The organism is Streptomyces sp. NPDC054786, from assembly GCF_053611685.1.
In genome coordinates this window covers 1-114725 of sequence record NZ_JBSHAW010000030.1, presented here as the reverse complement: position 1 = coordinate 114725, position 114725 = coordinate 1, and the positions used below count along the sequence as shown (strand labels likewise).

Annotated in this window: 96 protein-coding genes, 2 tRNA genes and 3 pseudogenes (1 of these 101 running past the window's edge); 28 read left to right on the top strand and 73 right to left on the bottom strand. The window is 71.1% G+C overall.

The window, feature by feature from the left end; translation table 11 throughout:
• Window positions 1-258, bottom strand: partial view of a hypothetical protein gene (locus ACWGI6_RS25105; RefSeq protein WP_453269589.1) — the 5' portion only. Its footprint begins 42 nt before the window's first position; only the first 258 of its 300 coding nucleotides appear in the window; its start codon is at window positions 256-258; its stop codon lies off the left edge, out of view.
• A gap of 118 nt (window positions 259-376) precedes the next feature.
• On the opposite strand from ACWGI6_RS25105, the gene ACWGI6_RS25100 reads away from it, so the two are divergent.
• The 8 genes from ACWGI6_RS25100 to ACWGI6_RS25065 all read left to right on the top strand — a co-directional run bounded on the left by ACWGI6_RS25100 (window position 377) and on the right by ACWGI6_RS25065 (window position 7082).
• Window positions 377-1210 (top strand): helix-turn-helix domain-containing protein, encoded by an 834-nt coding sequence (locus tag ACWGI6_RS25100; protein ID WP_453269588.1) that lies wholly within the window; start codon window positions 377-379, stop codon window positions 1208-1210.
• Window positions 1192-1473 carry a DUF397 domain-containing protein gene (locus tag ACWGI6_RS25095; RefSeq protein WP_453269587.1) on the top strand — a complete coding sequence of 94 codons (282 nt, stop codon included), beginning with the start codon at window positions 1192-1194 and terminating at the stop codon, window positions 1471-1473. Before ACWGI6_RS25100 ends, ACWGI6_RS25095 begins: the two co-directional genes overlap by 19 nt.
• A gap of 242 nt (window positions 1474-1715) precedes the next feature.
• Complete coding sequence (locus tag ACWGI6_RS25090; RefSeq protein WP_453269586.1) at window positions 1716-3161, top strand: ATP-binding protein; 1446 nt, start codon at window positions 1716-1718, stop codon at window positions 3159-3161.
• Entirely contained in the window at window positions 3158-3586 is a 429-nt protein-coding gene (locus ACWGI6_RS25085) for a roadblock/LC7 domain-containing protein (protein ID WP_393905522.1), read from the top strand. The genes ACWGI6_RS25090 and ACWGI6_RS25085 overlap by 4 nt, the downstream gene beginning before the upstream one ends.
• On the top strand, window positions 3583-3945 hold the full coding sequence (locus ACWGI6_RS25080) for a DUF742 domain-containing protein (RefSeq protein ID WP_453269585.1): 363 nt from the start codon (window positions 3583-3585) through the stop codon (window positions 3943-3945). The genes ACWGI6_RS25085 and ACWGI6_RS25080 overlap by 4 nt, the downstream gene beginning before the upstream one ends.
• Window positions 3946-3973: 28 nt before the next feature.
• Window positions 3974-4552, top strand: coding sequence for a GTP-binding protein (locus ACWGI6_RS25075; protein WP_453269598.1), 579 nt, complete (start codon window positions 3974-3976; stop codon window positions 4550-4552).
• Window positions 4549-5931, top strand: a complete 1383-nt coding sequence (locus ACWGI6_RS25070) for a cytochrome P450 (protein WP_453269584.1) — start codon at window positions 4549-4551, stop codon at window positions 5929-5931. Before ACWGI6_RS25075 ends, ACWGI6_RS25070 begins: the two co-directional genes overlap by 4 nt.
• The gene (locus tag ACWGI6_RS25065) at window positions 5847-7082 is read left to right on the top strand and encodes a cytochrome P450 family protein (RefSeq protein ID WP_453269583.1); all 1236 of its coding nucleotides are present in this window, start codon (window positions 5847-5849) and stop codon (window positions 7080-7082) included. The genes ACWGI6_RS25070 and ACWGI6_RS25065 overlap by 85 nt, the downstream gene beginning before the upstream one ends.
• Before the next feature lie 123 nt (window positions 7083-7205).
• On the opposite strand, the gene ACWGI6_RS25060 is transcribed toward ACWGI6_RS25065, so the two are convergent.
• The 3 genes from ACWGI6_RS25060 to leuA form a co-directional block, all read right to left on the bottom strand.
• Window positions 7206-7904 carry a TerB family tellurite resistance protein gene (locus tag ACWGI6_RS25060; protein WP_453269597.1) on the bottom strand — a complete coding sequence of 233 codons (699 nt, stop codon included), beginning with the start codon at window positions 7902-7904 and terminating at the stop codon, window positions 7206-7208.
• 319 nt (window positions 7905-8223) lie between these two features.
• A complete protein-coding gene (locus tag ACWGI6_RS25055) occupies window positions 8224-9258 on the bottom strand; it encodes an SGNH/GDSL hydrolase family protein (protein ID WP_453269582.1) in 1035 nt (344 codons plus the stop codon).
• A gap of 189 nt (window positions 9259-9447) precedes the next feature.
• Window positions 9448-11226: a 2-isopropylmalate synthase gene (gene leuA, locus ACWGI6_RS25050; RefSeq protein ID WP_453269581.1), complete on the bottom strand. Its 1779-nt coding sequence runs from the start codon at window positions 11224-11226 to the stop codon at window positions 9448-9450.
• Between the two features lie 327 nt (window positions 11227-11553).
• Here leuA and ACWGI6_RS25045 point away from each other — a divergent pair, with 327 nt between their 5' ends.
• The 4 genes from ACWGI6_RS25045 (at window position 11554) to ACWGI6_RS25030 (ending at window position 15757) form a co-directional block, all read left to right on the top strand.
• Window positions 11554-12639, top strand: a complete 1086-nt coding sequence (locus tag ACWGI6_RS25045) for a M4 family metallopeptidase (protein ID WP_453269580.1) — start codon at window positions 11554-11556, stop codon at window positions 12637-12639.
• Window positions 12640-12752: 113 nt separating this feature from the next.
• Window positions 12753-13019 (top strand): protealysin inhibitor emfourin, encoded by a 267-nt coding sequence (locus ACWGI6_RS25040; protein WP_453269579.1) that lies wholly within the window; start codon window positions 12753-12755, stop codon window positions 13017-13019.
• A gap of 117 nt (window positions 13020-13136) precedes the next feature.
• Window positions 13137-14513 (top strand): GH1 family beta-glucosidase, encoded by a 1377-nt coding sequence (locus ACWGI6_RS25035; RefSeq protein ID WP_453269578.1) that lies wholly within the window; start codon window positions 13137-13139, stop codon window positions 14511-14513.
• Window positions 14510-15757, top strand: a complete 1248-nt coding sequence (locus tag ACWGI6_RS25030; RefSeq protein WP_453269577.1) for an MFS transporter — start codon at window positions 14510-14512, stop codon at window positions 15755-15757. Before ACWGI6_RS25035 ends, ACWGI6_RS25030 begins: the two co-directional genes overlap by 4 nt.
• A 40-nt stretch (window positions 15758-15797) precedes the next feature.
• On the opposite strand, the gene era is transcribed toward ACWGI6_RS25030, so the two are convergent.
• The 3 genes from era to ACWGI6_RS25015 form a co-directional block, all read right to left on the bottom strand.
• Window positions 15798-16745: a GTPase Era gene (era, locus tag ACWGI6_RS25025; RefSeq protein ID WP_393905512.1), complete on the bottom strand. Its 948-nt coding sequence runs from the start codon at window positions 16743-16745 to the stop codon at window positions 15798-15800.
• 126 nt (window positions 16746-16871) lie between these two features.
• On the bottom strand, window positions 16872-17237 hold the full coding sequence (locus ACWGI6_RS25020; RefSeq protein WP_453269576.1) for a cytidine deaminase: 366 nt from the start codon (window positions 17235-17237) through the stop codon (window positions 16872-16874).
• A gap of 90 nt (window positions 17238-17327) precedes the next feature.
• Entirely contained in the window at window positions 17328-18254 is a 927-nt protein-coding gene (locus tag ACWGI6_RS25015; protein WP_453269575.1) for a helix-turn-helix transcriptional regulator, read from the bottom strand.
• A gap of 90 nt (window positions 18255-18344) precedes the next feature.
• Between ACWGI6_RS25015 and ACWGI6_RS25010 the strand changes: the two genes are divergently transcribed.
• Window positions 18345-19859 (top strand): MFS transporter, encoded by a 1515-nt coding sequence (locus ACWGI6_RS25010; protein ID WP_453269574.1) that lies wholly within the window; start codon window positions 18345-18347, stop codon window positions 19857-19859.
• Window positions 19860-20121: 262 nt separating this feature from the next.
• Here ACWGI6_RS25010 and ACWGI6_RS25005 read toward each other — a convergent pair whose 3' ends face one another.
• The 4 genes from ACWGI6_RS25005 to ACWGI6_RS24990 all read right to left on the bottom strand — a co-directional run bounded on the left by ACWGI6_RS25005 (window position 20122) and on the right by ACWGI6_RS24990 (window position 24369).
• Window positions 20122-21465 (bottom strand): hemolysin family protein, encoded by a 1344-nt coding sequence (locus tag ACWGI6_RS25005; protein ID WP_453269573.1) that lies wholly within the window; start codon window positions 21463-21465, stop codon window positions 20122-20124.
• Between the two features lie 11 nt (window positions 21466-21476).
• On the bottom strand, window positions 21477-21974 hold the full coding sequence (ybeY, locus tag ACWGI6_RS25000) for an rRNA maturation RNase YbeY (RefSeq protein ID WP_453269572.1): 498 nt from the start codon (window positions 21972-21974) through the stop codon (window positions 21477-21479).
• 66 nt (window positions 21975-22040) lie between these two features.
• On the bottom strand, window positions 22041-23045 hold the full coding sequence (locus ACWGI6_RS24995; protein ID WP_030984499.1) for a PhoH family protein: 1005 nt from the start codon (window positions 23043-23045) through the stop codon (window positions 22041-22043).
• Window positions 23046-23220: 175 nt separating this feature from the next.
• Window positions 23221-24369, bottom strand: coding sequence for a carbohydrate kinase family protein (locus ACWGI6_RS24990; RefSeq protein WP_393905507.1), 1149 nt, complete (start codon window positions 24367-24369; stop codon window positions 23221-23223).
• Window positions 24370-24435: 66 nt separating this feature from the next.
• On the opposite strand from ACWGI6_RS24990, the gene ACWGI6_RS24985 reads away from it, so the two are divergent.
• Window positions 24436-25776, top strand: coding sequence for a family 4 glycosyl hydrolase (locus ACWGI6_RS24985; protein WP_453269571.1), 1341 nt, complete (start codon window positions 24436-24438; stop codon window positions 25774-25776).
• Between the two features lie 213 nt (window positions 25777-25989).
• Here ACWGI6_RS24985 and ACWGI6_RS24980 read toward each other — a convergent pair whose 3' ends face one another.
• The 4 genes and pseudogenes from ACWGI6_RS24980 to ACWGI6_RS24965 form a co-directional block, all read right to left on the bottom strand.
• A complete protein-coding gene (locus ACWGI6_RS24980; protein ID WP_453269570.1) occupies window positions 25990-26619 on the bottom strand; it encodes an MBL fold metallo-hydrolase in 630 nt (209 codons plus the stop codon).
• Window positions 26619-27704, bottom strand: coding sequence for an S-(hydroxymethyl)mycothiol dehydrogenase (locus tag ACWGI6_RS24975; RefSeq protein WP_453269569.1), 1086 nt, complete (start codon window positions 27702-27704; stop codon window positions 26619-26621). Before ACWGI6_RS24975 ends, ACWGI6_RS24980 begins: the two co-directional genes overlap by 1 nt.
• A 211-nt stretch (window positions 27705-27915) precedes the next feature.
• A pseudogene (locus tag ACWGI6_RS24970) lies at window positions 27916-28059 on the bottom strand (MFS transporter); the annotation flags it as partial.
• A 159-nt stretch (window positions 28060-28218) separates the two neighbouring features.
• Window positions 28219-29526, bottom strand: coding sequence for a glucarate dehydratase family protein (locus tag ACWGI6_RS24965; protein ID WP_453269568.1), 1308 nt, complete (start codon window positions 29524-29526; stop codon window positions 28219-28221).
• Between the two features lie 207 nt (window positions 29527-29733).
• On the opposite strand from ACWGI6_RS24965, the gene ACWGI6_RS24960 reads away from it, so the two are divergent.
• Window positions 29734-30549, top strand: a complete 816-nt coding sequence (locus ACWGI6_RS24960; RefSeq protein WP_453269567.1) for an HAD family acid phosphatase — start codon at window positions 29734-29736, stop codon at window positions 30547-30549.
• A gap of 40 nt (window positions 30550-30589) precedes the next feature.
• Here the strand turns inward: ACWGI6_RS24960 and ACWGI6_RS24955 are convergent, their stop codons facing one another.
• The 6 genes from ACWGI6_RS24955 to hrcA form a co-directional block, all read right to left on the bottom strand.
• Window positions 30590-31495: a ribonuclease Z gene (locus tag ACWGI6_RS24955; protein ID WP_453269566.1), complete on the bottom strand. Its 906-nt coding sequence runs from the start codon at window positions 31493-31495 to the stop codon at window positions 30590-30592.
• 6 nt (window positions 31496-31501) lie between these two features.
• A complete protein-coding gene (locus tag ACWGI6_RS24950) occupies window positions 31502-31861 on the bottom strand; it encodes a histidine triad nucleotide-binding protein (protein ID WP_453269596.1) in 360 nt (119 codons plus the stop codon).
• A gap of 212 nt (window positions 31862-32073) precedes the next feature.
• Window positions 32074-32817 (bottom strand): 16S rRNA (uracil(1498)-N(3))-methyltransferase, encoded by a 744-nt coding sequence (locus ACWGI6_RS24945; protein ID WP_453269565.1) that lies wholly within the window; start codon window positions 32815-32817, stop codon window positions 32074-32076.
• Window positions 32814-33902: a nitronate monooxygenase gene (locus ACWGI6_RS24940; RefSeq protein WP_453269564.1), complete on the bottom strand. Its 1089-nt coding sequence runs from the start codon at window positions 33900-33902 to the stop codon at window positions 32814-32816. Before ACWGI6_RS24940 ends, ACWGI6_RS24945 begins: the two co-directional genes overlap by 4 nt.
• A gap of 97 nt (window positions 33903-33999) precedes the next feature.
• The gene (gene dnaJ, locus ACWGI6_RS24935) at window positions 34000-35136 is read right to left on the bottom strand and encodes a molecular chaperone DnaJ (protein ID WP_453269563.1); all 1137 of its coding nucleotides are present in this window, start codon (window positions 35134-35136) and stop codon (window positions 34000-34002) included.
• The gene (hrcA, locus tag ACWGI6_RS24930; protein ID WP_393905496.1) at window positions 35137-36153 is read right to left on the bottom strand and encodes a heat-inducible transcriptional repressor HrcA; all 1017 of its coding nucleotides are present in this window, start codon (window positions 36151-36153) and stop codon (window positions 35137-35139) included.
• Between the two features lie 194 nt (window positions 36154-36347).
• On the opposite strand from hrcA, the gene ACWGI6_RS24925 reads away from it, so the two are divergent.
• Together ACWGI6_RS24925 and ACWGI6_RS24920 are read left to right on the top strand one after the other, a co-directional pair.
• Window positions 36348-37082 (top strand): MBL fold metallo-hydrolase, encoded by a 735-nt coding sequence (locus ACWGI6_RS24925; RefSeq protein ID WP_453269562.1) that lies wholly within the window; start codon window positions 36348-36350, stop codon window positions 37080-37082.
• Between the two features lie 138 nt (window positions 37083-37220).
• Window positions 37221-38054 carry a DUF3097 domain-containing protein gene (locus ACWGI6_RS24920; protein ID WP_453269561.1) on the top strand — a complete coding sequence of 278 codons (834 nt, stop codon included), beginning with the start codon at window positions 37221-37223 and terminating at the stop codon, window positions 38052-38054.
• Here ACWGI6_RS24920 and ACWGI6_RS24915 read toward each other — a convergent pair.
• The 5 genes from ACWGI6_RS24915 to lepA form a co-directional block, all read right to left on the bottom strand.
• Window positions 38032-38619: a Uma2 family endonuclease gene (locus tag ACWGI6_RS24915; protein ID WP_453269560.1), complete on the bottom strand. Its 588-nt coding sequence runs from the start codon at window positions 38617-38619 to the stop codon at window positions 38032-38034. The genes ACWGI6_RS24920 and ACWGI6_RS24915 overlap by 23 nt on opposite strands.
• A 110-nt stretch (window positions 38620-38729) precedes the next feature.
• Window positions 38730-39962 (bottom strand): radical SAM family heme chaperone HemW, encoded by a 1233-nt coding sequence (gene hemW / locus ACWGI6_RS24910; protein ID WP_453269559.1) that lies wholly within the window; start codon window positions 39960-39962, stop codon window positions 38730-38732.
• Between the two features lie 53 nt (window positions 39963-40015).
• Window positions 40016-42064: a SpoIIE family protein phosphatase gene (locus ACWGI6_RS24905; RefSeq protein WP_453269558.1), complete on the bottom strand. Its 2049-nt coding sequence runs from the start codon at window positions 42062-42064 to the stop codon at window positions 40016-40018.
• A gap of 333 nt (window positions 42065-42397) precedes the next feature.
• On the bottom strand, window positions 42398-44287 hold the full coding sequence (locus ACWGI6_RS24900) for an AMP-dependent synthetase/ligase (RefSeq protein WP_453269557.1): 1890 nt from the start codon (window positions 44285-44287) through the stop codon (window positions 42398-42400).
• Between the two features lie 378 nt (window positions 44288-44665).
• Window positions 44666-46540: a translation elongation factor 4 gene (gene lepA, locus ACWGI6_RS24895; RefSeq protein ID WP_453269556.1), complete on the bottom strand. Its 1875-nt coding sequence runs from the start codon at window positions 46538-46540 to the stop codon at window positions 44666-44668.
• A 383-nt stretch (window positions 46541-46923) separates the two neighbouring features.
• Between lepA and rpsT the strand changes: the two genes are divergently transcribed.
• The gene (gene rpsT, locus ACWGI6_RS24890) at window positions 46924-47190 is read left to right on the top strand and encodes a 30S ribosomal protein S20 (RefSeq protein WP_453269555.1); all 267 of its coding nucleotides are present in this window, start codon (window positions 46924-46926) and stop codon (window positions 47188-47190) included.
• An 859-nt stretch (window positions 47191-48049) separates the two neighbouring features.
• The gene (locus tag ACWGI6_RS24885; protein WP_453269554.1) at window positions 48050-48955 is read left to right on the top strand and encodes a hypothetical protein; all 906 of its coding nucleotides are present in this window, start codon (window positions 48050-48052) and stop codon (window positions 48953-48955) included.
• Between the two features lie 337 nt (window positions 48956-49292).
• Here the strand turns inward: ACWGI6_RS24885 and holA are convergent, their stop codons facing one another.
• Window positions 49293-50276: a DNA polymerase III subunit delta gene (holA, locus tag ACWGI6_RS24880; RefSeq protein ID WP_453269553.1), complete on the bottom strand. Its 984-nt coding sequence runs from the start codon at window positions 50274-50276 to the stop codon at window positions 49293-49295.
• Between the two features lie 96 nt (window positions 50277-50372).
• Here holA and ACWGI6_RS24875 point away from each other — a divergent pair, with 96 nt between their 5' ends.
• Window positions 50373-50639, top strand: a complete 267-nt coding sequence (locus ACWGI6_RS24875) for a hypothetical protein (RefSeq protein ID WP_453269552.1) — start codon at window positions 50373-50375, stop codon at window positions 50637-50639.
• A 24-nt stretch (window positions 50640-50663) separates the two neighbouring features.
• Here ACWGI6_RS24875 and ACWGI6_RS24870 read toward each other — a convergent pair whose 3' ends face one another.
• The 11 genes and pseudogenes from ACWGI6_RS24870 to ACWGI6_RS24820 all read right to left on the bottom strand — a co-directional run bounded on the left by ACWGI6_RS24870 (window position 50664) and on the right by ACWGI6_RS24820 (window position 66329).
• Window positions 50664-51458, bottom strand: coding sequence for an arylamine N-acetyltransferase family protein (locus tag ACWGI6_RS24870; protein WP_453269551.1), 795 nt, complete (start codon window positions 51456-51458; stop codon window positions 50664-50666).
• Window positions 51458-51970 (bottom strand): RrF2 family transcriptional regulator, encoded by a 513-nt coding sequence (locus tag ACWGI6_RS24865; RefSeq protein WP_453269550.1) that lies wholly within the window; start codon window positions 51968-51970, stop codon window positions 51458-51460. Before ACWGI6_RS24865 ends, ACWGI6_RS24870 begins: the two co-directional genes overlap by 1 nt.
• Window positions 51971-52281: 311 nt before the next feature.
• Window positions 52282-53601, bottom strand: a complete 1320-nt coding sequence (locus ACWGI6_RS24860) for an MFS transporter (protein WP_453269595.1) — start codon at window positions 53599-53601, stop codon at window positions 52282-52284.
• Window positions 53598-54416, bottom strand: a complete 819-nt coding sequence (locus ACWGI6_RS24855) for a winged helix-turn-helix domain-containing protein (protein ID WP_453269594.1) — start codon at window positions 54414-54416, stop codon at window positions 53598-53600. The genes ACWGI6_RS24860 and ACWGI6_RS24855 overlap by 4 nt, the downstream gene beginning before the upstream one ends.
• A gap of 742 nt (window positions 54417-55158) precedes the next feature.
• Window positions 55159-57114 (bottom strand): annotated as a pseudogene (locus tag ACWGI6_RS24850) (ComEC/Rec2 family competence protein); the annotation flags it as partial.
• A gap of 203 nt (window positions 57115-57317) precedes the next feature.
• Entirely contained in the window at window positions 57318-58040 is a 723-nt protein-coding gene (locus ACWGI6_RS24845; protein WP_453269549.1) for a helix-hairpin-helix domain-containing protein, read from the bottom strand.
• A 526-nt stretch (window positions 58041-58566) separates the two neighbouring features.
• A complete protein-coding gene (locus tag ACWGI6_RS24840) occupies window positions 58567-59412 on the bottom strand; it encodes a DegV family protein (protein ID WP_453269548.1) in 846 nt (281 codons plus the stop codon).
• A 210-nt stretch (window positions 59413-59622) separates the two neighbouring features.
• Window positions 59623-60477, bottom strand: a complete 855-nt coding sequence (locus tag ACWGI6_RS24835; protein ID WP_453269547.1) for a hypothetical protein — start codon at window positions 60475-60477, stop codon at window positions 59623-59625.
• A 252-nt stretch (window positions 60478-60729) separates the two neighbouring features.
• The gene (locus ACWGI6_RS24830) at window positions 60730-63627 is read right to left on the bottom strand and encodes a leucine--tRNA ligase (protein WP_453269546.1); all 2898 of its coding nucleotides are present in this window, start codon (window positions 63625-63627) and stop codon (window positions 60730-60732) included.
• 313 nt (window positions 63628-63940) lie between these two features.
• Entirely contained in the window at window positions 63941-65896 is a 1956-nt protein-coding gene (locus ACWGI6_RS24825) for a S53 family peptidase (protein ID WP_453269545.1), read from the bottom strand.
• A 360-nt stretch (window positions 65897-66256) separates the two neighbouring features.
• Window positions 66257-66329 (bottom strand) — tRNA-Ala (locus tag ACWGI6_RS24820).
• 153 nt (window positions 66330-66482) lie between these two features.
• On the opposite strand from ACWGI6_RS24820, the gene ACWGI6_RS24815 reads away from it, so the two are divergent.
• Window positions 66483-67826 carry a glycosyltransferase 87 family protein gene (locus tag ACWGI6_RS24815; protein WP_453269544.1) on the top strand — a complete coding sequence of 448 codons (1344 nt, stop codon included), beginning with the start codon at window positions 66483-66485 and terminating at the stop codon, window positions 67824-67826.
• A gap of 285 nt (window positions 67827-68111) precedes the next feature.
• Here the strand turns inward: ACWGI6_RS24815 and ACWGI6_RS24810 are convergent, their stop codons facing one another.
• The 3 genes from ACWGI6_RS24810 to ACWGI6_RS24800 are packed head-to-tail and all read right to left on the bottom strand — an operon-like array spanning window position 68112 to window position 70184.
• Window positions 68112-68345 (bottom strand): hypothetical protein, encoded by a 234-nt coding sequence (locus tag ACWGI6_RS24810; protein ID WP_006605665.1) that lies wholly within the window; start codon window positions 68343-68345, stop codon window positions 68112-68114.
• Between the two features lie 3 nt (window positions 68346-68348).
• Window positions 68349-68597, bottom strand: coding sequence for a hypothetical protein (locus tag ACWGI6_RS24805; RefSeq protein ID WP_453269543.1), 249 nt, complete (start codon window positions 68595-68597; stop codon window positions 68349-68351).
• Between the two features lie 57 nt (window positions 68598-68654).
• Complete coding sequence (locus ACWGI6_RS24800; RefSeq protein WP_453269542.1) at window positions 68655-70184, bottom strand: MFS transporter; 1530 nt, start codon at window positions 70182-70184, stop codon at window positions 68655-68657.
• Window positions 70185-70295: 111 nt separating this feature from the next.
• Between ACWGI6_RS24800 and ACWGI6_RS24795 the strand changes: the two genes are divergently transcribed.
• Window positions 70296-71246, top strand: a complete 951-nt coding sequence (locus ACWGI6_RS24795; protein ID WP_453269593.1) for a helix-turn-helix transcriptional regulator — start codon at window positions 70296-70298, stop codon at window positions 71244-71246.
• Window positions 71247-71374: 128 nt separating this feature from the next.
• Here the strand turns inward: ACWGI6_RS24795 and ACWGI6_RS24790 are convergent.
• The 7 genes from ACWGI6_RS24790 to ACWGI6_RS24760 all read right to left on the bottom strand — a co-directional run bounded on the left by ACWGI6_RS24790 (window position 71375) and on the right by ACWGI6_RS24760 (window position 75868).
• Window positions 71375-71447: transfer RNA gene (locus ACWGI6_RS24790), tRNA-Ala, on the bottom strand.
• Between the two features lie 112 nt (window positions 71448-71559).
• Complete coding sequence (locus ACWGI6_RS24785) at window positions 71560-72213, bottom strand: histidine phosphatase family protein (protein ID WP_453269592.1); 654 nt, start codon at window positions 72211-72213, stop codon at window positions 71560-71562.
• A complete protein-coding gene (gene rsfS / locus ACWGI6_RS24780) occupies window positions 72210-72644 on the bottom strand; it encodes a ribosome silencing factor (RefSeq protein ID WP_393314418.1) in 435 nt (144 codons plus the stop codon). Before rsfS ends, ACWGI6_RS24785 begins: the two co-directional genes overlap by 4 nt.
• A gap of 261 nt (window positions 72645-72905) precedes the next feature.
• The gene (locus ACWGI6_RS24775) at window positions 72906-74750 is read right to left on the bottom strand and encodes a LytR C-terminal domain-containing protein (protein ID WP_453269541.1); all 1845 of its coding nucleotides are present in this window, start codon (window positions 74748-74750) and stop codon (window positions 72906-72908) included.
• Window positions 74751-74774: 24 nt separating this feature from the next.
• A complete protein-coding gene (gene nadD / locus ACWGI6_RS24770; protein WP_393909823.1) occupies window positions 74775-75386 on the bottom strand; it encodes a nicotinate-nucleotide adenylyltransferase in 612 nt (203 codons plus the stop codon).
• A gap of 52 nt (window positions 75387-75438) precedes the next feature.
• Entirely contained in the window at window positions 75439-75600 is a 162-nt protein-coding gene (locus ACWGI6_RS24765) for a hypothetical protein (RefSeq protein ID WP_453269540.1), read from the bottom strand.
• Window positions 75601-75718: 118 nt separating this feature from the next.
• A complete protein-coding gene (locus ACWGI6_RS24760) occupies window positions 75719-75868 on the bottom strand; it encodes a hypothetical protein (protein ID WP_453269539.1) in 150 nt (49 codons plus the stop codon).
• A 153-nt stretch (window positions 75869-76021) separates the two neighbouring features.
• Between ACWGI6_RS24760 and ACWGI6_RS24755 the strand changes: the two genes are divergently transcribed.
• On the top strand, window positions 76022-77128 hold the full coding sequence (locus ACWGI6_RS24755) for a M48 family metallopeptidase (protein ID WP_453269538.1): 1107 nt from the start codon (window positions 76022-76024) through the stop codon (window positions 77126-77128).
• On the opposite strand, the gene ACWGI6_RS24750 is transcribed toward ACWGI6_RS24755, so the two are convergent.
• The 5 genes from ACWGI6_RS24750 to proB all read right to left on the bottom strand — a co-directional run bounded on the left by ACWGI6_RS24750 (window position 77125) and on the right by proB (window position 82280).
• Entirely contained in the window at window positions 77125-78249 is a 1125-nt protein-coding gene (locus ACWGI6_RS24750) for an SCO2583 family membrane protein (protein WP_453269537.1), read from the bottom strand. The genes ACWGI6_RS24755 and ACWGI6_RS24750 overlap by 4 nt on opposite strands.
• A gap of 107 nt (window positions 78250-78356) precedes the next feature.
• A complete protein-coding gene (locus tag ACWGI6_RS24745) occupies window positions 78357-79019 on the bottom strand; it encodes an SCO2584 family spore wall biosynthesis protein (protein ID WP_453269536.1) in 663 nt (220 codons plus the stop codon).
• 62 nt (window positions 79020-79081) lie between these two features.
• Window positions 79082-80350, bottom strand: coding sequence for a glutamate-5-semialdehyde dehydrogenase (locus tag ACWGI6_RS24740; RefSeq protein ID WP_453269535.1), 1269 nt, complete (start codon window positions 80348-80350; stop codon window positions 79082-79084).
• Between the two features lie 72 nt (window positions 80351-80422).
• Window positions 80423-80917, bottom strand: a complete 495-nt coding sequence (locus ACWGI6_RS24735; RefSeq protein WP_453269534.1) for a hypothetical protein — start codon at window positions 80915-80917, stop codon at window positions 80423-80425.
• A gap of 238 nt (window positions 80918-81155) precedes the next feature.
• Window positions 81156-82280, bottom strand: coding sequence for a glutamate 5-kinase (gene proB / locus ACWGI6_RS24730; RefSeq protein WP_393909816.1), 1125 nt, complete (start codon window positions 82278-82280; stop codon window positions 81156-81158).
• 435 nt (window positions 82281-82715) lie between these two features.
• Between proB and ACWGI6_RS24725 the strand changes: the two genes are divergently transcribed.
• A complete protein-coding gene (locus ACWGI6_RS24725; RefSeq protein WP_453269533.1) occupies window positions 82716-84803 on the top strand; it encodes a hypothetical protein in 2088 nt (695 codons plus the stop codon).
• A 131-nt stretch (window positions 84804-84934) separates the two neighbouring features.
• Here the strand turns inward: ACWGI6_RS24725 and obgE are convergent, their stop codons facing one another.
• The 10 genes and pseudogenes from obgE to ACWGI6_RS24675 form a co-directional block, all read right to left on the bottom strand.
• Entirely contained in the window at window positions 84935-86371 is a 1437-nt protein-coding gene (gene obgE / locus ACWGI6_RS24720) for a GTPase ObgE (RefSeq protein WP_453269532.1), read from the bottom strand.
• 158 nt (window positions 86372-86529) lie between these two features.
• Entirely contained in the window at window positions 86530-86787 is a 258-nt protein-coding gene (rpmA, locus tag ACWGI6_RS24715) for a 50S ribosomal protein L27 (RefSeq protein WP_393909813.1), read from the bottom strand.
• A 14-nt stretch (window positions 86788-86801) separates the two neighbouring features.
• Window positions 86802-87122 carry a 50S ribosomal protein L21 gene (gene rplU / locus ACWGI6_RS24710; protein ID WP_030082047.1) on the bottom strand — a complete coding sequence of 107 codons (321 nt, stop codon included), beginning with the start codon at window positions 87120-87122 and terminating at the stop codon, window positions 86802-86804.
• Window positions 87123-87348: 226 nt separating this feature from the next.
• On the bottom strand, window positions 87349-91119 hold the full coding sequence (locus ACWGI6_RS24705) for an Rne/Rng family ribonuclease (RefSeq protein ID WP_453269531.1): 3771 nt from the start codon (window positions 91117-91119) through the stop codon (window positions 87349-87351).
• 220 nt (window positions 91120-91339) lie between these two features.
• Window positions 91340-92140, bottom strand: coding sequence for a TIGR03936 family radical SAM-associated protein (locus ACWGI6_RS24700; protein WP_453269530.1), 801 nt, complete (start codon window positions 92138-92140; stop codon window positions 91340-91342).
• Between the two features lie 48 nt (window positions 92141-92188).
• A complete protein-coding gene (locus tag ACWGI6_RS24695; RefSeq protein ID WP_453269529.1) occupies window positions 92189-93373 on the bottom strand; it encodes a hypothetical protein in 1185 nt (394 codons plus the stop codon).
• 49 nt (window positions 93374-93422) lie between these two features.
• Window positions 93423-93653, bottom strand: a pseudogene (locus ACWGI6_RS24690) (GNAT family N-acetyltransferase); the annotation flags it as partial.
• A 12-nt stretch (window positions 93654-93665) separates the two neighbouring features.
• A complete protein-coding gene (locus ACWGI6_RS24685; RefSeq protein WP_453269528.1) occupies window positions 93666-93992 on the bottom strand; it encodes a GNAT family N-acetyltransferase in 327 nt (108 codons plus the stop codon).
• A gap of 78 nt (window positions 93993-94070) precedes the next feature.
• Window positions 94071-95996, bottom strand: coding sequence for a TIGR03960 family B12-binding radical SAM protein (locus tag ACWGI6_RS24680; protein ID WP_453269527.1), 1926 nt, complete (start codon window positions 95994-95996; stop codon window positions 94071-94073).
• 197 nt (window positions 95997-96193) lie between these two features.
• Window positions 96194-97807 (bottom strand): CYTH and CHAD domain-containing protein, encoded by a 1614-nt coding sequence (locus ACWGI6_RS24675; RefSeq protein WP_453269526.1) that lies wholly within the window; start codon window positions 97805-97807, stop codon window positions 96194-96196.
• Between the two features lie 179 nt (window positions 97808-97986).
• On the opposite strand from ACWGI6_RS24675, the gene ACWGI6_RS24670 reads away from it, so the two are divergent.
• Window positions 97987-98433, top strand: a complete 447-nt coding sequence (locus tag ACWGI6_RS24670) for an ATP-binding protein (RefSeq protein ID WP_453269525.1) — start codon at window positions 97987-97989, stop codon at window positions 98431-98433.
• Between the two features lie 7 nt (window positions 98434-98440).
• On the opposite strand, the gene ACWGI6_RS24665 is transcribed toward ACWGI6_RS24670, so the two are convergent.
• From ACWGI6_RS24665 to ACWGI6_RS24625, 9 genes are all read right to left on the bottom strand, one after another.
• A complete protein-coding gene (locus ACWGI6_RS24665; protein ID WP_453269524.1) occupies window positions 98441-99655 on the bottom strand; it encodes an FtsW/RodA/SpoVE family cell cycle protein in 1215 nt (404 codons plus the stop codon).
• A complete protein-coding gene (gene mrdA / locus ACWGI6_RS24660; protein WP_453269523.1) occupies window positions 99652-101796 on the bottom strand; it encodes a penicillin-binding protein 2 in 2145 nt (714 codons plus the stop codon). Before mrdA ends, ACWGI6_RS24665 begins: the two co-directional genes overlap by 4 nt.
• Before the next feature lie 48 nt (window positions 101797-101844).
• Window positions 101845-102564, bottom strand: coding sequence for a rod shape-determining protein MreD (mreD, locus tag ACWGI6_RS24655; protein ID WP_393909804.1), 720 nt, complete (start codon window positions 102562-102564; stop codon window positions 101845-101847).
• Window positions 102565-102567: 3 nt separating this feature from the next.
• On the bottom strand, window positions 102568-103500 hold the full coding sequence (mreC, locus tag ACWGI6_RS24650) for a rod shape-determining protein MreC (protein ID WP_393909803.1): 933 nt from the start codon (window positions 103498-103500) through the stop codon (window positions 102568-102570).
• A 243-nt stretch (window positions 103501-103743) separates the two neighbouring features.
• A complete protein-coding gene (locus tag ACWGI6_RS24645; RefSeq protein ID WP_003985182.1) occupies window positions 103744-104763 on the bottom strand; it encodes a rod shape-determining protein in 1020 nt (339 codons plus the stop codon).
• Between the two features lie 294 nt (window positions 104764-105057).
• The gene (ndk, locus tag ACWGI6_RS24640; protein WP_453269522.1) at window positions 105058-105471 is read right to left on the bottom strand and encodes a nucleoside-diphosphate kinase; all 414 of its coding nucleotides are present in this window, start codon (window positions 105469-105471) and stop codon (window positions 105058-105060) included.
• Between the two features lie 137 nt (window positions 105472-105608).
• Complete coding sequence (locus ACWGI6_RS24635) at window positions 105609-105962, bottom strand: DUF4233 domain-containing protein (protein ID WP_453269521.1); 354 nt, start codon at window positions 105960-105962, stop codon at window positions 105609-105611.
• A 2-nt stretch (window positions 105963-105964) separates the two neighbouring features.
• Window positions 105965-107479, bottom strand: coding sequence for a bifunctional tetrahydrofolate synthase/dihydrofolate synthase (folC, locus tag ACWGI6_RS24630; RefSeq protein WP_453269520.1), 1515 nt, complete (start codon window positions 107477-107479; stop codon window positions 105965-105967).
• Between the two features lie 132 nt (window positions 107480-107611).
• On the bottom strand, window positions 107612-109066 hold the full coding sequence (locus ACWGI6_RS24625) for a peptidoglycan D,D-transpeptidase FtsI family protein (RefSeq protein ID WP_453269519.1): 1455 nt from the start codon (window positions 109064-109066) through the stop codon (window positions 107612-107614).
• A gap of 233 nt (window positions 109067-109299) precedes the next feature.
• On the opposite strand from ACWGI6_RS24625, the gene ACWGI6_RS24620 reads away from it, so the two are divergent.
• Complete coding sequence (locus tag ACWGI6_RS24620) at window positions 109300-110508, top strand: hypothetical protein (protein ID WP_453269518.1); 1209 nt, start codon at window positions 109300-109302, stop codon at window positions 110506-110508.
• On the opposite strand, the gene ACWGI6_RS24615 is transcribed toward ACWGI6_RS24620, so the two are convergent.
• Entirely contained in the window at window positions 110474-113122 is a 2649-nt protein-coding gene (locus tag ACWGI6_RS24615; protein WP_453269517.1) for a valine--tRNA ligase, read from the bottom strand. The two genes, ACWGI6_RS24620 and ACWGI6_RS24615, sit on opposite strands and share 35 nt — an antisense overlap.
• Window positions 113123-113272: 150 nt before the next feature.
• On the opposite strand from ACWGI6_RS24615, the gene ACWGI6_RS24610 reads away from it, so the two are divergent.
• On the top strand, window positions 113273-114214 hold the full coding sequence (locus ACWGI6_RS24610) for a hypothetical protein (protein WP_453269516.1): 942 nt from the start codon (window positions 113273-113275) through the stop codon (window positions 114212-114214).
• Between the two features lie 202 nt (window positions 114215-114416).
• Complete coding sequence (locus tag ACWGI6_RS24605; RefSeq protein WP_453269515.1) at window positions 114417-114686, top strand: hypothetical protein; 270 nt, start codon at window positions 114417-114419, stop codon at window positions 114684-114686.
• Window positions 114687-114725: the final 39 nt, after the last annotated feature.

The following is a 114725-nucleotide window of genomic DNA, read 5'->3' as shown; positions in this document are numbered from 1 at the left end:
CGCGATGCTCAGGCGCTCGGTGACGGTGTCCTTCCGAGGCGGCGACGACTCGGAGAGCGCCGGCGGAGCCTCGGCGAGCGCGTCGGTCAGCCGCCGGGCCACGTCCATCGTGCAGCGCCCCAGCTCCACGAGCGGCGGCAGATACCGATGCTCGTACGAGACGGGGTCGGGGCGCAGGGAAGGCAGCACGACGCCTGCACGGGCGAGGGCTTCCCGCAGATCCGTCGTCACGGTTTCCACGTCCTTGGGCTGGTTCATGATCGTCCGCACTCTCCGTGAGGGGTTTCACTGTTCGCATTCAGAGCGTGACGGTGCGGAACTAGGCTGGGCAAGGAGGTCGACGCTGCAACTGCCGGGCAGGGAAGGGACGTAGGCCATGGCCAATACTTCGCGACAGGCTGCATGGGAATTCTGGGGCACTGAGCTCAAACGCCGGAGGGAAGACGCGGGCTTAACCCAGGACGCACTGGGGCGGATGGTGTTCGTCTCCGGCGGCTACATCGGCCAGTTCGAGCAGGCGATCCGTAAGCCGCAGTTAGATGTGGCGGTGCGGATCGATGGCGTCCTACAAACCGACGGTTTTTTCGAGCGGATCTGGCGAAAACTGATCGACGACCAGCGGTACCCGGACTATTTCGCGGCAGCGGCGGAGCTGGAGCGGCTGGCCACAAAGATCAATGACTTCGAGTCGATGATCGTGCCGGGGCTCCTGCAGACCGCGGCGTACACACGGGCGTTCATGCTCGCGGGCAACCCGCTCGCGGCAGAGGAGTACATCGAGGACAAGGTCCGCGGCCGAGTCGACCGGGCAGTCATCCTCAAGGACGCTACCCGCCCGGTGTATTGGGCAGTGCTGCATGAGGCCGTGCTCCGTGTGCCTGTGGGTGGTCCGGCCGTCATGGCCGAGCAGCTGGAGCGCATCGCGCAGCTCGCACGCGAGCGAAAGTTTCTGCTGCAGGTCCTCCCGTTCGCCGCGGGGGCGTATCCGGTCATGGGCAAGTCGCTGCGGCTCATGGAGTTCGACGACGCCCCGCCAACCGCCTATACAGAAGGCACGTATTCGGGGAATTTGCTGGACGATCCTGCCGTGGTGAAGTGGGCACAGGCGGCCTACGATCTGGTCAGGGCCGCCGCACTGTCGCCGGAGGCGTCCCTGGCCCTCATCGAATCGGCGGCGGAGGACTACACACGATGCGCGAGTACGACCTGAGCACCGCCCAGTGGCGCAAGAGCAGCTACAGCGATGAGCACGGTGGCAACTGCGTCGAGGTGGCCCACGAGTTTCCCGGCTCCGCCGCCTGGCGCAAGAGCAGCGGCCAGCCAGACAACTGTTTGGAGGTCTCCGACACCCACCCCGGCCTCGTCCCCGTCCGCGACAGCAAGAAGTCCCACGGCCCCGCCCTGGTCTTCCCGGCCACCGGCTGGACCGCCTTCATCGACGCCGTCAAAGCCGGGCAACTCAACGCCTCCTGACCGTCTTTCACCAGGCGTTCACACCAGTCGCACAAAGGCCCCGCCGTCCCACTGGATGACGGGGCCACATCACGTTATGGTCCGGGGCATCGCGGGCGGAAGACGACCTTCCGTACTTCTCAGTCCCCCCATGGGAAGTGCACCTCACGGCACGTCACCTGCCCGGTAGCATCCCGTGATGATCGGCAGCACGACGCCGTGATGGCCGGCCGACCCAGTCAGTACCCCAATTGAGGATCTCGATGACATCCATACCGGAGGCGCTGTTGTGGTGCCTCAGCGCAGGTACGGCCGCCGCCGTGGTCCTGGCGGCGCTCTCGATCCGGGCGCGCGGACAGCGCGCGGACCTGAGATCACGCCTGTCCGCCGCTGAGGAACAGAACAGCGCCACGCTCCACAGCAATACGGAGCTGTCGGCCCGGCTGCGCGCCACCGAGGCCGAGATCCGGCACCTGGCCGGTACCCGGCTCCCCGACCTGACGCTGGCGCTGGCCCACCCCCATGTGCCCGTACCGGGGCTGCTGGACGCCCGGTTCGCCGGGACGGAGACCGACCAGGCGCTGAGCGCCGTACTGGAGCAGGTCAGCGAGGCGATCACCAAGGAGCGCTCGCGCGTCGACGCGGCGGCGCAGTCCACCCTCCGCGGCGCGACCACCACCATCCAGGCGCTGCTCTACCAGCTCCAGTCGGCGCTGCAGGAGATGCAGCACCGCTACGACGACCCGAACGTCGCCCAGGACCTGCTGAACGCGGACTTCCTCAACGAGCAGGCGCTGCGGCGTATTCAGGCCACCGGTGTCGTCTGCGGCGCCTGGCCGGGGCTGACCCGCGAGGACTCCTACCTCGCCGAGCTGGTCGTCGGCGCCACCTCCCGGCTGCGCGGCTACGAGCGGGTGCAGGTCAGCAACCAGCTGCGTGACCCGATCGCCGTGGTCGCGCGGGCCGTGGAGCCGATCGCGATCACCGTGACCGAGCTGCTGGCCAACGCGCTGCACCACTCGCACCGTGAACTGCCCGTCACCATCACGCTCCAGCAGGGCAACCGCGGCGCCTCGGTCATCGTCGACGACTACGGCGTGGGGATGCACGACGACGAGATCAAGGCCGCGATGGAGCTGCTGTCGGGCGACGACAGCCTGCTGCTCACCCAGCTCGGTGACCCGCCGCGGTCCGGGTTCGCGGCGGCCGGCCAGCTGGTGCGCCAGTACGGCTTCGGGGTGCATGTCGAGCCCTCCCCGTACGGCGGTGTGCGTGCGGTCGTGTACATCCCGGGTGACCCCCTTCTCACCGTCCTCGACGAGAGCGCCCAGCCGATGTCCGTGATGGCCCCTCTGCCGCACCGCTCCGGGGTGCCGGAGCGGTCCAGCTCCGCGCTGCCGACCGGCGCCACGACGCCGTCCCCGGCGGCCGCCGCGCCGTCCGCGCCCGCCGCGCCGTCCGCGCCCGCCGCGCCGTCCGCGGCCTCCTACGAGGCGCCCCAGCAGGGCGAAGGCGAGCTGCCGCGCCGGCGCCGCCGTAAGCCCGTGTCCGAACTCGATGAGAGTGCCGAGCACACCGAATCGCTTCCCCCGCGCTCCCCGGAGGAGACCGGATCCCGTTGGGCCGCGCTCCAGCGCGGTACCGAATCCGGCCGGGCAGCCGCCCAGCCCGAACCCCCTCGCAGTCCCGAAGGGAACGCTCAGTCATGAACAGCCCCACCCGCCGCCGTGTCGCCGAGGACAAGTCCTGGGTGCTGGCGCCCCTCCTGGAGTTGCCGCATGTTATTCACGCAGCCGTCATCTCCGGCGACGGATTCATCGAGGGTGCCTCGCCGGGCCTGAAGCGTGACTCCGCCGAGGGGGTCGCCGCGATGATGTCCGCGCTCCAGGGCGCGGGCCGTGCCGTGACCGCGGCGTTCGCCGAGAAGGACGACACCAGGCTGCGGCAGACCGTCATCGAGTCCGACGAGGGCTTCGTCTTTGCGATACCCGCCGGCCAGAACACCTGCCTGGCGGTCTTCGCCGGTCCGGAGGTGAACATGGGCGTCGTCGCGCACCACATGCAGATCCAGGTGACGACCCTGGGCAACAAGGTCATGAACAGCCCGGCGCGGGATCTGGGCAACCCCGTATGACCCCGCGCCAGAGCAGCGGCAGGCGCCTCGTACCGGCCTATCTGGCGACCGGCGGACGCGCCCGGCCCAGCCGCAACACCCTGGAGCGGCTCTCCCTGCTGCACAGCGCGGGGATGCCGATCACCAGCGAGGTACGCCCGGAGGAGCACCGCCTCCTGGAGCTGCTGCAGCCCGGGGCGCTGTCTCTGGCCGAGGTCGCCGCCCACCTTCACCTGCCGGTGAGCGTGGTGAAGGTGCTGGTGGCCGACCTTGTCGATGCCGGGCGGCTGCACGCCCGCGTTCCCATTCCCGAAGCCGAGCAATTCGACCGACAGATCCTGGAGAGGGTTCTCGATGGACTCCGCTCTCTCAAGTCCTAGCGCCGCCACCGGCGCGAGCACCGGCAGCATGTATCTCTCCGGCGAGAACCAGACACTGGTCAAGCTCCTGGTAGCGGGGCCGTTCGGAGTCGGAAAGACCACGCTCATCCGTGCGCTGTCCGAAACCCCGCCGCTGCACACCGAAGAGGTCATGACCCAGACCGGCGCGGTCGTCGACGACCTCGCCGGCGTCCGGGAGAAGACCACCACCACCGTCGCCATCGACTTCGGGCGGCTGACCCTGCCCGGGGACCTGGTGCTGTACCTGTTCGGCACGCCCGGACAGAAGCGCTTCCGTCCCCTGTGGCAGGACATCGCCCGCGGCGCGCTGGGCGCCCTGGTCCTCGCCGACACCCGCCGGCTGGCGGACTCCTTCGAGGTGATGGACATCGTCGAGGAGGCCGGGCTGCGCTATGCCGTGGCGGTCAACACCTTCCCCGACGCGCCCCAGTACGACGTCGACAAGCTCCGCGAGGCGCTCGATCTGCACCCCGAGACGCCGCTGGTGCTCTGCGATGCCCGCGACCGGGAGCAGTCCGTCGATGCGCTGATCGCGCTCGTCGGGCACGTCCTGGCCCACACCCCCGAGGAGAACCCGAACCCGTGACTTCCCCGCACCAGCCGGGAGCCGCACCGCCACCGGGCTGCCCGGCGCACGCCGCCGCCCCGTACCAGCAGGTGCCGGACCGGCCCGACGCACAGACGCCGGTGAAGCTCTACGGACCGGACTTCGCCGCCGACCCCCGCCGCATCTACGCCCAGCTGCGGCAGTACGGTGCGCTCGCGCCGGTCGAGATCGCGCCGGAGGTGACCGCGATGCTGGTCACCGACTACCGGGCGGCGCTGGACCTGCTGCACGACGACACCACCTGGTCCAAGGACTCGCGGGAGTGGATGACCACCGTCCCGCCGGACTCGCCGGTCATGCCGATGCTGATGTGGCGCCCCAACATCTTCTACGCCGACGGGCCGGCGCACGTCCGCTACCGGGACGTCGTCGTCGACAGCTTCAAACTGGTCGAGCCGCACGAGCTGCGCGCCCGTGTCCACCACGCCGCGGACACCCTGATCCGGCGCTTCGGCGCCCACGGCGAGGTCGACCTGATCGCCGACTACGCGCGGCTGATCCCGCTGCTGATGTTCAACAACCTCTTCGGGCTGCCGGATTCGTACAGCGACCGGCTCATCGCGGCCATCGGGGGCATGCTGGACGGCAACTCCCCCGAGGAGGCGGCGGCCGCCAACGAGGCGTACACCAGCTACATCATGGAGCTGGTCGGCTCGAAGAAGGCCGCGCGCGGGCTGGACCTGACCTCGTGGTTCATGGACCACCCCAACGCGCTGAACGACGAGGAGCTGATCCACAACATCATCCTCACGATGGGCGCGGGCAACGAACCGCTCGCCAACCTCATCGGCAACGCACTGGCGCGGATGCTCTCCGACGACCGTTACTACAACACCCTGTCCGGGGGCGCGCTGACGGCGCACGACGCGATCAACGAGGTGCTGTGGAACGACCCGCCGCTGACCAACTACTCCGCCCACTTCCCGGTCCGTGATGTCTTCTTCCACGGCACCTGGGTGCGCAAGGGACAGCTGGTGATGGTGTCGTACGCGGCCGCCAACAGCCAGTTCGACACCACCGGACAGACGGGCCCCGGCTCGGGCGGCGGCTCACACCTCTCGTGGGCGGCCGGCCCGCACGCCTGCCCCGTCAAGCGGCATGCGCTGCTGATCGCCACCACCGCGATCGAGCGGCTCACCGCGTGGCTCTCCGACATCGAACTCGCCGTGGACGCCTCCACGTTGCAGTGGCGCAACGGTGCCTTCCACCGTGCCCTGGTGGCACTCCCGTCCCGCTTCACCCCCATCACCCCCGACCAGGCAGGAGCAACTCCATGGCACAACAGGGACAGCAGCCCTACGTCATCGACCCGGTCGGAAGCGACATCCACGGAGAGGCGGCCCGCCTCCGCGCGCTAGGACCGGCGACCCGGACCGAGCTCCCCGGCGGCATCGAGGCCTGGTCGGTCACCAGCCACACCCTCCTCAAGCAGCTGCTGACCGACGACCGGGTGTCCAAGAACCCCCGGGAGCACTGGCCCCTGTGGCAGCGCGACGAGATCCGCGGCAGCTGGCTGCAGTCCTGGATCGGCGTCACGAACATGTTCACCGCGTACGGCGCCGACCACCGGCGGCTGCGCAAGCTGATCGCCCCGGCGTTCACGGCCCGGCGCACCGACGCCATGCTCCCGCGCGTGGAGGCCATCACCACGGCCCTCCTGGACGACCTGGCCGCGCACCCCGCGGGCGAACCCGTGGACCTGCGCGCCCGCTTCAACCATCCGCTGCCCATGCAGGTCATCTGCGAGCTGTTCGGCTTCCCGGAGGGCGAGCAGCGCGCCGAACTCGCCCGCCTCGTCGCGGCCATCATGGACACCACGGCCACTCCGGAGCAGGCCGGCGCCACCGCCGCGGCCGTTTATGCGCTGCTGTCCGGCCTGGTCGCCGACAAGCGCGAGCACCCGGCCGACGACCTGACGAGCCTCCTGGTGGCCGCGCGGGACGACGAGGGCCAGCGGATGACCGAGCAGGAGCTGCTCGACACCCTCCTCCTCGTCATCGGCGCCGGCCACGAGACCACCGTCGACCTCCTCGGCAACGCCGTGCACGCCCTGCTCACCCACCCCGAGCAGCTCAAGCTGGTGCTGTCGGGCGAGGTGCCCTGGAACGACGTGATCGAGGAGACGCTGCGCTGGGCCCCCAGCATCGCCGCCCTCCCGCTCCGCTTCGCCGTGGCGGACATCGACATTCCGGACGGCCCCACCATCCGCAAGGGCGAGGCGATCCTCCCGGCGTACGCCGCGGCCGGCCGCGACCCCGCCTTCCACGGCGAGACGGCCGACGGCTTCGACATCCGGCGCGCCCGCCAGGAGCACCTCGCCTTCGGCCACGGCGTCCACCACTGCCTGGGCGCCCCGCTGGCGCGTATGGAGGCCCGGATCGCCCTCCCGGCCCTCTTCGCCCGCTTCCCCGGCCTCCAACTGGCCGTACCGGCAGAGGAGTTGGAGCCGACGGGCGGCTTCATCTCGGGCGGTTTGCACAGCCTGCCGGTGCGTCTGACGTCGGGCTGAACCGCCCGGCGCTCGCGGTATCCGACCCCGTCACCCTGCCGTGGTGGCGGGGTCTTTCCGACGCCCGGACAGCCCGCGCCGGTCACGTACGTGGCGGTGGGTCCAGCCGGCCGGCCCACCGCCTCAGGACGGGGTACGCGCCGCCGCCAGCAGCCGGTTCGTGTCGGCGGGGCGGAGCATGAGGGCGCTGCCGACCGTGCTCAGCACCTCGCGCTCCGCGGGCGTGTAGGAGCCGTCGGCCAGGGCGATACGGGCGCCCTGGAGAAGGATCGCTTCCCGGCCCGCGGGGGCGAGGTGCGGGGCGAGCGGTTCCAGCGACTCATGGAGCTCTATGGCCAGCGCGGTGCCGCACGGGTCCAGGCCATGGTGGCCGCAGTGACCGCCGGTCACCGCGTCGTAGGTGCCGGTCAGCCGGCCGGTGTCGGCGGCGAGGGCGGCGAGCAGGGTCAGCAGCTCGTCCTCGCAGCAGTCCGCGAAGCCGGCCGCGCGGACCGTGTCGACGGCGGTGTCGCGGACCGCGCGGGAGGAGGTGCCGCCGGCGGCCAGCAGCGCCAGGGTGACGGTGTGGACGGCGTCCCTGAGCATCGCGGAGAAGCGGACGGTGGTGGGGTGGTCGAGGGCGTCCGGGCCGAAGTGGCCGTGACAGGCGGAGCACTCCAGGACCGGGCCGGTGGCACCGCGGGGCAGGAGGGGGACGCCGAGGACGGTGAGACGGCGGCGGCCGGTCCTGCGGAGGTAGTTGCGGTCCCCGCCGCAGTCCGGGCAGAAGAACTCGCCATCGGCGACGGTGCGCCAGGACGTGCACACGCCCATCACACACATCTTGTGCCTCACGTCGGCCCTCCGTAACAACTCGCCCTCAGCCCTCAAGGCGCGGGAGGTACCCCCATGGCCCCGTCGCCGTGTTGGACGTGATGTTAGCCACATACGTGATGTGACGTCAGCACCTCGTACCGGACAACTGGCCGGATGACGAAGACCTCTGCCCCTCCGGAGAGAGGGACAGAGGCCTGTGGACGCCGTGAACAGCGTGGCTAGGAGGAGGCGGGCGGTGGGTGAGGCGGCTGCGGGTCCCGGTCGTGCCGGGGGCCTGGCTTGGCCAAAACGATGAGGGTGCGGCCGGATCGCACCGGGATCATCGTCACCCCATCGAGGTCATCAGCGCCCGGGTCACCTGGCGTGACTGGCTGTCCAGGCCGCGGGCGTTGGGGTGGACGAAGGTGCAGGCCTCGCCGGAGCCGGGGATGGACTTGCACAGCTCCGACGGCGCGTCGGTCTGGTCGCCGTCACCGGTGAGGTTGTCCCGCACGCCGTACATCCATTTCGCGTCCCCGCTCTGGCACACCCCGTGGTTCACGCTGGGCCCGTAGGTGTCGACGTAGAGCGCGGCGTGCTCGTCGGCGTGCCGGTGGAGCAGCCCGTTCAGCTGCTTTTCGAGCCCGTCCAGCCAGGGCATGTCGCCCTTCTTGACGCTGCCGAGCTGGTTCCAGTGCAGGAACGAACAGCCGGAGCCGTCCGGGACGATGGCGGGGTAGCCGACGACGGCGACCCGCGCCTGCGGTGCGCGCCGGTGGATCGCCGTCATCATGTGGCCGAGGTCGGCGTCGAGCTGCGCGAACCGCTCGTTCAGCCAGCTCTCTCCCGCACCCCCGCCGGTGTAGTAGTTGGTGCAGGGCTTGAGCTGCAGGGGCTTGGTGATGCCCAGTTCGAGGCATTTGCTCACGATGGAGCCGAAACCGAGGGAGTTGCCGCCGATGCCGACGGTCACGTAGTCGGTGTCGGGGGACAACGCGTCGAGCTGCGGGGGCAGATCGGACCAGCCGCCCTCGGGCGGGACCGACGGCGGTCCGTAGATCTTGGATGCCGGCTGGGGCCCCAGGACCCCGTCGACCACCTCGGCGGCCCCGCAGGTCACATCCCTCAGATGGAAGCCCAGCTGCCCGGCGACCTGGTGCGGATAGTTGCGCGCGGAGCGCCCGCAGCCGTCGTGCGACTCCCAGGGGCGGACGAACACCCCGGCGCTGTACGAGTCCCCGAGCGCCACGTACTCCGGACGGTCCGCCGCATCGGCCGGTGCGCCGGAGGCCGCCGGGGCGAAGGCGGAAGCCACCACGGCCAGCGAGGCGGCCGCCGCGACCAGAAGCCGGGAGAGTGCGGGCATGCCATTTCTGCTCATCTGCACGTCCTTGGTGTCCGGCGTCGCGGCCTGTCCGACGAGCGCCGATCACCAAACGTACTGATCCACTTACACAGTGTGATCTGCCAGGAATCCAAACCCCACCTTCAGGTGGCGGGGTCGCACAACGGCGCCCCCGCCGCTCGGTGAGAGCGACGGGGGCGCGCGAAGGACGGTGCGGCTGCCGGGTCAGCGGCCCGCGCGGTTCACGGCGGAGACGACGGCCTTCAGCGAGGCGCGCGTGGTGTTCGCGTCGATGCCGATGCCCCACAGCACCTTGTCGCCGATCGCACACTCGATGTACGAGGCGGCCAGCGCGGAGGCGCCCTCGCTCATGGTGTGCTCCTGGTAGTCCAGCAGCCGCGCGTCGACGCCGATGCCCTGCAGCGCCTGGAAGAACGCGGAGATCGGGCCGTTGCCGGTGCCGACCAGCACCGTTTCCGCACCGTCCACCTCGGCCTCGACGGTGAGGGTGTCGATGCCGTCCTTGTCGGTGGTGGTCTGGCCGTTCTTGACCTGGATACGGCCCCACGGGTTCTCGGGGTTGGGCAGGTACTCGTCCTGGAAGGCGGACCAGATGGCGGTGGGCGTGACCTCGCCGCCCTCGGCGTCGGTCTTCCCCTGGATGATCCGGGAGAACTCGATCTGCATCCGGCGCGGCAGTTCCAGCTTGTGGTCGTTCTTCAGGACGTAGGCGATACCGCCCTTGCCCGACTGCGAGTTGACGCGGATGACGGCCTCGTAGGAGCGGCCGACGTCCTTCGGGTCGATGGGCAGGTACGGGACCGCCCACTCGATGTCGTCCACGGTCTTGCCGGCGGCGGTGGCCGCGGCCTCCATGGCGTCGAAGCCCTTCTTGATGGCGTCCTGGTGGGAGCCGGAGAAGGCGGTGTAGACCAGATCGCCCGCGTAGGGGTGGCGCGGGTGGATCTCCATCTGGTTGCAGTACTCGCTGGTGCGACGGATCTCGTCGATCTGCGAGAAGTCGATCTGCGGGTCGACGCCCTGGGAGAACAGGTTCATGCCCAGCGTCACCAGGTCGACGTTGCCGGTGCGCTCGCCCTGCCCGAACAGACAGCCCTCGATGCGGTCGGCGCCCGCCATGATCGCCAGCTCGGCGGCGGCGACGGCGGTGCCCCGGTCGTTGTGCGGGTGTACGGACAGGCATACGTGCTCGCGCCGGGACAGGTTGCGCGCCATCCACTCGAAGCGGTCGGCGTGCGTGGACGGCGTGGAACGCTCGACGGTGGCGGGCAGGTTCAGGATGATCTCGCGGCCCTCCTCGGGCTGCCAGACGTCGCAGACCGCCTCACAGACCTCCAGCGCGAAGTCCAGCTCGGTGTCGGTGAAGATCTCCGGGCTGTACTGGTAGCCGAAGATCGTCTCGTCCCCGAGGATCTTGTCGGCGTACTCCATGACCAGCCGGGTGCCGTCCACGGCGATCTGCTTGACCTGTTCCTTCGAGCCGCGGAAGACGACCCGGCGGAAGGTCGGCGCGGTGGCGTTGTACAGGTGCACCGTGGCGCGGTGGGCGCCGCGCAGCGACTCGACGGTGCGCTCGATCAGTTCCTCGCGGGCCTGCGTCAGGACGGAGATCGTCACGTCCTCGGGGATCGCGCCCTCTTCGATGATGGAGCGGACGAACGCGAAGTCCGTCTCACCGGAGGACGGGAAACCGACCTCGATCTCCTTGTAGCCCATGCGCACCAGCAGATCGAACATCTCGCGCTTGCGGGCCGGCGACATCGGGTCGATCAGTGCCTGGTTGCCGTCCCGCAGGTCGGTCGAGAGCCAGCGGGGCGCGACGGTGATGCGGTTGTCCGGCCACGTCCGGTCGGGGATGTCGACGGCTTCGTAGCGGCCGTACCTGTGGACGGGCATCCCGGAGGGCCGCTGCAGCTGCGTCGCGTTGGTGACCGGGGTGGGCCGGGCGACGGCATTGCCTGCGGGGCTCGACGGATTCGTCATGGTGCGTGGGGCTCCTCGTATGTCCGCTGGGGGTCCCCCTGCTCCTCGGGAGTCAGGGAGAGGCCGACGGGGCGAAAAGATCGCAACACCGAACTCCGCGGGGAGGGGGTCGGCCTACGACTACAGGCCCTCGCCGCGGCAGCTAAGGAGAAGCAGCCCGAAACGCATGATGCACAGCACCCTAGCCGAGGTTCGCCCTGTATGGCGGTCGCGTATCAGTATGCGGGATCGGACGCGCGTTGTTCCCCAAATGCGACCAACCACACTTTTTCGGGAATTTCGGCCGCAGGCAGTGACAGCTGCGTTACACAGTGCCACCGTTTGTCCATGGACCTCAACGACGCGCAGTCAGATCCCGCCACCTGCCACACGCCCGTCTTCTGCACGATCATCCCGCCGCACATCCTCGACAACCTGGCGCAGTCCGACGACCCGGCCCGGCACGAGCCCGCCCGCCGCACCCTGGAGCACGACCACGCACGGCGCGCCCAGCGCCGCGAGATCGCCGCCCGCGACCTCACCCCCGGTGAGCCCGACGCCGCCGCCGACAAGCCGAACCGCACCATCTACGACGCCCGTCACCAGGAGGACCTGCCCGGTCACAAGGTGCACGCGGAATCGGACGGCCCCGCCAAGGACGTCTCCGTCAACCGCGCCCAGGCCGGTCTCGGCGCCACCTTCGAGCTCTACCTCAAGATCTACGGCCGCAAGTCCATCGACGGCGCTGGCCTGCCGCTCAACGCGACCGTCCACTATGGCCGGAAGTACGACAACGCCTTCTGGGACGGCGAGCGGATGGTCTTCGGCGACGGCGACAACGACCTGTTCAAGGACTTCACCATCCCCGTCGACGTCATCGGCCACGAACTCACCCACGGCGTCACGCAGTACACCGCCAACCTCACCTACGAGGGCCAGCCCGGCGCCCTGAACGAGTCCGTCTCCGACGTCTTCGGGGTGCTGATCAAGCAGTACGCCCTCGGCCACACCGCCGACCAGGCCGACTGGCTGATCGGAGCCGACCTCCTCGGCCCGAACGTCACCGGCAAGGCGCTGCGCTCGATGAAGGCCCCGGGCACCGCGTACGACGACGACGTCCTGGGCAAGGACCCGCAGCCCGCCACGATGAAGGGCTACGTCCGCACGACCGACGACAACGGCGGCGTCCACATCAACTCCGGTATCCCCAACCACGCTTTCTACCTGGCCGCCACCGCGCTCGGCGGCAAGGCCTGGGAGCGGGCGGGGCAGGTCTGGTACGACGTCCTGACCGGCGGCAAGCTCGCCAAGGACGCGCAGTTCGCCGACTTCGCCGCCCTCACCGTCAAGGCCGCCCAGGCCCGCTTCGGCGCCGGCGCCGAGCACGAGGCGATGGTCAAGGCCTGGACGCAGGTCGGTGTGACGCCGAAGTAGCAGCGCCACGAGGTCCGCGGTGCGGGCAGCGCCGGCAGGCACGCCCGTCCCGCGCACGGTAAGCGTGGCCGTACGGGGTAGGAGTCCGTCGGAGGACGTCGGAGGAGTCCGTTATGCGCATTCACATTCACCGCACCGGCGGCTTTGCGGGCGTGGACCGCCGCGCCGAGGTCGACACCTCGGGCCGCCCTGACGCCGGCGACTGGCAGTCCCTCGCCGAACAGGCCGTCGCCACTGCCCGCACCGAACCCCCCGTCGGAGTACCGGACGGCTTCAGCTACCAGATCACGGTCGACGGCCGGACGGTGTACTGCTCCGATCCGCGGCTCACGGACGAGCAGCGCTCGCTGATCACCAAGGTGATGAAGGAAGGGGCGTAGGGGCCGGGGCGCCACCGCGCCCCCGCACCCTGCGGGGGCCGGGATCCCGCCACGCCCCAACTGCCCTTCCCTGACCGCCTCTTGACAGTGTTACCGGCGGTTTGGAAGATCCGGCCCATGACAACGGTGCCGGTCTCCCCCACGTCCCTGCCCCGCTTCCCCCGTGACTTCGTGTGGGGGGTGTCCACGTCCGCCGCACAGATCGAGGGAGCGGTGGCGGAAGACGGGCGGGGGCGGTCCGTATGGGACGTCTTCGCCGCGGAGGCCGGGCGGATCAAGGACGGGTCGGATGCCCGGGTGGCGACCGATCACTACCACCGGTACCGGGAGGACGTCGGGCTGCTCAAGGAGCTCGGAGTCGGGGCGTACCGGTTCTCGGTGGCCTGGCCGCGGGTGGTGCCCGACGGGGACGGGGCGGTCAACGGGGCCGGGCTGGACTTCTACGACCGGCTGGTGGACGCGTTGCTGGCCGCGGGGGTCGCACCGGTGCCGACGCTCTTCCACTGGGACACACCGCAGGCACTGGAAGAGCGCGGCGGATGGCTCCGGCGGGAGACCGCTGAGCGCTTCGCGGCGTATGCGGACGTGGTGGCGGGGCGGCTCGGGGACCGGGTGGAGCGGTGGATCACGCTCAACGAGCCCGCCGAGGTGACCCTGCTCGGTTACGGGCTGGGACAGCATGCGCCGGGCCGGCAGCTGCTGTTCGAGGCGCTGCCTGCGGCGCACCACCAGCTGCTGGGGCACGGGCTGGCCGTGCAGGCGCTGCGGGCCCGCGGGGCGCGCAGTGTCGGGATCGCCAATTCCCACGGTCCGACCTGGCCGGCGAGCGCGTCGGAGGCGGACACCGCGGCGGCCGGTCTGTACGACTTGCTGCTCAACCGGCTGTTCGCGGAGCCGGTGGTGCTGGGGCGGTATCCGGACGAGGAGCTGGCGGCGCTGCTGCCGGGGCCGGTCGCGGAGGATCTGAAGGTCATCTCGCAGCCGTTGGACTGGTACGGGATCAACTACTACCAGCCGACGCTGGTGGGCGCCCCGGAGGCGGACGGTGCCGGGGCGGCCGACTTCGGCGGGATCCGGCTGCCGCCTGAACTGCCCTTTGCGCCGCGGGAGGTCGAGGGTTATCCGCGGACCGACTTCGGCTGGCCGGTGGTGCCGGAGGCGCTGACCGAGCTGCTGGTGTCGTTCCGGGAGCGGTACGGGGACCGGCTGCCGCCCGTCGTGATCACCGAGAACGGGTGCTCGTACGAGGGGACCGAGGACGGGGAGCGGATCGCGTTCCTGGACGGGCATCTGCGGGCGCTGCACGCGGCGATGGCGGCCGGGGTCGATGTCCGCGGGTACTTCGTGTGGTCGCTGATGGACAACTTCGAGTGGGCGGAGGGGTACGCCCGGCGGTTCGGACTGGTGCATGTCGACTACGCGACCTTGGCGCGGACGCCCAAGGCCTCGTACCACTGGCTGCGGGATGTGCTGCGGGAGCAGGCCCGGGGATGAGCGGCCCGGCTCCCGAGGCGCTTGCGGAGCCGTCGGAGAAGGTCGGGCGGGCGTGGACCGCCGCGCTGTCGCTGGCCAACGGGGCGATCTGGGCCGGGTGGTACGGGCCGCTGCAGATACTGCTCGCGCTGCAGGCCGCGGAGCTTGCGCCGCCGGGGGTATCGAAGGAGTCGGTGCTGGCGTGGGTGACGGGGGTGGGGGCCGCCGTCTCGATGGTGTCCAACCCGCTGTTCGGGGCCTTGTCGGACCGTACGGCCTCGCGGTTCGGGCGCCGTACGCCGTGGATCGTCGCGGGGGTGGCGGGCGGGGCCGGTGCGCTGGTGCTGCTGGCCGGGGCGGGCACGGTGCCCGTGATGGCGCTGGGGTGGTGTCTGGTGCAGCTCACCCTCAATGCGGCGTTCGCGGCGATCACGGCGGCGGTGCCCGACCGGGTTCCGCACCGGCAGCGCGGGGCGGTGGGCGGCTGGCTGGGTGCCGCGCAGATCCTGGGCGTGGTGGCCGGTACGGGCCTGGCGACGGCCGCGGGCGGGGTGACCGCGGGCTATCTCGCCTGCGCCGGTTTCGCGTTGCTGGGCACCCTCCCGTATGTGCTGCTGCACCGGGACCCGGTGCTGCCGGCCGAGCGGCGCCCGGCGCTGAGCGTGCGGGTCCTGGTCGCCGGGTTCTGGATCAGTCCGCGCCGCCATCCGGATCTGGGGTGGGCCTGGCTGACCCGGTTCCTGATCAACCTCGGCAATGCGCTGGCCCTGCTGTACCTGCTGTACTACCTGCGCGATGTGCTGCACCGGCCGGACCCGGGTGGCGGGGTGCTGGTGCTGACCGCGGTCAATGGCGTGACCTTGCTGGGCACCGTCGTCGTCGGGGGGTTCTGGTCGGACCGGGTCGGGCGGCGGCAGCCGTTCGTGCGGTGGTCCGGGGTGATCATGACGGTGGCGACCGGGCTGCTGGCCGGGTGGCAGACCTGGGCGGGTGCGCTGTGTGCCGCGGCGCTGCTCGGGGTGGGGTTCGGCGTCTTCACCGCCGTCGACTTCGCGCTGATGACGGATGTGCTGCCGGCCGCCGCGCACCGCGGCAAGGACATGGGCGTCATCAATATCGCCAACTCGCTGCCGCAGGTGGCCGCCCCTGCGCTGGCCGCGCCGCTCGTACATCACCTCGGCGGCTACCGGACGCTGTACGCCGTCGCGGCGGCGGTCGGGCTGGTGGGGGCGCTGCTGGTGCGCAGGATCCGGGGCGTGGCGTGAGGGCCGCAGCGCCTGTCCGGCCCCGGGAGCCGGGCCGGGCTCAGAAGCCCAGTTTGCGCAGCTGCTTCGGGTCGCGCTGCCAGTCCTTGGCGACCTTGACGTGCAGATCCAGGTAGACCGGCGTGCCGAGCAGTGCCTCGATGTGCTTTCGCGACTTCGTGCCGACCTCCTTCAGGCGCTTGCCCTTGGGGCCGATGATGATCCCCTTCTGGCTGGGGCGCTCGATGTAGACATTCGCGTGGATGTCGAGGAGGGGCTTGTCGGCGGGGCGGTCCTCGCGCGGGAGCATCTCCTCGACGACCACCGCGATGGAGTGCGGCAGCTCGTCGCGGACGCCCTCCAGCGCGGCCTCGCGGATCAGCTCGGCGACCATGACCTGCTCGGGCTCGTCGGTGAGATCGCCCTCGGGGTAGAGCGGCGGGCTCTCGGGGAGCATCGGCACGAGGAGGTCGGCGAGGAGCGACACCTGGGTGTCGCCGACCGCCGAGACCGGGATGATCTCGGCCCACTCGATGCCCAGCTCCTGGCCGAGCTGGTCGACGGCGATCAGCTGGGCGGCCAGCGCCTTGGAGTCGACCAGGTCGGTCTTGGTGATGATGGCGACCTTGGGGGTCTTCTTGATGCCGGCCAGCTCGTTCGCGATATAGCGGTCGCCGGGGCCGAGCTTCTGGTCGGCGGGCAGACAGAAGCCGATGACGTCCACCTCGGACCAGGTGGTCCGTACGACGTCGTTCAGCCGCTCACCGAGCAGCGTGCGCGGCTTGTGCAGACCGGGGGTGTCGACGAGGACCAGCTGCGCCTCGGGGCGGTGCACGATGCCGCGGACCGTGTGGCGGGTGGTCTGCGGGCGGGTGGAGGTGATGGCCACCTTCGTGCCGACGAGAGCGTTCGTGAGGGTGGACTTGCCCGCGTTGGGGCGACCGACGAAGCAGGCGAAGCCCGCGCGGTGCGCGGCGGAGGACTCTGTACGAACGCTCATGGCGCCCATTCTCCCCGATGCCGGGCGCGGCTCCGACCACCCGCCCCTGGCGGCCGGTATGGAGCGGCCCGGAACGGGGCGGCCCGCCGAAGCCGGTGGGCCGCCCCGTACGCCGTCGTACGGCTCGGCGCGCGCTCAGGCCTGTGCGTCGCCCGCCGGGACGGCGCTGCGCAGGGCGCCGTCGAGGCCGGCGACCAGGACAGGGGTCGCGGGCCCGCCGAGGTCCCGTACGGCCGCGCGGTCCGCGTCGGTGGCGCGCTCGGCGTCGGTGACCACGGCCGCGGCCTCCAGGGACGTGGCGCCGCTGGCGACGGCCATGGCGACGGCCGTCCGCAGCGCGCTGAGCTGCAGCGAGTCCAGGGCGACGGTGCCGGCGACATAGGTGCGGCCGGTCTCGTCGCGGACGGCTGCGCCCTCGGCCACGCCGTTACGGGCCCGCGCCGAGCGGGCGAGCGTGATGATCTTTCGGTCTTCCGGGTCCAGCGGTGCGGCTTCGCTCATACGGGCGAGCATATGCGGGGCGGCGGGAGGCGGCGGGAACGGGGGCGGCCGGCAAGGCCGGGGCCGCACCGGCCGCCGTCCCGCGGGGGGTCACCCCGCGAGGGAGGACACCCCTCCCTCACGCTCGGCCTCGCTCACGCGCGGGGACCCCCATCGCCGTCCCTCCGCCGAGGTGAGCCACTCCAGCTTCGCCGCGGTGTCCGTCTCGGGGCGCGGGTTGTGCAGCACGATGGTGAGGTCGGGGCGGACCGGGATCCGCAGCTGGGTGGACTCGAAGTGCAGCGCGCCGACGCGCGGGTGGTCCATCTCCTTGTGGAGCGTCCCGCCGTCCTGGACATCGCCACGCCCCCACAGTCCGGCGAATTCCGCGCTGAGCGCGGAGGCCTCGCGCACGACCGCGTCGAAGCCCTCGTCGCCGGGCCGGGCCGAACACGCGGCACGGTACTGGGCCACGATCACGGGGGCGATCGTCTTCCAACTGACCGACCGCGCGCGGTAGACGGGGTCGGTGAAGAACGCGATCAGGCAGTTCGGCGAGACACCGGGGCGGCCGTGCCCCAGCACCAGGTGCGCCGCGTCGTTGTAGGCGATGGTGTTCCAGTACGGGTCCATGATGTGCGCCGGGAGCGGCATCCAGGCGTCGATCAGCCGCTGCAGGCCCGCGCAGACATCGCTGAGACCCAGCTCCTCGGCGTCCAGCCGCGGCGGCGGGTTCAGCCCGGCCAGGACGTACAGATGACGCCGCTCGGCGCCGTTGAGCCGCAGCACCCGGGCGACCGAGTCCAGCACCTGCGGCGAGACGGTGATGTCACGGCCCTGCTCCAGCCACTGGTACCAGGACGCACCGACCCCGGCGAGGACGGCGACCTCCTCGCGGCGCAGTCCCGGGGTGCGGCGGCGGCCTCCGTCGGGCAGGCCCGCCTCGGCCGGGGTGACCCGGGCCCGGCGGCTCATCAGAAAGTCGCGCAGTTCCTGGCGTCGGCGCGCGGTGTCCTGTCCGGCAGCGTTCACGACCACGTTTCTCCCCCTGTCGGCGTGGCTGGTGGTGCGGACACCACGATAAGTTCCCGCTCCCCACGGCGTCTTCCGGGACCGCAGGCTCGTTGCATGCCAGTAACCGAGACCTCGCTGCCCACCGGCACCCCGCCGGGCCCGGGTCCCCGGGAGAACGCCTCCCGGACCCCCGCCGCAGCTCCCGCCGACGTGCGGATGACCCCGCGGGCCAAGCTCATCCTGCTTCTCCTGTGTGCGGCGCAGTTCATCGTCGCGCTGGATTTCTCCATCCTGAATGTGGCGCTGCCCGTGCTCGGCAGGGACCTGGGCATGGGCCAGGCCGATCTGCAGTGGGCGGTCACCGCCTTCGCGCTGCCCTCCGGCGGCTTTCTGCTGCTCTCCGGCCGGATCGCCGATCTCTTCGGGCGGCGCAAGCTGTTCCTCGTCGGGCTCGCGCTGTTCACCGCGGCCTCGGTCCTGGCCGCGCTCGCCTGGTCCCCGACGGCGTTCCTGGCCGGGCGTGCCCTGCAGGGACTGGGCGCCGCGATCATCGTGCCCACCGGAATGTCGCTGCTGACCACCACCTTCGCCGAGGGCCCGCAGCGCGAACGCGCTCTGGGCATCAGCGGCACCCTGCTCTCGATGGGCTTCACCATCGGCATGGTGCTGGGCGGGGTGATGACGGACGTGCTGGGCTGGCGCTCGACCATGGGCCTGCTGTCCGCGGCCGGGGTGGCCGTACTGGCCGCGGCGCCGGTGCTGCTGACCGAGTCCCGCCCCCAGGGTCCGGGCGGCCCGCAGCGGCCGCGGATCGATGTGCCCGGGGCGGTCACCGTCACCGGCGGGCTGCTGTCGCTGATCTACGCGCTGTCGACCGCCGCCGCGCAGGGCTTCGGCCGCCCGGACGTGCTGGTGACACTGATCGCGGGCGTGGCGCTGCTGGCCGCGTTCGTGCGGGTGGAGTCGCGGGCCGACCAGCCGCTGGTGTCCCTGCCGATGCTGCGCCGCCGGACCGTCGCCTGGGGCAATCTGGCGGGTCTGACGACCTTCGCGATGATGAGCACCGTCGTCTTCCTGATGACGCTCTACCTCCAGGAAGTGCTGCGGCTGTCCGCCTTCCGGACCGGTCTGCTCTTCGGTGTGCAGGGCGTGGTCTCGGCGTTCGCCGGCCTCGTCGCCCCGAAGGTCATCGGCCGGCTGGGCGCCCGCCGCACCCTGCTGACCGGGCTGCTGCTGCAGGCCGGTTTCACGGCCGCGCTGCTGGGGCTGGGCACCGGCAGCGGAATGTGGCTGGCCCTGATCGGGGTGACCTTCGCCAGCCTCGGTCATCTGTGGGCGATCATCTCCTACGGCGTGACCGCCACCTCCGGCGTCCCGGACGCCGAGCAGGGTCTGGCGACCGGCCTGGTCACCAGCTCGCAGCAGATGGGCATCACCCTCGGCATTCCGCTGCTGAGCGCGGTCGCCTCGGCGCATATCGCCGCGCTGCGGGCGGGCGGCAGCGGCTTCGCCGACGCCACGCTCGGCGGCATCAAGCTGGGCCTGGGCCTGGACGCGGCGCTGGTCGCGGTGGTGGCGCTGCTGGTCACGGCCGGGCTGCGGACGGTCCGTACGACGCGCCGCGGCTGACGGAAGAAGAGGGCTGCCCCGGTCCCCCGCGCCGGGGCAGCCTGCGCGGAAAGACTTCTTTCACGATTTCTCTCACGCAGGGCGGTCACGTTCTCGGCGACCGCCTGAAGATCTTTCCATGCGGTGCGTCGTGGAATCCAGACCCCTCGGAAATGGCTTGCAGAACATTTCCGGTGAACTGGAGATAAGTAGCCGCATGGAGTGCGGTGGCGGGAAACGCTTTCGCCGTCACAAGGAATGACGTATCGAATTCCGCACGCGTTCAGCCGGCGGAGCGCCCGCCCGCCCAGGGCTCCTCGGCGGCGGTCGCGCCCTGGGGACGCACCGGCTCGCACAGCACCGTAATGATCTTGTTTCGGCGGCCGCCCGGTGACTCCGCGGTCAGCCGGAGCGCCTTCAGGCCCGGGTCGGTCGCGTCGTCGGAGAGGTCCACCTCGGCGGTGGCGCCGGCGATGGGGACCCGGCCGAGGAGCTTGGCGAGCAGCCCACCGACCGTTTCGACGTCCTCGTCGTCCAGCTCGGCCAGGCCGTACAGCTCGCCGAGGTCGCCGATGTCCAGGCGGGAGGTGACGCGGTAGCGGCCGTCGCCGAGGTCTTCGACGGGCGGCAGTTCCCGGTCGTATTCGTCGGTGATCTCGCCGACGATCTCCTCCAGGATGTCCTCGATGGTGACAATGCCGGCGGTGCCGCCGTATTCGTCGATGACCACCGCGACATGATTGCGGTCCTGCTGCATTTCGCGCAGCAGATCACCGGCATTCTTGGTGTCGGGAACGAAAACGGCGGGGCGCATGGCCGTGGATACCAGCTCGTTCTCGGCGTCGCGGCTGATGTGGACCTTGCGGGCGAGGTCCTTGAGGTAGACCACGCCGACGACATCGTCCTCGTTCTCGCCGGTCACCGGGATGCGCGAGAAGCCGGAGCGCAGGGCGAGGGTCAGCGCCTGGCGGATGGTCTTGAAGCGCTCGACGGCGACCAGGTCCGTCCGCGGCACCATCACCTCGCGGACGAGGGTGTCACCGAGCTGGAAGACGGAGTGCACCATCCGGCGCTCCTCGTCCTCGATCAGCGACTCCTTCTCCGCGAGGTCGACCAGCGAGCGCAGCTCGGCCTCGGAGGCGAACGGGCCCTTGCGGAAGCCCTTGCCGGGGGTGAGGGCGTTGCCGAGGAGGATCAGCAGCTGTGGGACGGGGCCCATGATGCGGGCCAGCGGCAGCAGCACGTAGGCGGCGCCGGTGGCGGTGTTCAGCGGGTGCTGGCGGCCGATCGTCCGCGGCGAGACGCCGACGGCGACATAGGAGACCAGCACCATCACGGCGATGGCGACGGTCAGCGCCTGCCACGTCTTGTCGAAGGAGCGCAGACAGGCGTAGGTGACCAGGACACCGGCGGCCATCTCGCAGCCGACCCGCACCAGCAGGGCGACATTGAGATAGCGGGTGGGGTCCGCGGCGACCGCGGCGAGCTTGGCACTGCCGCGGCGGCCGGAGCGGACGGCCTCCTCGGCCCGGAAGCTGGTCGTACGGGCCAGGCCGGCCTCCGCGCAGGCGGCGAGCCAGGCGATCACGACGAGCAGGACCGCGACCGCGATCAGCTGGGTGGTCATCGGGTGTCCCGTCAGGTCACGGTGGGGGCCGGCGAGGGGCCGGTCAGGCCCTGCTCGGTCCGCCAGCCGTCGATGATCGCCGCCTGCAGGCCGAACATCTCGGCCTTCTCGTCCGGCTCTTCGTGGTCATAGCCGAGGAGGTGGAGCACACCGTGGACGGTGAGCAGCTGGAGCTCCTCGTCCATGCTGTGCCCGGTCGGGGCCTCCTCGCCCTGCTTCTTGGCGACCTCCGGGCACAGCACGATGTCACCGAGGAGCCCCTGCGGGGGCTCCTCGTCGTCCTTCACCGGCGGACGCAGCTCGTCCATCGGGAAGGACATGACATCGGTCGGTCCCGGCAGGTCCATCCACTGGATGTGGAGCTGCTCCATGGCCTCGGCGTCCACGACGATCACGGACAGCTCGGAGAGCGGGTGGATACGCATCCGGGCGACGGCGTAGCGGGCGACATCCAGGATGGCCTGCTCGTCGACGGCCGTGCCGGACTCGTTGTTGACGTCGATGGACATGGGGGAGTTGCTTCTCGCTTCTGGTTGCTGGGCACGGGCCGGCCGGTAGCCCCGGCCGGCCGGGGCTCACTTGCCGTTGCGGCTGTCGTACTTCTCGTAGGCGTCGACGATACGGCCGACCAGCTTGTGGCGGACCACGTCCTGGCTGGTGAGCAGGGAGAAATGCACATCGTCCACGCCGTCCAGGATGTCCCGGACCTGGCGCAGACCGCTCTTCGTGCCGCCGGGGAGGTCGACCTGGGTGACATCGCCGGTGATGACGATCTTCGATTCGAAGCCGAGGCGGGTGAGGAACATCTTCATCTGCTCGGGGTTCGTGTTCTGCGCCTCGTCGAGAATGATGAACGCGTCATTGAGCGTCCTGCCGCGCATGTACGCCAGCGGCGCGACCTCGATCGTGCCCGCGGCCATCAGGCGCGGGATGGAGTCGGGGTCGAGCATGTCGTGCAGCGCGTCGTAGAGCGGGCGCAGATACGGGTCGATCTTCTCGTAGAGGGTGCCGGGCAGGAAACCGAGCCGCTCGCCGGCCTCGACCGCGGGGCGGGTCAGGATGATGCGGTTGACCTGCTTGGCCTGCAGCGCCTGCACGGCCTTGGCCATCGCGAGGTAGGTCTTGCCGGTGCCGGCCGGGCCGATGCCGAAGACCACGGTGTGCTCGTCGATGGCGTCGACATAGCGCTTCTGGTTGAGGGTCTTGGGCCGGATCGTGCGGCCGCGGTTGGACAGGATGTTCTGGGTGAGCACCTCGGCGGGCGTCTCACTCACGGCTCCCTCGCCGTCCTCCGCCGCGCGCAGCATCGCGATGGAGCGTTCCACTGCGTCCTCCGTCATCGGTTGTCCGGTGCGGAGCACCAGCATCATCTCGTCGAAAAGGCGCTGGACGAGGGCGACTTCCCCGGCATCGCCGACAGCACTGACTTCGTTGCCCCGGACATGGATGTCGGTCGCCGGGAAGGCTTTTTCGATCACGCGCAGAAGGGAGTCTCCGGACCCCAGGACCGTGACCATCGGGTGTTTGGCCGGGACGGTGAACTGGGCGCGTGCCTGCGGTTGCGTAGGTGTCTGAGTCATGGGGCGGCTCGGTGGCCTGCTCAACCCCCATCCTTTGCTCGTAAGAGGTGCCTGCCTGCACTCGACCTGCACTCGACTCCTTGGGATACAAGAGTACGACGGGGCACTGACAGGCCCGAGGGCTTTTCCTGCCGGGGCGGGCAGCCGGGGCGGTCCCGGCCCGGTCCGGGACCGCTCAGGCCGGGCGGCGGAAGCCGATCGTGGGAACGGCGCGAGCCAGCGGGGCGGGCCGGTAGGCCGCGGGCAGCACCTCGTCCAGGAAGGCGTACTGGCGGCGCAGCGCGCCGGGCGCGCCCGCCTCGTAGCCCCGCACCTGTTGCCACCAGCCGGCGATCTCGGCCCAGCCCGGCGCGGACAGCGAGCCGCCGAACTCCTGCACGGACAGCGCGGCGCTCAGCCCCGCGAAGGCCAGCCGGTCGGTGAGCGGCCAGTCGGCGAGCGTGCCGGTGACGAACCCGGCGACGAAGACATCTCCGGCGCCCGTCGGATCCAGCGCCTCCACGGCAATGGCGGGCACCTCGGCGCTCTCGCCGGTCCGCCCGTCCACCGCGTAGGCGCCCTCCTCACCGAGCGTGACCACCGCGAGCGGCACCCGGTCGGCGAGCTTGTGGGCGGCGGCGCGCGGGCAGTCCGTACGGGTGTAGCGCATCGCCTCCTCGGCGTTGGGCAGGAACGCCTCGCAATGTTCGAGGTCGGCGAGGTCGGCCGGGTCCCAGCGGCCGGTGTCGTCCCAGCCCACATCCGCGAAGATGCGGCTGCCGCGGCCGGCCGCGCAGCCCAGCCAGCCCTCCCGCCGGCGGCCCGGCACCAGCGAGGCGATGCAGGCGCGGGACGGCGGCGGGCAGCCCGGGGCGTGCTTGCCGTCGAAGGCGAAATCGGGCGGCGGCGCCTCATGGCCGTGCGAGACCATCGTGCGCTCGCCCTCGTACGCCATGGAGACGGTGACCGGGGAGTGCCAGCCGGGGACGGTGCGTGACAGCGCCAGGTCGATGCCCTCGCCCTGTTCGAGCGCCTCCCAGCAGTACTCGCCGTAGTGGTCGTCGCCGAACGCGGCGGCGAGCGAGGTGCGCAGGCCGAGCCGGGCCAGTGCGGTGGCCATGTTGGCGACGCCCCCGGGGCTGGAGCCCATGCCGCGGGCCCAGGATTCGGTGCCGCGGACCGGTGCGGAATCCAGGCCGGTGAAGATGATGTCCAGGAAGACCGTGCCGGTGAGATAGACGTCGGTGTGCGGATCGCCGGCGGCGCGCACCCCGGCCAGCGGATCGAGGGGCGGTGGCACCGCGGCCGGGCCCGCGGGCGGTTGGTCATCGCGTCGGCTGCTCACCGTGCTCGCTCCTCTCGTATCGGCACGTGCCGCCAGTGTGCCTGATGCTGCGGTACGTTCCGCCCCATGAGGCTGACGATTCTCGGCGGGGGCGGCTTCCGGGTGCCGCTGGTCTACCGCGCGCTGCTGGACGACCCGGCACACTCCGTCTCCGAGGTGGTGCTGCACGACACCGATCCGCGCCGGGTGGCGGTGATCGCCGAGGTGCTGACGCGGCTGGCCCAGGGGCATCCGACGCCGGTACCCGTACGGGTCGCGGACGGCCTGGACGACGCGCTGACCGGCGCAGACTTCGTCTTCTCGGCGATCCGGGTGGGCGGCACCGCCGGCCGGATACGCGACGAGCGGATCCCGCTGTCCGAGGGGGTGCTCGGCCAGGAGACGGTCGGCGCGGGCGGTGTCCTCTACGGGCTGCGGACGGTCCCGGTGGCACTGCACATCGCCGAGCGGGTCGCGGCGCTCGCCCCGGGGGCCTGGGTCATCAACTTCACCAACCCCGCGGGCACGGTCACCGAGGCGATGTCCCAGGTGCTCGGCGACCGCGTCATCGGGATCTGCGATTCGCCGGTGGGGCTGGTGCGCCGGGCGGCGCGGGCGGCCGGCGCGGACCCGGCGGCCCTCGCGGACACGAACCGGGCGAGCTACGACTACGTGGGGCTCAACCACCTCGGCTGGCTGCGGTCGTTGACGCTGGACGGCACCGAGCTGCTGCCGGGGCTGCTCGCCGACGACGCCGCCCTGGGCTCCTTCGAGGAGGGCCGGCTCTTCGGCGCCGACTGGCTGCGGACCCTGGGCGCGCTCCCCAACGAGTATCTGCACTACTACTACTTCCGCCGCGAGACCCTCGGCTCCGTACGGGACACCCGGGAGACCCGCGGCGAATTCCTCGACCAGCAGCAGGGCGGCTTCTTCGAGCGGGCCGCGGCGGCCGGCGGCCCGGAGGGGGCGTACGAGCTGTGGGAGCGGACCCGGCTGGAGCGCGAGGAGACGTATATGGCGCACAGCAGGGAGGCCAGCGGCGGCTGGCAGCGCGACAGTCACGATCTGGAGGGCGGCGGCTACGACCGGGTGGCGCTGGCGTTGATGCACGCCATCGTGGGCGACAGCGGGACCCGGCTGATCCTCAACGTCCGCAACGGGACGACGGTGCCGCAGCTGGCGCCGGACGCGATCGTGGAGACGGTGTGCGAGGTGACCGCACAGGGCGCCAGGCCGCTGCCCTGCGCGCCGCTGCGGGAGGACCAGTTGGGGCTGATGCTGCAGGTCAAGGCGGTGGAGCGGGCGACCGTGGAGGCGGCGACGTACAAGGACAGGGACGCCGCGCTGCGGGCGCTGGCGCTGCATCCGCTGGTGGACTCCCCCACGGTGGCCGCCCGCATTCTGGAGCGGGCGGCCACGGAGGCGTAACGGCACGGGGGCGGCCGGCCACGGAGGCGTGACGGCACGGAGGCGTGAGGCCACGGAGGCGTGACGGCACGGGGGCGGCCGGCCACGGAGGCGTGAACGGCACGGAGGCGTGAGGCCACGGAGGCGGAAGGCCACGGAATACCCTCCGCCCCCGCCGCGTTGTGGCCCGCAAGGGGCGCATGCACCCCCTACGGGATGTGTCCGCCCGTACCCTTAGTGGCCACGCTTGATCCACTCCTCCAGATGCGGGGCCTCCGCCCCGATCGTCGTCGCATCGCCGTGCCCGGTACGGACCTGCGTCTCCGGCGGCAGGTCCAGCAGCCGGTCCCGGATCGAGGCCACGATCGTCGGGAAGTCCGAGAAGGACCGGCCGGTCGCGCCGGGGCCGCCCTGGAAGAGGGTGTCGCCGGTGAACACGGTGCCCAGCTCGGGGGCGTAAAGGCAGACCGCGCCGGGCGCATGGCCCGGGGTGTGCAGCACGGTCAGATCCGTACCGGCGATGGTCAGCACCTGGCCGTCCGCCAGCTCCGCGTCCGGCGAGGTGTCCGCGTGCGTCATCTTCCACAACGGCAGGTCGGCGGGGTGCAGATGGATCCGGGCGCCGGTGCGGGAGGCCAGCGCCGGGGCCGCGTCGATGTGGTCGTTGTGCCCATGGGTGCAGACGATCGCGCGCAGCGTCCGGCCGCCGAGGGCTTCGAGGATGGCGTCGGCGTCATGGGCGGCGTCGATGACGATCGCCTCGTCGTCATCGCCGACGATCCATACGTTGTTGTCGACGTCCCAGGTGCCGCCGTCGAGGGAGAAGGTTCCGGAGGTGACCAGGTGGTCGATACGGGCCGCCATCAGAGCGTCACCACCGAACGCAGGACATCGCCCGACTCCATCCGCTCGAAGGCCTGCTCCACGTCCTCGATGCCGATCGTCTCGGTGACGAACGCCCCCAGGTCGATCCGGCCCTGGAGATGCAGATCGACCAGCATCGGGAAGTCGCGGGAGGGCAGACAGTCGCCGTACCAGGAGGATTTGAGGGCACCGCCGCGGCCGAAGACGTCCAGGAGGGGGAGTTCCAGGGTCATGTCCGGGGTGGGGACGCCGACCAGGACGACGGTCCCGGCCAGGTCGCGGGCGTAGAACGCCTGCCGGTAGGTCTCGGGGCGGCCGACCGCGTCGATGACGACATCCGCGCCGAAGCCGCCGGTCAGCTCGCGGACCGCCTCGACGGGGTCGGTGGAGCGGGAGTTGACCGTATGGGTGGCGCCCATGGAGCGCGCGGTCTCCAGTTTGCGGTCGTCGATGTCCACCGCGATGATCTTGACGGCTCCGGCCAGCCGCGCCCCCACCACGGCCGCGTCACCGACGCCGCCACAGCCGATGACCGCGACCGAGTCACCCCGCCCGACGCCGCCGGTGTTGATGGCGGCGCCGATGCCCGCCATCACCCCGCAGCCCAGCAGGCCGGCCGCCTCGGGGGCCATCTCCGGGTTGACCTTGGTGCACTGCCCGGAGGCGACCAGCGTCTTGTCGGCGAAGGCGCCGATGCCCAGCGCCGGGGTCAGCTCCGTGCCGTCCTTCAGGGTCATCTTCTGGCGGGCGTTGTGGGTGTCGAAGCAGTACTGGGGGCGGCCGCGCAGACACGCGCGGCACTGGCCGCACACCGCCCGCCAGTTGAGGACGACGAAGTCCCCCGGCGCCACGTCGGTGACCCCGGTGCCGACCGACTCCACGATGCCGGCTGCCTCGTGCCCGAGCAGGAACGGGAAGTCGTCGTTGATGCCGCCCTGCTTGTAGTGCAGATCGGTGTGGCACACCCCGCACGCCTGAATCTTCACCACGGCCTCGCCGGGGCCCGGATCCGGCACCAGGATGGTCTCCAGCCGGACCGGTTCGTTCTTCCCCGGCGCAATCACGCCGCGCACTTCCTGTGCCATCGGGACAGCCCCTTTCAAAGATCACGTACGGGACCACTGTGGCGCACCGCCACTGAGCCGTGCCTCACCGTACGCGTGCCGGGCCACCAGGCACAGGACCACGGCCGGGTCCGTGATCTCCGGCCCGGGGCCGCCGGCCGCGCGCCCGTTCGTGGTGCCCGCCACCGCGGACCAGCGCGACGGAGAGCGCCGCCGGGACGCCCACCACCGACAGGAGGTTGCCGGGCACTTCGAAGAGCGCATACGCGACGAAGAACAGGCCGGCGCCGAAGCCGAAGGCGGCCGCGGAGATGCCGACGTCGGCGCGCAACTGGTCCTGGGCGAAGCCGATGTTGACGACGAACATCACGAACATCAGCGGGACGACGCGCTTGAAGATCTTCCCCACGGCGCCCTGCAGATGCGGGTCGCGGGGCTCCTGAGGGGCGGGGTGGTCCGGGGCGGTGCTCACATGCGACTCCGCTGTCGTCCGGCCGCCCGGAGGCGGCCGGGGAGCTGGGGCAGGCCCCGGGGATCACCAGCGGGGCATGGCGGGGGCTGCCCAGTCCGGGTCGGCCCGCCGCATCGCCGCGGTGTCATCGCGGTCGCGCAGGCCGCCGTCGTCGGCCAGCCAGCGGCGGTGCAGTACGGCGAGCCGGTCGCGGTCGAGGGTGACGCCGAGGCCGGGGGCGTCGCTGACGTCCACCCGGCCGTCGCGGAAGGTGAGCCGCTCGGTGAGGACGTCCTCGGTCTGCCAGGGGTAGTGACTGTCGCAGGCGTAGTCGAGGTTGGGCACGGTCGCCGCGACCTGGGTCATCGCGGCGAGGCTGATACCGAGGTGGGTGTTGGAGTGCATGGACAGGCCGACGCCGAAGGTGCGGCAGACGGCGGCGAGTTCACGGGTGGCGCGCAGCCCGCCCCAGTAGTGGTGGTCGGAGAGCACCACCTGGACGGCGCCCCGGGTGAACGCCTCGGCGATCTCGTCGAAGGTCGTCACGCACATGTTCGTGGCGAGCGGGAGCGGTGTGGCGGCGGCTACCTCCGCCATCCGGAACGTACCGCTCGCCGGGTCCTCCAGGTACTCCAGGACGTCCCGCAGTTCCTCCGCCACCGCCAGCGAAGTCCGTACGCTCCAGGCGCCGTTGGGGTCGAGCCGCAGCGGCTGCCCGGGGAACTCGGCGGCCAGCGCCCGGACCGCGGCGATCTCCTGCGCGGGTGCGAAGACCCCGCCCTTGAGCTTGAAGGACGTGAAGCCGTAGGTGTCGGCGAACCGGCGCGCCTGGGCGACGACGCCGGCCGGGTCGAGCGCCGCGCCCCAGTCGTCACGCTCCCCCCGGCCGCCGGGGTGCCCGGCCCAGCGGTAGAAGAGGTAGGCGCTGAACTCCACGCGGTCGCGGACCTTGCCGCCGAGCAGGGCGTGCACGGGCAGTCCGGCGGACCGGCCCCAGGCGTCCAGGCAGGCGACCTCGAAGCCGGAGAGGACGGACAGCCGTAGCTTGTCGGCGGTCTGGACGCCGCGCAGCCCGCCGACGTCCACCGCGTCGGCGCCGGTCGCGGCCGGTGAGTCACCGCACACCTCGGCGGCGAGCGCGGGCAGGGCGTTCAGGTCCGTGACCGACCGGCCGATCAGGGCGCTGGCCAACGGCTGGGCCAGCTCCAGGTACTTGGTGTCCCCGTAGGTCTCGCCGAGCCCGGTGGCACCGCCCTCGGTGGTCAGCTCGATGATCAGCCGGGGGGTATAAGGCTGGTGCACGCCCTGGGTGTTCAGCAGCGGCGGATCGGCCACCAGGATCGGGGTGAGCCGGACCTCGGTGATCGTGAGGCGGTTCTTGGCGTCCGTCATCCAGGAGGCTCCTACGCGATCGAGGGCTGTTTTCATATGTAGATGGCGTCTACAGATGGAGTGGGAGGTTAGGGAGCCCGCCTCACGACCGTCAAGAGCCCGCACCGCACGAGCCTTTGCCAAGGGTTGAATCTTCGCGCGTAGATACCGAAATGAGGCTCTGTTAGACCTACGGAGTCCCGTTCGTGTCTTCTTGAGGAGCCGCGCATGCCGCGCCCCGCCCGTTTCCGCCCCGCCCTCTCCCGAAGGGCCCGCCTCGGCGCCACGACGGTCGCCGCCCTCGTCGCCGGCACCGCGGTCTTCGGCATCGGCCAGGCCACCGCCGAACACTCCGTGCCGCGCACCGACAAGGAGATCCCCAACCTCACGCAGGTGCAGGACAAGATCAAGGCGTACTACGGCGACACGGTGACGGCGGACGGCGAGCACTACGCCTCCCCGCACAGCAACTACGCACGTCAGGTCCACGGCATCGAGGCCAAGGCGCGCGGCTATCTGTCCAAGGCCCTCACGCAGCACGGCCGGACGGGCAAGCGGGCCAAGCCGGCCATCGTCCTCGACATGGACGACACCACCCTGCTCACCTACAACTACGAGCTCCAGGTCGGCTTCCACTACACCGAGGAGAGCCAGGACACGTACCTGGCCCACACCGACATGGACCCCGTCTTCGGCATGAACCGGCTCGTCAACTGGGCCCACGACAAGGGCGCCGAGGTGTTCTTCCTGACCGGCCGCAAGGAGGCGCAGCGCGACTGGAGCGTCCGCAACCTCAAGAACGTCGGCTACGGCGTGCCCCTGGACCGCCGGCACGTCTACCTGAAGAACAAGGAGCACCCGCCGGCCTACCTGCCCTGCGGCGCCACCTGCACCACCGTCGAGTACAAGTCGGGCACCCGCAAGCACATCGAGTCCCTCGGCTACCGGGTCGTCGCCAACTTCGGCGACCAGTACAGCGATCTGAACGGCGGCGCCGGGGACCGGACGTTCAAGCTGCCGAACCCGATGTACTACCTGCCGTAGGAAGCGGCGCGCGCCCGGCGGACCGCCCTCCGCCGGGCGTTCAGCGCCGCTTGGGCACCGGCACCCGCATCAGGTCCCTGGCGATGGTCAACTCCCCCGTGAAGCCCGCCGCGCGGGCCTGCCGCTCGAACTCCGCCGGGTCGTCGTAACGCTGCGAGAAGTGCGTCAGCACGAGGTGCCGCACCCCCGCCGACGCCGCCACCTCCGCCGCCTGCCCGGCGGTCAAGTGCCCGTGATCGAGGGCGAGTTGGACGTCCTCGTCCAGGAACGTCGACTCGATCACGAGCATGTCAGCCCCCTCGGCGAGCGCATGGACGCCCTCGCACAGCCGGGTGTCCATGACGAACGCGAACCGCTGGCCGGGGCGCTGCTCGCTCACCTCGTCGAGGGTGACGCCGTTCAGCTCGCCGAGCCGCTGGAGGCGCCCGACGTCCGGTCCGGCGATGCCGTGCGCCGCCAGCCGCTCCGGCAGCATCCGGCGGGAGTCCGGTTCGATGAGGCGGTATCCGTACGACTCGACCGGGTGCGAGAGCTTGCGCGCCTCCAGGACGTACGACGCCGAGCGCTCCAGCTCACCGTCGACGGCCACCGGCCGCTGGACCAGGTGGACCGTCTCCCGGTACGCGGTGGCGTAGCGCAGCCGGTCGAAGAAGTGCTCGCCGCTCGCCGGGTAGTGGGCGGTGACCGGGTGCGGCACCCGGTCGAGGTTGATCCGCTGGATCACCCCGGCCAGGCCGAGCGAGTGGTCGCCGTGGAAGTGCGTGATGCAGATCCGGTGGAGGTCGTGGGCGGCGACCCCGGCGCGCAGCATCTGGCGCTGGGTCCCCTCGCCGGGGTCGAAGAGCAGCCCCTGGCCGTCCCAGCGCAGCACATAGCCGTTGTGGTTGCGGTGCCGTGTGGGGACCTGGCTCGCGGTGCCGAGAACCACCAATTCACGTACGGACACGGTCGCTTACCCGGGGGGCCACTGGAGGCCGCGGCCGCCGAGCACGTGCAGGTGGGCGTGGAAGACGGTCTGGCCCGCGCCGGCGCCGGTGTTGAAGACGACCCGGTAGCCCCTGTCCTCGACCTTGTCATCGGCGGCGACCTCGCGGGACTCACGCAGTATGTCGGCGATGATCTGCGGTTGGGCGGCGGCCAGGCTCGCGGCGTCCGGGTAGTGCACCTTGGGGATCACCAGGACGTGCGTGGGCGCCTGGGGGTTGATGTCGCGGAACGCGACGGTGGTGTCCGTCTCCCGGACGATGGTCGCCGGTACCTCCCCCGCCACGATCTTGCAGAACAGGCAGTCGGCCTGCGGTTCTCCCGCCACCGGCGGCACCTCCCAGGTCTTGGTCGTACGCACGGTGCGCACGGCCTCGGATGCTACCGGGCGGGCCGCACCCGAGGGCCCACCCCACCCCACGCCGCGCGGCTACCCCGCCCCGCACGGCCCGCCCGCACGGGAGCGCCCGCGACCGGCCCCGCCACGGCCGCGACGGCGGATCGGCGCGTGCACGCCTGAGCCGATCCGGCAGCCGCGCGCTAGCTCCAGCGCCCCGTGCGCCCCAGCAGCAGCGCCGTGGCCGCGGTGCCCGCCGTGGAGGTGCGCAGCACGGTCGTCCCCAGGCGGTAGGGCTTGGCGCCGGCCTCGGCGAAGAGGGTGAGCTCCTCCGGGGAGACTCCGCCCTCCGGCCCGACGACGAGCACGATCCGGCCCTCGGCGGGGAGTTCGGCGGTGGCGAGCGGCGAGCTGCCCTCCTCGTGGAGGACGGCCGCGAAATCGGCGTCGGCGAGCAGGGTGGCCACCTGCTTGGTCGTCAGCGGGTCCGCGACCTCGGGGAAGGTCAGCCGTCGCGACTGCTTGCCCGCCTCGCGGGCGGTGGCGCGCCATTTGCCCAGTGACTTGGCGGCCCGCTCGCCCTTCCACTGGGTGACGCAACGCGCCGCCGCCCAGGGCACGATGCCGTCCACCCCGGTCTCGGTCATCGTCTCGACGGCCAGCTCGCCGCGGTCGCCCTTGGGGAGCGCCTGGACGACGGTGATGGTGGGGTTCGGCGGGGCCTCGGTGCGCAGCTCCGTGACCGTGACGGTGAGCCGGTCCTTGCCCTCGACGGCGGCGACCGTGCCGTGCGCGCCCGCACCGTGGCCGTCCGTCAGGACGACCTCCTCACCGACCCGCAGCCGGCGCACCGACACCGCGTGCCGGCCCTCGGGGCCGTCCAGGGTCAGGGTGCCGCCGGCCCGTACGTCCGCGAGCGAATCGACGAGGAATACCGGCGCGGTCATGAGGCGCTGCCGGCGCCCGGGAGGTTCAACGCGGCGCGCGCCGCGTCCAGTTCGACCGCCAGTACTTCCACGAGCCGCGCGGCGGGCAGCTCCCGCGCCAGCCGGTGCCCCTGTCCCGCCCACAGGTTCATGCCCTGCGCGTCGCCCGCCTTGGCCGCGGCCTTGCGCACGGTGGAGGTGAGGTAGTGGACGGCCGGGTAGGCGGCCGGGGCGTACGGGCCGTGCTCGCGCATGAAGCGGTTCACCAGTCCGCGGGCCGGCCGCCCGGAAAAGGCCCGGGTCAACTCCGTGTGCGTGAACAGCGGGTTGGTCAGTGCGTGCTTGTGAAGCGGGTTGGCGCCCGACTCCGGGGTGGCGAGGAAGGCGGTGCCCAGCTGCGCCATGCTCGCCCCGGCGGCCAGCACCGACGCGATCTGCGCCCCGCGCATCAGCCCGCCCGCGGCGATCACCGGGATCTGCACGGCCTCGTGGACCTGGCCGAGCAACGCCAGCAGGCCCAGCCCCGAGCCGGTCCCGTCCGCATGCGGATCGTCCCGGTGGGTGCCCTGGTGGCCGCCGGCCTCCACGCCCTGCACACACACCGCGTCGGCGCCCGACCACTGCGCGGCCTGCGCCTCGGCGGCGGTGGTGACCGTGACGACCGTGTACGTCCCGACCTTGGCGAAGGCGTCGAGGACGGCGCGCGAGGGACAGCCGAAGGTGAAGGACACCACCGGCACCGGGTCGTCCCGCAGGATCGCGAGCTTGGCCTCGTACCCGTCGTCGATGGGCCCGTCGGTGTCACCGAGCTCGGTCTCGTACCAGGTGGCCTCGCCCGCGAGTTGCTCGCGGTAGACCTCGACGACGGAGCCGTCGGCCAGCGAGGGCTGCGGCATGAAGAGATTGACGCCGAAGGGCCGGCCGGTCAGCGACCGCAGCTGTTTGATCTCCTGATACATGCCGTCGGCGGTTTTGTAGCCGGCGGCGAGGAAGCCGAGACCGCCGGCGCCGCAGACGGCGGCGGCCAGCCCGGGTCCTGAGCCGCCTCCCGCCATCGGGGCCTGCACGATCGGGTAGCGGCAGAGATCGGTCAGTGCGGTGGGCATGAGCACATCGTGTCACGCCCACCGCGCCGTTCCGAACCGGGTCCGAGGCCGCTGCGCCGCAGCGGGAACGGCTTCGGTCCCCCGGGCCGACCTGGGGCTATCGCCCGTTGAACGCATCCTTCAGCCGCGAGAACAAGCCCTGCTGCCCCGGCTGGAACTGCCCCGTGGGCCGTTCCTCCCCGCGGAGCTTGGCCAGCCGCCGCAGCACCTCTTCCTGATCGGGGTCGAGCTTGGACGGCGTCATCACCTCGACATGGACGATGAGGTCGCCCCGGCCACCGCCGCGCAGATGCGTCACCCCGCGCTGGTGCAGCGGGATCGACTGGCCGGACTGGGTACCGGGCCGGACATCGATCTCCTCCACCCCGTCCAGTGTCTCCAGCGGACACTTCGTGCCCAGCGCCGCCGCTGTCATCGGGATGGTGACCGTGCAGTGCAGATCGTCGCCGCGCCGCTGGAAGACCGAGTGCGCCAGCTCGTGGATCTCCACATAGAGATCACCGGCGGGGCCGCCGCCGGGGCCGACCTCGCCCTCGCCCGCGAGCTGGATGCGGGTGCCGTTGTCGACACCGGCCGGGATCTTGACGGTCAGCGTGCGGCGGGAGCGGATCCGGCCGTCGCCGGCGCACTCGTGGCACGGGGTCGGTACGACCGTGCCGAAGCCCTGGCACTGCGGGCACGGCCTGGACGTCATGACCTGGCCGAGGAAGGACCGGGTGACCTGCGAGACCTCACCGCGGCCGCGGCACATGTCGCAGGTCTGCGCCGAGGTGCCGGGCGCCGCGCCCTCGCCGCTGCAGGTCGTGCAGACGACGGCGGTGTCGACCTGGAGGTCCTTGGTCGTGCCGAAGGCCGCTTCGTTCAGCTCGATGTCGAGCCGGATCATGGCGTCCTGGCCGCGGCGGGTGCGCGAGCGCGGCCCGCGCTGCGACGCGGTGCCGAAGAACGCGTCCATGATGTCGGAGAAGTTGCCGAAGCCCGCGCCGAAGCCGCCCGCGCCCTGGCCGCCGCCGGCCTGCGAGAGCGGGTCGCCGCCGAGGTCGTAGACCTGCTTCTTCTGCGGGTCCGACAGGACCTCGTAAGCGGCGTTGATCTCCTTGAACCGCTCCTGGGTCTTGGGATCCGGGTTCACGTCCGGGTGCAGCTCACGCGCCAGCCGACGGAAGGCCTTCTTGATCTGGTCCTGCGAGGCATCACGGCTGATGCCGAGGACCGAGTAATAATCCGTGGCCACTTACGACTCCGCGAGGATTTGTCCGACGTAACGTGCCACTGCGCGTACCGCTCCCATCGTTCCGGGGTAGTCCATGCGGGTCGGTCCGACCACGCCGAGTTTGGCGACTGCCTCGTCGCCCGAACCGTAGCCGACCGTGACGACCGATGTGGACGCCAGGCCTTCATGGGCATTCTCATGCCCGATACGTACGGTCATGCCCGAGTCGTTGGCCTCCCCGAGCAGCTTGAGCATCACCACATGCTCCTCAAGGGCCTCCAGCACGGGCCGGATCGTCAGGGGGAAATCGTGCCCGAAGCGCGTGAGATTGGCGGTACCGCCGATCATCAGCCGCTCTTCGGTCTCTTCCACCAAAGTTTCCAGCAACACCGACAGCACTGTCGAGACCGTGCCGCGGTCGTCCTGCTCGAAGGACTCCGGGAGATCCTGCACCAACTGCGGCACATCCGCGAACCGGCGGCCGACGACCCGGCTGTTGAGCCGCGCCCGCAGATCCGCCAGGGAGGTTTCGCCGAACGGTGCCTGGCAGTCGATGATCCGCTGCTCGACCCGGCCGGTGTCCGTGATCAGTACGAGCATCAGCCGGGCCGGGGCCAGGGCCAGCAGCTCGACATGCCGGACCGTGGACCGGGTCAGGGACGGATACTGCACGACGGCGACCTGCCGGGTCAGCTGCGCCAGCAGCCGGACCGTGCGGCCCACCATGTCGTCGAGGTCGACGGCGCCGTCCAGGAAATTCTGGATCGCCCGCCGCTCCGGGCTGGACAGCGGCTTGACGCCGGCCAGCTTGTCGACGAACAGGCGGTAGCCCTTGTCGGTCGGGATCCGCCCGGCGCTGGTGTGCGGCTGGGCGATGAACCCCTCGTCCTCCAGGGCCGCCATGTCGTTGCGGATGGTGGCCGGGGAGACCCCGAGCCGATGGCGTTCGGTGAGCGCCTTGGAGCCGACCGGCTCCTCCGTCCCGACGTAGTCCTGGACGATGGCGCGCAGCACCTCCAGCCTGCGTTCACTGAGCATCCCGCGCACCTCCAGTCCGGCCGTCCGCCGTCTCGTCTCTCCTGGCACTCACACGGGCCGAGTGCCAGACCCTGAGCCAGTGTACGGCCGGGTAGCACGGCTGCGGCAAGGGCGGCCGCGCGGAGTACTCGCCCGATGACCGTGTTCGGTCGATCTGTCGGGCAACGCTATCGCGATGGCGCTAGCGTCTCGGTATGCACACTGCTTGGGAAGAGGCCGGTTGGGAACGACTCGGTGACGGCGTCGCCAGGCGCCGGATGCCGGGCTGGGACGAGACGGTCGGGGTGATCGCCGGGACCACCGGCGTCATGATCGTCGACACCGGCGCGACCCTTCGCGACGGCGCGGATCTGCGCCGGTCGATCCGTGGCGTACTGGGCCGGGAAGTGACGCATGTCGCGCTCACCCATCCGCATTTCGATCATGTCCTGGGCACGGCCGCCTTCGCGGGCGTCGAGGTGTTCGGCGCGGCCGGCCTGGGCGAGTTGCTCCGGCGCGAGAAGGACGAGCTGCGGCGGACCGCGGTCCGCGAGGGCGTCGACGCGGATGCCGCCGCGGAGGCCGCCGATCTGCTCGTCGCCCCGCACCACCACGTGCACGGCCAGCTCACCGTCGAACTCGGCGACCGGCAGGTACTGCTCGCCAACGTCGGCCCCGGACACACCGCCCACGATCTGGCCGTCCTGGTACCGGGCCGGCGCGGGGAAGCGGAGATCGTCTTCTGCGGCGATCTGGTCGAGGAGTCCGGCGAGCCCCAGGCGGGCCCCGACGCGCTGCCCCAGCAGTGGCCCGGCGCCCTGGAGCGGCTGCTGGCCCTCGGCGGCGAGGACGCACGGTACGTTCCCGGCCATGGCGCCGTGGTGGACGCCCCGTTCGTCCGTGCCCAACGCGACGCCCTGGCCGCCTGCTTCGGCGTCGCGCCTTCCTGACCGCCGCCCGTTCCGGCGTCGCCCCTGTCCTGACCACCGCCCGCCCGCCCGACGACTGCATCCCCTGGGGGACGACCCCCGTACCCCCGGCCGATTCACCGACCGCCCCGCAGAAAAACAGAGAACAGGTCCCGCCCGATGCAGAACAGGCGCTACAGCCCCGATCTCACCCCGCCCTGGAAGAAGCAGCGGCCCGCCCCGGAGGTGCCGGCCGATCCCGATCTGGTCGTCGAGGAGGTCACCTCGGGCTTCTGCGGCGCCGTGATCCGCTGCGAGAAGACGGCGCAGGGCCCGACGGTCACCCTGGAGGACCGCTTCGGCAAGCACCGGGTCTTCCCCCTGGAGCCGCGCGGCTTCCTCCTGGAGGGGCGGGTGGTCACGCTCGTACGCCCCCAGGACAGGCCGGCGGCCGCCGCTCCGGCGCGTACGGCATCGGGATCACTCGCCGTGCCCGGCGCCCGCGCACGGGTCGCCCGCGCCGGGCGCGTCTATGTGGAGGGCCGGCACGACGCCGAGCTGGTGGAGCGGGTGTGGGGCGACGACCTGCGCATCGAGGGCGTCGTCGTGGAGTACCTGGAGGGCATCGACGACCTGCCCGCGATCGTCCGCGGCTTCTCCCCCGGCCCGGACGCCCGTCTCGGCGTCCTCGTCGACCATCTCGTGCCCGGCTCGAAGGAGTCGCGTATCGCGGCCGGGGTGACCGGTGCCCATGCGCTGGTGGTGGGCCACCCCTACATCGACATCTGGGAGGCGGTGAAGCCGTCCTCGGTCGGGATTGCGGCCTGGCCGTCCGTCCCGCACGGACAGGACTGGAAGACGGGGGTGTGCCGGGCGCTGGGCTGGCCGGAGAACACGGGGGCCGCCTGGCAGCGGATCCTGTCCTGCGTGCGCTCCTACAAGGACCTGGAGCCGGCGCTGCTGGGGCGGGTGGAGGAGCTGATCGACTTCGTTACGGCCGGCGGTGACGTGTGACGGCGGGGAGGGTCTCGAACTCGGTGGTGTTCAGCTTGACGCCGAGGACATCCAAGGGAACGGGGACTCCGAACTTCGTGGTGCACTCCATCTGGTAGTCGGCTTCCTCTCCGCTGCCCGTCGGTTCGGTGAGCACCACACATTGCCCGGCGGTGGGGTCGATGATCAGGTAGACGGGCACTCTGCCCGCCGCGTAGATCGAGCGCTTGTCGCCATAATCCCGATCGATGCTGGTCTTGGAGACGACCTCCACGAGCAGTGTGACCGCAGGAGCCGGGATGAGCCTGCCGGGGCCTTTCTGAGACCCTCGCTCAAGGACGACGAGATCGGGCTGCGGCTCACTGTTCTCACCAGGGATGGCGATGTCCTGGGTCTGCAGCCGACGCCAGCGATCACGGGGGATCTGGTCCTGCACGGACTCCACGATGTCGTTGTGGACCCGGTCCGGCCCCGCCATCATCACGATGTCCCCCCTGAGGAGCTCGGCTTTGAAACCTTCGGGAACCTCCAGGTTCTCGAAAATCTCGGCAGCGTCAGTGATCAGGCGGTCATCCACAGCGGTCATCTCCGTGGCCCTCCATATCCCGCCGCGTTCATTTGGCGGCAGCCTATGGACAGCGTAGGCAGGCACGCAGCGCACCCGCATCGGTTCACTCGTTCGCGGACATCACGTTCTCAGTCCACCAGATCCCGCACCACCGCGTCCGCCAGCAGCCGCCCCCGGAGCGTCAGCACGGCCCGGCCCGCCTCGTACGGACCGGCCTCCAGCAGTCCGTCGGCCAGCGCACGGGCCGCCGCCCGGGCGCCCGCCGGGGCGAGGATGTCCAGGGGGCAGCCGTCCGAGAGGCGCAGCTCCAGGAGGATGCGCTCCACCCGGCGGTCCTCGTCCGCCAGGATCTCGCGGCCGGCGCCCGGGGAGCGGCCTTCGGTGAGGGCCTGGGCGTAGGCGCCGGGGTGTTTGACGTTCCACCAGCGGACGCCGCCGACGTGGCTGTGGGCGCCGGGGCCCGCGCCCCACCAGTCGGCGCCGGTCCAGTACAGCTCGTTGTGGCGGCAGCGGGCGGCGTCGGTGGTGGCCCAGTTGGAGACCTCGTACCAGGTGAAACCGGCGGCGGCGAGGCGTTCGTCGGCGATGAGGTAGCGGTCGGCATGCACATCGTCGTCGGTCATCGGGACCTCGCCGCGGCGGATCCGGCGGGCCAGCTGGGTGCCCTCCTCGACGATCAGGGCGTACGCGGAGACATGGTCGGGGCCGGCCCCGATCGCGGCGTCGAGGGAGGCGCGCCAGTCGTCGTCGGTCTCGCCGGGGGTGCCGTAGATCAGGTCGAGGTTGACGTGGTCGAAGCCGGCCGCGCGGGCCTCCGCGACACAGGCCTCGGGGCGGCCCGGGGTGTGCGTACGGTCGAGGATCTTCAGGACGTGCTGCCGGGCGCTCTGCATACCGAAGGAGACCCGGTTGAAGCCGCCCGCGAGCAGCCCGTCGAGGTAGCGGGGGTCGACGGACTCCGGGTTGGCCTCGGTGGTGATCTCGGCGCCGGGCGCGAGGCCGAATTCCTCGCGGATGGCGGCGAGCATCCGGCCGAGGTCGGCGGCGGGCAGCAGGGTCGGGGTGCCGCCCCCGACGAAGACCGTCTCGACCGGACGCGGGTCGTCGCCCAGCACCTTGCGGGCCAGCCGGATCTCGTCCACGACGGTGTCGGCGTAGTTGTCGCGGGAGGCCAGGGCGCCGCCGGAGCCGCGCAGCTCGCTCGCGGTGTAGGTGTTGAAGTCGCAGTAGCCGCAGCGGGTCGCGCAGTACGGCACATGCAGATAGAAGCCGAGGGGCCGGCCGGCGGCAGCCGCCGGCGTATGACCGGGCAGCGCCCCGTCCTCGGGCATCGGCTCACCATCAGGCAGTGCGGAAGGCATGGGAACCATTGTCCGTCATGGCGGGGCGGTGCCGGTCCGGGCGCCGGTGTGCCCTACGGCACCCCGTGCCCGGCCGCCTGCAGGACCAGCAGGGCCAGGTCGTCGTCGGGCGGGACCGGGCCGAAGGCGTGGACGGTGTTGCGGATGTGGTCGGCGAGGGCGGTGGCGCCCAGGCCTGCACCCCCGGCGAGGGTGGTGGCCAGACCGTCCTCGTCGTCGAAGAGCCGCCGTCCCGAGCGCCGCTCGGTCACCCCGTCGGTGACGCACAGAAGCGTTTCCCCTGGGCAGAGGTCGAACGATTCACTGACGTACGCGGCGTCCTCCACCACTCCCAGCAGCATCTGCGGCGCCGCGACGACCCGGACCGTGCCGTCCGCGCCCAGCACCAGCGGCAGCGGGTGGCCGGCGCTGGCGAGGGTGCAGCGGGCGCCACCGGAGCCGCCGGGGTAGGGGACGATCTCGCCGTAGAGCAGGGACAGGAACCGGGCCTGTTCGCCCTCCTCGCGGATCTCGACCGGCGCCTCCGCCCCGGCGCCGGCCGCCGCGACCGCCGCCGCGACCGCCGCGACCGAGTCAGCGGCCTCCCGCGCCATGGTCTTGTTGAGCCGGTCGAGCACCGCGGACACCCCGAAGCCGTCACGGGCCAGCAGCCGCAGCACCGGGCGGGCCAGCCCGGTCACCGCGGCCGCCTCGGGGCCGCTGCCGCAGACATCGCCGAGGGCGAAGCACCAGCGGCCGTCCCCGGCGTCGAAGAGGTCCCAGAAGTCGCCGCCCGCCCAGGCCCCCTCGCGCGGTTCGTAGACCACCGCCGACTCCACGCCGGGCACCTGCGCCCGCCCCCGGGGCAGCAGCCGGCGCTGCAGGACCTGGCTGATGCGTTCCTGCCGGCTGTAGGCGCGGGCGGTGGCGACGGCGCGGGCGACCCGGCGGCACAGGTCCTCGATCAGGCCGACCACCTCGTCGGGGAAGTGCAGCAGTCCGCCCCGGCCGAGCAGCAGGGTGCCGAGCCGGCGGCCGCCGGCGACCAGGGGGCAGGCGAGTGCGGCGCCGCCCGCCCCGTAACCGCTCGGTTCGTACGGCCAGGGCCAGGGGGCCGCGCCGGACGCAACGCCGGTCGCGCCGGCGGCCGGCAGTTCCGGCGGCTGCTTCTCCAGCGCCGTACGCAGCGCATCGATCCGGCTCTCGGAGGTGTGCCAGACGCGGGCGAGCCGCTGTTCCTCGCCGTCCGCCGCGATGCCCCGGCCGGGCGCACCGCTGTCGCCGTCGCAGAGCCACACCGCGCACCATTCGGCGAGCCGCGGCACGATCAACTGGGCTGCGAGCGCGGCGACCTGATCGGCGTCGAGCTGGCCGGAGAGCAGATCGGAGGCTTCGGCGAGGAAGGACAGGGCGCCGTTGACGACCTGTTCGGCGTCGTGCTCGGGCCGGGCGGACCGGCGCGGCGCCGGGGCGAGGAGTTCGGCCGCCCGCAGCCCGTGCTGCAGCAGCTGGCCGTCGAAGGCGAGCTCGGGCTCGGGACCGGCGCCGTCCCGGGCACCCACGGGCAGCCGGAACCAGACGGTCTTCATGGCCCGGCGATAGGTGATGCCCCAGGATTCGGCGACCGCACTGATCAGCTGGAGCCCGTGGCCGCCGTTCTCGGCGGCGGCGCTGTCCTCATGGGCGCGGACCGGCTGGGCGGGGTGGTGGTCGGAGACCTCGACGACGAGACCGGGGCCGGGTGTGCCGTCGAGGCCCGCGCCGGGGGCTTCCGCGCACGGCGCCGGGTACGACTCCCCGCTCCGGCTCCCGTAGGGCTCCGCGCCCGGCTCCCGCGCCGGCTCCAGCCGGCAGCGCAACTCGACGGTGGTGCCCGCGTGCACCACCGCATTCGTCACCAACTCGCTGACCAGCAGCACCGCTTCGTCCGCGAGCCGGCCGGCCAGGCTCTCCGCGCCGGGCAGCTCCTGGTCGGCCCAGTCGGCGAACGTGGCCCGGACGAACCGGCGGGCGGCGGCAGCGGCCTGCGGATCACCGGGCAGGCTGGCCCACCGGGAGCGGGCCGCGGCCCCCTCGGCAGGCCCGGCCGCGGGTCCGCCACGGGACCCTCCCGCCCTCGCCATGCGCGTCGCCGTGACGTCGTCCCGTTGAGACGAAGTTGTCGTCCGCATTGAGCAACTCCCGAGCAGCTCCGCTACGGCGCCGTATGCGCCAACGACAGAGTGACAGAACGAGCGCAGCCATAAGCACTGAGTCACAGAAGTGGGTGGTCACAGCGGCCAATTCGGCTGACGCGCCGCGGGAGTTGGCCGACGCGCAGAAAGGGGTGCCCGGGGAGCAGGTACGGACCACTTCAGCGGCAGGCGCAGTTCCCGCCGGCGACCGCAATCACCCGTACGGGCGCGGCGGTACGGGGCGCGCCGACCCGGCCCGCCCCGTACCGCCGCGCCCTGCGGCTACGCCTCGCGCGTGCCGGCGTACATGTCGTCGAGCAGGTCCTTGAACACCCGCTCCACCACGGGCCGCTTGACCTTGAGGCTGGGGGTCACCTCGCCGTGCTCGATGTCCAGGTCACGCGGCAGCAGCCGGAACTTGCGGATCTGCTGCCAGCGCTGCAGCCCCTCGTTGAGCCGCTCGACATAGCCGTCGACCAGCTCGCGGACCTGGTCGGTGGCGACGAGATCGGCGTACTCCTTGCCGGCCAGGCCGTGCTCCTGCGCCCAGGACATGATCGTCGGCTCGTCGAGGGCGATCAGCGCGGTGCAGAAGTTCCGGTTGGCGCCGTGCACCAGCACATTGGAGACGAACGGGCAGACCGCCTTGAACTGGCCCTCGACCTCGGCGGGCGCGATGTACTTCCCGCCCGAGGTCTTGATCAGGTCCTTCTTGCGGTCGGTGATCCGCAGATAGCCGTCAGGGGAGAGCTCGCCGATGTCACCGGTGTGGAACCAGCCGTCCGCCTCCAGGACTTCGGCGGTCTTGTCCGGCAGGCCGTGGTAGCCCTGCATGATGCCGGGGCCGCGCAGCAGGATCTCGCCGTCCTCGGCGATCCGCACCTCGGTGCCGGGCAGCGGCTTGCCGACCGTGCCGGTGCGGTAGGCCTCGCTGGGATTGACGAAGCTGGCGGCGCTGGACTCCGTCAGGCCGTAGCCCTCCAGGATGTGGATGCCGGCGCCGGCGAAGAAGTAGCCGATCTCCGGTGAGAGCGCGGCCGAGCCGGAGACCGCGGCGCGCAGCCGGCCGCCGAACGCCTCCCGCAGCTTGGCGTAGACGAGCGCATCGGCGATCTTGTGCTTGGCGCCGAGCGCGAACGGCACCGAGGCGTTGCCGGTGCGGCGGAAGTTGTCCTGCGAGACCTTGGCGTACTCGCGGGCCACCTCGGCCGCCCACTGGAAGATCTTGTACTTGGCGCCGCCGCCCGCACGGGCCTTGGCCGCGACACCGTTGTAGACCTTCTCGAAGATCCGCGGCACGGCCGCCATGTACGTGGGCCGGACGACCGGCAGATTCTCGATGATCTTGTCGACCCGGCCGTCGACGGCGATCACATGACCGGCCGCGATCTGGCCCGCGGTGAGCACCTTGCCGAAGACGTGCGCCAGCGGCAGCCAGAGGTACTGCACGTCCTCCTCGGAGATCATGCCGGTCGACGGGATCGCGCGCGCCATGTACGACCAGCAGTCGTGCGGCAGCTGTACGCCCTTGGGGCGGCCGGTGGTCCCGGAGGTGTAGATCAGCGTCGCCAGCTGGTCGGCGCGCAGTGCGGCAACCCGCTCCTTGACGCACTCCGGGTGGTCCTCCAGATAGGCGGTGCCGCGCTTCTCCAGCTCGGCCAGGGTGAGCACCCAGCCCTCCGGATCGCCCTCGGCCGGCTCCACGCCCGCCTCGTCGATGACGACGACATGCGCCAGCTCGGGCAGCTCCGCGCGCCGCTCGCGCGCCTTGGCGAGCTGCCCGGCATCCTCCGCGATCAGCACCCGGCTGCCGGAGTCGGCCAGGATGTAGGCGGTCTCCTCGACGTTGGTGCTGGGGTAGACCGTGGTGGTGGCGGCGCCGGAGCAGAGCACACCGAGGTCGGCGAGGATCCACTCGACGCGGGTGTTGGCGGCCAGCGCCACCCGCTCCTCGGGCAGTATGCCGAGCGCGATGAGCCCGGCGGCCACGGCGTAGACGCGGTCCGCGGCCTGGGCCCAGCTGATCGCCTTCCAGTCGTCCGCCCCCTGTCCGGAAGCGGCCGGGACCGGATAGCGATAGGCCTCTATATCGGGCGTGGCCGCAACCCGTTCCAGGAAGAGCTGCGCCACTGAAGGCGGCCGGTTTTCGATCAGCGTGTGGGTGTCCGTCACGGCGTCCTCCGGGGCCCGCTTCGATGCTGGTGACTCGCGAGTAACCTTTGAGCAGTGATCAGACTAGAGCGCGATGCGCCGACGCGTAAGGGGCTAAGGCCGACTGGTTCAGGATGTGACCAGTGAGATAGGTGTACGTAGCACGCGCAACGACCGATAGTGAGCCGCCCCGAGGGCCCGTACCGGCCACGCCGGGTGGGAGAGATCACACCATCCGCAGGCCACGCCGCGCGCCGCACTCCGCATTCACCCCGGTGAGCTGGGGAAAGCCGACAGGGCGCCGGCCCCCTCCATGGGGACCGGCGCCCTGTTTCCTGCCCTGTGGCCGCTCCGCCCGGCGGCTTCCGGGCCCGGCGAACGGCCTTCGCGGGCGACGCGTTACTTCTTCGCCTTCGCATCGCCGTCGGAGTCCGAGGACAGCACCGCGATGAAAGCCTCCTGCGGGACCTCCACGCTGCCGACCATCTTCATCCGCTTCTTGCCTTCCTTCTGCTTCTCCAGCAGCTTCCGCTTACGGGAGATGTCACCGCCGTAGCACTTCGCGAGGACGTCCTTGCGGATGGCGCGGACCGTCTCACGGGCGATGACCCGGCTGCCGATGGCGGCCTGGATCGGCACCTCGAAGCTCTGCCGCGGAATCAGCTCCCGCAGCTTGGCGACCAGCCGCACGCCGTACGCGTACGCCTTGTCCTTGTGGCAGATCGCCGAGAACGCGTCGACCTTGTCGCCGTGCAGCAGGATGTCGACCTTCACCAGGTCGGCGACCTGCTCGCCGGTGGGCTCGTAATCCAGCGAGGCATAGCCACGGGTCTTGGACTTGAGCTGGTCGAAGAAGTCGAAGACGACCTCGGCGAGCGGGAGGGTGTAGCGGATCTCGACGCGGTCCTCGGAGAGGTAGTCCATGCCGAGGAGGTTGCCGCGGCGGTTCTGGCACAGCTCCATGATCGAGCCGATGAACTCGCTCGGCGCCAGGATCGTGCCCCGTACGACCGGCTCGTGCACCCTGTCGATCTTGCCCGTCGGGAACTCGCTCGGGTTGGTGACCTCGTGCTCGGCCCCGTCCTCCATATCGACGCGGTAGACCACGTTCGGCGCGGTGGCGATCAGTTCGAGGCCGAACTCGCGCTCCAGACGCTCGCGGATGACCTCCAGATGCAGCAGGCCCAGGAAGCCGACGCGGAAGCCGAAGCCCAGGGCCGCGGAGGTCTCCGGTTCGTAGACCAGCGCGGCATCGTTGAGCTGCAGCTTGTCCAGTGCCTCGCGCAGCTCCGGGTAGTCCGAGCCGTCCAGGGGATACAGACCGGAGAACACCATCGGCTTGGGGTCCTTGTAGCCGCCCAGCGGCTCCTCGGCACCCTTGTTGAGCTGGGTGATCGTGTCACCCACCTTGGACTGTCGGACGTCCTTCACGCCGGTGATCAGGTAGCCCACCTCGCCGACGGACAGCCCGTCGGCCGCCTTCATCTCCGGGGAGTTCGTGCCGATCTCCAGGAGCTCGTGAGCGGCGCCGGTCGACATCATCCTGATGCGCTCGCGCTTGCCGAGCGTGCCGTCGACGACCTTCACGTAGGTCACGACACCGCGGTAGGCGTCGTAGACCGAGTCGAAGATCATCGCGCGGGCGGGCGCGTCCTTGACGCCGACCGGGGCCGGCACCTCGCGGACGACCTTGTTCAGCAGCTCGGCCACGCCGACGCCGGTCTTGGCGGAGACCCTGAGGACGTCCTCGGGCTCGCAGCCGACCAGATTGGCCAGCTCGGCGGCGAACTTCTCGGGCTGCGCGGCCGGCAGATCGATCTTGTTGAGGACGGGAATGATCGTGAGGTCGTGCTCCATCGCCAGGTAGAGGTTGGCGAGGGTCTGGGCCTCGATGCCCTGAGCGGCGTCGACGAGAAGGACGCAGCCCTCGCACGCGGCGAGCGAGCGGGAGACCTCGTAGGTGAAGTCGACGTGGCCCGGGGTGTCGATCATGTTGAGGATGTGGGTCGTACCACTTCCCTCTTCACCCTCGGTGGGGTCCCAGGGCAGCCGGACCGCCTGGGACTTGATCGTGATGCCGCGCTCGCGCTCGATGTCCATGCGGTCGAGGTACTGCGCGCGCATCTGCCGCTGGTCGACGACACCGGTGAGCTGGAGCATCCGGTCGGCGAGCGTCGACTTGCCGTGGTCGATGTGCGCGATGATGCAGAAGTTACGGAGGAGGGCCGGATCGGTACGGCTCGGCTCCGGCACGTTCGTAGGGGTCGCGGGCACGCAGGGTCCATTCAGTGAACGCGGGTAGGCGGGACTCGGGTATATGACGTCTCCCCCATCGTCCCATGAGCGAGGGGCTCGGTCCGGTTTGGGCGGGGCGAGGTGGGGTTCGGGGGCTTCGGGCGGACGCTTCGGGGGCGGGGGCGGGTGCTTCGGGGCGGGGCAGCGGGGCAGCGGGGCAGCGGGGCAGCGGGGCAGCGGGGCAGCGGGGCAGCGGCCGAGGGTGGGTCGCTTCCGGGCGGGGGCTCGGCGGCGCTCGGGCGGTGGGCCCGGTCCGGTTTGGGAGGCCGTCGACCCTGCTGGTAGCCTGGTCTACTGCGCTTCGTGCCCTCTCAGGTGCGCGGCGCAACTCGAAACTCCAACGAACCTGAAAAGGCTCTTTCGTGGCGAACATCAAGTCCCAGATGAAGCGGATCAAGACCAACGAGAAGGCTCGTCAGCGCAACAAGGCTGTCAAGTCCACTCTGAAGACCGCGATCCGTCGCACCCGCGAGGCCGTGGAGGCCGGTGACCTGCAGAAGGCCACCGCCGCCCAGGCCGAGGCCGGCAAGAAGCTCGACAAGGCCGTCAGCAAGGGTGTCATCCACAAGAACGCCGCCGCCAACAAGAAGTCGGCGCTGGCGACGAAGGTCGCGTCCCTCAAGGCCTGACCTTCCTTCCGGCGAAGATCATCGGCCTGACCAGGTCTGATCTTCGTCCACCGCAGAACCTGTAGTACCCCTGTCGGCAGGGACCCAGCGGCCCCTCTCTCCGCTCCCTGACCGATGCACCACCGCGCCGCACACGGCCTGCGTTCGCCACGCGGGTGCGGCGCACCCGGCCCACTCGGCGTACACCGCCGACCAAGCCGCAACAGCTTGATACGAAGGCCCCGCCTCCCCCCTTCCCCAGGGGCGAGGCGGGGCCTTCTTTCATGGGGCTTCTGCCGTTGAGCTTCTGTCGCTGGGTTTCTGTCGCTGGGTTTCTGTCGCTGGGTTTCTGTCGCTGGGTTTCTGCCGTTGGGTTTCTGCCGTTGGGTTTCTTTCGTTGCGGCTTGGTCGGCAGGGGCTTTGCCGTCGGGGGTTTCGGTGGGGGGTTCCCGTGGACGTTCCCGTGAGCTTTCACTGTGGGGCTTCGTTGTGAGTTTTCGTTGTGGAGCTCTACTTGTGGGTGGCTTTGCACGGGACTTTTGGTGCGGGCCTTTCACATGGGGCCTTTGTTGTGGAGTTCTGTTGCGAAGCCCTTTTTCCGGGGCCATTGTTTGTGGGGAACTGTTGTCGAGACCTGTTGTCGAGACCTGTTGACGGTGGGGTGTTGTTGCGGAGCTGCGTTGCAGGGCTCCGGTTGCGGGGCCTTTGTTTGCCGGGCCTCTGTTTGCAGGGCACTTGATAGGCGGCTACTGGAATGGGGCGGCGGTGGCGTGGGCTTGCGGTGGGGCAGGTGGGGCCGTACCTCGGTCTGCTCGCCGTGGGAGAAATTCCGTGCCGCAGAGCCGGGTTCGCTTTTCGGGGGGTCCGCTACGCTGCGGCCATGTCGATATCGGGGGACCAGAACAATCCATACGGCCAGCCGCAGCCCAACCCATACGGTCAGGTGCCCGCACCCCAGAATCCGGTGCCCACACAGCAGAATCCCTACGCACAACAGGCCATGCCGCAGGGACAGGCCGGCGGATACGGCTATCCGGCACCCGGCGTACCCGCCCCGCCGGTGGGGCCGCCCACCGCGGCACCTGTAGCGGCACCCGGCGGCGCGGGCCGCGGTATGTCCAGCTGGCTCTGGGCCGTCGGCGGGGTGGTTGCCGCGTCCGCGATCTGGGGCTCCGTGTTGTTCGCCACCGGGGGCTTCTCCTCCGAGTCCAGCCCCGACCTCGCGGGCTACGCCTACACCGGCGATCTGTGTGCGGACACCTCGATGACGCCCTTCGAGAACGCGCACTACAAGACCAAGGCGAACACCGGAACCGCCTCGAAGGACGCCAACCCGCAGCACAGCGGCGCCCAGCTGACGTCCCTGGACACGATGACGTGCAACGTCTCGTTCGAGCAGGACACCGCAAGCAGCTCCGCCTACTCCTCCACCTGGCTCTACAACACCGCCACGCTGCACCGGGAGACCGACCCGGCACCGGAGTTCGCCGACGGCTACCGCTCGTACGAGAAGCAGGACACCTCGGTCGGCTACAAGGTCGATGCCGTGCCGGGAATCGGTGACGAGGCCTATCTGGTGACCCGGAAGGACGAGGGCAGCACGAGCAGCAGCTCGTATGTGATCCTCGGCGTCCGGGACGGCTGGATGACGTACCAGTCGACATGGTCGAGCTATGCGTCGAGCAGCAGCGGCGGCAAGCAGCCGACCGCCGCCGAGGTGGCCACGATGCTGAAGACCAGCGCGACGGAGACACTCCAGCGACTGCAGAACTCACGGTCCCGGTGAGCGTCGCTCCGCAGGGAGCAGCGGGCCGCGGGGGCAGCGGGCGCCCCTGGCGGTTGACGGCCTGATGGTTGACGCCCGACGGCCCAACGGCCTGACGGCCCGACGGCCCGACGGTTGATCGTCGCGGCGGTTGGCCTCGGCGCGAGTGGTCGCAGTTGGGTTGCCGTGGCGATTGATCGTCGCCGCGGTGATTGATGGTCATTGTGGCGATTGGTCATCGCCATCGTGATCGGCGCCGCGGCGATTGATCGCGATGCAACGGGGTCGATGACGGCCGGCCTGCCTCTGCCCGCTGCGACCGCGCGGGTGCGCCGACGGGAGGGCCGCGGCCGCTACTTCACCGCGAGCGGGCCGCCCGGGCAATCGCCACGACGGCCTTCTCCAGGGCGTACCCGGGGTCGTCCCCGCCGCCCTTCACCCCCGCGTCGGCCGCCGCCACCGCGCGCAGCGCCGTGGCCACGCCGTCCGCCGACCAGCCGCGCATCTGCTGCCGTACCCGGTCGATCTTCCAGGGCGGCATGCCCAGTTCGCGGGCGAGGTCGCCGGGGCGGGCACCGCGCGGGGCGGAGGCCAGCTTGCCGATGGCGCGTACGCCCTGGGCGAGCGCGCTGGTGATCATGACGGGGGCGACGCCGGTGGCGATCGCCCAGCGCAGTGCCTCCAGCGCCTCGGCGGCCCGGCCCTCGACGGCACGGTCCGCGACGGTGAAGCTCGATGCCTCGGCCCGGCCGGTGTAGTAGCGCGCGACCACGGACTCGTCGATGGTGCCTTCGACGTCGGCGGTCAGCTGCGAACAGGCCGAGGCCAGCTCACGCAGATCGCTGCCGATCGCATCGACCAGCGACTGGCAGGCCTCGGGCGTCGCCGAACGCCCGACCGCACGGAACTCGCCCCGCACAAAGGCCAGCCGGTCGGCCGGCTTGGTCATCTTGGGGCAGGCCACTTCCCGTGCCCCGGCCTTACGGGCAGCGTCCAGCAGACCCTTCCCCTTGGCACCGCCGGCGTGCAGCAGCACCAGCGTGATCTCCTCGGCGGGCGAGCCGAGGTACGCCTTGACGTCCTTGATGGTGTCCGCGGAAAGATCCTGGGCGGCGCGCACCACGACGACCTTGCGCTCGGCGAAGAGGGAGGGGCTGGTCAGCTCGGCCAAGGTGCCGGGCTGGAGCTGTTCGGGAGCGAGGTCGCGCACATCGGTGTCCGCATCGGCCGCCCGGGCAGCCGCCACCACCTGCTGCACCGCGCGATCCAGCAGCAGGTCTTCCTGGCCCACCGCGATCGTGACGGGGGCGAGCGGGTCGTCTTGAGCTGTCTTCCTGGCCATCGCGTCCAGCATCCCACGCCCCACTGACAGCCCCGCCCGGACCGCTCCGGGGCCCTGCCGGACCGGAGCGCCAACCCCTTGTCGGACAATGGCCGGGTGAATGATGCTGCCCCACACCCACCACACCTCCGGCATGTACTGGTACTGCCCGACCGCGACGCCGCGGAGGAGGTGGCCGAGGCCCTGGCCGAACGCTTCGGTGTCGCCGAGGAGCCCCAGCTCGTACGGGACGCCCTGGCCGGTGAGGACGACGCCGAGGACGCCCAGTGGCTGGTGGTGGTCGAAGACCCGGACGCCGCCCATGACCCGGCGCGGCTGCATGACCTCGCGGCCGAGTACGACGGTTGGCGCGAGGCCGAGTAACGACGGGCCGCGGGGGCCGCGGACCTAAGCGCCGCTCCCGGGCGCCGGCACCCCGCCGACCTCGGGCTCCCGCTCCAGAACAATCCCGAAGTGCTCCCGGTAGACGGCGAGAACCTCGTCCCCGCCCACCTGGCGTTCGTCGCGTGCACCATCCGTCCTGGTGGTCACGAGCGTACGTCCGGAGAGCGTGACCCGACCGGTCTCGGTCAGCCGTGAGCACACCAGGGACTGGGTGAAGTGCGACGTGGGCGAGGTCCGGTGCCACCAGCATCCGGCCTCGAAGTCCGCGTAGACACGAGGACGTTGCTCCAGGCGGTACTGCGGATCGCCGTCCCGCAGGACATCGAGGTCCCCCTCACCCGTCTCCTCGATCCGGAACACACCCCCGGGATCGGCCTGCTCGGCACGGCTGTCCCAGCGCAGCGGAAAGTGGCTGTGCCTGCCGAAGCCCACGTCCGCAAGCCATGGCCCGCTCGGCGTCCGGACGCGCAGTACAAGGTGGTCATACGGAATCCCGAGCCCGTCGGCGCCGAACACCCGGGCCGAGAGCAGCTCGACCTCATAACCGAGCGCGCCCAGGAGCATGGCGAAAGCGCCGTTGAGCTCATAGCAGAAGCCGCCCCGCCGAGCGCCGACGATCTTGTCCAGCAACGGCTGTTCCGCGAGCACGATCTCTTCGCCGAGGTGGATGGAGAGGTTCTCGAAGGGGACCGTACGCAAATGGCTGAGGTGCAGCGCACGCAGCGCCTCGGCATCGGGGGAGGTGGGGCCCTCGGCGCCGATCCGGGTGAGGTAGGCGTCAGCGGCAGCGATGTCCATCAGGTGTGGGTCCTCTCCGAGGCGAACCAGCGGCGGGTCCGTTCCACCGCCGAGGCGGGCGTGGCGGCAAGCACCTCGGCGAGGGTCTGTGCGGCCAGCTCACGTCGCCAGGCCAGCTCGGCCTTGCGCATCGCCGTGGAGATCCCACAAGGCCGTCCGAACTCCCTCCCGGATCCCCCGGATCCCCCGGGCCCCCCGGACGCCTCGGCGCCGGCTCCTCGCCGGCGGATCTCGGTGCACCGAAAGGCGTCTTCGGTGCCCTCGATCGCGGCGACGACATCCATGAGGGTGATCCGTTCCGGTGGCCGCGCCAACTGGAAACCGCCCCGCGCGCCGGGGGTGGAGCTCAGGATCCCGGCCCGGACCAGCGCCTGTAGCCGCTTGTTCAAGTAGGCCGCCGGCAACTCGAACGAAGCCGCCAGCCGAGCGGTGGACACGGGTCCACCCTCTTCGAGCCCGGCCAGCGCCACACAGCAGTGCAGGCTCCACTCGACGCCTTCACTCATCCTCATGATCTGGAGCCTACAGATCATGATTCAACGGCTCTCCGCGATGCGTACGGCCTGTCGTGAGGCATCCCCTCCCTGACGCGATGCATCCGGCCTTTCGTGATGCGTCCGGCCTGCCGTCCGTGATGCGTCCGGCCTGTCGTGATGCGTCCGGCCCGGGTCGCCTGCTTGCCCCATCGGGTCTGCTGCACGGCACGGCCCTGCCCTCCTTCTCCGGCCCGGCGCCCCTGGCGCCACAGGCTGCTGAGCCTGCTTGATGCCGTCGGCCCAGTTGGCCGACCCGTCGTATCACCGCCAGGTGTCACCGCCTGCGCCTACGTGGCTTCTCCGGCGCGTTCGGGGAGGTGCACGGAGGGGGCGAGGTCCGGCCCGGGTGCCGGCTCTTGCCCCGTGGTGGCTCCCGGCAGCGTGCGTATTCGGGGCACGGGCGAGGGCAGCAGCCAAAGGAGGCAGAGGGTGGCACCGGCGGTGGCGATCCAGAGGGTGGGACGCAGCCCCAGAGCCGCGCCGAGCGCACCACCGGCCATGGCACCGAGGGGGCGGAAGCCATAGTTCAGGGTGCGGGAGGCACCGGCGACACGAGAGCGCAAGGCGTCCGGTATCAGCGCGGCGAGCAGCGAGCCGGAGGAGATGTCAACGAGCATCACGCCGACGCTCGACAGGAATTCGGCGACGAAGAGCAGCGCGATGACCAGCGGAGTGGCACCACCGGCCAGCGGGACGAGCAGCAGCGGCACGGTGAATCCGGCATAACCGAGAAGGATGGTCGGCCCGACACCGATACCGCGCACCACGCGGCCCGCGGTCGCCGCGCCGATGAGACCGCCGATCGCGCCGCTCCCGAGAACCGCCCCCAACATTCCGGCTTCCAGGCCGAGTTCGGTGGTGGCGTAGAGCACGAAGAGGGTGTGGAACATGAGATTGAAGAACTGCACCGTCCCGGAGGCGGCGAACATCGCGCGCATGACGGGCTGCCGCAGCGCCCAACGCACTCCCTCGGTGACATAGCCCTTGGCCGGCGGCGAGGGCGGCGGCTCGGCCGGTGCGATGCGCGCCAGCAGCGCGGCGGAGCACAGAAAGGTCAGCGCATCGGCGAGCAGTGCCAGGGGCACGGCGAGCAGTTGAACGAGCAGACCGCCCGCGCCGGGCCCGCTGACGAATGCCATCGCGCGACTGCCGTTGAGCAGGGAATTGCCCTCGACGAAGCGGCTCTTGGGAACGAGTGAGACGAAGAGAGTCACCTGGCAGATCTCGAAGAGGACGGTGCACGCACCGACCATGAAGGCCACGGCGTAGAGCTGGGCGAGAGTGAGCGCGCCAACGGCGTAGGCGACGGGCAGGGAGACGATCAGCAGCGCGCGGAGCAGATCGGCGGCGATCATGATCCGGCGGCGCCGGGCCCGCCGGTCGAGCCAGGCACCTGCAGGCAGACTCAGCAGCAGGGCGGGGAGCAGCTCCGCGGTCTTGAGCAGGCCCATCTCGGCGGCACCGGCACCCAGGACGAGCACGGCGACCAGCGGGACAGCGATCAGGGAGATCTGATCACCGATCAGGGAGACGGACTGAGCCGTCCAGTAGCGGCGGAACGCGCGCTCCCGTAAGAGGACGGGGACCCGGGCCTTCGGCAAACTCATGAGACCCCGCCTTCGCCCGGGGCCGGGACCTCGGTCACGGCTGGGGCGTCGGCCGAGGAGCCGCCCGCGATGGCGGTGCCACCTCCAGCTGTGGGATTGCCGCCGACTGAGGTCTCGCCGTCGCCCGTACCACCGCCCCCGGTACGCGATGCACTGCCGCTCCGCGTCTCGATGTGACGGACGAAAGCAACCCGCAGGAAGCTCACCAGCCGCGCTTCGGCCGGCCGGGACCCGGGGTCCTGCAGCCGCGCCGCATACGGGCTGAGCAACTCCATTACCTGTTCGCCGAGCTCGGTGAGCTCCTCGGCGGTGAGGTAGAGCGAGACATCTCCGTACTGCTCGGCCTGCTGCCATGCCCGGGGCAGGGCAGCGCGCTGCTCCAAGGCGTGCGTCATCTTGGCGAAGTAGTTCTCGGCAAGCGCGACGTTCAGGGCCGTGGAGGCCTCGGCGACGTCGGGATCGTCGGAGTACTCCGGCCAGCCGGTGAACTGCGCGGTCGCGCGCCATGGCTTCTCGCGCCCGCGCCCGCCCTCGGCCTCCTCCACCAGGTCGTACTTGGCGAGCATCCGCAGGTGGTACGAGCAACTGGCGACGGACTCCCCCGTCAGCTCGGCCGCGCGGGTGGCGGTGAGCGGACCTTCGCGGCGCAGCAGCCCGACCAGCTCCATGCGGGTGGGGTGGGCGTAGGCGCGCAGCGCGCGCGGGTCGGAGAGCTGGGTGCAGTCCGCGAACGGGTCCGGCTGCGGCCGTAGTTCGCCGACCGCGTCGGGCCGCTCCGACTCGGACTGCTGGGACCGCTCCGACCTCTTGGGCATAAAGTAAAGGTATCTTTAGAAAGGGTCCTTTACAAGAGTCGGGCCGGCGGCGGTGAGGGCGGAGGCGGCGTCTGATCCGGCGGTTACCGGCGGGAAGGGCACGGGGACGGGTACGTGAGCGGCGGCGGGCGGGCCCGCGCAGCGTGGCTCGGCGGCCATCGGCTCGGCGGGCGCCGGTTCGGCGGCCGTCGGATGGACGAGAACGGGCTCTCCGGTCGTTGACCGGACGGGACTTGGACCGGTGGCCGTTGACCGTCGCGGACAGCCTGGCAGTGGTGCCCAGGATCGCGATGGCGCCGTCGGTGTCCGTCCGCAGCACCCGGGCGCCCTGGGCGCGCAGCGCCGCGATGGTGCGGGGCGCCGGGTGGCCGTACGGATTACCGATGCCGCAGGAGATCAGCGCCAGGCGTGGCGCCAGCCGATGCATCAACGGCGGGTCCTGATAGGCGGAGCCGTGGTGGGCCACCTTCAGGACATCGACGCCACCCAGCTCCGGGTGGGCCGCCAACAGTGCGCGCTGTGCGGGTGGTTCGAGGTCGCCGAGCAGCAGGAGGGTCAGCCCGCCCGTACGGACGAGCAGGGTGACGCTGGCGTCGTTGGGGCCGTCGAGGGTGTCGGGGTCGGCTGGTTGGCTGTAGGGGCCGGTGGGGCTGCCGGGGCTGGTGGGGCTGCCGGGGCCGGGTGGAGCGGGGGGCCAGAGGACCTCCCAGGTCAGTGGGCCCAGGTGGCGCCGCTCCCCCGGTACGGCGCGGATGACCGGAACCCGGGCCGCCGCAGCCACTGTGCGCACGAACTGTGCCTGCCCCGGAGGATCTTGCAGCGTCGTGGTCTCGATCGCACCGACCGAGCGGCCACGGAGCGCTCCGGGGAGCCCGTCCACATGGTCGGCGTGGAAGTGCGTCAGGACCAGCAGCGGGATACGGCGGATACCCAGGTCGGTGAGGCAGCGGTCGATGGCGTGGGGCTCGGGCCCGGTGTCCACCACCAGCGCCGTGCCGTCCCCGGCGGCCAGCACCAGGCCGTCGCCCTGCCCCACGTCACAGACCACGGCCCGCCACCCCGGCGGCGGCCAGCCGGTGAGGACACGGGTGAACGGGGCGGGGCGGCACACCGCCAAGATCATCGCCAGCACACACAGCACGCACAGCCAGGGACGGCGCAGCAGCCTGCGGGCGACCGGTACCAGGACCACCATGGCAGCCGCCAGCACCAAGCCTCCGGCCCAGCCGTCCGGCCAGTCGAGCTCCGCCCCCGGCAGCGCCGCTCCCGTACGGGCGACGCCGGCGATCCACTCGGCCGGCCAGCCCGCGCACCACGTCAGCGCCTGGGCGACCGGCAACGCGATCGGGGCGGCGGCGAGGGCCGCGAAGCCCAGCACCGTCGCAGGCGCCACGGCCACTTCGGCGAGCAGATTGCAGGGCACCGCGACCAGGCCCACCCGGGCCGCCAGCACGGCGACAACCGGTGCACAGACCGCCTGGGCAGCGGCCGCTGCGGCGATCACCTCGGCGATCCGGGACGGTACCCGGCGCCGTTGCAGGGCGGCGCTCCAGCGCGGGGCGAGCAGCAGCAGCGCGCCGGTCGCCAGGACGGACAGCAAAAAGCCATAACTACGGGCGAGCCACGGGTCGTAGAGCACCAGCAACAGGACCGCGGCGGCGAGGGCGGGGAGCAGCGAGCGACGGCGACCCGTGGCGATCGCCAGCAGTGTGATCAGGCCGCAGGCGGCGGCCCGCAGCACGCTCGGGTCCGGGCGGCACACCACGACGAAGGCGAGGGCGACGGCGCCGCCGATGACGGCCGTGCCGCGCAGTGACAGCCCCAGGCGCGGTGCCAGCCCGCGGCGCTCGGCGCGCGTCGCGAGGTGGGGCGGACCGACCAGCAGGGCGAGCACAATCGTCAGATTGCTGCCGGAAACAGCCAGCAGATGTGTGAGATCGGTGGCGCGAAAGGCGTCGTCGAGGTCCGGCGGCACGCGTGAGGTGTCGCCCACCACGAGACCGGGCAGCAGCGCACGGGCATCGGGGCGCAGCCCGTCGGTGGCCTCACGCAGCCCGGCACGCAGGTGTCCCGCCAGCCGCTGGGGAGGGGACGGGTCACCGACCTTGACCGGCGCCGCGTCGGCGGTGACCCGGAGCACGGCGGCAGCCTGGTCGGCCGACGACAGGGGCGGTGCGGCACGTGCCACCACCCGGATACGCGTCGACGGCAGCAGCCCGCGCCATGCCGACGAGAGGCTCTCGCGAGCTTCGCGGCCGCGGCGGCCGCGCTCTTCGCCACCCCCTCCACGCTGCTGTACGACCACCAGCACCGGCGTGCGTACGGCCGTGACCTCACCGTCCGGTGCGGTGACACGGACGGCATCGGCCGTGAACACCAGGACCGGGGGCGTCCGTTGAGATCCGCGCACCTTGGGACGGGTCAGTCGTGGATCACCGCTCACCGCCAGCTCCGCCGTGACCCCCGCGTAGCGCTCCGCCAGGGCCGGCAGCGGCCCGCGCCGCACATCCGACGCATGCAGCGCCGCGGACGCAGCCCCCGCCGCGGCACACAGCAGCACCGCGGCCAGGGCCACGAACGCCCCTGCGGACCAGCGACGGGGAGAGCGGAGGCCGGCCGGCCCTGCCCGGGCGGTACCGGTGCCAGGCCGCTCGGCCGCCTCCGGGGCACGCTCCGCCCTGCGTCGGACCACCGCCATCCGCCACGCGAACAGCCCGAGCGCCACGGCCACGCCGCAGGCCACCGCCACTCCCCCGCCAGGGGCGCCCAGGCTGATCACCGCCGCCGCCCAGGCGGCCAGCGCGGGCGCGACCAGCCGTAGATCGGCCGGGCCCTCTTGATGCGGGTCCGAGGCGCCGTACGGCGACGCCGCCCTGGTGTGCACGGCGGCACGGACACCGGTCATGGCTGCACCAGGGGGCGCAGATCGGCGAAGCGGCGGTCACCGATGCCGGTCACCTGGCGGAGCTGGTCCACCGAAGTGAACCCGCCGTGCTGGGTGCGGAATTCGACGATGTGCCGGGCCAGGACGGGGCCCACTCCGGGGAGGGAGTCGAGCTGCTGCTCGGTCGCCATACTCAGGCTGACCGGTCCGGCCGGACCGCCTCCGGCACCCGGTGACCCGCTTCCCGTCCCGCCGGCCCCCGCACCGGCGGCGGCACCGCCCCCGCCGACCGCGCCCCCGGCCGCGCCGGGGGCGCCGACCACGATCTGTTCGCCGTCGGTCAGCAGACGCGCCCGGTTCAGCCCACCGGTGCTCGCGCCGCGCAACACCCCGCCCGCGGCCTGCAGCGCATCGATCACCCGCGACCCCGACGGCATCCGGTGAATTCCCGGGTGCCGCACCTTGCCCGTGACGTCGACGACCAGCTGCCGCCCCGCACCGCCCGGTGGACCATGCGCCGCGGCGGCGGACGACGACGGCAGCGACGGTGAGCGCGGGGCGGGGCCGGCTGTCGCCGCGGACCGTTCGGCCTCCGGGGCCCGTACCGGCTCGGGGCGACCGGCCCAGAAATGCTGCACGGCGAATCCCACTGCCACTACGAGCACCAGGACCAGGGCGGCGAGCGTCTTCGGGTCGGTCCCGCACCGTAACTGCACCCAGAGCGGCAGCCGTTCGCGCACGGCAAGCCACATCCGCTCCCGACGGCGCGGGCCCGGCGGATCGTGCCCAGGGGGCGGCGGACCGGCCCCGGCACCCGCACCCGCACCCGCACCCGCACCCGCACCCGCACCCGCACCCGCACCATCGAAGATCGCCGCAGCCCGAGCTCGTACCCGCTCGCGCTCCCACTCCCGCCGCTCCGACGCACCGGACGGCGCCAAGGGGCCGAAGGAAGCGGAGAGAGCCGATGCGGGGGCCGACGCGGAGGCCGACGCGGGAGCCGACGCGGAGGCCGCGGCCGAGAAGTCCGAAGCGGCACGGGAGAACACCGGAGGCTCCGGAGCCGACGAGGCCAGCGAGGCCGACGAAGCCGACGGGACAAAAGCAGCTGACGAGGCCGGGGAAGCCACCCACACAGATCGAGACGAGTTCATACCGCTCGACGCTAAGCACCTCGCGCAGATCTCGCCGAGCTGCGTCAATTCCGGTGGACAACACCCCAGTTGTGGATAACTCCGTCACCCACAGGGCGTCCCACCGCCCCGCTCACCGCGGCGAAACCACGACCCCCAACAGCCCCGGGCCCGTATGCGCGCCGATCACCGCGCCGACCTCGCTCACCAGGAGCTCGCTGAGCCCCGGCACCCGCTCCCGGAGCCGCTGGGCCAGGGCATCCGCACGCTCCGCCGCGTCGAGATGGTGGACCGCGATGTCGACCTGGCCCCCGCCCGCGCGCTCCACGGCGATCTCCTCCAGCCGGGCGATGGCCTTGGACGCCGTACGGACCTTCTCCAGCAGTTCGATCCGCCCGTCGGCCAGTTGCAGGAGCGGTTTGACGGCGAGCGCGGAGCCGAGCAGCGCCTGGGCGGCACCGATACGGCCGCCGCGGCGCAGATAGTCGAGGGTGTCGACGTAGAAGTAGGCGGAGGTGGCAGCGGCGCGCTTCTCCGCGGCGGCCACCGCTTCGTCGATGTCCCCGCCCGACTCCGCCGTCTCCGCGGCGGCCAGGGCGCAGAAGCCAAGAGCCATCGCGACCATGCCGGTGTCCACGACGTGTACGGGTACCGGCGCTTCCTTGGCCGCCAGCACCGCCGCGTCGTACGTACCGGAGATCTCCGAGGACAGGTGGAGCGAGACGATGCCGCTCGCGCCGGCCGCCGCGACCTTGCGGTACGTGTCCGCGAATATCGCGGGGCCGGGCCGGGAAGTCGTCACGGGCCGGCGCTTCTGGAGCGCCTGGGCGACGGATCTCGCGGAGATCTCGGTGCCCTCTTCCAGGGCCTGGTCCCCCAGGACGACGGTCAGCGGAACGGCCGTGATGCGGTGACGCTCGATAGCCGCCCGCGGCAAGTAGGCCGTGGAATCGGTGACGATCGCGACATGGCGGGACATGACTGGGAGGTTATCCGGGGATCCGGACGCCGCACAGTGCGGGCCCCTCCCCAAGATCTTCCAGGTTTCCCCAAGGCTCTGCCAAGACCCCACGGGAAGGTGCTGTTCCCGTCCCCGGATCCGCGCGACATCGCTGACGCACCCGGCCCCGCATCGCTGTCTCCCCCGGGCCCCGCCCCCGCCCCCTCACCTCTCCAAGGTCCTACGGCCTCACGTAGTCGTACCCTCCGTCCGTGACGTCCGTGACGTCCGTGACGTCGGTGACGACCGTGACGTCGGTGACGACCGTGTCGGCCGCGACGTCCGGGGCTCCTTCTGCCACGGGTAGGACGGCTGGGTGCGCGGGTCCCGGGCGGTGATCGCCGGCGGGTCCTCGGAGGCCGCGCCCCCGGAGTGGCCCCCGGCCGATGCGCGGCCCGGTCGGGTGGCGGCGTCCGTGGGGTCACCGGCGGCACGCGCCCGTGACTGCCCGTCCGCAGGCGGGCGTACGGGCTCCCGCAGCGGGTCCACGGCATCCTCGACCCGGGTCCAGTGGCGCAGCGCCCCCGCCTCGACATCGATCTGGTCGCTCAGCGATGCCAGATCGTCGTCCGCGAACTTGCGGGCGCGGTCGCGGGCGGCCCAGCGCAGCGACTCCGCGGAGTGCGTGAGCCGTTCCAGACGCTCCCGGAGCTCCGGGAGGCGGGCGGCGATGGTGGCCCGGTCAGGCTCACGTTCTAGCCGCTTGAGCTCGTCGTCGAGCTCATGGCCATGGACGCTCAGGCGCTCGAAGAGCCCGATCGCCTCGCTGAGGGAGGCATCGTCGGAGGAGCCGGCGTAGAGCGCCTCCTGGGTGGCGCGCATGGACGTACGCAGGGAGAGCCGCATCTGAGCCAGTTCGCCGACCACGCCGGGCTGGGCGAGCTGCCGGGCCCGGAGGGTGGTGTCCTCGACGGTTCTGCGGGCCTGGGCAACCGTCCGGTCGACGCCGCGCTTGGCCGCCTTCACGGCCTTGACCGTGACGAACACCCCTGCCAGGACGAACAGCACAAAGAGCAGCCCGAGGATGGCGACAGCAGCTTCCATGGGCTCTCCCCAGACGTGTCGGCGGCGCCGGTTTCCTCGCCCGCGCCCTGTACCTCCACGGTAAACGGCTCGGGCAGGTCACGGGTTCCGAACGAACCCCCAACCTGCCCGTAGGGGAAACCACCCATGGCGCCGGCGAGGCAACGGCACGGCGCGCGCGAGACGTCGCCGCCACCGGCCCCGCGGAGCGCCGCGACCGGCCGAAACCCCTGGCCGGGCGCCCGGGAGTCGTCCCGGGCGCCCGCTGTCGACCTACGCCGGGACGATGTTCACCAGCTTCGGCGCCCGGACGATGACCTTCCGGATGCCCGCACCGTTCAGCGCCGCGACCACGGCCGGTTCGGCCAGTGCCGTCGCCTCCAGGTCCGCGTCGGAGATCGACGGGGCGACCTCCAGCCGCGCCTTGACCTTGCCCTTGATCTGGACGACGCAGGTCACGGTCTCGTCGACGACATACGCCGGGTCGGCCACCGGGAAGTCCGCGTGCACCACGGTGTCCGTGTGGCCCAGCTTGTGCCACAGCTCTTCGGCGATGTGCGGGGCCAGCGGGGCGATCAGCAGCACCAGCCGCTCCGCGACCGTGCGCGGGATGGGGCCGCCCGCCTTGGTCAGGTGGTTGTTCAGCTCGGTCACCTTGGCGATGGCGGTGTTGAAGCGCAGGTTCGCCATGTCCTGGGTGACGCCGTCGATCGCCTTGTGCAGGGCCCGCAGGGTGGCCTCGTCCGGCTCGGCGTCGACGACGGTGACCTCGCCGGTCGCCTCGTCGACGACATTGCGCCACACCCGCTGCAGCAGGCGGTACTGGCCGACGACGGCCCGGGTGTCCCACGGTCGCGACACGTCCAGCGGGCCCATCGCCATCTCGTACAGGCGCAGGGTGTCCGCGCCGTACTCCGCGCAGATCTCGTCCGGAGTGACGGCGTTCTTCAGGGACTTGCCCATCTTGCCCAGGACACGGCTGACCTTCTCGCCCTGGTAGTAGTAGCCGCCGTCGCGCTCCTCGACCTCGGCCGCCGGAACGGCGATGCCGCGGCTGTCCCGGTAGACGAAGGCCTGGATCATGCCCTGGTTGTACAGCTTGTGGAACGGCTCGGAGGACGAGACATGTCCCAGGTCGTGCAGCACCTTGGACCAGAAGCGGGCGTACAGCAGGTGCAGTACGGCATGCTCCGCGCCGCCCACGTACAGGTCGACGCCGCCGGCCGGCCGGCCCTCGCGCGGTCCCATCCAGTACTGCTCGATGTCCGGGGCGACCAGCGCGTCGGCGTTGCCGGGATCCAGGTAGCGCATCTCGTACCAGCACGAACCCGCCCAGTTGGGCATGGTGTTGGTCTCGCGGCGGTAGCGCCGGATGCCGTTGCCGTCGCCCAGGTCCAGGTCGACATTGACCCAGTCCTCATTGCGGGACAGCGGGGTCTCCGGCTGGGTGTCGGCGTCGTCCGGGTCGAAGGTGCGCGGGGAGTAGTCCTCGACCTCGGGCAGCTCCAGCGGCAGCATCGACTCGGGCAGCGCGTGCGCCACGCCGTCCTCGTCGTAGACGATCGGGAACGGCTCGCCCCAGTAGCGCTGCCGGCTGAACAGCCAGTCGCGCAGCCGGAAGTTGACGGTGCCCTCGCCGATGCCCTCGGCGGCCAGCCAGTCGGTGATCTTCGCCTTGGCCTCGGTCACGCCCAGGCCGTCCAGCGAGAGCGCCGCGCTCGACGAGTTGACGATCTTGGCGTCGTCCGAGGCGAAGGCGTCGTCCCAGGTCGAGGGGTCGGTGCCCCGGTCGTCCGACGGCTCGACGACACAGCGCATCGGCAGCTCGAAGGCGCGGGCGAAGGCGAAGTCACGGCTGTCGTGCGCGGGGACGGCCATGATCGCGCCGGTGCCGTAGCCCATCAGGACGTAGTCGGCGATGAAGACCGGGACCTGCTCGCCGCTGACCGGGTTGGTCGCGAAGGCGCCGGTGAAGACGCCGGTCTTGTCCTTGGCCTCGGCCTGCCGCTCGACGTCCGACTTGGACGCGGCCTGCTTGCGGTACGCGGCGACGGCTTCGGCCGGGGTGGCGTGCCCGCCGGTCCAGACGTCGTGGGTGCCCTCGGGCCAGGCGTCCGGGACGAGGGAACCGGTGCCGGTGCCGTTGTCGGAGCCGGCGACCAGCGGGTGCTCGGGCGCCAGCACCATGTAGGTGGCGCCGAACAGGGTGTCCTGGCGGGTGGTGAAGACGGTGATCCTGTCGTCGCCCACCGGGAAGTCGACCCGGGCGCCCTCGGAGCGGCCGATCCAGTTGCGCTGCTGCAGCTTGATGGCCTCCGGCCAGTCCAGCGCGTCCAGGTCGTTCAGCAGCCGGTCGGCGTAGGCGGTGATGCGCATGTTCCACTGGCGCAGCTTGGCCTTGAAGACCGGGTAGTTGCCGCGCTCGGAGCGGCCGTCGGCGGTGACCTCCTCGTTGGCCAGCACCGTGCCCAGGCCGGGGCACCAGTTGACCGGCGCGTCCGAGGCGTACGCCAGGCGGTACTCGCCCAGGACGTTGGCCTGCTCGATGGGGCTCAGCCCGGCCCAGGGACGGCCGTCGGGGGCCAGTCGGGTGCCGGCCTCGAACTGGGCGACCAGCGTGTCGATCGGGCGGGCCGCGTCCGCCTCCGGGTCGTACCAGGAGTTGAAGATCTGCAGGAAGATCCACTGGGTCCACTTGTAGTACGCCGGGTCGATCGTCTCGACCGAGCGGCGCTGGTCGTGGCCCAGGCCCAGGCGGCGCAGCTGGCGCCGCATGTTCACGATGTTGGCCTCGGTGGAGGCCCGCGGGTGGGTGCCGGTCTGCACCGCGTACTGCTCGGCGGGCAGGCCGAAGGCGTCGAAGCCCAGGGTGTGCAGGACGTTGTGGCCCGTCATGCGCTGGTGGCGGGCGTAGACGTCGGTGGCGATGAAGCCCAGCGGGTGGCCGACGTGCAGCCCGGCGCCCGACGGGTAGGGGAACATGTCCATGATGAACTTCTTGGGGCGGGCCACCAGCTCGGCGTCGCCGGCCTGCTCACCGCTGGGGTTCGGGGCCTCGTAGGTCCCGTTCGTCGCCCAGAAGTCCTGCCAGCGGGCCTCGATGTCGGCGGCCAGCGCGGCCGTATAGCGGTGCGGCGCTGCCGTCTCGGCAGCGTTGGTCGTCTCGCTCATCGTCCTCAAAGCTCCATCGATCGTCTCTGCCTGCGGAAACGCGCCAAAATCCCCGGCACGCCGGAAACAAAAAGACCCCTCGCACAGGAGGGGAAGCCGCGCCGATTCCGACGGGTTCTGTCATCCGTCGGTACTGATCAGCGCGGCCCGCTAAGCAGAAGGCGTACGGCACGCATGGCGTCAGGGTACCGCAGGGCGTACGGGGCCCGCGCTGAGGATTCCCCCAACGCGGGCCCCGCCCCCGTTACCCCTTACTCCTACCGCCGCCCCACCGGGTCACGGACGGTGCAGGGAGGCGGTGCCGCGCCCGGTGTCAGGGGCGGTAGGAGCTCACATATCCGGTGCCCGGCGAGCCGACGCCGGTGACGTCGTCGTAGCCGACACCCGCGTGCAGAGAGCTGTCCCTGCCCAGGCTGCGCAGCGAGGTCGTGGTGCCCTTGCTGTCGTCGGCGCCGTTGACGTAGTCGACGCGGACGACCGCCAGGTCACGGCCGGCACCCAGCGGGTGGTCGGTGACGTCGTGGTAGGCGGCGGTGCCGTAGCGCTGGTAGATGCCGGGGTTGGCGAAGCCGATGGCGACGCCGTGCCGGGCCTGCTGGGCGAGCGCCTGGACGCCCGCGATCACCGGCGCGGCCAGGGAGGTACCACCGATGCGGTACTCGTCATAGCCGAGCTTTCCGCCCGCCAGGGTCTGCGTCTGGCCGACGAGGAAGCCGGTGTTGGGGTCGGCGACCGCGGCGATGTCCGGGACGGTACGCATCGCGCCGCCGCCGTTCGCCTTCGCGAGCCCGTCCGGAACGATTCCGCGCTGGTAGAAGGGCTGCGCGATGGTCTTGCTGGTCCCGCCGCCGGCGCCACCGTTGAAGGCCCCGGGGAATCCGGTCCAGTTGTTGTCCTTGGAGAGCGCGGCCTTCAGGGTGCCCCAGCCGGTCTCCCACTGGTAGGAGTCGTGCTTGCCGACGGCCAGGGAGGTACCGCCGACCGCGGTCACCCAGGCGGAGTTCGCCGGGGTGTCGACCTGCTTGGTGCCGGTGTTGGCGACCTCGTCGCCGTTGTCACCCGAGGAGAAGTAGAAGCCGATGCCCTGCACCGCGCCCTGCTGGAAGAGCTGGTCGTAGGCGGCGGCCACGTCCGGGGTCTCGTTCGCCTCGATGTCGCCCCAGGAGTTGGAGACGATGTCGGCGAGGTGCCCGTCGACGATCTTGCCCAGGGAGTCGAGCAGGTCGTCGTCCATGCAGGAGGCGCCGCCGACGTAGACGATGTCGGAGTCGGGGGCGACCGCGTGGACGGCCTCGACGTCGAGGGTCTCCTCGCCGTACCAGCCGGCCGCGCCGCACTCCTCGATGTGCGTGTAGTCCTTGGGCAGCACCTGGGAGAGCTGGCCGTGGCGGTAGCGGGAGTCGCCGTTACGGGCGGCGTACGTGCCCGCGTCCTGGGCGATGGTCGGCGAGGCGTAGGCGTCGGTGATCGCGACGGTGACGTGCTTGCCGGTCCACTTCTTCGCCCCGTAGGCGGCACGCAGCTGCTTGCCGGTGTAGCCCTTGATCGCGTACGGCGCCTTGCTCCCGTAGGCGGACGGCAGCTTCTTGTCGGTCTTGGAGCCGTAGTACGACGAGAACGGCCCGGAGTTGCGGAAGACGCCCTCCGGCGGCGGCAGTTCGCTGGAGTGGTGCTTGGCGAGCCGCGGCGCGTTGTCCAGGCCGGTGACCGTCAGCACCGCGCCGGCCAGCGAGGCGGGCGCGGAGGCGGTGGTCGACGGGGCGTGGTAAGTGTGGCCGCTCTTGCGGTAATTGTGCAGATCGGTGGCGAAGGCGCGCTCGGTGGCGCCCGCGTCCCCCTTGACCGTCACATACCGGTTGGTGGTGCCGGTGACCGTCAGGCCGGACTTCTTCAGCCAGTCGGTCACCTTGGCTATCTGGTCGCGCGTGGCGCCGTACCGGGCGCGCACCTGGGCGGCGCTCAGGTACTTCCCGTACGCGGCGGAGTGCGGGTCGGACACGGCCGCTGCGTAGTCCGCGAGACCCTTGGCGTCCCGGCCGGCCAGGTAGACGCGGGCGGTGACGTCCGCGGAAGCGGAGGTGGCGCCCTGGTCGGCCTGCCGGGTGGCCCACAGGGGCTTGGTGCCCTGCAGCGCGTGCCGGCCGCCGTCGTGGCCCGCGGCGTCGGCGGCGGGTGCGCCGAGCGCGAGCGCACCGGCGACCAGCGGCAGCGTCGCTGCCCAGGCCAGACCGGCGCGGGCGCGCAGTGATCTGGTGCGGCTTGATCTCATGTAACCCCCTGCTGTGGCGATGCGGTGCGCTGCGGGGTGCCGCGCTGCGCCGGTGCGCAGGTGCGCGGCACCGCACAAGCGGTGAATGCGCGGGATGTGACGTTCACGCGATGCGCCACTCTTTCGGTGAACCGTTCATGTCAGGGGCATGCGATCACCAAGAAGAGACCAAGGAATGGCAAGGACTGGCCAGGAATGGGCAGGGAGCGAACACTCAACTCGCCATAACGGACGGCTCACTGACCGGATATCAGCACAATCCGGGAGGAACTCCCGCGGGGCCGGACCGCCAGGACGCCCGTGGCCGGGCACGCATGACAGAGCGGGCCGTCCGCATCGGACGGCCCGCTCTGTTCTCTGTGGAGCTAAGGAGAATTGAACTCCTGACCTCCTGCATGCCATGCAGGCGCTCTACCAACTGAGCTATAGCCCCGTATTCTGTTCCCGCCCGGATTCCCCGCTGCGGCATCGCCTACATTACACGGACCTCCCCGGCTTCTGCCAAATCGTTCCGCCCGCCCCCCTTGGCGCGACGCGCGGTACTGTCGGCGAGCCGTGTCCGATTCGTCCTGGGGAGCCGTACGCCGTGACCGCGCTGGAGCTGGACGCGCCCATCGACCCCGGCGGCACCCACCCCGGCAGGGGCATCCTCCGCCGGCACCCGACCCGCGTGGCGGCCCTCGCCTGCCTGATCTCGTTCGCCGTCTTCTGGACCGTGCAGCGCCTCGCCCAGGTGACGATGCTCGACCTCATGGTCTACCGCGCCGAGGGTTTCACCGTCCGCAACGGCGGAGCCCTCTACGACATGGCCGCGACCTCGGCGCACCTGCCCAACACCTACCCGCCCTTCGCCGCGCTGCTGTTCACCCCGCTCACCCTCCTCGACGTCCCGGCGATGCGCACCCTCGCCACGGCCGGCAACCTCCTGCTGCTCCTCGCCGTCGTCCACCTCTCGCTACGCCTGGCCGGCCGGCCCCGGCGGCTCCCCTGGCCCGCCGCGACGCTCGCGGTCTCGGCACTGCTGGTGTGGTGCGAGCCGGTGTGGACGACGCTGCGCTACGGACAGATCAACCTGCTGCTCACCGCACTCGTGCTGTGGGACCTCACCCGCAAGGACACCCACCGGCTCGCGGGCATCGGCATCGGAATCGCGGCCGGCCTCAAGCTGACCCCGGCGCTGTTCGCCGTGTTCCTCGCACTGGCCGGCGCCGTCCGTGCCGGGCAGCTGATCCGCTCCGGCGCGGGGGCCCGCGCCGCCTGGAACCCCTGGCTGCGGCAGGCCTCCGTCGCCACCGCCGCCTTCCTGGCCACCGCCCTCCTCTCCGCGCTCGCGCTGCCGCGCGACTCGCACCGCTTCTGGACCGAGATCGTCTTCGCCGCCGACCGGGTCGGTGAGGTGGAGATCACCGCGAACCAGTCGCTGCGCGGCGCCCTCGCCCGGCTGCTGCACACCCACGACCCGGGCAGCACCTGGATCGTGGTCGCCGGTCTGGCCGCGGCGCTCGGCCTGGCACTGGCGGCCGGGTCGCTGCTGCGCGGGCAGCGCGCCTGGGCGGCCGTCGCCTGCGCCGCGACCGCTCTGCTGGTCAGCCCGATCTCCTGGTCCCACCACTGGGTGTGGTGCGTACCGATGATGATCCTGCTCGGCTCCGAGGCGCTGCGCCGGACCGGCACCGCCGCCCGCCGCTGGTGGGCCGCGGCCACCGCACTGGGTTTGCTGTTCTGCTCGTTCGCGCTGTGGTGGGTGCCGCACCGCTGGCACCACCACGAGGAACTGCACCAGAACGGCGCCCAGTTGCTGCTCTCCGACGTCTATCCGATCGCCGGTCTTGCGCTGCTGGCACTGACCGGTGTCCGGCTCCGGCGGCTCGGCGGGCGACCGGGACCTGACAGCGAGCCCCGGACGGCCGGCGCCGGCAGTGGTCCGTGAACCGGGCGGCCGTATTGCGGAATTGAGCGGTGAGGATCGCACAGTGTCACAACGCCACGTCCCGCGGCGCCAGTTCCGTCTGACCGAAACCGCGCGGGACCGCCCGGGATGGCTCAGCACTGATCGATGCTGACCCATTTTCCGACCGGAACCGTCCACATCACCCCGGCCCTGCCCAAAGCGACGTCAGGTAACGGGGCGGGCGGACCGGGCGGACGGCTTCCCTCCGCCCTCACGGGGGCCGACCTCGCTCACGCCCTCGCCCGCCCCCGCCGACGGCACCGCTCAGGCCGTCGCGAACGAGTAGAAACGCTTCAGCGTGCAGTGCTCTTCCAGCAGCCGTCCGTAGATCGGCTCCCCGTCGAGCTCCCGGTAGGTCTCGATGGGGTCGCCCTTTATGACCAGGGCGCGGGCGCACTCCTCGCACCAGTACTGGTAGTCGGTATTGACCGGTTCCATGTCGCGGACAATCGGCGTACCGCTGCCGCACCAGTCACATTTCCTGCTGTGGGCGCCCATCCATCAGCTCCAACTGTGGCCGCAGGCCGTACAAACGAAGGAAATGCCCCCGTTGTCACCCAGCACCTGCGCCACATGGGAGGAGCCGCAGGAGGGGCACTGCAGAGCAGGACCGTCGTCGCCGCTGACTGCGGAGACGGGACCGTCAACGGGGCAGGTGAAGCGGAGCGCGTACTCCGGCAGCCAGTCATAACCTTGCGCCTCGGCCACTTCGAGCAGGTCATTGACCTCCTCGAGGATGCTCGTGGGCATCGCGATCTCTCCTCCCCTGCCGGCGCCGTCCGATTCTGCCACGGACCACGGACCGGGTCAGGCCCGCCTTCCCGCCATCCCGGCGAGCCCGCCCGCCGCTGCCGCACCCGCCAGCGCGAGCATGCTGCCCCAAAGTGCCCGCGACGCCGCGCCGGCTCCCGCCTCCGCCAGCCGATTAAGGAAGAGTGTCCCGAAAAGGGATGTCCCCAGCAGCAGTCCGACCTGGTTGACGGTCACCACGAGACCGCTCGCATCCGACGCGTGCTCCTTTCGTACGGTTCCCAACGCGGCGGCAAGATTGGGGCTGTGGGCGAAACCGAGGCCCGCACCGATGCCGACGTACGCGGCGAACAGCCGGACACCGTCTCCGGCTCCGCCGTCCTTGAACGCCAGCCCGATCCCCACCAGCGCCGCGGACACCAGCACGAACCCGCCCGGGACCAGCAGGGGGTGCAGTCGCGGGGGCAGCCGCCGCCACCACAGCCCCACCGCCCCGTACGCGAGGGCCGTCGGAACGAACGTCAGCCCGGTGCGCAGCGCGCTGTAGTGGAGCGTGTTCTGGAAGTGCAGCGTCAGCACGAACATATAGCCCGCGTTGACCGCCATCACCAGGGCAAGACGGATCACCGACAGCGGCATCCCTGGCGCGCCGAGCACCCGGGGCGCGATCAGAGGAGCCCCGCCCCGCCGCGCGCGCCGGGCCTCGTACCCCGCGAACGCCCCCAGCAGCACCCCACCGGCAGCAAGCGACCACCATGTCCACGCCGGCCGGCCCGCCTCCTGGCCGAGCACCAGCGGCACCGTCACCAATACCAGCGCTCCCGCGAGCAGGACCAGGCCCGGCAGATCCAGGCCACGTGCCGAACCGGACGGCCGGTCCCGGGGGATCAGCCGCGGGCCGGCCGCCAACAACAGTGCCCCGATCGGCACGTTCACCAAGAACACCGGCCGCCAGCCCGCACCGAAGAGATCGGCGCTGACCAGGACTCCACCCGCGATCTGCCCCACCGCCGCCCCGACGGCCATCACGGCGGTGTACGCACCGAGTGCCCGTGTCCGCGCGGGCCCCGTATAGGCACGCTGAATGAGCCCCAGCACCTGCGGGATCATCACTGCCGCACCGGCCCCCTGAACCGCCCGGAAGGCGATCAGCCAGCCGGCTCCCGCGGCCAGTCCACAGGCCAGCGAGGCTCCGGTGAAGACCGCGAGCCCGGCCAGAAACGTCCGCCTCGGGCCCAGCAGTTCGCCGATCCGTGCACCGGTGATCAGCAGCGCCGCATACGTGATGGTGTAACCGGCGATCACCAGTTGCAGCGCTGCGCCCGAGGCATCGAGGTCGGCACCGATCGACGGGGCCGCGACATTGACGATGAAGGCATCGAGCAGGGCCATGAACTGCCCGGTGAGGAGCACCGCCAGCATCGGCCCCGAACTCCGGGCACGGATGCTTCCGTTCCCGCGCACGGAGCCGTTGTCCCTGCCGTTGTCCGTGCCGTTGTCAGTGCCGGCACCTTTAATGGCCGGTGGAGTCGGCACAGTGAGCACGGGCGTCGGCGGCGCCCCCGAGGGGATGTTGTTGTCCGTCATGCCGGTGAGCCTGTCGGCGAACGGATACCCCTCACGAGAGCCCGCCGATGCTGGTACCGACAGCACCTGGCAGGCCCGCGTGCCTGCCCCGACGATGGGGGTGTGAGCAGCATGGTGAGCTCGTCCCGGCGATCGGTCGAGCGACGGCGTCCCGAACTGGCGGCGTTCTTGCGCGGTCGCCGCGCCCGGGTGACCCCTCAGGACGTCGGCATGCCCCCGGGGCTGCGCCGCCGTACTCCCGGCCTGCGCCGCGAGGAGGTCGCCCAGCTCTCCGGTGTCGGCGTGACCTGGTACACCTGGCTGGAGCAGGGCCGCCCCATCAACGCCAGCGGCCAGGTGCTGGACGCCGTGGCCCGTACGCTCCGGCTGGACGACACCGAGCGCGAGCATCTCTACCACCTGGCAGAGGTGCCCTACGCCCCCGCCCGTGAGGCGGACGCACAGTCGGTCGGCCCGGAGGTGCAGGGCATCATCGAGGCACTGGTGCCGCTGCCAGCGGTGGTCTACAACGCCCGCTATGACGTCCTGGCCGCCAACGCGGCCTACCAAGGGGTCTTCCCCACCATGGCGTTGGCGCGCGGCCCGTCCCGCAACGTCCTCTGGCAGCTGTTCACCATGCCGCCCTGCTGCTGCACGATCCTCAACCGCGACGAGGAGTTCCCCGCCCTCGTGGCGCAGTTGCGTGCGGCGTACGGCCGGCATGTGGGCGAGCCGGCCTGGGAATCGCTGATCGGGCGGCTGTCACGGGCCAGTGCGGATTTTGCGCGGCTGTGGGAGGCCGGGGACGTCTCGCCGCCGGGGAAGCGTATGAAGGTGATCCAGCATGCCTCCGTCGGTGAGATACGTCTGATCTCGACGTCGCTGGCGGTGGGCGGAGTCCCGGAGACCCGGATCGTGGTCTACACCCCGGCCGATGAGGAGAGCCGGGAGCTGACGGCGGCGCTGCGCGCTGTCCACGACCCGCTGATCGGCTGCCCGGAGCATCTGCGGCCCGCCTCGGAGGCCCGCGCGGAGCTGGAACGGAGGTGGGAGCGCAGCGGCAGCGCGCACGCGGGTCGCTGACCGCGCAGCCCCGGCCCCGGCCCCGCAGGGATTCGGTACGGGTCGCTGACCGTGCCGCCCCGGCCCCCGGCGATTCGGGCATAACGCAGAGATCCCGCCTCCGTCTGGAGGCGGGATCATCCGGGCAGTGGAGCTAAGGAGAATTGAACTCCTGACCTCCTGCATGCCATGCAGGCGCTCTACCAACTGAGCTATAGCCCCGGATCTTGTTCCGCTCCCCCGGGTTTCCCCCGGCGGCGCCGCGAACAAGAAGAACTTTAGCCTGCGACCTGCCCGGATGTGAAATCCGGTCGGCCGGGGCCGCCCGGCGGGCTCAGTCGTCGTCGCCGAGCACCGGCTCCGGCAGGGTGCCGGCATTGTGCTCCAAAAGGCGCCAGCCGCGCGCGCCCTCGCCCAGCACGGACCAGCAGCAGTTCGACAGACCGCCCAGGCCCTCCCAGTGGTGGGCTTCCAGGCCGAGCAGCCGCCCGATGGTGGTGCGGATCGTGCCGCCGTGGCTGACGACGACCAGGGTGCCGTCGTCGGGCAGCTTGTCGGCGTGGTTGAGCACCACGGGGGCGGCCCGGTCGGCGACCTCGGTCTCCAGTTCGCCGCCACCGCGCCGCACCGGCTCACCGCGCTTCCAGGCGGTGTACTGCTCGCCGTACTCCACGAGGATCTCGTCGTGCGTCAGCCCCTGCCAGGAGCCCGCATAGGTCTCCCGCAGGGCCGCGTCGTGCGTCACCTCGAGCCGGGTGAGCACGGCCAGCTCGTCGGCGGTCGCCGAGGCCCGCTGCAGGTCGGAGGCGATGATGGCGTCCGGCCCGAGGGCGGCGAGCAGCCGGGCGGCGCGGCGCGCCTGGCCGAGGCCTTCCTCGGTCAGCTCGATGTCCGTCGACCCCTGGAAGCGGCGTTCCAGATTCCAGGCCGTCTGGCCGTGGCGCCAGAGGACGATGCGGCGGCCCCGGCCGCCCTTGGTGCCGTTCAGAGCAGCTCTCCGTCCTGCTCGCCCGCCGTGGCGTCGGCGTGCTCCGCGGCCTTGCCGCGGGTGGCCTTGGCCTCCTCGGGGAGGTCGATCTCGGGGCAGTCCTTCCACAGGCGCTCGAGCGCGTAGAAGACACGCTCCTCGCTGTGCTGGACGTGCACCACGATGTCGACGTAATCCAGCAGGACCCAGCGGGCCTCGCGGTCGCCCTCACGGCGGACCGGCTTGGCGCCGAGGTCCTTGTTGAGCCGTTCCTCGATCTCGTCGACGATCGACTTGACCTGGCGGTCGCTGGGTGCCGAGGCCAGCAGGAAGGCGTCGGTGATCGAGAGGACGTCACTGACGTCGTACGCGATGATGTCGTGCGCGAGCTTGTCGGCCGCGGCCTGGGCGGCGGCGTTGATGAGCTCGAGGGAACGGTCCGTGGCGGTCACAAGCGGCTTTCCGGGTCGAGGGCAGCCTCTCCGGCCGGGCGGGGCAGCTGGCTCACTGCTGAGCCGCGGCGCGCGCCGCAGTCCCCTTGGGCGACCGGATCGGCGGTCAAGTACCCCTCAAGGGTCTCACGGACCACCGACACTCCCGACTGGGTTTTCGAACCAGTGGGTCGGTTTTGGTGTCCGTGCTGGTCAGCGCCGGGGGTGGGGGCTGCCCGGCCCCGCCGGTGGAGACCGACGGAGCCGGGAGCGCCTTGCCCGTCAGCCCTTGTAGTCCTGCCCCAGGAACACGGTGATGTCGGCGTTCGCGGCGCCCTTGCCCTGCTTGACCACGCCCGCCGGCAGGCCCAGTGTCTTGGCGACCTCCGCAGCCTTGGTCTTCTGGGCGGCGTCCGCGTAGGTGATCCGGGACGTGGCGGCCGCGCCGCCGGTGCCGGCGTCGACGAAGCTGTAGCCGCCGTTGAGCAGCTCGACCTGCGCCTTGTTGGTGGCGCCCTTGTTGCCGGTGCCGTTGCGGACCGCGACCCGGGCGGTCGCGTCGGGGGCGGTCTTCTTGACCGTGCCGCCGAGCACGTCCTTGACCACGCCGGTCGCGGCGGCCTGGCTGAGCGTGCCGTTCGCCTGCACGGGCAGCAGGGCCGTGCGGTACGCGCCGGTCTTCACCAGCTCCGCCCGCTGCGCCAGCGAACTGCCCAGCTGGCCCTCCGTGAGCGGCGGGTCGAGCACCTGCAGCAGCGACTTCACGGTGGCGGTGGCGCCGTCGGAGTCACTGGAGACCTTCTTCAGCGTCGCCTGCATGACCTGCCCGAATCGCTGCAGCTGCCGGGTCTGGGGCTCGCCCGGCGCCTGATAGGTGGCATAGGCGACGGCGGCCTGGCCGTTGAGGTCCTGGGCGCTGCCCTGCTTGACGACCGGGGAGGCGCCCTTCTTCGCGCCGGGCACGGTGGCGTCGGTGTCGAGGGTGACCCCGCCGACCGTCTCGACGAGGTTCTCCAGATACGGGGTGTCCAGCCGCCAGCTGGCCTTGAGGTCGGCACCCAGGAGGTTGTTGAGGGAGTCCCGGGTCGGCTCGGTGCCGTCGTCCTTGACGGACTTGCCGAGCGTCGTGGTGCTGCCGTCGTCCTTGGACACGATGAGGCTGTTGGGCAGGAGGACGGTGGTGCCCTTGTGGGTGGTCTCGTTGTCCACGAGCAGCGCCGTCGAGCTGTTCCCTGACTTGGTGTCCCGCAGATGGACGACGAGGACGTCGCGCTTCTGTCCGCCTGCCGCGGCCGCCTGGCCGGTGCCGGGACCGGCCAGGCCGGGCAGTTTGCCCGCCCACCACAGATAGCCGACGCCGCCGGCGACCAGCAGGGCCAGCACGACGGACAGCGCGACGATCCGGCTGCGGCCGCGCCGCTTGGCCTCCTCGCGCCGCTCGGTGCGGCTCTCGGTGAACTTCAGCCAGTCGATGACGTCTTCGGAGTCCTCGTCCGGCTCCTCGATGAAGGAGAACTGGTCGGTGCCGTACTCCGGGTCCTCGGGGGAGGAACCGGGAGAGCCGCCCGCGGCGGCCGGCTCCGCGAGGTCGTCCGCCGGGGCGCGGCGCTGGGCCGGCGGCCGGGGCTGCTGGCCCTGGCGCTGCGGAGCGGGCTCGTCGTAGCGGGGCTGGTCCGCGTAGGAGACCTGCTCGTACGGGGACTGCTGGGACTGCTGCGGGATCCACTCCTGCCGGTGCGGCTGCTGCTGGGGCGGCTGCTGCTCCTGGGGCCGGCCGTACGGGTCGTACTGCTGCGGGTAGCCGGGCTGCGCCTGCACCTGCTGCCGGCCGTACGCGTCGTAGCCGTACTCCGTCTGCCCCTGGTACGTCGGGTGGTCCTGCTGTCCCTGCGGGGCCTGGCCGCCGCCCTGTTGGCCGCCGTAGGGGTCATAGCCCTCATAGGCGGAGGGGGCGGCCGGCTGCCCGTAGGCGTCGTAGTGCTGCTCGTACGACGCCTGTGCGGCGTCGCGGTACACCGGCTGCCCGTAGGCGTCATAGGTGTAGCTCGTATGCCCCTGCTGCTCCTGGGCATAGGGGTCGTGGGCATACGGGTCCTGCAGCCCGTACGGATCCTGTCGGTCGCTCACCGGTGCCCCTTTCCGTCAGCCCCGTCAGCGGTCGTTGCGGTACAGCTCTTTTTTGTCGATGTAGCGCACCACACCGTCCGGCACCAGGTACCAGACCGGATCCCCCTGGGCGACCCGCGCCCGGCAGTCGGTCGAGGAGATGGACAGCGCCGGCACCTCGACCAGGGACACCGCTCCCTCGGGCAGCCCGGGGTCCGCGAGGACATGGCCGGGCCTGGTCACCCCGATGAAGTGGGCGAGCGAGACCAGCTCCGCGGCATCGTGCCAGGTCAGGATCTGGCTGAGCGCGTCGGCGCCGGTGATGAAGAAAAGATCCGCGTCACGGTGCTCCGCACGCAGGTCACGCAGCGTGTCTATCGTGTACGTCTTGCCGCCGCGGTCGATGTCGATACGGCTGACGGAGAACTGCGGATTCGACGCGGTCGCGATGACCGTCATCAGATACCGGTCCTCGGCCGGGGACACCTTCTTGTGGCTCTTCTGCCACGGCTGTCCCGTCGGCACGAAAATGACCTCGTCGAGGTGGAATTGGCTGGCCACCTCGCTGGCGGCGACCAGGTGTCCGTGATGGATCGGGTCGAACGTGCCGCCCATCACTCCGAGTCGCCGCTTCACGGGCCCTGTGTGCTCTCCCATGCGTGCAGACCCTACTGGGCGGCGCGCGATGCCGGGGGCCGGGTGCCGGGGCTCAGCGGTCCCGGTTGAAGCGGGTCGTGATCCAGAGCAGGAGAACCAGGACAAACAGGGCACCGCCGCCGGTGACGAAAGGGCTGAGGCTGGCGTGACCGCCCTCGTGGCCGGGTTCGGCGGCGAGGGAAACCAGGGACTGTGCAGTGGTGTGCAGGCTCATCGTCAGCAGAACCAATCCGGGCTGGGGTCGGGCGGAGACTTCCACCACATCGTAAGCGCCGCCTCACCGGGGGCCCACGGCGACTCCGCCCGGTGGCGTCCGGAGAGGCCCGCGGGGGTCAGTCCCGGCCGTAGCCGCGCAGCAGGAACCAGGCGAGCAGGGCCGCGCCCACGAAGCCGACGATGATCACGGTGCGCAGGATCCATCCGGGTCCGCCGTCCCTGGCGGTCTCCTGGGCTGCGGCGAGCAGCACGCTCGGATACGGCATGACGGTGCGCTCCCTCTGGTACGGCCCGTACGGTCTTTTGTACGGGCCTGTGCGGTCATTGGTGCGATCGCCAGCGTACGCCCGAGCATCCAATCGTCTGTCGGTGGCGTCCTCTAGTCTGAAACACACGCAGTCGAACAGGGGGAGGCCCCAATGACGGAGAGCCCAGACGGCAGCGCGAACGTTCCGAGCCGGGACCGGCGGCGATTCCCCGGAATCTCGACACGGTCGTACGAGCACCCGGCGGACCGCTCGGCGCTGGTGGCGCTGCGCAAGTTGAGCGGGTTCGACACCGTCTTCAAGACGCTCAGCGGCTTGTTGCCGGAGCGCAGCCTGCGGCTGCTGTTCCTGTCGGACTCGGTGCGGGTGAGCGACCAGCAGTTCGCGCACCTCAATGACATGCTGCGCGATGCCTGCTACATCCTGGACCTGGAGAAGGTCCCGCCGATGTACGTCAACCAGGACCCGCAGCCCAATGCCATGTGTATCGGCCTGGACGAGCCGATCATCGTGGTGACGACCGGTCTGGTCGAGTTGCTGGACGAGGAGGAGATGCGGGCGGTCGTCGGCCACGAGGTCGGCCATGCCCTGTCCGGGCACGCCGTTTACCGCACGATTCTGCTGTTCCTGACGAATCTGGCCCTGAAGGTCGCCTGGATCCCGCTGGGCAATGTCGCGATCATGGCGATCGTGACGGCGCTGCGCGAATGGTTCCGCAAGTCGGAGCTGTCAGCGGACCGCGCGGGGTTGCTGGTCGGGCAGGATCTGCAGGCCTCGATGCGCGGGCTGATGAAGCTGGCCGGCGGCAACCATCTCCACGAGATGAATGTCGACGCCTTCCTCAAGCAGGCGGACGAGTACGAGTCGGGCGGCGATCTGCGCGACTCCGTACTGAAGATCCTCAACCTGCTGCCGCGCAGCCACCCGTTCACGACCGTGCGGGCGGCCGAGCTGAAGAAGTGGGCGGCCAGCCGCGACTACCAGCGGATCATGGACGGCCACTACCCGCGCCGGGACGAGGACAAGGACACCTCGGTCTCCGACACGTTCCGGGACTCCGCGGCGCACTACGCCGACTCGGTGCGCAACAGCAAGGACCCGCTGATGGGTCTGGTGCGCGACATCGCGGGCGGTGCGGGCGATCTGGGCGGCAAGCTGCGCGACACGGTCTTCCGTGGCGGCACGCGCCCCGACGGCGGCTCGGGCGGCGCCAACGGCAGCAACGACAGCGGTGGATCCGACCGCCCTGAGGGCTCCTAACGAAGCGGATGGCTCGGCTTCGGCTGGGCGGCGGGCGCCAGCTCACCGCAGAGTGAGGGGTTGGCCCGGTCCCTGGCGTAGGGGTCGGTGCCCGTGGGCCGCTCCTTGCCGGCGTGCTGTCCCGCGAACAGCGGGCGCAGCGCGTCGGCGGGCTGCGAGGAGCAGGCCAGCGGCCCGGCCTGCAGGCTGCTCTGGACCACTTCGAGCCGGTGGTCGTTGAGGTTCTCGCGGCTCAGCCGGAAGTGCACCTCGCGCCGGACGGTGACCAGCGAGGCCGCTCCCGGGGTGGCCTTGCCGACGCCCTGGCCCGAGGCGGCCTCCGACGCGCCGGGGGCGGGCCGTACGGCATAGACGAAGGTGTAGTCGGCGGTGACATCGAGCGCGTCCGGGCTCAACTCCGAAGCGGTGAGCGTGCCGTTGACCCGTACGTTCCGGTCGGCAAGCCGGGTCTGCTTCGGGTCGAAACGGACCAGCCAACCGGTCGCCGCATCGTGGCCGTTGTCATCGGGGCGCGCCAGGCTGCGGTCGAACTGGTCGAGTTGGCCGGTGTCGAGCAGCAGCCTCACCGGCCGTACGGCGCCGCCGGTGAGGGTGTCCGGGTCCAGCGAGGAACGGACGATGTAGTCCTTCGCGACGGTCAGGGCGGAGACGATCTGGCCGTCGGAGAAGTGCTCGGTGCGGGTGACGGCGGGCAGATTGACGCCCGCGGCGCCGATCCGGTAATTGGCCGCGGGGCTGTGGGCGAAGAGATCACCGGGAGTCGCGCCCGGTACCTCCCCGGCCGGCGCCAACGGCACCACCGCGGACCGCAACGGCTGCGCCCGGACCGTCTCGGGGGTTTTGTACGGGTGGCGTACGCCCATGTAGACGGCGGTACCGAAGGCGAGAACGATCAGCAGGACCAGTAGGACGGCCTGCCGGGAGCCGCCCAGCCGCATCCACGCATGCCGGGTTTTGACGGCCGGCGAATGGTGCTCGCCCAGCCGCTCGTCCGCGGAGAATTCCTGCAGCCGCGCAGCCCGAACAAACGATTCGTCGAAGACGACGGATCGGTATTCGTCCTCACCACCTCCCGGGGCGCCGTTGGGCGTCCCTTCGGGAGGGTCACCAGGCCCGGTCATACAACAAGAGTAGGTCTGCCGGGGCGAAGGTAAACGCCGGGGCGATGGGCAACTTCGCCGGTCGATTCCGTTTCGGAAACCCGTTTTGCGGGCACCGTGCCGCGGCGTCAGTGCGACCTGGGCACCGTGGAGAACGACGGGCGCAGGGACTCGGCCGACGGCAGTGAGGGCAGCGCGGGGCGTGCCGTCCGCACGCTGTCCACACCGCCCGTGGCGGGGGCGTCCACCCCGCTGGACGTGGGCGCAGGTGCCGGGCTCTGGGTCCGCCCCGAGGAGCCGCGGTAGACGGCGCTGAAGGCCAGCGCGACCAGCCCGATGCCCATCACGACGGCCAGCACCCAGGCGACCGGACGGTGCCAGCGGGTGCTGCTGCGGTAGGGGCGCAGCGCACCGCCGTAGGGGCCGTACGGGCCGTACGGCGGGTAGTCGCCGTACTCACCGTCGTCCTCGTACTCGGCGTAGTCGGTGTACCCGTCGTAGTCGTCGGTTCCCCGGATGCGGCGGTGGCCGCGGGGGCCGATCTCGTCCGGGTCGTCGCCGTCGGAGCCGAAACCGGGCCCGGAGCGGGCCGCCTCGGCCTCGGCGCGCGCCTCGGCGGCGGCCAGCATCCGCTCGACCGCCGAGGGTTCATGAATCCGTGCGGACCGGACGAATTCCTCGTCGAAGACCACGGAGGCGAATTCTTCGTCCGCTTTTCCGTGGCTCCCGTGGTGGTGCTCGTCGGGCTCTTCACCGTCCGGGAACGGCTTGCCCCCCACGTCGTCCGGCACCCGTCCAGGTTAGCCCCGGGCGGTCATTTTGGGCAGAGAGAACGGGGAATCCGGGGGACGCTTCAGCGGGTGTGGCCGTCGCCCGTGAGGATGTACTTGGTGGACGTCAGCTCGGGCAGTCCCATCGGCCCGCGGGCGTGCAGCTTCTGCGTCGAGATGCCGATCTCCGCGCCGAAGCCGAACGCGCCGCCGTCGGTGAAACGGGTCGAGGCATTGACCGCGACGGTGGTGGAATCCACCAACTGGGTGAAGCGCCGGGCGGCGGCCTGCGACGTGGTGACGATGGCCTCGGTGTGGCCGGAGGTCCAGCGCCGGATGTGCGCCACGGCCGCGTCCAGGTCGGGCACCACGGCGGCCGCGATGTCGTACGAGAGGTACTCCGTCGCCCAGTCCTCGTCGGTGGCGGGGGCGACCAGCCCGGGGCCCGCCTGCTGCCAGGCGGCGTCGCCGTGCACGATCACGCCGGCCTGGGTCAGCGCCTCCAGGGCGCGCGGCAGGAACTTCTCGGCGATCCCGGCGTGCACCAGCACCGTCTCGGCCGCGTTGCAGACGCTGGGCCGCTGGGCCTTGGAATTGACCAGGATGTCGACGGCCATGTCGAGGTCGGCGGCCTCGTCGACGTAGACGTGGCAGTTGCCGGTGCCGGTCTCGATCACCGGGACCGTGGATTCCTCGACGACCGTACGGATCAGGGACGCGCCGCCGCGCGGGATCAGCACATCGACCAGGCCGCGGGCGCGCATCAGCTCCCGCACCGAGTCGCGGCTCTCGCCGGGCACCAGCTGCACCGCGTCGGCCGGCAGCCCGGCGCTCTGGACGGCGTCGCGCAGCACGTCCACCAGGGCGCTGTTGGAGGCGTACGCGGAGGACGAGCCGCGCAGCAGCACCGCGTTGCCGGACTTCAGGCACAGGGCCGCGGCGTCCACCGTCACATTGGGCCGGGCCTCGTAGATGATGCCGATCACGCCGAGCGGTACCCGGACCTGCCGCAGGTCGAGGCCGTTGGGCAGGGTCGAGCCGCGCACCACCTCGCCCACCGGGTCGGGCAGCGCCACGACCTGGCGGACGTCCGCGGCGATGGCCGCGATCCGCTCGGGGGTGAGGGTGAGCCGGTCCACGACCGACTCGGCGGTGCCCGCCGCCCGCGCCTTGGCGATGTCCGCGGCGTTGGCGGCGACGAGGGTGCCGGTTTCGGCCACCAGGGCGTCGGCGATGGCGAGCAGCGCTGCGTCACGGGCCGTACGCGGCAGCGGCGCCAGAACGGCGGCGGCCTCCCGCGCGCGGCGGGCGGTCTCGAGGACGGGCGAGGTGTGCGATGCGCTGCTGGTCATGGCCGCAGCCTAGCGGGGCGGCAGGCTGCGGCCATGCGGTATCTCACAGCGCGGGACGCGGACGACCGCGGGTCAGAAGGGGTGGACGCCGACCGGTGAGGCCGGCGGCGGGCCGTACCCCTCAGCGATGCGCTGGTGGTAGGTCTCGCGGCCGATGACTTCCAGGCCGACGATCTCCCACGGAGGCAGCCTGGAGGTCGAGCGGTGCTCGCCCCACAGCCGCAGCGCGACCGCCGCCGCGTCATGCAGGTCCCGCGCCTCCTCCCAGTAGCGGATCTCGGCGTGGTCGTTGGCGTAACGGCTGGTCAGCAGGAAGGGATGGTCGTGGGCGAGCTGTTCCAGGGCTCGCCGGACCTCCTTCAGCGGGGCCTCGGCGCCCGAGACGCTGAGGGTGATGTGCCACAGCCGGGACATTTCGCGGCGCCCGCCCTCCGGCCCGTGCTGCGCCGCTCCGTCCCGCTGCGCGCCCCGGTCCTCCGGCAGGCCGGTGTCCTCGCCGGTTCCGACGCTGGTCAGTGCGCGTTCCGCCGTCCCTCGGGGCAGCGCCCCTGGGCGCCCTCGTCTCACCGGCGGCCTCCTGTGATGCGAATCGCTCCGCCCTCGGGGGTGCGGAGCCGTCGTACGTCGGCGGGTGCGCTCGCGCGCTGCGGGCGCCGCTCCCCTACGGCGCCTCCGCAACAAAGTTGACCAGCCCGCGGCCCGTCGCGGGGCGTTTTCACCAAGGTCTGTACGGAAAGGCTGGTCTTCGCACCACGAGGGCGGGGGGTGTGTACGGAGCGTGACATCCGTCCGCCGGCGGACGGCCTCAGCGGTGCAGCAGCACCAGATCGTCGCGGTGGACGACCTCCCGCTCGTACGCGGGGCCCAGCTCGCGGGCGAGATCGCGGGTCGAACGGCCCATCAATCGGGGGATTTCCCGGGCATCGAAATTGACGAGCCCGCGGGCGACCGCGCGGCCCTCGGCATCCCGCAGCTCGACCGGGTCACCGGCGGAGAACTCGCCGTCCACGGAGGCGATGCCGGCCGGCAGCAGGGAGGAGCGCCGTTCGACGACCGCCCGTACGGCTCCGTCGTCCAGGACCAGGGCACCACGCGGCGTGGAGGCGTGCGCGAGCCACAGCAGCCGGTCGGCGGAGCGGCGGCCGGTACGCAGGAAGTGGGTGCCGGTCGAGCCGCCGGCCAGTGCGTCCGCGGCGTGCACGGCGGAGGTCAGGACGACCGGGATGCCGGCCGCGGCCGCGATCCGGGCCGCCTCGACCTTGGTGACCATGCCGCCGGTGCCGACACCGGCCTTGCCCGCGCTGCCGATGGAGACGCCCGCCAGGTCCTCGGGCCCGTGCACCTCGGCTATCCGGGAGGTGCCGGGGGTGGCCGGATCGCCGTCGTAGAGGCCGTCCACGTCCGACAGCAGGATCAGCAGGTCGGCGCGGACCAGATGGGCGACCAGGGCCGCCAGCCGGTCGTTGTCGCCGAACCGGATCTCGTCGGTGGCGACGGTGTCGTTCTCGTTGACGATCGGTACGGCGCCCATGGCCAGCAGCTGGTCGAGGGTCCGGTAGGCGTTGCGGTAGTGGGCCCGGCGGCTGGTGTCGTCGGAAGTCAGCAGGACCTGGCCGACACGGCGGCCGTAACGGGCGAAGGACGCGGTGTAGCGGGCGACCAGCAGGCCCTGGCCGACGCTGGCGGCGGCCTGCTGCCGGGCCAGGTCACGGGGCCGCTTGGCGAGCCCCAGGGGCGCCAGACCGGCCGCGATGGCTCCGGAGGAGACCAGCACGATCTCCTTGTCCTCGTGCTTGGCCAGCACATCCACCAGCGCGTCCACGCGGTCCGCGTCCAGTCCCCCGGCGGCCGTGGTCAGCGAGGACGAGCCGACCTTCACCACGATCCGGCGAGCGTCCTTCACGTCCTGCCTTGCGCCTGCCACCTGCATACCCCTCGCCGATCCCACCGCCGTACGGGGGATCCCTGCCCGACCCGCACCACGGCCCTACGGGCGCAATCTACGGCAGGGCGGCCTGCGGGCGCTTCGCGATATCGCCTGGCGGACGCGCCGCGGACACCCTGCGGGGGCGGGACCGGCCGGGCCCGGCGCGCGGAGAGGCGCGCAGAATAGGGGCCGCACCTCCTGGATTTTTCCCACCCACGCGGTTTTCCTTAAGACGGCAGCCGAGGCCGAGAGGTTGCGTTCGATTGGTCCGCTTTCGCGGTGATGAGAGCCACAGCAGATTGTCACCAAGGCCAACAAGGTCATACGGTCGGGTGTCCATCGGTCCCGTTTCGCCGCTCCGGCGGCGTCGCAGCGCGGGACCCGGCCGCCCCCCTCGGCCTCCCCTTTGACCATTCGTGCTGCCAGGAGCCCTCCCCCGTGCCTTCCGCCGGAATCGCCCCCCGCCGAGCCGTCCAGCTCGCGGCACTCTTCGCGATGATGGTCGCGTTCACCGCCCAGTTGGTCGGTGCGCTGCTGCCCGTCATTCCGCTGTTCATCGCCGCATCCGTGGTCAACCTCGGTCTCGACCTGGTCCTCCAGCACAAGCAGCCCGGCCTGCTCGCGGTGCTCGGCCGGATCCGGTTCGATGTCACGGTGCGCCAGTTGCTGCGCGACATGCTGATACTGGTCGGCCTGCTGCACATCGACGGCATCAACCCACTGGAGGAGCAGGCGCCGCTCACCATCACCCTGCTCCTCTTCTACGGCACCCACTTCGTGTGCCAGGCGGTCGCCGTGCTGGTCCGCAGGACCCGCAGCCTGCCGTTCGTGACCCGCAACATCGATGCGAGCGCACTGCGGCTGTCCGACGCCCCGCCGCGCATCCTCTCCCGCCAGACCGGTCGCCGGCTGCTGCGCTTCTCCGTGCCCACCACGGTCGGCATGATGCTCACCTCGATCACCACGGACGCGTACTGGGGCGGCATCGGCCTGACCGTCTCCCTGACCCTGTCCGCCGGCGGCACCCTCTACCTGGGCACCTGGCTGCTGCCCAAGAGGAGGGTGGCCAGCGAGAAGCAGGCCCTGGAGTGGCTGGACAACTGGCTGGCCGAGTACCGGCCCACGGTCGGCATGTACTTCTCCGGCGGCTCCTCCTCCGCCTATCAGGCCAACATGTGGCTGAGCACCCTGGCCGCCCTGGACGGCAACCCGATCATCGTGCTCCGCGAGCGCTTCATGGTGCAGAAGATCGAGGCCACGGACGTGCCGATCGTCTGCATCCCCAAGGTCGCCAACCTGATGCGTCTGGAGCACTCCACGCTCAAGGTCCTGCTGCACCCGGCGAACTCCGGCAAGACCTCGCAGATCCTGCGGATCCCCTCCATCAAGCACGCCTTCACCAACCACGGCGAGAGCGACAAGCTGTCCTCCTGCAACCCGTACGCGAAGGCGTACGACGAGGTGTGGGTGGCGGGCCCGGCGGCCCGTGACCGCTACCAGCTCGCCGACATCGGCGTCGAGGACAAGGACGTCGTCGAGGTCGGCCGGCCCCAGCTGGCCCCGATCCTGCCGTACACGGGCGCCCCGGCCGACCGGATGACGACCGTGCTGTACGCCCCGACCTGGGAGGGCTGGGACGGCAACCCGGGCAACACCTCGGTGATCCTGGCGGGCGAGAACATCGTCCGCGAGCTGCTCGCCGACGAGAACGTGCAACTGCTGTACAAGCCGCACCCGATGACCGGTTCCGTGGACCCGCGTGCGGGCGCCGCCAACAGCCGTATCCAAGCGATGATCACGGAGGCGAACACCCGGCGCAGCGGGGCGCAGACCGGCCCGGAGGCCGCCGCCGAGCTGGCCCGCTGCTCCGAGGAGCTGAATGGGCTGACCACGTCCGCGTTCCGCAAGAGCGCGGACGAGCTGGAGCGGATGCGGCTGCAGGGCACCCCGGAGGAGGGCCGTGCCGCCGCCGTCGAAGCGGCCGTCACCGCCTGGGAGGCGGCGTACTGGAACTCCTTCCCCCGGTGGGAGCACCGCATCATCACCACCGCCCGCCCCGGCATCTTCAGCTGCTTCAACCAGGCCGACGTGCTGATCAGCGATGTCTCCAGCGTCGTCTCCGACTACCTGACCAGCGAGAAGCCGTACGCGGTCGCCAACACCTCGGGGATGGGCGAGGACGACTTCCGGGCGAACTTCCCGACGGTGCGGGCGGCGACGATCCTCACGCCCGAGGCGCACGGTGTGGCCGGTCTCCTCGACGCGGTCCGCAACCCGGAGCAGGACACCCTGGCCGCGGAGCGGGCCGAGCTCAAGGAGCATCTGCTGGGCCCGTCGGACCCGCCGTCGTCGGTCCGCTTCAACCAGGCCGCGCTGGATCTGGCCGCGAAGGCCGACGAGCGGCGCGTCCGGATGGAGAACCGGCTGTCCGGTATCCCCGGCCAGCGCTCGCAGGAGGACGTGGACGCCTCCGAGACGGCCGAGCACGAGGCCAACGGCGCCTCGGACACCACGGCCGCCGTCTAGGCCGCAGCGGGCCGCTCACGGCTTCGGCCGCGGCGCAGCCACAACGGGGAAGGCCCCCGGGAGTTCTCCTCCCGGGGGCCTTCCCCGTTGTGGCGTGCCGTGGACCGCCGGCGGCTCGGTCACGCGGACCGTCAGAAGGGCCGGAAGCCGTCGTACTCCTGGTCGGCCTCGTCCCGCGCCTCGTCCCGGTCCCGGCGGCGCTGCGCGGCCGGCCGGGGCGCCTCCAGGCGGTGGTCCTCGCCACGCCGCCCCAGCATCTCGGCACCGGCCGCCATCATCGGCTCCCAGTCGAAGACGACCGCGTTGTCCTCGGGGCCGATGGCGATGCCGTCGCCGGCGTGCGCGCCTGCCTTGCGCAGCGCGTCCTCGACACCGAGACGGTTGAGGCGGTCGGCGAGGTAGCCGACGGCCTCGTCGTTGTTGAAGTCGGTCTGACGGACCCAGCGCTCGGGCTTCTCGCCGCGCACGCGGAAGAAGTTCTCGCCCTCCTCCGTGATCGTGAAGCCGGCGTCGTCCACGGCCTTGGGCCGGATGACGATACGGGTGGCTTCCTGCACGGGCTTGGCGGCGCGGGCCTTGGAGACGACGTCGGCGAGCGCGAAGGACAGCTCCTTCAGGCCCATGTGGGCGACCGCGGAGACCTCGAACACGCGGTAGCCGCGCTCTTCCAGGTCGGGGCGGATGATGTCGGCGAGATCCTTGCCGTCCGGGACGTCGATCTTGTTGAGGACGACCATCCGGGGCCGGTTCTCCAGGCCGCCGTACTGCTTGAGCTCCTCCTCGATGATGTCGAGGTCGGAGACCGGGTCACGGTCGGCCTCCAGGGTCGCGGTGTCCAGGACGTGGACGAGCACCTCACAGCGCTCGACATGCCGCAGGAACTCCAGGCCCAGGCCCTTGCCCTGGCTCGCGCCGGGGATCAGGCCGGGGACGTCCGCGATCGTGTAGACGGTCGAACCGGCCGTCACCACACCGAGGTTGGGCACCAGGGTGGTGAAGGGGTAGTCGGCGATCTTGGGCTTGGCGGCGGAGAGCACCGAGATCAACGAGGACTTGCCGGCGCTCGGGTAGCCGACCAGTGCGACGTCCGCGACGGTCTTGAGCTCCAGCACGATGTCGCGGGCCTCACCGGGCTCGCCGAGCAGCGCGAAACCGGGGGCCTTGCGGCGGGCAGAAGCCAGCGCGGCGTTGCCGAGGCCGCCGCGGCCGCCCTGGCCGGCGATGAAGGTGGTGCCCTGGCCGACGAGGTCGGCGACCACATTGCCCGCGCGGTCCAGGACGACGGTGCCGTCGGGGACCGGCAGGACCAGGTCCTCGCCGTTCTTGCCGGAGCGGTTGTCGCCCGCGCCCGGCTGGCCGTTGGTGGCCTTGCGGTGCGGGTGGTGGTGGTATTCGAGAAGCGTCGTGACGTCCTGGTCGACGACCAGGATCACGTCACCGCCACGGCCGCCGTTGCCGCCGTCCGGGCCGCCCAACGGTTTGAACTTCTCCCGCATCACGGAGGCCACGCCGTGGCCTCCGTTACCCGCGGCGACGTGCAGCTCGACGCGGTCCACGAAGGTGGTCATGGTGGGGGTGCCTCCAGATAACTACGGGTATGTCGCTGTACTGCGCGAATGTCTCTGTACTAACACGCAAGGGCGGACCGGCCTTCCCGCTCTCGCGGGAAAAGGCGGTCCGCCCCTGAGTGATGCTGATGCTGAGCTATCGCTCGGTCAGGCCGGAATTACTCGGCGACCGGGACGATGTTCACGACCTTGCGGCCACGGTGGGTGCCGAACTGCACCGCACCGGCAGCCAGGGCGAACAGGGTGTCGTCGCCGCCACGGCCGACGCCCGAGCCCGGGTGGAAGTGGGTGCCACGCTGGCGGACCAGGATCTCACCGGCGAGGACGGCCTGACCGCCGAAGCGCTTCACGCCGAGCCGCTGAGCATTGGAGTCGCGACCGTTCCGAGTGGACGATGCGCCCTTCTTGTGTGCCATGTCTCCTCAGTCCCTTACTTCGCCGGAGCGTCGATGCCGGTGATCTTCAGCGCCGTGTGGAGCTGGCGGTGGCCGATCCGCTTCTTGTAACCGGTCTTGTTCTTGTACTTCTGGATCCGGATCTTGTCGCCCTTGTGGTGGTCCACGACCTCGCCCTGGACCTTCACGCCGGCCAGGACCCACGGGTCGCTGGTCACCGCGTCACCGTCGACGACCAGCAGCGTGGAGAGCTCGACGGTGTCGCCGACCTTGCTGGTGGAAATGCGGTCAACCTCGATGACGTCGCCAACAGCAACCTTCTGCTGGCGTCCGCCGGTGCGCACGATCGCGTACACGCGGAACTCTCTTTCGCTAGGAACGGATCCTCTGATGCCAGCCGCTCACACGGGCTCGGGATAGGGCCCGTGGAATCCGAGTGGACGAGCGGCCTCCCTCGGCGGACCGAGAGGTGTTTGCTCAGGGGTTTGGTGTCACAGACACCGACGGTCAAGGTTACGGGGCCTTGACCAGGGGGTCAAACCGGCCCCGGACCGCTGACGGCCCGGGGCACGGCCCTGCTGCTCAGTCCTCCGTGGAAGCCGACACCGACGCCACCGAGGCCTGCTCGGCGGCAGCGGTCTTCTTGGCCGCCGCCTTCGTCGTCTTCTTCGGAGCCGCCTTCTTCGTGGTGGTCTTCTTCGCCGTGGCCTTCTTGGCGGTGGTGGTCTTCGCCGCCGTCTTCTTGGCCGTGGTCTTCTTCGCCGCGGTCTTCTTGGCTGCGGCCTTCTTGGCCGTCGCCTTCTTCGCGGTCTTCTTGGCGGCGGGCTCCGCCTCCGCCTCGGCGCCCTCGGCGGGCTCCGTGACCTCGGCCGGCTCGGCCTGCACCACGATCGCGGCGGCCTCCTCGGCAGCCTTGGGGGCACCCGCGGGAGCGGTCGCCTTACGGGTCGCCCGACGGCGCGGACGGGCCGGTGCGGGCTCCGCGGCGGGCGCCTCGGCGACCGGCTCCGGGGCCGTCTCCGGCTCGGCCGACGGTGCCGGCTCGGCCGGCACCACGATCGCGGCGGCCTCCTCGGCAGCCTTGGGAGCACCCGCAGGAGCGGACGCCTTACGGCTCGCCCGGCGACGGCCACGGCCGCGTCCGGCGGCCGCCTCGGCCTCGGCGGGGCTGCTGAACCATTCGTCGGTCCCGTCCACCGCGGGCTGCAGCTCGGCCTCCGTCACGGGGGCGGGCTCCAGCTCCGGGGCGCCACCGTCCGGCGTCGGCTCGACGGCCTCGGCCTCGTGGACATGCGGCTCGGGCTGGGCGCCCTTGCCCTTCTTCTTGCGCTTGCCACCGCCGCCGACCGCCGTCGGCTGGTCCATGTGGACGATGACGCCGCGGCCGTTGCAGTGCACACACGACTCGGAGAAGGACTCCAGCAGGCCCTGGCCGACCCGCTTACGGGTCATCTGGACCAGTCCGAGCGAGGTGACTTCGGCGACCTGGTGCTTCGTACGGTCCCGGCCCAGGCACTCCAGCATCCGCCGCAGCACCAGATCCCGGTTGGACTCCAGCACCATGTCGATGAAGTCGATGACGACGATGCCGCCGAGGTCGCGCAGCCGCAGCTGGCGCACGATCTCCTCGGCCGCCTCCAGGTTGTTCCTGGTGACCGTCTCCTCGAGATTGCCGCCCTGACCGGTGAACTTCCCGGTGTTGACGTCGATCACGACCATCGCTTCGGTCTTGTCGATCACCAGCGAACCACCGCTGGGCAGCCAGACCTTGCGGTCCAGCGCCTTCATCAGCTGCTCGTCGATGCGGTACGTCGCGAAGACATCGACGTCCGAAGTCCACTTCTGCAGCCGGTCGGTGAGGTCCGGGGCGACGTGCGCGACATAGCCGTGGATGGTCTCCCACGCCTCGTCACCGCTGACGATGACCTTGGAGAAGTCCTCGTTGAAGATGTCGCGGACGACCCGGACGGTCATGTCCGGCTCGCCGTAGAGCAGGCTCGGCGCGTTGGAGCTGCCGCCGCTCTTGGCCTTCTTCTGGATCTCTTCCCACTGCGCCTGCAGCCGCTGGACGTCGCGCGCCAGCTCGTCCTCGCTCGCGCCCTCGGCGGCGGTGCGGACGATGACGCCCGCGTCCTCGGGGACGATCTTCTTGAGGATCTGCTTCAGCCGCGCCCGCTCGGTGTCGGGGAGCTTGCGGCTGATACCGGTCATCGAGCCCTCGGGCACATAGACCAGGTAACGGCCGGGGAGCGAGACCTGGCTGGTGAGCCGGGCGCCCTTGTGGCCGATCGGGTCCTTGGTGACCTGCACCAGCACGGACTGGCCGGACTTCAGCGCGGTCTCGATGCGGCGCGGGCCGTTGGACATGCCGAGCGCCTCGAAGTTGACCTCACCGGCGTACAGCACGGCGTTGCGGCCCTTGCCGATGTCGACGAAGGCGGCCTCCATCGACGGCAGGACGTTCTGCACCTTGCCGAGGTAGACATTGCCGACGTACGAGGTCGCCTGCTCCTTGTTGACGAAGTGCTCCACGAGCACGTTGTCCTCAAGGACGCCGATCTGCGTGCGCTCGCCGCTCTGGCGGACGACCATCACCCGCTCGACGGCCTCGCGGCGCGCGAGGAACTCCGCCTCGGTGATGATCGGCACCCGGCGGCGGCCCTGCTCGCGGCCCTCCCGGCGGCGCTGCTTCTTGGCCTCCAGGCGCGTCGACCCCTTGATCGACTGCACCTCGTCGGCGCTGGTGCCCTCGTCCTTCTTGCGGGGCTCGCGGACCTTGACGACCGTACGCTCCGGGTCGTCCCCGCCTCCGCTCTCGCCCTCACCGGCGTCACCGGTGCGACGGCGCCGGCGGCGACGACGGCGGCTGCTGCTGGAGCCGCCCGACTGCTCGTCGGACTCCTCCTGCGCCTCCTGCTCGTCGGCCTCCTCGGCCTCGGCCTGCGCGCTCTCCCGCTCCTCGGCACCGCGGCCCTCGGCGGGCTGCTCCTCGCCGCCCTCGGCGGACTCACCGCGACGGCGGCGACGGCCACCACGGCGGCGGCGGCGCGAGGGGCGGTCGGCGGACTCGTCCTCGCCGTGGTCGCCCTCGGCCTGCTCGGCCTCCGGCTCGGCCGCTTCTTCGGCTTCTTCGGCTTCTTCGGCCGCCGGCTCCTCGACGGGGGCGGCGGACACCTGCTCGGGCTCGGCCGGGGCGCCACGACGGCGACGGCGGCGCGCACCGGCGGCGGGCTGCTCCTCCACGACCTGCTCGGGCTCGGCCGTGGTCTCCTCCTGGCGGGCCGCGGCATGGGCGGCGGCCGCGCTCTCCGGCGTCTGGAACATCGGCTCGGTGAAGACCGGCGCCTGGAAGACGGCGGTCGGCGGCCGCTGCGCCCGGCGGCGGCCGCGCTGCGGCGCCTCCTGGGCGGGCTCCTCCTCGGCGCGCGGCGCCTCGGCAGCGGGCTCGGCGGCACGCTCGCCACGGCGGCGCCCCCGGCGGCGGGGGGCCTCGGCCGTCTCGGCCTCGGCGGCCGGCGCCTGCTCGGCTTCCGGCTCCGCGGCTTCCTCTGCGGCCTCCGGCGCACCCGAGGGCGCGGTGACCTTACGGGTGGCACGGCGGCGCGCGCGGGCCGGCTTGGCGTCCTCCGCGGGGGCCGGGGCCTCCTCCTCGGCGGCGGGGGCGGCCTGCTCGGCGCTCTCGGCGACGGCCTCGTCGGCGGCGCTCACCTGCGGGGCGCCGGCCGGGGCCGTGGACTTACGGGTCGCCCGGCGACGGGAACGGCGCGGTGCGGCGTCCTCGGTCTCCTCGGCGGCGGCCGGGGCGGCCTCGACGGGCTGCGCGGCGGGCGCGCTCTCCTCGGCGGCGGCCGGCTCCTGGCCGGCCTCGGCCTGCGGGGAGCCGGTGGGGGCGGTCACCTTGCGGGTCGCCCGGCGGCGGCCGCGGCGCGGCGCGGCGTCCTCGGCCTGCGGCTCCTCGGCGGCGGCCGTCTCGACGGCGGGCTCGGGGGATGCCTCGACGGCGGGTTCGGCGGGTGCCTCAGCCGGCTCGTCGCCGGTCTGCGGAGCTCCGGTCGGGGAGGTGACCTTACGGGTCGCGCGCCGGCGGGTGCGGGCCGGCTTGGCCTCGTCCCCGGTGGTGACCGCGGATGCGGTGGCTTCCTCGTCGAGGGCCGGATCGGCCGCGGGTGCGTCAGCGGCTTCGGTGCTCACCACCGCGGCTTCGGCGGCACCGTCGGCCACCGGCGGACCGGCCGGCCGGGATGCCGCACGACGCCGACGGCGTGGCGGCAGCGTGTCGCTGGGTGAGTGGTTGTCGTCGGCACCACGGTCCTGGGACTGCGTGGCGCTGGTGGGCTCAATGGGCTCGAGCATGCGGGCGGTTCTCCCGTCACGCTCCCGGGCGCCGCGCCTGATTCCGGCCGCGGTCCGCGTGATGAGCGCGGTCCCGCTGTCCGGGGCGTGGGCGCCGCACGGGAGCTGTCGTCTCGCTCGCCGATCCCCGTAGGGCAGGGACCGGCGAAAGTCTCCTGGTCAGTGCGTCTGCCGGACCGGGGTGGCTCCCTGGCTGATCGGCGACGCGACGACGGCGGTCCTACGCAGTACCTTCCCCGGCTGCCGGGGAGGCCCCACTCGTCACCTTCGCGGCACTCAGCCCGGCGGCCGTGGATGGGGCGGCCGTGGCAGCGTCGCGGTCGGGCGCTAGCGGGTCAGTCACCGCGCCGGACTCCTCATCGAGCAGCCCCTGCGCCAGCCTGGTCACCGCTGCGGGGACCGGCGGCGCCAGGTCGGCCGTAGCTCGGAGGCCGGACAGGACGTCGTCGGGTCGAACGGCAGGTGTCAGATGCCGAACAACCAGCCGCAGTATCGCACAGGCTTTGCCGTCGGGCCTATCGCTGTCGTGGTCGGCGGCCTCCAGACGCGCCACTGCGGCCCGCGCGTCAAAGGTCCGCATGCCGTTTTTCGTACGCCGCTCGACCTGTACTTCTTCGGCGGCGAGGAACGCCTCGACGGCGCGCTCGGCCGCCAGAGCCTCGACCCCGTCGAGGCGGATCTCCCACACCGAGGCCTGGAGCCGGTCGGCCAGACCACTCGTGTGTGCCTCGACGGCGTCGGTCACATCGAGCCCGTCCGGAAGCGACTCGTCGAGAAGGGTGCGCAGAGCGTCCGGATCGCGGCGCTCAGCGAGTTGGATCTCCAGATACTCGGCCTCGCTGCCCGTACCGGTCGGGGCGGCGTTGGCGTACGACACCTTGGGGTGCGGGGTGAAGCCCGCCGAATAGGCCATGGGGACCTCGGCGCGGCGCAGCGCCCGCTCGAAAGCGCGCTGGAAGTCGCGGTGGCTGGTGAACCGGAGGCGGCCGCGCTTGGTGTAGCGCAGTCGGATGCGCTGCACCGCCGGTGCGGGCGGCGGGCCTTCGGGCTGTCGCTTGCCCAGTGTCGTTCAGTCCTTCGTGAGAGCGGTCGTACTGCTACCTAGAGTACGTGTCCGGGAAGCCTCCGGTTCCCGGCGGGGCTGCGCATCGGCCGCCTGCCGGGGCTCCTCGGGCGCCCCGAACAGCGCCCGCCGGATCTCCCCGCGGGTCTGCCGCACGGTCTCGCGGGCGGTGCGCAGCGCCTGCCGGACCGGCCGCCAGATGCCGTCCCGGATGCCGTGTCCGAGCGGGGTGAGCACGTTGCGGTACGCCCACCGGACCGGTTCGACGAGGAGCCGGCGCAGCAGCGTGCCGAGGAACCGGCCGATGGCCCGGGAGACGATCCCGGCGGCCCGCCAGCAGTGCCCGAGCGCCGACCCGACCTCGCGCACGACCACCGTCACCACGGCGGCCAGCAGCCGCCCGGCCGGCGCCAGCACATACCGCCACAGGGCGACCAGCGGCACGACCACGAGCCACCGGAAGAGCGTGGCGAGAACGGTGCCGATACCGCGTACCAGCCGGGCGAGGCCGCGCCCGGCCGGCGTCAGCACATATGCGTACAGCCACTGGGCGGGGAGCACCAGCAGACACCGCACCAGCCACGCCAGGGCCGTGCCGATCCCCCGGCCGACGGGTGCCAGCACATACCGCCACAGGGCCACCCACGGCCATACGAACAACGCGCGGCCCAGCCACCGCAGGGCCGCCCCCAGTCCGCGCAGCACCCGGGCAACGCCGTGCCCGACCGGCGTCAGCACATACGTGTACAGCCACTGCGCGGGGAGCACCAGCAGATACCGCACCAGCCACGCCAGGGCCGCGCCGATTCCCCGGCCGGCCGGCGCGAGGACGGCGCGCCACAGCCACACCAGGGGGGCGACGACCAGCGTGCGCCAGATCCACCCGATCGGGAGCACGACGAGGGTGCGCCAGGCCCACGCCACGGGGATCACGATCAGCGTGCGCCAGGCCCACGCCGCCGGGACGGCCACGAGGGTGCGCCACAGCCAGGCGAGGCCGCGGCCGAGGGGACGCAGCACGCTCCGCTGCAGCGCACGGCCGGCGGCGGTCAGTGCATCCCACACCAGGCGCACCGGCACCAGGAGCACCAGCACCACGATCCGTAGCGGCAGCCGGACGACCATGGTCACACAGCCCTCGCCCGGCTCGTAACGGGCGGGCACCCGCCGGTCCTTGTCAGTGGGCTCCATCCTGCATCTCCCCCTGCGTTTCTGTCCTTGTCCTGCCTGCCCCGGCGCCTCAGACGGGCCGGTGCGGCCGCTGTGAGGCGGCGGTTCCCGCGGAGATCCAGTAGCGCAGCTTCTCGTCGCGCTGGTCCTCGAAGACCCCGCCGCAGGCCTCGATGACCCTACGCGAGCCGGTGTTGGTGTCATCGCAGGTGACCAACACCGGGTCGATGCCCAGCTCGTGGTGGGCGACCGGCAGCGCGGCGCGCAGTATCGCGGTGGCGTGGCCGCGGCGGCGGGCGCCGGGTCGTACGGCTTAGCCGATGTGGCCGCCCCAGCTGAGGAGGGAGGGGGTGAGGTGGTGGCGGATGGTGACCCGCCCCAGGTAGGTGTCCCCGGCCACCCACCAGCGTGTGGTCATGGGGACCACACCGTCGACGCGTGGATCGCGCTGCACACCGCCGGCCAACTCGACGTAGACGGCGAAGCCTTCGGCGGTCGGCCAGCGGCTGCGCCAGGTCGTCAGCTCGCGGGCCAGGCCGGAGTGCGGCACGGATTCCACGCCCTCGGCACGGAACTCGTCCATCGCGGCGAGGAACGAGGCATGGACGGCGAGGGTGGGCGCGACGAGTTGCGGCGGCATCGCCTCATTGTGCGGGAGCATGCCACGGCCCGGCCACCGCGGGGTGCGGGGCCGGGCCGAAGAGGCGTACGGCAGGCGCTACTTGACGACGGTCAGCGGCAGCAGCTTCTTGCCGGTCGGACCGATCTGGATCTCGGTGTCCATCTGCGGGCAGACGCCGCAGTCGAAGCACGGGGTCCAGCGGCAGTCCTCGACCTCGGTCTCGTCGAGCGAGTCCTGCCAGTCCTCCCAGAGCCAGTCCTTGTCGAGACCGGAGTCCAGGTGGTCCCAAGGCAGGACCTCCTCGTACTCCCGCTCACGGGTGGTGTACCAGGCGACGTCCACGCCGAAGGCGGGCAGCGTCTCCTCGGCGGCCTTCATCCAGCGGTCGTAGGAGAAGTGCTCGCGCCAGCCGTCGAAGCGGCCGCCGCCCTCGTAGACGGCGCGGATGACCGAGCCGATGCGGCGGTCACCGCGCGAGAGCAGGCCCTCGACGATGCCGGGCTTGCCGTCGTGGTAGCGGAAGCCGATGGAGCGGCCGTACTTCTTGTCGCCGCGGATCTTGTCCCGGAGCTTTTCGAGACGGGCGTCCGTCTCCTCCGCCGACAGCTGCGGCGCCCACTGGAACGGGGTGTGCGGCTTGGGGACGAAGCCGCCGATGGAGACCGTGCAGCGGATGTCGTTCTGCCCGGAGACCTTGCGGCCCTCGGCGATGACCTTGACCGCCATGTCGCCGATCTGGAGCACGTCCTCGTCGGTCTCGGTCGGCAGGCCGCACATGAAGTAGAGCTTCACCTGCCGCCAGCCGTTGCCGTAGGCCGTGGAGACGGTCCTGATCAAGTCCTCTTCGGAGACCATCTTGTTGATGACCTTGCGCATCCGCTCCGAGCCGCCCTCGGGCGCAAAGGTCAGACCGGAGCGACGGCCGTTGCGCGTCAGCTCGTTGGCAAGGTCGACGTTGAAGGCGTCGACACGGGTCGACGGCAGCGACAGACCGATCTTGTCTTCCTCGTACCGGTCGGCGAGCCCCTTCGCGAGGTCGCCGATCTCGGTGTGGTCCGCGGAGGACAGCGACAGCAGGCCGACCTCCTCGAATCCCGTGGCCTTCAGCCCCTTGTCCACCATGTCGCCGATGCCGGTGATGCTTCGCTCCCGTACAGGGCGCGTGATCATGCCGGCCTGGCAGAAACGGCAGCCGCGGGTGCAGCCGCGGAAGATCTCGACCGACATCCGCTCATGGACGGTCTCGGCCAGGGGAACGAGCGGCTGCTTGGGGTAGGGCCATTCGTCCAGGTCCATGACGGTGTGCTTGGACACCCGCCACGGGACGCCGGAGCGGTTCGGCACGACGCGGGAGATCCGGCCGTCGGCCAGATACTCCACGTCGTAGAACCTGGGGACGTACACGCTGCCGGTCTTCGCCAGGCGGAGCAGCAGCTCATCGCGCCCACCGGGCCGGTCCTCGGCCTTCCAGGCGCGGATGATCTCGGTGATCTCCAGCACCGCCTGCTCGCCGTCGCCCACGACCGCACAGTCCAGGAAGTCCGCGATCGGTTCGGGGTTGAAGGCCGCGTGGCCGCCCGCGAGGATGATCGGGTGGTCCTCCGTGCGGTCCTTGGACTCCATCGGGATACCGGCGAGGTCCAGGGCGGTGAGGAGGTTGGTGTACCCCAGCTCGGTCGAGAAGGAGACACCGAGCACGTCGAAGGCGCCGACGGGGCGGTGCGCGTCGACCGTGAACTGCGGGACGTGGTGCTCACGCATCAGCGCTTCGAGGTCGGGCCACACGCTGTACGTGCGCTCGGCCAGCACGCCCTCGCGTTCGTTGAGGACCTCGTAGAGGATCATGACGCCCTGGTTGGGCAGACCGACCTCGTAGGCGTCCGGGTACATGAGCGACCACCGCACGTCACAGGAATCCCAGTCCTTGACGGTGGAGTTCAGCTCACCGCCGACGTACTGAATGGGCTTCTGCACATGCGGGAGCAGGGCCTCGAGCTGTGGGAAGACCGACTCGGCAGACATCTCGAACCTTCGTGAGCTGGCGGGGGCGACTCTCAAGCGTAACCGCTCGGAGCCACCCCCTCGGACGGTGACCGGATACCCCGCGGCGGCGGGGAGTACAGGGGCCGGCGCACTGCGCACGCGCCCCGGGGCGGGTCACCGCCGCGTCTGCCGGGCCGCGGTGCGCCGGCCGGACGACCGGCGGCCCGTACGGCCGGTCACGGTCGGAGCGCGGCCAGGTGCTTGCGCCGCGAGATCTTCTTCCACAGGCCCGGCAGTTCCCGTTCCCGGTCGGCCGCCCGGGCCTCCTCGCGCCCGTAGAGCAGGCCGAAGGTGAAGCCGCCCTCACCGGCCTTGTGTGCCTGGACGGCCAGTTCGCGCAGCGCGCCGCGCGCCACCACGCTGTCCTGGTGGTCGCCCAGCAGCTGCTGGACCCGCTTGATCCGCTTGGCGAACTTCTTCGCCGGCCTGCCGAGCGCCGGACGGGCGGCCTCCGCCGCGTACCGCGTCCGCTTGGCGGCCTTGCGGGCGCCGTGCAGCGCCTCGTCCCGCTCCCGCCCGGCCGGTGCCGCCAGCGCGGCCTCCACACGGCGGGCCAGCCGCCGGTAGTCCTTCAGCACGGCCTTGGCCATCACGTCGGGCGCCGGCCGGCCGGCGGCCGGGAGCAGCGGCGGCGCCTCCAGGAGACCGTGCAGGGTCTTCAGCAGCGCCAGATAGCGGGGGCCGTCCAATACGGAGAGCACCTCCCGCCGCGAGCCGGTCCGGCGGCGCTCGGACCAGATGCGCAGCCGGGCGGCCACCGGGCCCAGCCGTAGCGTCCGGGGCACCTCGGCCAGCGCGTCATACAGCCGCGCGGTCAGCACCTCGCGGTCCCGGTCCACCCCCAACTCCGCCGCCAGCCACTTGAGTTCCAGGGCGATGGGCAGGGTGACGCCGCGGTCGAGCACCTTCGTGTACGAGCGGAAGGCGCTGCGCAGCCGGCGGGTGGCGACCCGCATCTGGTGCACCGAGTCGGGCAGATCCCGCCGTACCGCCGGATCCAGCTCGATGATCACCCGCACCTGCTCACGGACATAGCGGAGCACCACGTCTCCGGCGGTGGGCCCCTTCTTCCCGGCCCCCTTGCCCTTGCCCCCGCGCTTGCCCTTGCCCCCGCGCTCGCCGGAGCCTCGGGGGCGCCGCTCATCCTGTCCCGCGCCGGGGAGTGCGGGCCGGTCGCGCGCCAGGCCCGTCTCGGCCAGCGCCCGTGCCAGCTTCGACTCCGACGAGGCGGGGTGCGCCCCTGCCGCGACCAGCGCCCGGCCGATCTCGTCCAGCAGTGCGGTGTCGTCGCCCCCGACCAGCTCCGCCTCGATCTCGCGCCAGTGGGCCTCGCTCGGCCCCGTTCCGGCCTCCGCCGCCCGCTGCGCGTGCACCTCGTCCACCGCCAGCTCCACAAGCGGTGCGCCCGCGGAGTCCTGCAGCACCCGGACCGTACGCCGCGTCCGCAGCCGTACGAGGGGGACCAGCTCCTGGTCCAGCACGCGTGACCGGACGAGCGCGATCAGCTCCCGGGGCGGCCTGTCGGACAGCGGCGCCCGCACTTCGTCGCGTACACCCGGCGCGACCGGCAGCTTCAGATGCCAGCCCGCATCCTTGCCGCCGGTGCGCCTGCGCAGCGTGATGCGGTCGGCGGCGAGGCGCTGGTCAGGAGTGTCGTAATAGAGGGCGTCAAGATCCTCGACACCCGCCTCCACCACGGTGGCGACCCGGCCGACACCGGTCAGGTCGGGCAGCTGCACGTCGTCGTCGACCTCGTACTTCCGTTCGATCTCCCGCACGGTGTCCGCCATGCATCGAGGCTAGCCACGCACTCCGCCCGGGGCCACCCACCCGCCCCGGAGAGCTGCCACGAGGCGGGATCCGGAGCAGTGGTAGCACACGCCGTGCAACATGACTTACCGTGTGTGACGAAGTGAATACGCAGAGTGCAACAGGCGCTCGCTCGACCCCTTCGGGGAGGGAGACATCCGTGCACCCCCCAACCGCACCCGTCGCCCGGACACCCATCCGCGTCTCGTCAGGCGCCCGCCCGTACGTCCTGACCGCACCGAGCACACCCGTCGCCCCGAAGGCCGCCCGCGATTTCGTCCGCGCCGTGCTCCGCCGCACAGCGCTCGCCCCGCTCCTCGACACCGCCGTGCTGCTCACCTCGGAGGCGGTGACCCGCGCCCATCTGCACACACCGGGGTCCACGGACATCCTGCTGCGGATGCTGACCGCGGGACACGGACTGCGGATCAGCGTGCACGACGAGGCGCAGGCCCGGATTCCGTCGCCGGCGCCGGCGGCCGGCGAGCAGCCGGACGATTACGGGCTGCTGCTGGCCGACCGCCTCGCCGACGACTGGGGCACGGCGCCGTTCACGGGCCTGCCCAGGTCCACCTCGCTGTGGTTCGAGCTGCGCCTGGGGCAGTGACGCGGCGTCAGCGCGAGGCCGACAGGGGGCGCTGTACACGGATCGACTGGAGCAGCCCGATCGCGATCCAGACCGCGAACATGGAAGTGCCGCCGTAGGAGACGAACGGCAGGGGAAGGCCGGTGACAGGCATGATGCCGAGGGTCATACCGACGTTCTCGAAGGCCTGGAAGGCGAACCACGCGATGATGCCGGCGGCGACGATCGTGCCGTAGAGCTCGGTGGACTCGCGCGCGATCCGGCAGGCGCGCCACAGGACGACACCGAGCAGCACGATGATCAGGCCCGCACCCAGGAAGCCGAGCTCCTCACCGGCGACGGTGAAGATGAAGTCCGTCTGCTGTTCGGGGACGAACTGGCCGGTGGTCTGGCTGCCGTGGAAGAGGCCGGAGCCGGTCAGTCCGCCGCCGCCGATCGCGATCCGGGCCTGGTTGGTGTTGTAGCCGACACCGGCCGGGTCGAGGCTCGGGTTGGCGAACGCGGCGAACCGGGCGATCTGGTAGGCGTCCAGCAGACCGAGCTGCCAGATGGCGACACAGCCCACGACGCCGGTGCCGACCAGCCCGAGGATCCAGCGGTTGGAGGCACCGGAGGAGAGCAGTACGCCCAGGATGACGGCGCCGAGCACCATGACCGAGCCGAGGTCGGGCATCAGCATGATCACGCCGACGGGAACGGCGGCCAGGCCGAGGGCCTGGACGACGGTGCGGTGACCGGGGTGCGGGCGGTCCCCCGCGTCGACCCGGGACGCCAGGATCATCGCCATGCCGAGCGTGATGGTGATCTTCGCGAACTCGGCGGGCTGGAGCGAGAAGCCGCCGGGGATCGCCAGCCAGGAACGCGAGCCGTTGATGGTGGCGCCCAGCGGCGTCAGCACCAGCAGCGCCAGCACGACCGACAGGGCGTACAGGATCGGGACCGCGCCGCGGAGCGTGCGGTGCCCGAGCCAGATCGTGCCGGCGGCCAGCGTCAGGCCGATGCCGAGATTGAGCAGATGGTGCAGGAAGTAATAATACTCGTCGCCGTGGTTGAGCTCGGTGCGGTTGCGGGTGGCGGAGAAGACCAGAATCGAACCCATCAGCGACAGCACCAGGCAGGACAGCAGCAGCATCCAGTCCAGCTTGCGCAGCACCGAATCGCGCGCCGTCAGCTTGCCCCAGGTACCGAGCTCGGGGGTGTAGCGCCGGATCGAGAACGCCCGGGAGGTATGGCTGGTCGTCACTGTGGGCTCTCCGATGCGGACGGCGACGGCAGGACATACGGCTTGATGGGCTGAGCCTGGATGCTCCCGTCACCCTCGATCTTGGGGAGCGAGCCCTGGGGCTTCGGCAACAGGGCGGCCTTCGGGTTGATCCCTCCCTTCTCGTCGACTCCGTACAGGGCGTTGTAGATGTTGCGTACGGCCGGACCGGAGGCACCGGAGCCGGTACCACCCTGGGCGATCGTCATGACGATCGTGTAGTCCTTGGTGTACGTCGCGAACCACGAGGTGGTCTGCTTCCCGTAGACCTCGGCGGTACCGGTCTTGGCGTGCATCGGGATCTTGTCCTGCGGCCAGCCCTGGAAGCGCCATGCGGCGGTACCGCGGGTGGCCACACCCGCCAGCGCGGAATCGATCTGCCGGAGCGTCTTGGGGGAGTCGGGCAGCTTGCCGTGCGACTTGGGCTCGATCCGCTGCACCCTCTTGCCGTCGGGGCTGACGATGGCCTTGCCGACGGTCGGGTTGTAGAGCGTGCCGCCGTTGCTGATCGCGCCGTAGATGGCCGCCATCTGGATCGGTGTGACGAGGGTGTCGCCCTGTCCGATGGCGTAGTTGATGGAGTCGTAGGCGTGCAGCTTCATGCCTTCGAGGCAGCCCTCACGGGCGAGCTTGGTGCCGAAGTCCTTCTTCTTGGGCCAGGCCTTGGCCTGCTCGCACCAGCCGGCCTTGTTGGCCTTCCAGAAGGCGTTCTTCCACTTGCGGTCGGGGACCCGGCCGGTGACCTCGTTGGGAAGGTCGATGCCGGTCTCCTTGCCGAGACCGAACTGGTGGGCGGTCCTGTAGAACCAGTCGTTGGGGTCCTTCTTGGGCTTGTCCCCGCCGTCCTTCTTCCACTCCTCGTGCGAGAGCCGGTAGAAGACGGTGTCGCAGGAGACCTCCAGCGCCCGGCCCAGGCTGATGTCGCCGTGGCCCTCCCCCTCGAAGTTCTTGAAGACCTGGCCGCCGATGCTGTACGAGCTGGTGCAGGGGTAGTGGCCGTTGAAGTCATAGCCCGCGTTGATCGCGGCCGTGGTCGAGATGACCTTGAAGATCGAGCCGGGGGCGGCCTGTCCCTGGATGGCGCGGTTCAGCAGCGGGTAGTTGGAGCCCTTGCCGGTGAGGTGGGCGTAGTCCTTGCCGGAGATGCCGCCGACCCAGGCGTTGGGGTCGTAGTTGGGGTTGGAGGCCATGGCCACCACCCGGCCGGTCTTGGCTTCCATCACGACGACGGCGCCCGAGTCGGCCTTGTAGTTGGTGCCGGTGTTCTTGTCGTGCACCTTGCGGGCGTCCTTCATGGCCTGTTCGAGCTGCTTCTCCGCTATGGCCTGCACCCTCGCGTCGATGCTGGTGACGACGCTCGAACCGCCCTGACCCTTCTCGCTGTTGGCCTGGCCGATGACCCGGCCGAGGTTGTCGACCTCATAGCGGGTGACGGCGGCCTTGCCGCGCAGCGAGCTGTCGTACGTACGCTCCAGACCGGACCGGCCGATCTGGTCGGAGCGCAGGAACGGCGAGCTGGTGTTCTTGGCCTTGTTGATCTCCCCGTCGGTCACCGGCGAGAGGTAGCCGAGCACCTGGGCGGTGTTGGCGTTGCCGGGAGCGGCGTAGCGGCGGACGGCGGTGGGCTCGGCGCTGATGCCGGGGAAGGCCTCGGAGCGCTCGCGGATCTGGAGGGCCTGCTGGGTGGTGGCCTCGTCGGTGATCGGGATCGGCTGGTACGGCGAACCGTTCCAGCAGGGCTGCGGGGTCTTGGAGTCACACAGCCGGACCTTGTTGCGGATCTCCTTCTCGGACATGCCGAGCACGTTGGCCAGCCGGCCGAGGACGGCCTTGCCGTCGTCCTTCATCTTCAGCAGCTCGGTACGGCTCGCGGAGACGACCAGACGGGTCTGGTTGTCGGCCAGCGGCACCCCGCGCGCATCGAGGATGGAGCCGCGGGTGGCGGGCTCGATGACCTGCTGGACGTGGTTGTTCTTCGCCTCCGTGGCGTACTCCTGGCCGTTGCGGATCTGCAGATACCAGAGCCGGCCGCCGAGGGTGAGCAGCAGGGAGAAGACCAGGATCTGGATCGCGATGAGCCGGACGCTGACCCGGGAGGTCCGGGTTTCCGGGAGATTACTCATGGCGCGCGGCGCCTCCACGAGAGGTGGTGGTCGGGAGAGGGAAGGGCGTCACAGTCGCTTGACCCCCTTGATGCGGCCCACCTTGTCGCGGGCCGACTTGCCGAGCAGACTGCCGCGCTGGCTGCCGATGCCCGTCCCCGTGCGCAGGGATTTCATGGCGCCGCGGCTGGCCTTGAGTCCCGTACCGGTGGTGAGCCAGCCGTACCCGGAGTCCCGGCCGCCGGCCACACCGCTCGGGCTGCCGGAGCCCTCGCCGGCCAGCGGATCGTGCTCCGTTCTCCGTGCCAGTGCCATCACCAGGGGAACGGTGAAGGGGGCCAGCAGCAGGTCGTAGAGGGTCGCGCTGAGCAGCAGTCCGACGATGCCGACGTGGCGGGCGGCGGTGTCACCGACCAGCGCGCCGACGCCGGCGTACATCAGCGTCGAGCCGACGGCGGCACCGAGGACGACGATCAGCGGCAGCGTCGCCGAGCGGTGCCGGCCCGAGTCCGGCTTGGTCAGGCCCGCGGCATAGCCGATGACGCAGAGCACCAGCGCATAGCGGCCGATGGCGTGGTCGGAGGGCGGGGCGAGGTCGGCCAGCAGCCCGGCGAAGAACCCGACCAGCGCACCACCGACATGGCCGTAGACCAACGCCAGCCCGACCACGACGAGCAGCAGCAGGTCCGGTACGGCACCGGGAAGTTGAAGTCTGGCCAGCATGGTGACCTGGATGACGAGGGCGACGACCACCAGCGGGGCCGCGAGCAGGATCCGGTTGATGCGCATCGGTCAGCTCCTGGGAGAAGCGCTCGCGGAGGGGGTGGCCGTGACGGTGACCGTCGGCGTCGGCTTCGGCTTCGCGGGCGCCGGCGGCAGGACGGTGTCACGCGGATCCTGGCGGGGCGGTGCGACGACTACGCCGACGATGTCGAGCTGGGAGAAGGCGACATAGGGCCGGACCTGGAGGGCGCGGGTCAGATCGCCGTTGGACGGCTCGACCTTGACGACCTTGCCGACGGGCACGCCGGGCACGAACGGCTTGTCCTTGCTGGAGCCGAAGGTGACCAGGCGGTCGCCCCGCTTGATGTTGGCCTTGCCGTTGAGGAGCTGGACGCGCAGCGAGCCGACGCCCTGCCCATTGGCGAAGCCGATCTCGTTGGTCTTCTCCATGCGGGTGCCGACGGTGAAGTCGGGGTCGGCGGCCAGCAGGACGGTCGAGGTGTCGGCGCCGACGGTGGTGACCCGGCCGACCAGACCGTCGCCGTTGAGCACGGTCATGTCGCGGGCGATGCCGTCACGGCGGCCGGCGTCGATGGTGACGGTCCAGGAGAAGCCCTGGGCCGAGCCGATGGCGATGACCTGGGCGCCCTTGATGCCGTACTGGCCGGTGCCCGCGGTCTTGAGGATCTTGTCGAGCTGGGCGGCGCGGCTGCGGTTCCGGTCGGAGGAGCCGAGCTTGGCCTTCAGCGCCTCGTTGTCGTGCTCCAGCTTGCTGATCCGGTCGTGCCGTCTGCCGGAGTCCCGCACGGCACCGACGGCGTTGCCGACCGGGCTGACGACGCGGGCGACGCCGCTTTCGACCGGGCCGAAGGCGGAGGCGGCGGCTTGCCGGGCACCATCGAGCGGGGACTGTTCGCCGCCGCGGATATCGACCGTGATCAGCGCGAACGCGATCGCGACCAGCAGCACCAGCAGCAGCCGGCTCTCTCGTGTGTCCCTCACGTGCGGCGGCCGTGTCCTTCCTCGTAGGACCGGCCGGCTGCGGGCCCCGCCGGTCTCGTTCGGGAGTTGAGCGTTGTGCCTTGATATGACGGTGGAGAGGTGAAGCGTCAGCGCACCGTGTCTGTCGGGATGTTGTGCCTGTATATCAGCGATCCGCCGGACGGACCGGCCGCGGTCGCCAGGGTTCCCGACCGCCGCGGACGCCGCTCGACGGCCGCGGCGCGGATCGGGACCCGGACCGTGCTACCTGCGCGGCTGGGAGTCGAGAACCTGCTGGAGCGCCTCGAACTCCTCGACGCACTTGCCGGAACCGAGCGCGACGGAGTCGAGCGGGTCCTCGGCGATGTGGATGGGCATGCCGGTCTCGCGGCGCAGCCGCTCGTCGAGGCCGCGGAGCAGGGCGCCGCCTCCGGTGAGCACGATGCCGCGGTCCATGACGTCACCGGACAGCTCCGGCGGGCACTTGTCGAGCGTCGTCTTGACCGCGTCGACGATGGAGTTGACCGGCTCCTCGATGGCCTTGCGGACCTCGGCGGCCGAGATGACGACGGTCTTCGGCAGGCCGGAGACCAGGTCACGGCCGCGGATCTCGGTGTGCTCGTCCTGTTCGAGGTCGTACGCCGAACCGATGGTGATCTTGATGCTCTCGGCGGTGCGCTCGCCCAGCAGAAGGCTGTACTCCTTCTTGATGTGCTGGATGATCGCGTTGTCGAGTTCATCGCCGGCCACCCGGATGGACTGCGCGGTGACGATGCCGCCGAGCGAGATGACCGCGACCTCGGTCGTACCGCCGCCGATGTCCACGACCATGTTGCCGGTGGCCTCGTGGACCGGCAGGCCGGACCCGATCGCGGCGGCCATCGGTTCCTCGATGATGTGGACCTGGCGCGCGCCGGCCTGGGTCGAGGCCTCGATGACCGCGCGGCGCTCGACTCCGGTGATGCCGGAGGGGACACACACGACGACCCGCGGGCGGGCCAGATAGCGCCGCTTGTGGATCTTGAGGATGAAGTAGCGGAGCATCCGCTCGGTGATCTCGAAATCGGCGATCACGCCGTCTTTCAGGGGCCGTACGGCGACGATGTTGCCGGGCGTGCGCCCGATCATCTTCTTCGCCTCAGCACCTACCGCGAGGATGCCGCCGGTGTTGGTGTTGATGGCCACGACCGACGGCTCGTTGAGGACGATGCCGCGGCCCCTGACGTACACCAGCGTGTTGGCGGTCCCGAGGTCGACAGCCATGTCACGGCCGATGAACGACATGTTGTTCCCCATGAGGATACGTCTGGCCTTCCCAACTGGAGCGAATGCTTACTGGAGGTCGGCAGGAGGTGATGCGCTGTGCGGCGCGGAAGTCTCCATCGTAGTTCGTAGTGCGCCCACTCGAACACGTCGGGAGGCTGTTCCGCCATTGTCAGCCGTACACGCACCCGCCCCCCTTAATGGTGACGTCGTGTCGCGGTGATGCGTTCCCCCGATCGTGTCGTATACACCAAAGGGCGACCGATGATTTTGTCGGTCGCCCCTGGTCACGGGGGTTATACAGCTGACGATCCGTCAGGAATTTCCGGGGAAGAAAATCTTGATCTCGCGCTCGGCGGACTCTTCGGAATCCGATGCATGGATCAGATTCTCTCGGGTGATCGTTCCGAAGTCCCCACGAATGGACCCACTCGGCGCGGCAATCGGGTCAGTCGGACCCGCGAGCATCCGTACGCCCTCGATCACCCGCTCCCCCTCGACGACCATCGAGACCACCGGTCCGGAGGACATGAAAGCGACCAGGGGCTCGTAGAACGGCTTGCCGACGTGCTCGGCGTAGTGCTGCTCAAGAAGCGCACGGTCCAGGCCGCGCAGCTCCAGCGCGCTGATCGTCCAGCCGGCCTTCCTCTCGATACGGCCGATGATCTCGCCGATCAGACCGCGCTTGACGGCGTCAGGCTTGAGGAGGACGAGGGTGCGCTGGCTCACGGAGGGACTCCCTGGATATGAACAACGGTCAGCGGGTGAACTTGAGGCTACATGGGTGACCAGGGCCTGCCCGGCCCCGCCCCCGGCCTCCGGCACGGCCCCTGAGGGCCTCCCCGCGGCCGGGCCGAGACGGCCCGCTAGGCCGGCTCCCCCGACGCCTCGGCCTGCGCCGCCCAACGGGCCTTCGCCTCATCGATCTTGCGGCCGAAGTGGACCGACGCCCACCACAGGGCCGCGAAGACCACGCCCAGGAAGAACATCGTCGGGACCACGAAACCGCTGGCGATCAGGGCGAACTGCAGCGCCCAGCCGAGCTGGACACCGCCCGGACAGGTCAGCATCCCGCACAGCAGGATGGTCAGCAGCATCGCGATACCGCTGACCGTCCAGACCGTGGCCGCCGGCAGTGCGGTCATCTGCATCGCGACCAGACCGGCGAAGCCGATCACGAAGAATTCGCCTATCAGAGTGCCGGCACACAGTGTCCGCATGGTCAGCTCCTCCCCATCAGCAGCCGGGCCTCGCCGACCGTGATCACCGAGCCGGTCACCAGCACGCCCGCTCCGGAGAACTCGCCCTCTTCCTCGGCGAGGGTGATCGCCGCCTCCAGGGCGTCGTCGAGCCGCGGCTCGACCTGGACCCGCTCGGCGCCGAAGACCTCGACGGCGACGGCCGCCAGCTCATCCGGATCCATCGCACGATGGCTGGAATTACGTGTCACCACGACCTCGGCGAAGATCGGCTCGAACGCCTCCAGGAAGCCCCGTACGTCCTTGTCCCCGCTGGCGCCGACGACGCCCACCAGGCGGCTGAACCCGAACGCCTCGGTGACCGCCTCGGCCGCCGCCCGCGCACCCGCCGGGTTGTGTGCCGCGTCCAGCACGACCGTCGGGCTGCGCCGCACGACCTCCATCCGGCCGGGCGAGGTGACGGCGGCGAACGCGGAGCGGAGGGTGTCGATGTCCAGGGTGCGGGCGTGATCCGAGCCGACACCGAAGAACGCCTCGACCGCGGCGAGCGCCACCGCGGCGTTGTGCGCCTGATGGGCGCCGTACAGCGGAAGGAAGATCTCGGGATACTCGCCGCCCAGTCCGCGCAGCGTCAGCATCTGCCCGCCGACCGCGACCTCGCGGGTGAGCACCCCGAACTCCATGCCCTCACGGGCGACCGTCGCATCCACCTCGACCGCGCGCTTGAGCATCACCGACGCCGCGTCCACCGGCTGTTGGGCCAGCACGACCGTGGCGTCCTTCTTGATGATCCCGGACTTCTCACCGGCGATCTGCTCGGGCGTCTCCCCCAGCCGGTCGGTGTGGTCCAGCGCGATCGGGGTGATCACGGCGACATCGCCGTCGATGACGTTCGTCGCGTCCCAGGTGCCGCCCATGCCGACCTCGACGACCGCGACGTCCACGGGGCTGTCCGCGAAGGCGGCGTACGCCATCGCCGTGAGCACCTCGAAGAACGAGAGGCGGTACTCCTGCTGGGCGTCGACCATTTCCACATACGGGGCGATGTCCCGGTACGTCTCGATGAACTGCTCGGCGGAGATCGGGGCGGCGTCCAGGCTGATCCGCTCGGTGATCGACTGGACGTGCGGGCTCGTGTAGCGGCCGGTGCGCAGGTCGAAGGCGGACAGCAGGGACTCGATCATGCGGGCGGTGCTGGTCTTGCCGTTGGTGCCCGTGATGTGGATGGACGGGTAGGCGCGCTGTGGTTCGCCCAGGATGTCCAGCAGCGCCACGATGCGCTGGACCGACGGGTCGAGCTTGGTCTCGCCCCAGCGGCCGGCCAGCTCCTCCTCGACGGCGCGCAGTGCACGGTCGACCTCGGGGTCGGCCGGCCGGGCGGGAATCCCGTCCCCCTGCGGCGGCCCGGCCTGGGCGCGCAGGGTCCGGCTGCCGGCCTCGATCACCGCAAGATCCGGATCACGGTCGGTCTCCGCCTCGACCAGTTCGTCGAAGGCTTCGTTCGGGTCGGGGTCGTCGTTCTGGGGGCGCTCGCTCACACCGACCAGTCTACGAGGCACGTGTGACAGCGGTGCGCTGCGCTGCCCTCCCCCGATACCGCGCCGTATCCCGGGGGCCGGCCGGCGCGAGCGGCCCCCCGACCGCGCCCGTACGCCGGAGCCGCCCCTCGCCTACGTCAGTGCCGCCTTCATCATGGCCCGCGCGATCGGGCCCGCCAGGCCGTTGCCGGAGACCTCGTTGCGGGCGGCATGCCCGTCCTCGACCATCACGGCCACCGCCACCTGGTGTCCCTTGCCGTCCCCGGCGTACGAGACGAACCAGGCGTAGGGCGTACCGCTGTTGTCGACGCCGTGCTGGGCGGTGCCCGTCTTGCCGCCGACGGTCAGTCCGCCGATCTTCGCGCCGGACCCGGTGCCCTTGTCCACGACCGTCTGCATCGCCGACCGCAGCTGCCGGGCCGTACCCGCCGACATGGCCTTGCCGTCGCCGTACGTCGCCGGCCCGAAGTCCTGGACGGTGTTGCCGCCGCCGTCGGTCAGCTTGTCGACCAGCTGCGGGGTCTTGAGGTCGCCGCCGTTCGCGATGGCCGAGGAGACCATCGCCATCTGCAGCGGGGTCGCCTGGTCGTCGAACTGGCCGATCCCGGAGAGCGCGGTCTGTGCCTCGTCCATGTCGGAGGGGTAGACGCTCTTGCCGGCCCGCACCGGGGTGTCCACCTTGTCGTCGTTGAAGCCGAACTTCTCGGCCTGCGCCTTCACCTTGTCCTTGCCCAGGTCGACGGCCATCTTCGCGAAGACGGTGTTGCAGGAGTACTGGAGCGCGGTGCGGATGTCCGCGTTCTTGCAGGGCGCGGAGGCGTTCTCGTTGGAGAGCTTGGTGTGGGTGTGCGGGAGGGTGTACGGGTCGGGGCTGTCGGTGGGCTCGTCCACCGACGAGTACAGACCGTTCTCCAGCGCGGCCGCCGCGACCACCAGCTTGAAGGTGGAGCCGGGCGGCAGCGGCTGCCGCAGCGCCCGGTTGACCTCGGGGTGTTCCGCGTCGCCGGACATCTTCTTCCAGGCCTTCTGGTCGGCCCCGGCGGACCCCGCGAACTTCCCCGGGTCGTACGACGGGGTGCTGACCATGCCCAGGACCCGCCCCGTGGCCGGGTCCATGGCGACGGCGGCGCCCTTCTTGCCGTCCAGCGCCCGGTAGCCGGCCTTCTGCACCGCGGGGTCGACGGTGGTGGCCACATCGCCGCCCTTGGCGCGGGTGCGGGTCAGCGCGTCGGCGGGGCTCTGCAGCCGGCTGTCGGAGCCGTCGAGGAGGTCGCCGTAGAGGCTCTCCAGCTGGTTGTGGCCGTAGATCTGCGAGGTGAAGCCGGTGACCGGGGCGTAGAGCTTGCCGTCCTTGTAGGTCCGCTTGTACTTGAGCGTGGAGGAGGTGGCGGCGGAGCCGGTCACCGGCTCCCCGCCGACGAGGATGTTGCCCAGCGGCGCCGCGTACTTGCCGATCGCCACCCGCGGATTGTGCGGGTCCTCCTTGAAGTCACTCGCCTTTGCGCCCTGAAGCCAGGTGGCCCAGCCCATCAGCGCGACGATGAGGGCCAGACAGAAGACCGAGGCCCGGCGCAGGGGCTTGTTCATGGGGCGCGGCTCCTCGTGGTGGACGTGCGGATCTGCCGGAACTACGGCATTCCGGTCCACCGTGCCTCGGCTTCATGAGAGGGCAATGAGAACGGCCGGATGCACCGGCCGGGACAACTTTCCGCCGTCTTTCGCCCTCTTCCACGGCGGGCTGTATTCCTCCCCGGTGATCACCGCGAGGCAGCGCACGGAAAGGCAGGAGCTGAAGAGGGGTGCCGGCAATCAGTCAGCGGATGCACTTAATACTGCTCACCGCCTGGACGGTGCTGTGGTTCGTCGTCGTCGAACCGCACGGCGGCTTCTCCTGGCACTATCTGCGCACCGGCGGCGAACTGATCTACCAGGGCGACGCGGGCGACGGCTCCGGCGGGCTCAATCTCTACGCGCACCACCCCGAGCTCCAGATGGGCCCGCTCAGCTTTCTGACGGCCGGCCTGTTCAACCCCTTCCCCGAGGCCACCGGGCAGTTCCTGGCCGCGGCCCTGATGTCGCTGCTCGGCCTGGTCATCGTGGTGCTGGCGGGCCGCAGCGCCGCCCACCACTTCCTGGGCACCGGCACCAACCACCAGCGGCTGCGGCAGCGCGTACTGATCGCCGGGCTGGCCTTCATCCCCATGTGGATCGAGGTGGGGGTGCGCTTCGGGCATCTCGACGACGTCCTCGCGCTGTTCTTCACCGTCCTCGCGGTACGCGCCGTCACCCGCGGCAACGCCGCCCTCACCGGCGCCTGCCTGGCCCTGGCGATGGATTCCAAGCCCACCGCACTGGCCTTCCTCCCCCTGCTGCTCGCCCTGCCGAGGGAGAAGTGGCTGCGCGCCGGACTGTGGTGCGCGGGTCTGGTCGCGGTCGCCTGGCTGCCGTTCTTCATCGGCGACTCCCAGTCGTTCGCCGCGGCGAAGTTCGCCATCCCCAACCATCCGGCGTCCGCGCTGCGCTGGCTGGGCGTCGGCGACCCCGAGACCCCCGGCTGGGACCGCCCCGCCCAGGCCGCCCTCGGCCTGGCACTGGGCTCGACAGCCGTCTGGCGGCGCCGCTGGGCGGCGGTGGTGCTGCTCGGCGCCAACGCCCGGATCGCCCTCGACCCCAGCGTGTACACGTACTACACCGCGTCGGTGCTGCTCGGCACCCTGCTGTGGGACGTCATCGGCCAGCGCCGGCTGGTCCCGTGGTGGAGCTGGCTGGCGCTGCTCACCCTCTACGGCAGTGTCTTCGCGGTCCCCGACGATGCCGCCCGCGGCCTGATCCGCCTGGCGTTCGTGGCCGTCTCGACGGCGTATGTCCTGCTCTGGCCGGTGCGCGAACGGGGGCGGCGGGGACCGGGACGGCGCAGGCCCCCCGCCCGTACGGACGAGGGGCCTGCGCACGACGGTCCCCTGGACGGCCCGGGTCCCGGGCCGGGTGCCGCGCCTACGCCTTGGGCAGGGCCGCCAGCTGCGCGGTGATCCGGACGATGTCCGCCTCCGCGGCCTCCAGCCGGCCGCGGATCTTGTCCACGACCTTCTCCGGCGCCTTGGCGAGGAACGCCTCGTTGCCGAGCTTGGCGGTGGCCTGCGCCTTCTCCTTCTCGGCGGCGCCCAGGTCCTTGGTCAGCCGCTTGCGCTCGGCCTCGACGTCGATCACGCCGGACAGGTCCAGGGCGACCGTCGCGCCCGCGACCGGCAGCGAGGCGGTGGCGCTGAAGTCCTCACCGGCCGGCTGCAGCCGCAGCAGCGAGCGCATCGCGGCCTCGTGCGCGGCCAGTGCCGTGCCGGCCAGCTCCAGCTGCGCCGGGACCTTCTGGCCCGGCTGCAGCCCCTGGTCGGAGCGGAAGCGGCGGACCTCGGTGACGACCTGCTGGACGGTCTCGATCTCCCGCTCGGCCGCCGCGTCCCGGAAGCCGCCCGGGGCGTCGGCCCCGGCGACGAGCACAGCCTTCGGCCAGTCGGCGATCACGACCGACTCACCGCCGGTCAGGGTCGTCCACAGGGTCTCGGTGACGAACGGGACGATCGGGTGCAGCAGCCGCAGCGTGACGTCCAGGACCTCGCCCAGCACCCGGCGCGAGGCGTCGGCGGCCGGGCCGCCCGCCATGAACGTGGTCTTGGACAGCTCGACGTACCAGTCGAAGACCTCGTCCCAGGCGAAGTGGAAGAGGGTGTCCGACAGCTTCGCGAACTGGTAGTCGTCGTAGTAAGCATCGACCTCGGCGACGACCGAGTTCAGCCGGGACAGGATCCACCGGTCGGTCGCCGACAGCTGCTCGACGGGCGGCAGTTCGCCCTCCACCGTCGCGCCGTTCATCAGCGCGAAGCGGGTGGCGTTCCAGATCTTGTTGGCGAAGTTACGGGACCCCTGGACCCAGTCCTCGCCGATCGGGACGTCGACACCGGGGTTCGCCCCGCGTGCCAGCGTGAACCGGACCGCGTCCGAACCGTAGGCGTCCATCCAGTCCAGCGGGTTGACCGCGTTCCCGAAGGACTTGGACATCTTCTTGCCGAACTGGTCGCGGACCATGCCGTGCAGCGCGATGGTGTGGAACGGCGGGGTGCCGTCCATCGCGTACAGCCCGAACATCATCATCCGGGCGACCCAGAAGAAGAGGATGTCGTAGCCGGTGACCAGGACGGAGTTCGGATAGAACTTCTCGACGCTCGGGGTCTGCTCGGGCCAGCCGAGCGTGGAGAACGGCCACAGCCCGGAGGAGAACCAGGTGTCCAGGACGTCGGTGTCCTGCGTCCAGCCCTCGCCGGTGGGCGCCTCCTCGTCCGGTCCGACGCAGACGACCTCGCCGTTCGGCCCGTACCAGACGGGGATCCGGTGGCCCCACCACAGCTGCCGCGAGATGCACCAGTCGTGGAGGTTGTCGACCCAGCCGAAGTAGCGGGACTCCATCTCCTTGGGGTGGATCTTGACCTTGCCCTCGCGGACCGCGTCACCGGCGGCCTTCGCCAGCGGGCCGACCTTGACCCACCACTGCATCGACAGCCGCGGCTCGATGGTGGTCTTGCAGCGTGAGCAGTGCCCGACGGAGTGCGTGTACGGGCGCTTCTCGGCGACGATCCGGCCCTCGGCGCGCAGCGCGCCGACGATCGCGGAACGGGCCTCGAAACGGTCCAGACCCTGGAAGGGGCCGTGCGCCGTGATCACGCCGCGCTCGTCGAGGACGGCGAGGTTGGGCAGCCCGTGACGGCGGCCGATCTCGAAGTCGTTGGGGTCGTGCGCCGGGGTGACCTTGACGGCACCCGTGCCGAACTCCGGGTCGACATGCTCGTCGGCGACGACCGGGATCCGGCGGCCGGTCAGCGGCAACTCGATCTCGGTACCGACGAGATGGGCGTAGCGCTCGTCCTCCGGGTGGACGGCGACCGCGGTGTCCCCGAGCATCGTCTCGGCCCGCGTCGTCGCGACGACGATGGCGGTGTCGCCCTCGCCGTACCGGATGGAGACGAGCTCGCCGTCGTCGTCCTGGTACTCCACCTCGATGTCCGAGATGGCGGTCAGACAGCGCGGGCACCAGTTGATGATCCGCTCGGCGCGGTAGATCAACTCGTCGTCGTGGAGCCGCTTGAAGATCGTCTGGACGGACTTGGACAGGCCCTCGTCCATGGTGAAGCGCTCGCGCGACCAGGCGACGCCGTCGCCGAGCCGCCGCATCTGGCCGGAGATCTGTCCGCCGGACTCGTTCTTCCACAGCCAGACCCGCTCGACGAACGCCTCACGGCCCAGGTCGTGCCGGGAGACGCCCTCCTTGGCGAGCTCCCGCTCGACGACGTTCTGGGTGGCGATACCGGCGTGGTCCATACCGGGCTGCCAGAGCGTCTCGTAGCCCTGCATGCGCTTGCGGCGGGTGAGGGCGTCGATCAGCGTGTGCTCGAAGGCGTGCCCCAGGTGCAGGGAACCGGTGACGTTCGGCGGCGGAATGACGACGGTGTACGGCGGCTTGTCGCTCTTCTCGTCCGCCTCGAAGTAGCCCCGCTCTACCCAGCGCTCGTACAGCGGCCCCTCTACATCGGCCGGCGTGTACTGAGTCGGCAGTTCGGGGGCGCTGTGGTTGCTCTGCTGAGTGTTCTCGGTCACGACGGACAGTGTACGGGCGCGGATGTAGCAGCTTCGAATCGGTTTCGCCCCCGGGGCCACGGCTGTCAGCGGCGTCGTACAGGATGTCGGGAGCGCATAAACATCACGCAGAACTCAACTGGCTCCAGTTGTCACGAGGGGAACCGTTCCATGAGCTTCAACCAGCCGCCTCCCGGCCCGTACGGCCAGCAGCCCCAGCAGCCCGGCCCGTACGGCCAGCCGCAGCAGCCGCCGGCCCCGCAGCCGGGTTACGGCTACCCGCAGCAGGGCGGCCAGGTGCCCGGGCAGCAGCAGGGCTACGGCTACCCTCAGCAGGCCCCTCAGCAGGGTTACGGCTACCCCCAGCAGGGCGGCCAGCCCGGCTACGGCCAGCAGCCCCCGTACGGCGGCCAGCAGACCCCCTACGGCATGATCCCCCAGGGCGCTCCGGAGACCGGCGGCAACGGCAAGAAGATCGGCCTGATCGTCGGCGCGGTCGCGGTCGTCGCGGCGATCGGCCTGGGGGCGTACTTCGCGTTCGGGTCGGGCGGGGACGTGAAGCCTTACACGATGGTCATGCCGAACAGCCTGCTGGGCGGTGAGTACACCAAGTCGACCGAGGTGGGGTCCGGAGGGTCCAAGCCCATCGCCGACGACAAGGAAGCCAAGGCGATGGGCATCACCAACGGCACCTCCGTCGACGCGAGGTACCAGAAGTCCAAGTCGGACCGGCTCGATGTCGGCGGCGTCTACGGCAACATCGCGGACCCGTCCGGAGCGGTGGACAAGATGTTCGCCAAGATCGACGAAGGCCAGAAGCAGAGCGAGTCCAAGGCCAAGGTGGAGACGGTCACCCCGATCACCGAGTACACCCCGGACGGCTTCGACGGCGAGGTCATGAAGTGCAAGGCCTACAAGGTCTCCTTCACCTCCGGGAGCGTCACCGCGTCCGGCGGGATGAGCGTCTGCGTCTGGGGGGACTCCAGCGCGGTGGGCGTGGCGATCAATCAGGCGATCCCCTCGCCGAGCGCCCCGTCGGCCCAGGCCACCCCCACCGAGCAGCTCTCCGAGAAGACCGCCAAGATCCGTGACGAGGTCCGCAAGGAGAAGTAGCGGTCCCGCCTGAAGGTTCAAGGCGCTTGATGAGGTTGCCTCATCAAGCGCCTTTTGCTTGCGGCCAAGGGACCGTAAGCCTGGCAGAGCATTGGCCAAAACCCTACGTATGCGGAGAAGGAGGATTCACCGGCTGGTACCTTCACCTCGACCGAAAGATCAACAACTATGGGGGGTTTTCATGCGCAACGCGATACGTCGCATGGCCGCAGCAACTGGAGTACTGGTGGCGGCAGGTGCGCTTCCGCTCGTGGCGACCGCACCGGCCCAGGCCACCACCAAGCAGTGCACGTCGTTCCTGGCTGAGGCCGGGTACAGGGTGGGGCCCAATGTGCGGAGCGCGTGCAGTCTCGCGGGCACCGGCGACTGGACGACGCGGCATGCAAACGTCGGCATCTGCCAAGCCATGCTGGAGGCGATCCGGGTCAAGCCGGACCACGCCGACAAGGCTTGCGAGCTGGGCCTCAACTGAACCGCTGCTCCATCGAAAACCATGAGGGCCGCCCGGCAG

Excerpts from the sequence above, each read along its gene's own strand:
- ACWGI6_RS25100 (WP_453269588.1), top strand. The coding sequence starts at position 377 with ATGGCCAATACTTCGCGACAGGCTGCATGGGAATTCTGGGGCACTGAG.
- ACWGI6_RS25095 (WP_453269587.1), top strand. The coding sequence starts at position 1,192 with ATGCGCGAGTACGACCTGAGCACCGCCCAGTGGCGCAAGAGCAGCTAC.
- ACWGI6_RS25090 (WP_453269586.1), top strand. The coding sequence starts at position 1,716 with ATGACATCCATACCGGAGGCGCTGTTGTGGTGCCTCAGCGCAGGTACG.
- ACWGI6_RS25085 (WP_393905522.1), top strand. The coding sequence starts at position 3,158 with ATGAACAGCCCCACCCGCCGCCGTGTCGCCGAGGACAAGTCCTGGGTG.
- ACWGI6_RS25080 (WP_453269585.1), top strand. The coding sequence starts at position 3,583 with ATGACCCCGCGCCAGAGCAGCGGCAGGCGCCTCGTACCGGCCTATCTG.
- ACWGI6_RS25075 (WP_453269598.1), top strand. The coding sequence starts at position 3,974 with ATGTATCTCTCCGGCGAGAACCAGACACTGGTCAAGCTCCTGGTAGCG.
- ACWGI6_RS25065 (WP_453269583.1), top strand. The coding sequence starts at position 5,847 with ATGGCACAACAGGGACAGCAGCCCTACGTCATCGACCCGGTCGGAAGC.
- ACWGI6_RS25060 (WP_453269597.1), bottom strand. The coding sequence starts at position 7,904 with ATGTGTGTGATGGGCGTGTGCACGTCCTGGCGCACCGTCGCCGATGGC.
- ACWGI6_RS25055 (WP_453269582.1), bottom strand. The coding sequence starts at position 9,258 with ATGAGCAGAAATGGCATGCCCGCACTCTCCCGGCTTCTGGTCGCGGCG.
- leuA (WP_453269581.1), bottom strand. The coding sequence starts at position 11,226 with ATGACGAATCCGTCGAGCCCCGCAGGCAATGCCGTCGCCCGGCCCACC.
- ACWGI6_RS25045 (WP_453269580.1), top strand. The coding sequence starts at position 11,554 with ATGGACCTCAACGACGCGCAGTCAGATCCCGCCACCTGCCACACGCCC.
- ACWGI6_RS25040 (WP_453269579.1), top strand. The coding sequence starts at position 12,753 with ATGCGCATTCACATTCACCGCACCGGCGGCTTTGCGGGCGTGGACCGC.
- ACWGI6_RS25035 (WP_453269578.1), top strand. The coding sequence starts at position 13,137 with ATGACAACGGTGCCGGTCTCCCCCACGTCCCTGCCCCGCTTCCCCCGT.
- ACWGI6_RS25030 (WP_453269577.1), top strand. The coding sequence starts at position 14,510 with ATGAGCGGCCCGGCTCCCGAGGCGCTTGCGGAGCCGTCGGAGAAGGTC.
- era (WP_393905512.1), bottom strand. The coding sequence starts at position 16,745 with ATGGGCGCCATGAGCGTTCGTACAGAGTCCTCCGCCGCGCACCGCGCG.
- ACWGI6_RS25020 (WP_453269576.1), bottom strand. The coding sequence starts at position 17,237 with ATGAGCGAAGCCGCACCGCTGGACCCGGAAGACCGAAAGATCATCACG.
- ACWGI6_RS25010 (WP_453269574.1), top strand. The coding sequence starts at position 18,345 with ATGCCAGTAACCGAGACCTCGCTGCCCACCGGCACCCCGCCGGGCCCG.
- ACWGI6_RS25005 (WP_453269573.1), bottom strand. The coding sequence starts at position 21,465 with ATGACCACCCAGCTGATCGCGGTCGCGGTCCTGCTCGTCGTGATCGCC.
- ybeY (WP_453269572.1), bottom strand. The coding sequence starts at position 21,974 with ATGTCCATCGACGTCAACAACGAGTCCGGCACGGCCGTCGACGAGCAG.
- ACWGI6_RS24995 (WP_030984499.1), bottom strand. The coding sequence starts at position 23,045 with ATGACTCAGACACCTACGCAACCGCAGGCACGCGCCCAGTTCACCGTC.
- ACWGI6_RS24985 (WP_453269571.1), top strand. The coding sequence starts at position 24,436 with ATGAGGCTGACGATTCTCGGCGGGGGCGGCTTCCGGGTGCCGCTGGTC.
- ACWGI6_RS24980 (WP_453269570.1), bottom strand. The coding sequence starts at position 26,619 with ATGGCGGCCCGTATCGACCACCTGGTCACCTCCGGAACCTTCTCCCTC.
- ACWGI6_RS24975 (WP_453269569.1), bottom strand. The coding sequence starts at position 27,704 with ATGGCACAGGAAGTGCGCGGCGTGATTGCGCCGGGGAAGAACGAACCG.
- ACWGI6_RS24965 (WP_453269568.1), bottom strand. The coding sequence starts at position 29,526 with ATGACGGACGCCAAGAACCGCCTCACGATCACCGAGGTCCGGCTCACC.
- ACWGI6_RS24960 (WP_453269567.1), top strand. The coding sequence starts at position 29,734 with ATGCCGCGCCCCGCCCGTTTCCGCCCCGCCCTCTCCCGAAGGGCCCGC.
- ACWGI6_RS24945 (WP_453269565.1), bottom strand. The coding sequence starts at position 32,817 with ATGACCGCGCCGGTATTCCTCGTCGATTCGCTCGCGGACGTACGGGCC.
- ACWGI6_RS24940 (WP_453269564.1), bottom strand. The coding sequence starts at position 33,902 with ATGCCCACCGCACTGACCGATCTCTGCCGCTACCCGATCGTGCAGGCC.
- hrcA (WP_393905496.1), bottom strand. The coding sequence starts at position 36,153 with ATGCTCAGTGAACGCAGGCTGGAGGTGCTGCGCGCCATCGTCCAGGAC.
- ACWGI6_RS24925 (WP_453269562.1), top strand. The coding sequence starts at position 36,348 with ATGCACACTGCTTGGGAAGAGGCCGGTTGGGAACGACTCGGTGACGGC.
- ACWGI6_RS24920 (WP_453269561.1), top strand. The coding sequence starts at position 37,221 with ATGCAGAACAGGCGCTACAGCCCCGATCTCACCCCGCCCTGGAAGAAG.
- ACWGI6_RS24915 (WP_453269560.1), bottom strand. The coding sequence starts at position 38,619 with ATGACCGCTGTGGATGACCGCCTGATCACTGACGCTGCCGAGATTTTC.
- hemW (WP_453269559.1), bottom strand. The coding sequence starts at position 39,962 with ATGCCTTCCGCACTGCCTGATGGTGAGCCGATGCCCGAGGACGGGGCG.
- ACWGI6_RS24905 (WP_453269558.1), bottom strand. The coding sequence starts at position 42,064 with ATGGCGAGGGCGGGAGGGTCCCGTGGCGGACCCGCGGCCGGGCCTGCC.
- ACWGI6_RS24885 (WP_453269554.1), top strand. The coding sequence starts at position 48,050 with ATGTCGATATCGGGGGACCAGAACAATCCATACGGCCAGCCGCAGCCC.
- holA (WP_453269553.1), bottom strand. The coding sequence starts at position 50,276 with ATGGCCAGGAAGACAGCTCAAGACGACCCGCTCGCCCCCGTCACGATC.
- ACWGI6_RS24870 (WP_453269551.1), bottom strand. The coding sequence starts at position 51,458 with ATGGACATCGCTGCCGCTGACGCCTACCTCACCCGGATCGGCGCCGAG.
- ACWGI6_RS24865 (WP_453269550.1), bottom strand. The coding sequence starts at position 51,970 with ATGAGGATGAGTGAAGGCGTCGAGTGGAGCCTGCACTGCTGTGTGGCG.
- ACWGI6_RS24860 (WP_453269595.1), bottom strand. The coding sequence starts at position 53,601 with ATGAGTTTGCCGAAGGCCCGGGTCCCCGTCCTCTTACGGGAGCGCGCG.
- ACWGI6_RS24855 (WP_453269594.1), bottom strand. The coding sequence starts at position 54,416 with ATGCCCAAGAGGTCGGAGCGGTCCCAGCAGTCCGAGTCGGAGCGGCCC.
- ACWGI6_RS24840 (WP_453269548.1), bottom strand. The coding sequence starts at position 59,412 with ATGTCCCGCCATGTCGCGATCGTCACCGATTCCACGGCCTACTTGCCG.
- ACWGI6_RS24835 (WP_453269547.1), bottom strand. The coding sequence starts at position 60,477 with ATGGAAGCTGCTGTCGCCATCCTCGGGCTGCTCTTTGTGCTGTTCGTC.
- ACWGI6_RS24830 (WP_453269546.1), bottom strand. The coding sequence starts at position 63,627 with ATGAGCGAGACGACCAACGCTGCCGAGACGGCAGCGCCGCACCGCTAT.
- ACWGI6_RS24825 (WP_453269545.1), bottom strand. The coding sequence starts at position 65,896 with ATGAGATCAAGCCGCACCAGATCACTGCGCGCCCGCGCCGGTCTGGCC.
- ACWGI6_RS24810 (WP_006605665.1), bottom strand. The coding sequence starts at position 68,345 with ATGGGCGCCCACAGCAGGAAATGTGACTGGTGCGGCAGCGGTACGCCG.
- ACWGI6_RS24805 (WP_453269543.1), bottom strand. The coding sequence starts at position 68,597 with ATGCCCACGAGCATCCTCGAGGAGGTCAATGACCTGCTCGAAGTGGCC.
- ACWGI6_RS24800 (WP_453269542.1), bottom strand. The coding sequence starts at position 70,184 with ATGACGGACAACAACATCCCCTCGGGGGCGCCGCCGACGCCCGTGCTC.
- ACWGI6_RS24795 (WP_453269593.1), top strand. The coding sequence starts at position 70,296 with ATGGTGAGCTCGTCCCGGCGATCGGTCGAGCGACGGCGTCCCGAACTG.
- nadD (WP_393909823.1), bottom strand. The coding sequence starts at position 75,386 with ATGGGAGAGCACACAGGGCCCGTGAAGCGGCGACTCGGAGTGATGGGC.
- ACWGI6_RS24765 (WP_453269540.1), bottom strand. The coding sequence starts at position 75,600 with ATGAGCCTGCACACCACTGCACAGTCCCTGGTTTCCCTCGCCGCCGAA.
- ACWGI6_RS24760 (WP_453269539.1), bottom strand. The coding sequence starts at position 75,868 with ATGCCGTATCCGAGCGTGCTGCTCGCCGCAGCCCAGGAGACCGCCAGG.
- ACWGI6_RS24755 (WP_453269538.1), top strand. The coding sequence starts at position 76,022 with ATGACGGAGAGCCCAGACGGCAGCGCGAACGTTCCGAGCCGGGACCGG.
- ACWGI6_RS24750 (WP_453269537.1), bottom strand. The coding sequence starts at position 78,249 with ATGACCGGGCCTGGTGACCCTCCCGAAGGGACGCCCAACGGCGCCCCG.
- ACWGI6_RS24740 (WP_453269535.1), bottom strand. The coding sequence starts at position 80,350 with ATGACCAGCAGCGCATCGCACACCTCGCCCGTCCTCGAGACCGCCCGC.
- proB (WP_393909816.1), bottom strand. The coding sequence starts at position 82,280 with ATGCAGGTGGCAGGCGCAAGGCAGGACGTGAAGGACGCTCGCCGGATC.
- obgE (WP_453269532.1), bottom strand. The coding sequence starts at position 86,371 with ATGACCACCTTCGTGGACCGCGTCGAGCTGCACGTCGCCGCGGGTAAC.
- rpmA (WP_393909813.1), bottom strand. The coding sequence starts at position 86,787 with ATGGCACACAAGAAGGGCGCATCGTCCACTCGGAACGGTCGCGACTCC.
- ACWGI6_RS24705 (WP_453269531.1), bottom strand. The coding sequence starts at position 91,119 with ATGCTCGAGCCCATTGAGCCCACCAGCGCCACGCAGTCCCAGGACCGT.
- ACWGI6_RS24695 (WP_453269529.1), bottom strand. The coding sequence starts at position 93,373 with ATGGAGCCCACTGACAAGGACCGGCGGGTGCCCGCCCGTTACGAGCCG.
- ACWGI6_RS24685 (WP_453269528.1), bottom strand. The coding sequence starts at position 93,992 with ATGCCGCCGCAACTCGTCGCGCCCACCCTCGCCGTCCATGCCTCGTTC.
- ACWGI6_RS24680 (WP_453269527.1), bottom strand. The coding sequence starts at position 95,996 with ATGTCTGCCGAGTCGGTCTTCCCACAGCTCGAGGCCCTGCTCCCGCAT.
- ACWGI6_RS24675 (WP_453269526.1), bottom strand. The coding sequence starts at position 97,807 with ATGGCGGACACCGTGCGGGAGATCGAACGGAAGTACGAGGTCGACGAC.
- mrdA (WP_453269523.1), bottom strand. The coding sequence starts at position 101,796 with ATGAGTAATCTCCCGGAAACCCGGACCTCCCGGGTCAGCGTCCGGCTC.
- mreD (WP_393909804.1), bottom strand. The coding sequence starts at position 102,564 with ATGCGCATCAACCGGATCCTGCTCGCGGCCCCGCTGGTGGTCGTCGCC.
- ACWGI6_RS24645 (WP_003985182.1), bottom strand. The coding sequence starts at position 104,763 with ATGTCGTTCATCGGCCGTGACATGGCTGTCGACCTCGGGACCGCCAAC.
- ACWGI6_RS24635 (WP_453269521.1), bottom strand. The coding sequence starts at position 105,962 with ATGCGGACACTGTGTGCCGGCACTCTGATAGGCGAATTCTTCGTGATC.
- ACWGI6_RS24625 (WP_453269519.1), bottom strand. The coding sequence starts at position 109,066 with ATGAACAAGCCCCTGCGCCGGGCCTCGGTCTTCTGTCTGGCCCTCATC.
- ACWGI6_RS24620 (WP_453269518.1), top strand. The coding sequence starts at position 109,300 with ATGCACTTAATACTGCTCACCGCCTGGACGGTGCTGTGGTTCGTCGTC.
- ACWGI6_RS24610 (WP_453269516.1), top strand. The coding sequence starts at position 113,273 with ATGAGCTTCAACCAGCCGCCTCCCGGCCCGTACGGCCAGCAGCCCCAG.
- ACWGI6_RS24605 (WP_453269515.1), top strand. The coding sequence starts at position 114,417 with ATGGCCGCAGCAACTGGAGTACTGGTGGCGGCAGGTGCGCTTCCGCTC.